Raw genomic sequence first — 105,992 nt, forward strand, 5'->3', positions numbered from 1 at the left:
TCAACCACTGCCAGCCGACACACCGATCATTCTGAAACGACTTCTAAGACGGCGCTCAGGCCGGTCGCGGTCGGCGCTCCGGAGTAGTACCGCCGTACCGCCTTCCTCCGAGAATGACGACCGCAGTACGACGAAACAGGACGGAATCGGTTCTAGCGTTCGGCTATGAGGAAACCTGATAGTCTACTGTGGAGGCTTGGGACGGCCACCATGGCGCTGGCGGCGACGTTCGCTGTCGTCTCCTGCGGGTCGGACGCCGACAACGGTGCGGCGCCCGCCGCGACCGACTCGCACAGCGCGCACGCGGGCGGGCCGTCGGCTCCACCGCAGCCGCTGCGCGCCGGCGAGCGGTTCGTCAACCTGAAGATGGCCGAGGCCTACACGCCCACGCCGCCGGAGGGCGGCGGTACGGACGAGTACCGGTGCCAGGTGATCGATCCGGGCCTGACCAAGACGGCCTTCCTGACCGGGACGCAGGTCACGCCGGAGAACGTCGCCATCGCGCACCACGCCATCGTGTACGCGGTGCCGCCGGGCGGCGCTGCCGCGGTGCGCGAGCAGGACGCGAAGACCCCGGGCCTCGGCTGGCAGTGTTTCGGCGGGACCGGCGTTCCCGGCGCCGAAGTAGAAGAGGGGGACGCGGCGTGGGTGGACACCTGGACGCCGGGCGGCACGGAGACACTGTTCACCCAGGACGCCGGCTTCAAGCTGGAGCCGGGCAGCCTGGTCGTCCTCCAGATCCACTACAACCTGCTCGCGACCGACGGCAAGCCGGCCGGGTCGGACCGCTCGGCGGTGCGGCTGCGGCTGACGGACGGCACGCCGCGGACCCGGGAGTTCGTCACGTGGCCGCTCGACGCGCCGACCGACCTGCCCTGCGCCGCCGACGAGTCGGGGCCGCTCTGCGACCGGGCGGCCTCGATCGCGGACGTGACGAAGCGGTTCGGGCCGGAGGTCGGCGGCTCCGCGGACGAGCAGCTGGAGGAGTGCGGTCAGAGCGCGCCGAAGCCCGGTAACACCCAGACCTGCGACCACGAGGTGCCGGAGCCGATGACGCTGTTCGGCGGTCTCGGCCACATGCACCTGCTCGGGCGGGCCATCAAGGTCGAACTCAACCCGGGCACGCCGAACGCCAAGGTCGTGCTGGACGTGCCGCAGTTCGACTTCGACAACCAGCGGCTGATGAAGCTGCCGTCGCCGGTGGAGATCGTTCCGGGGGACACGCTGCGGGTGACGTGTACGCACGACGCGGGGCTGCGCAAGCGGCTGCCGCAGCTGAGCAAGCTGCCGCCCCGCTACGTGGTGTGGGGCGACGGCACCAGCGACGAGATGTGCACGGGCATCATGACGGTCTCCCCCCGCAAGTCCTGACGAAGCGTCGAACTGTCGTGGCGGTCGGAGGGGTGCGGCTGCGAACTCCGGCCGCGCCCCGACGGACGCGCGAGATGAAGCGCTAGACCGGCCGGGTGAGTCTCAGGTCGTAGGCGAGGATGACGGCCTGGATCCGGTCCCGCGCGCCGATCTTGGCGAGGACCCGCCCGACGTGGGTCTTCACCGTCGACTCCGACAGCGTGAACCGTTGCGCGATCTCGCCGTTGGTGAGGCCGTGGCCGATGGCGACGAGGATCTCGCGCTCGCGACCGGTCAGGGAGTCCAGCCGGGGATCCTCCCGCACGGGCCCGCGGAGGTCATCGTCGAGCCGGTCGGCGAACACGTCGAGCAGCCGCCTAGTCAGCGCCGGCGCGATCACCACATCCCCGGCGGCGACTGCCCGGATACCGGCGAGCAACTCCTCCGGGCGGGTGTCCTTGAGCAGGATGCCGCTCGCCCCGGCCCGCAGCACGGCGAGCGCGTACCGGTCCACGTCGAACGCCGTCAGCACCAGGATCCGCGAACGCCCGCCGGCGGCGAGGATGCGCCGGATGGCCTCGATTCCGTCGACGCCCGGCATGCGGATGTCCATCAGCACCACGTCGGGACGCAGCTCGGTGGTCCGCCGAACGGCCTCGGCGCGGTTCTCGGCCTCGCCGACGATCTCGGTGTCGGGGGCGCTCTCCAGCAGCATGCGAAACCCGAAGCGCTGCAGCGGCTGGGCGTCCACCACGAGCACAGAGATCATGAATGGCTGCCTTTCAGGGTCGCGTGGACGGGTCCAGCCGCCGTCCGGTGCGGGGCCGGGTGCTGACCGTGCCGCCCGGCGATGCCTAACTTCTACCGAGCGGACCTGAGACGACTGTTAAAACGGCGCTCAGGCGATGTGGACCCGGCAGGAGTCAGCCGCCAGGCTCAGGTGGCGTACCTGGCAACCACAACCCAGAACGAGTCGGGGGGTAGCCGAACCGCACCGGTCGGGTCGCTGCCGCGGTGAGCCGCACGGCAGGGCGAGCAAGACAGGACGAGATGCGGCGCCAGGGCCGGCGGCTGGGCGTGGACCAGGGTCGTGGGCGACGCGATCGCCCTCCGCGGTGGCCGTCGCTGCGGCGCTCGTCGGGTCACGGCACTGGACGTGCTGACCGCCGTGCGGGCCACCCGAGCAGGACCTATCGGCTCCGCGCCGACGGCGCGGAGCGTACGCAAAGGAGAACTGATGGATCTGACAGCAACGACGACCGTTCGCAAACCCGCGTACAAGGCGTAAACGCCAGGAACGAAACCAGCGGCGACGGGAGCACCGGAGGTCCGCGGACAGGAACCCAGACAGGTGATGGACGGCAGTCGCGGCAAGCAGCATCGGCCAACCAATGAATGCTCCGGTGGCCGACAGTGCACCGGTCGGGTCAGGCGCCGCCCTTGGCGAGGTAGTCGGTGGGGTCGTACAGGATGCGCAGTCGCTGGATTCGTCCCTCGGCGAAGGTGAAGAACTCGGTGAGCCGAGAGGTGCCGTTCGGCAGGTGGGCGTCGTAGAGCACGGCGGTGCCGTCGTCGCCGTGGACCTCCTGGATCAGCTCGATCTTCTGGACGTTCGCGATGAACCCCCGCACTCCCCGCAGGAACGGCGCGGCCCCGGTCGCCTGTCCGGCGATCGGACCCTCGAAGTGGAGGTCCTCGGCCAGCAGTGGCGCCAGATCCCACCCGTCCCCGTAGCTCTCGATCCCGCCCGTGAGGATTCGGTAGTACTCCCTGAGCACGGCGGGTGCGCTGTCGCTGACGACGGTCACGGTGATCTCCTTTGCCTCGGAACGTGGTTGAGAAGCTAAACCATCTGGTTGAGATTCACAACGACCCTGCTAGGCTGTCGACATGCGCTCGTACAACCAGTACTGCTCGATGGCACGCGCCCTCGACCTGGTGGGCGACCGCTGGATCCTGCTGATCGTCCGCGAGCTGCTCACCCAGGGCCCCTGCCGCTTCTCCGACCTGCGCCGCGGGCTGCCGGGCATCGCCAGCAACCTGTTGGCCGACCGCCTCCGCGACATGGAGAGCACCGGGCTGATCGCCCGCCACGACGAACCGCCGCCGGTCGCTGCCACGCTGATCAGCCTCACCGACCGCGGCCGGGACCTCGGGGGCGTGGTCCGCGAGCTGACCCGGTGGGGCGCCCCACTGATGGTCGTCCCGCCGGACGAGGACGCTTTCCGGGTGCACTGGTTCTCGCTGCCCCTGCGCCACCTGTGCAGGGACTCCGCACCCGACGAGCCAACGAGCGTCGTGCGCCTCGGCGACCTGGGCGACGGCTGCGACATCATCGCCGACCGGGGTCGGATCGACGTACGCCCCTGCTCGACCGAACGCCGGCCCGACGCGACGATCACCGCGCCGCCGCAGGTGTTCGTCGCGCTCTTCACCGCGGCGGTGCCCCTGCAGAAAGCCCTGACCATGGGACTTGCCGTCGACGGCTCCGTCGCGGCCCTCGAACGCGTGCTACCCGGGAGGACGGATGACTGACGCACCCAACGGCGACCTGCTCGACCGGATAGCCGAGGACTTCGCCGACGACCGGGACGTCGCCATGGGGACGATGTTCCGCAGCCCAGGGCTCCGCGTCGGCGGCAAGATCTTCGCCTTCCTCGGACACGGCGGTGAGCTCATCGTGAAGGTCCCCAGCGACCGGGTCAGGGATCTCGTCGCCGCCGGGCAGGCCGAGCAGGTGGTCATGGGCAAACGAACGATGCGGGAGTGGGTCGAGCTTCCCGCCCTGGGAGACCGCACCGCGACGCTCGCCCTCTGGCGAGAGGTCGCACGCGAGGCACACCAGTATGTCGACTCACTACGGCGACTCGGCTAGTCAGCGGCTGGAACCTGCCGGTCACCTGTCGGGTGCTCCCCGATCGGTCTCCGCGAGCCGGCAGCAGCACGTGCCCGCGCGCAGGCAGGCCTGGCCCCGCTCCGGGACGTCACCGCGGCTGCGGCAGTCGCCCGCAAGGTGATCCTCATGCCATGAGCAGGACCTAAGTAGACGGCCGCAGGCTGGGCAGCTCCCTGAGCTGTCTCCGGGAGGTGATCCCCAGCTTCCGGAAGATGTTGCGCAGGTGGGTGTCGACCGTACGAGGGCTGATGAACAGCCGGGCGGCGACCTCCTTCGAGGTCGCTCCCGACGCGACCAGCCGGGCGATGTGCAGCTCCTGCATGGTGAGCTGGTCGCGAGCCTGTCCGGAGCGGCTGCGCGCGGTCTCGCCCGTGGCGCGCAGCTCGTCGGCGGCGCGCCGGGCGAACGCCTCGAGGCCCGCACCGGACAGGAGCTCGTGCGCGGTCCGCAGGTGTGGTCGACAGTCCTGCCTGCGGCCCTGGCGGCGCAGCCATTCTCCGTACAGGAGGTGCGCTCTGGCCCGGTACGGCAGCAGCCGACTGTCCGCGAGGCGCTCGATGGCCTCCAGGTAGTCGTCCTCCACCCCGGTGACCAGTCCCCGTGCGTAGGCCGCGATCCCCAGGCCCGACGCGCTCCCACTGGCGCTCGTGCGTTCGGTCAGCGACATGAGCGCGGTGACGGCGGTCTCGCGTTCACCGCACCGGACGGCCGCCTCCACCAGCTCCGGCAGGGAGAACCCCGAGATGAAGATGTCGCCGTCGGCGGTGGCCCGCCGAGCAGCGGCCAGCGCCAGTGGGTACTCGGCCAGGCCGTTGTGCAGCACGGCGCTCGCCCAGTGGACGTTGGCGACCAGCTGTCCCAGTCCGGTGGCCGTCGCCGTGACGGCTTCGAACAACGCGGCCGCCTCCGCACGGCGTCCGCGCATCGCGGCCAGCTGCAGCCGGTGGTAGGTGGTCGGAGGTCCACCGGTCGCGTCGGCGATGGCCTCCTCCTCGGCGATCGCGGCCATCGCCTTGTCGAGATCGCCCGCCAGCGTGGCGGCGGCGGCCGTCTGAGCGAGGCCGAGCCGCAGAACGAGCGGTGACCCCGACTCGCGGCCGTTCTTCACCAGCCACTCGGCGATCCGAACGTGAGTGTCCGGGTCCCACAGCTCGCCCGCGAGCACGACCGCGAGCGCGGGATATCGAGTCCAGAGTGGACCTGCCGTGCCGTCAAGGGCCTCACGGACGAGGGGCACGGCCGCGTGGTGTCCGTCCGCCTCCAGCGCGGTCAGCGCGTCCAGGACGTCCGGGTCGTGCGGTGGGGCGGTCCTGGCCTCGGCCAGGACCATCTCCATCACACCGGTCGCGCGCCCGACCATCAGGCTCGCCTCCAGTGCCGCCAGGCAGCTCTCCCGGGATCGGACGGGGTCCAGCGGAGCGAGCCGTCGCCCAGCGCGCAGCATGTACGCCGGTCCGGCCCCGTCGTCCACCCTGACGAAGGCGATCCGGCCCCGCAGCAGGTCGGCCTCCGCTCGCTGGAACTCGTCCAGGCTCGCGTTCTCGAAGGTCGTGAGCAGGTCAGCCGCCCGGTCCGCGGCGCCCGCCTCGAGGTGGGCGCGCGCCGCCGCGAGGATCCGCTCGGCCCGCCGGGCGGGGTCGCGCGTCAGTTCCGCGGCCCGTTCGAGGAAGGCGGCCGACGCGACCACACCGCCACGGGCCTGGGCACGGGACGCCGACCGGGCCAGATCGGCGGCGACGTCGTCGTCCGGTACGGCGGCCGCCTGAGCACGGTGCCAGGCGCGCCGGTCCGGGTCGGCTTCCTGGTCGGTGACCTCGGCGAGGACGTGGTGGGCCAACCTGCGCTCGGCGAGCTCGGCGCTCGCGTACGCCGCGGTCCGCGCGACCGGGTGATAGAAGCGCACGCGAGTGCCGAACTCGACCAGACCGGTGGCCGTGGCGGCCGCACCCGCGGCCGGTACGTCGATGCCGAGCCGCTGTGCGGCGGGCCACAGCAGCCCGGGATCGCCTGTCGGGTCGGCAGCGGCGACCGTGAGCAGGAGCCGCGCCTGCGCGGGCAGGGCGGACAGCGTGACCTGGAACCCGTGCTCGACACGCGACGGCACCGAGGTGATCCCGAGCGGGGCGAACCCGCCCGCCCTGGGCAACGTGAGCAGAGCCAGGGGGTTTCCCCGGGCCTCGGCGACGAGCCGGTCACGCACCTGCTCGTCGAGGGTCTCGTGGCTCTGAGCCGCGAGCAGGGCCCGCGCGTCCGCGTCGCCGAGCCCCTCGACGGTCAGGCACGGCAGGACGTCCAGCTCGCTCGCCCGGCACGGCACGCGGACCGCGAACACCGCGGCCACCGGTTCGGCGGAGATCCGCCGGGCGAGGAACGTCAGCGCCTCCGACGAGGCCGCGTCCAACCACTGCGCGTCGTCGACGACACACAGCACCGGACGTTCCCGGGCCGCCGTCGCCAGCAAGCCCAGCACCGCCAGCCCGATCCGGAACACGTCCGGTGTGCCGGTCGCCATCCCGAACGCGACCTGGAGGGCGTGGCCGTGCTGGGCCGGCAGCTCGGGGAGGTGGCGCAGCACAGGCAGGCACAGCTGGTGAAGCGCGGCGAACGGCAGCTCTGCCTCGAGCTGGGAGCCGGCCGCGCGCACCACATGGAACCCGGACGCGGCCAGCTCCGCGTGCCGCAGCAGACTGCTCTTGCCGATGCCCGCCTCACCGCGCAGGACCAGTGCACCGCCCTGCCCGTTCCTCGCCGCGCCGATCAGCTCGTCGAGACCGCGCTTCTCGTGCTGCCTGCCGAGCAGCTGGCCGCGAGGGGGAGACGACGTGCGCACGGCACCAACGTTAGCTAGGCGGGCCCGCCGCGGTGGTACGCCGTCGTCAGTTCGGGCCCGCCGAGGACTCGACCTCGGCCTTCAGATCCTGGAGCCACAGGTCCAGCCCACCGCCGAGCATCGCCGCGACGGTGTCGTAGTCGGGTCCCTTCAACGAGTCCAGGAACGGAGCCGCCCACGACTCCTCGGTGTGCACGAGGGTCCCACCGTCCTTCTCCGTGAACGTCCACAGGTGGACGCCCTTGTCGATGGAGATCGTCTTGCCGACCGCCGGGCCTTCCCAGATCACGCACGCGCCGGGCTCCAGCTGCCGGACGCTCGAGGTGATCACGAGGGTGTCTGCCGGGGAGAACTGCGACTCGGGCACGGGGGTCGTCCACCGGAACTGTGAGGTGGCCGAGAGGGCGCCCTGGTCGAGCCGCTCGATGGTCAGGATCGCCTTCTGCCACCCCACCCAGCCCTCCACGTCGGTATGGGTGTCCCAGACCTCCCGCAGTGGCGCGTCGATGACGATGTCGGACTCGCGGGTGACGGCCGCGTCATGGTCGATTCCCATACCAGCGCACTCGTTGCCCTCGGCCGGTTCGGCCGAGTCCGCCGCCGCGGACTCGGAGGTGGGCGCGGCGGTGCTCGACCCGCTACCGGGCTCGGCGTCGCCGCCCGAGCCGCACCCGGCGACGGCGACCGCGATTCCCGCGGCCACGGCGACAATCCTCGTGACCCGAGGGCCGGTCGGAGTGGTGAAGTGCATGTCGCGATCCTTGATCTTCTCGGTTTACCTTGCCGCTCACCGACTGGCGGGCGGGACTCGACACTCCTGCCGGTGTCAGGAGTGGTGCTTGCGCGGCACGGCTCCGACCTGCTCGCCGTCGCCCAGGACGACGAACTGGCCCATCATTCCCTCGTCCTCGTGTTGGAGCAGGTGGCAGTGGTACATGTACGGCGTGTTCGGGTCGGTGTGGTCCCGGAACCGCATGGCCAGGCGGTAGCGCTTCCCCTGTACCAGCAGGACGGTGTCCTTCCAGCCGCGCAGGGGTGGTTCCGGCGGCTCGCCGTCGACGGTCAGGACCTGGAACTGCACGTCGTGGACGTGGAAGTTGTGCAGGTAGCCGTTGTCGTTGACCACCTCCCACACCTCGACCGTGCCTTCGCGCACGCCGAAGTCGATGCGGTCCATCGCCATCGACCGGCCGTTGATCTGGTCCGACGCGAGCGCGAAGGAGCGTGTCTCGGCGATCGGCTCGCCGGCGAGGTGCGGTGCCGCGCCGAGCACTCCGGGGACCTCCGCGTCGCCGGAAAGGGCGTTGGCGGCGCGGAACTGGCAGATGTCGAGGCGGTCGTCGAAGCCGTCTAACCGGCCCAGCGTGCCGCCGTGGTCGGACGGGTAGGAGCGCAGCTCGACCCGCTCCCCCGGCTCGAAGGCCACGACGACCTCGGCCCGTTCCCCCGGCGACAGGTACAGGCGGTCGGTCTCCCACGGCTCGGCGAGGAGGCCGCCGTCCGTGGCGACGAGCGAGAAGCGCCGGTCGTCGGAGAACCCGAAGTGGTACAGGCGAGCGTTGGACCCGTTCAGCAGCCGCAGCCGCACGAGCCTGGTCGTGACGTCGAAGTACGGTCCGATCGTGCCGTTGACGAGGATCTCGTCCCCGATCACGCCGAGCGAGCCCGCCAGCGGGACCGGCTGCTCGAACTGGTTGTCCCCGTCGAACGCGCGGTCCTGGACGATCATCGGGACGTCGTCGACGCCGTATTCGGACGGCAGCCTCACCGCCACGTCGTCGTCGACGACGAACAGCCCGGTCAGGCCCCGGTACATGTGGTCACCGGTGGCGCCGTGTACGTGCGGGTGGTACCACAGCGTCGCCGCGGGCTGGTCGACCGTCCACCGCGGCCGCCAGGTGCCGCCGGCCGGGACGAGCTGGTGCGGACCGCCGTCCATCGCCGCCGGCAGGTGCATGCCGTGCCAGTGCAGCGAGGTCGCCTGGTCCAGGCCGTTGTGTACGGCGAACTCGACCTGCTCACCCCGCCGGACCCGGATCGTCGGGCCGAGGTAGGTGCCGTTCACCCCCCAGGTGCGGGTGGCCGGCCCGCCCTTGAACCGGGTCTCCCCCGCCTGGAGGCCGAGCGTGAACACCCGCGTGCCCGACGCGCCGCTCTCCGACTCCGCCAGGTCGGGAATCGGCAGGGCGTTGTCGAAGGCGATCTCCCCGACGGTGTCCCGCTTCGCGGCGGCGAAGTAAACACCGAAGCCCCCGCCCCCGAGGACGACTGCGCCGACCCCCATACCGATGGCTTTCAGCACTGTACGACGTCTCACGCGGGACACCGTCCCGCGACGGAGGAGGTCGTCGCGTCGGCGAAACCTACGTACATCTCGCCGACGCGAAGGCACCGGCCGCCGCGAGAGGGTCGGTCGCACCACGACGACCCGCGAGAGGAATCGCCATGACCACGGCCGCCGACCTTCCCGCGCCCTGGGCGGACCGCACCGGCCGCACGCTGCTGGCCATCGACGCGCTCGCCACGCTGGGCGCGTTCGGGCAGGGGATCACACGCATCGCAGACGCGGCGGACGAACAGCTGCTGACCGAGTTCTGGCGTACGACCGCCTACATCGTCTTCGCCGGGATGTGGGCCCTGCTCGCCGTCGCGCCACGCAAGCAACGCGGCATGTGGGAGCTGATCCTCGTGCAGAAGATCGCGGTCACGCTCTTCGCACTCGTCTCGATCGGCAAACCCGAGGCCGTGCAGACCGCAGTCATCGACGGTTTCGTCGTGGTGACCACCGTCGCGGCCTACGTCCTCTGCCGCGGCTGGTACACCTGGCGACCGGGCGCGCTCGGCCCCGACCAGGCGCGAAATGAGGTCGACCGGTGAGTGAGCTGCCGACCAACTGGGGACCACCCTCGACGTTCATGTGTTGGTGTCCAGTGCGATGCCGTTCTTGGCGCGGTTCACGGAGTCCTCGGGTGCGGGGCCTTCGGGGTTCTCGGTCGCCAGGGCCTGGTTGAGCGTGACGAACGGCCGCATCCGGTGCTCGTAGGCCGCGAACGCGGCACGGTGGTCGGTGTTGGGGCGGCCGAGTTCCTGGGTGAGGACGTAGGCGCCGACCAGGGCGAGGCTGGTGCCCTGTCCGGACATCACCGAGGCGCAGTAGCCGGCGTCGCCGACCAGCGCCACTCGGCCGGTGGTCCAGCGGTCCATCTGGATCTGGGCCATCGCGTCGAAGTAGAAGACGTGTGCGTCGGCCATGGCCGCCAGCAGTTTCGGCACCTCCCAGCCGAGCCCGGCCAGTTGCTCGGCGATGAGCCGCTTCTGTTGGGCGGTGTCCTGGTAGTCGTAGGTCAGCGGCTCGGACCGGAAGCCGAGGTTGACTCGCAGCTCGGTGTTGTCCCGCACCGGGTACACAGCGCCGCCTGCGCCGGACGCCTGGTCGGTGAACCAGACCTGCCAGTTGTCCAGGCCGAGGATGTTGGGCATCGGGAAGATCGACAGGTACATGCCTAGATGCCGGATGAACTCCCGCTCCGGCCCGAAGGCCAGGCGGCGCACGGTGGAGTGCATGCCGTCCGCGCCGATCACGAGGTCGAACGTGCGGAATCCGCCGCGTTCGAACTCCACACGCACTCCGTGTTCGTCCTGTGCCAGGGCGGAGATCGAGTCGTCGAAGACGTACTCCACCCGGTTGGCGTTCGCCTCGTGCAGCATCGCGAGGAGGTCCTCGCGTAGCAACTCGACGTCCTCGCTGTCCAACCGACCACTGGAGAAGGTGTGGTCCTCGGACCGGAACAGCTCGACGCCCGCACCGTCCAGCATGGCCATCCCGCGCATTGTGGTGCGAGCGGCCCGCATCCGCTCACCGAGCCCCATCCGGTCCATCACCTCGAGCGCGACCCCACGGACGTCGACGGCCTGACCGCCCGTGCGCGGACCGGACGCCCGCTCCACCACGGTCACCGCGTAGCCCGCCCGCCGCAGCCAGTAGGCCGTCGCCGCACCGGCGACACCGGCCCCCGAGATCAGTGCGTTCCGCATCGTTCCTCCTGTGTTACGCGTACGCTAACGTCGGACACAGTGGGGTCTACCTGGAAAGAACGCCAAAACTGACCTAGTACACTCCAGATCTGTACTAGCACAGAAGGGGTGCGTGTGTGCCAACCGAACAGCGGTACCTGAGCATCGCCGCCGAACTGCGGCGCAGGATCACCCACGGCGAGTTGGCCCCTGGCACCAAGGTCCCCTCCATTCGCAAGCTCGCCGCCGAGTGGGGAGTCGCGACCGCTACCGCCGCCAAGGCGCTGACGACGTTGAACCAGGAAGGCCTGATCCGCGCCGAGGCCCGGTCTGGCAACGTGGTCACGGGCACCGCCAACCCGACTTCTCCGACCTCCTCTGTACGGCGCAGGCACGAGGACTTGACCCGTACCCGGATCGTCCGAGCCGCGATCGACACCGCGGACACCGAAGGACTTGCCGTGCTGTCCATGCGGGGCGTCGCGGCCCGGTTGGGGGTGGCGGCGATGTCGCTGTACCGGCACGTGGCCGGCAAGGACGAACTGGTCATGCTGATGGCCGACGCCGCGTTCGGCGAGCGGGGGTACCCCGCGAAGCCGCCTGCGGGATGGCGCGCCCGCCTGGAGCTGGGTGGGCGCACGTTGTGGTCGCTGTTTCGTAAACATCCGTGACTGGCCCAGCTGGCACCGATCACCCGTCCACTACCACTGCCCAACCTGGCCGTACACGCCGAGTGGAACCTCTCCGCACTCGACTGCCTCGGTCTCTCCGCTACCGAGATGTGCGACCTGCACGCCCTGCTCTTCAGCCATATCCAGGGCGTAGCCATCCACCTCGAACGCGAACAGCACGCGCTTGGCGCGTCCGGGATGTCCGAGGACGAATGGATGGACAAACAGGCCCCCGCCCTGGGCACCATCACCGGCACCGGCCGCTACCCGACGTTCGCCAGAATGCTCACCACCCTGACCGAGCAAGGCTATGACCTGCTCCTCGACGACCTGTTCGAACTAGGCCAACGTCTCCTGCTCGACGGTCTCGCTCTCCGGATCAGCCGGACGGCGCGGGACCACGACGCCCGACGATAAGTCCGAAGCATTGCGCTGTCAGTGGCTGGTCCCGTACGGTGGGTGATGGGTCGAACAGCTTCGACGCCGTTCGGGAGTCCTCATGGTTCAACGGCGAACTGTTGCCTGCGCACTCGCCGCCCGGCCCGCAGCTGACCTGCCGGTGAAGGTCGGCGCGCGGATGGTGGGAGTGCTCATCCAACGGGTCGGCGCGTGCCGGAGGGGTCCTCGGCGGCGGCCGATCTCGGCGGATGCCCTGACCTGGGTCCGACATCTGGCTGTCGTGGACAAGTCCGCCGTTCGCCCGGTGATTCGTGCACTTTGCCGCCGCTGCCCAAGGAGCCACATGGGCACCCACCAGACATGGCGGCCCTGGGACCGCTAGTCCGCCAAATCCGTTGACGTCCTGGGCGCTCCAGCACCCATCTGGGAGCGCTCCCAAGCCGAGGTGCCTTCAACGACGAAGGAGAACCATGACCCTGCACCCTCCTGCCGCCCGATGGCGGCGCTCGCTGCTCCCAGCTGCCCGGAGCCGATGGCGTGCGTGTCTCCCGACGCGAGATACGGCACGTCCACCCAGCGATTCCAACTCCGGCGCGGTTAGCCGCAGACATGAGCAGAGAGCGGGAGCACGTCCATGAGAGATGGCAGTAGTCGTTCACGGCGCTGGTGGACGCTGGTCGCCGCCGCCGCGCTGGGGCTCACCGGTGCGAGCGTTGCGGAGGCCGGTGCGGCACCCGCGGCCAGGGATGTCGGCACTCTTGCCGCGTCGGCGGGGTGTGGGCAGGCGCCGACGGTGCAGAGTGGTACGCACACGATTCAGAGCGGCGGTAAGAGTCGGCAGTTCATCCTGAGCGTGCCCGGCAACTACGACAACACCCGCCAGCACCGGCTGGTGTTCGGGTTCCACTGGTTGGGCGGCACCATGCAACAGGTCGCCGGCGGCGGAACCGACGGAGATGTCTACGCCCACTACGGACTGCGGCGGCTGGCGAACGACACCGCCATCTTCGTGGCACCCCAGGGCCTCAACAACGGCTGGGCCAACTCCGGTGGCGAGGACCTGACGTTCGTCGACGACATGGTGCGCACGATCGAGGCCGCCCTCTGCGTCGACACCACACAACGCTTCGCCCTCGGCTTCAGCTACGGCGGCGCGATGAGCTACGCGATCGCGTGCGCCCGCGCGACCTCCTTCCGCGCGGTCGCGGTCATCGGTGCCCCCCGGGAGCTCAGTGGATGCAGCGGCGGCACGCAGCCCATCGCGTACATGGGGATCCACGGCATCAACGACAACATCGGGTCCGGCCGGGCGCTGCGTGACCGGTTCGTCAGGAACAACGGTTGCACCGCCCAGAACCCGCCGGAGCCGGCGCCCGGCAGCCTGACCCACATCAGCACGGCCTACACGGGCTGCCGGGCCGGGTACCCGGTTGTCTGGGCGCCCTTCGACGGTGGCCACCAGCAAGGCCCTGTGGACGGGTGCGCCGGCTGTGAGAGCGGCGCACGGAGCTGGGTCAAGAACGAGGTATGGCGGTTCTTCACCGGAGAGACCCCGCCCCCGCCGCCGCCCACCTTCCGGCTGCGTGGCGAGGGTTCCGGCCGGTGCCTGGACGTCAACGGCGCGAGCGCGGCCAACGGCAGCCAGATGATCATCTGGGACTGCCACACCGCCGCCAACCAGCAGTTCACCACAAGCGGCCAGGCGCTGCAGGTGATGGGCAAGTGCCTGGAGGTGCCCAGTGGCGCCGCAGCCGGGACGCGGGCACGGATCTGGGACTGCAACGGCGGCGGCAACCAACAGTGGACCATCAACACCAACGGCACGGTCAGCAACGTCCAGACCGGACTGTGCCTCGACGTCAGCAACGCCGGTACCGCCAACGGCGCCGCCGTCAACGTCTGGAGCTGCCACACCGGCACCAACCAACGCTGGGCAAGGGTATAGCCGGAAGACGGGTGCGGGCGGCCGCCCGCACCCGTCTCTCGTGACCACGAAGGAACAGAAGTGAAACCAGTCAGCATCGCTGGAAGATCATCGGTGGCGCTCGCGGTGTTCGCCGCGCTAATGACCTTCTCGGCTCCCACTCCGGCATCGGCCGCCGTTCAGGCGACCTACTACGTCGCTCCGAACGGCGACGACACCAACCCCGGGACGATCACGGCACCGTTCAGGACGGTGCAGCGCGCGCGGGACACCGTGCGCACGATCAACGCGAACATGTCCGGTGACATCCAGGTCTACCTGCGTGGGGGGAACTACCCGGTCAGCAGCACCATCGAGTTCACGCCGGGCGACTCCGGCACGAACGGGCACCGGATCACCTACGCCGCGTACCAGAACGAGAAGCCGGTGCTGAGCGCCGGCGTTCAGGTGACCGGCTGGACGCAGCACAGCGGCAGCATCTGGAAGGCTCCGCTCAACCGTGCGAACAAGCTGCGGGCGCTCTACGTCAACGACAAGCGGGCGGTCATGGCGACCAAGACGATCAGCTCGCAAGGGTGCTACGGCACCTACAACGTCACCGCGGGACAGGCGCCGTGGGCGTGGGAATCGGGTTCGCAGTGCGACGGGGCCAGGTACAACCTGGGAGATCTGCCCGCCATCGCCGGCAATCACGACGACCTGGAGATCGAGACGGCGACGACGTGGACGACGGCCATCGTGGGAGTCCGCCAGGTCACCACGAGCAGTGACGGCGCGAACCGCGTGGCGCTGTTCCAGCAACCGGGCGGGGCCATCGCCCAGGGGGCGTACAACGGCAACTTCCAGACCGGCGGCAGCCACAAGATCATGAACGCCTACGAGTTCCTGGACTCACCTGGCGAGTTCTACTTCGACAAGGCGAACCGCGTGGTGTACTACTACAAGGCCGGTTCCGAGGACATGACGACTGCGACGGTCCACGCGCCGAACAACCTGGCGACCGTTCTCCGGATCGCGGGCACGTCCACGAGCAACCACGTGCGGAACCTGACCTTCTCCGGCCTCACGGTGCAGCACTCCGACTGGAACCTGTTCACCGTCGGCGGTTCCGTGTTCAAGCAGGCTCAGCAGGGGAACCTCGGCAACACCGCGTACGTCAAGGGAAACTTCCACGTCTACTACTACCGCAACGTCGACACCCCACCGGGTATCGTCCAGGTCGAGAACGCCGACGGGATCGAACTGCACCGCAACCGGATCCAGCACACCGGCGTCGACGGGATCAGCATGGTCAACGACGTGCAGAACACGAAGTTGATCGGAAACCACACGAACGACATCGCCGGCTCCGCTGTGGTCGTCGGCCATCCGCAGCACGTCTACATCGGAGACCACACCGCGACGAACCGCGAGAAGTATCCCGTCCAGGTCGAAGGACTTCCCAAGAACATCGAGATCAAGAACAACTACCTCTACGACACCGGGGTGTTGTTCAACTCGCACAGTCCCATCTCGGCATACTTCGCCGACACCCTGACGATCCAGCGCAACCGGATCGAGAAGGCTCCCTGGTCGGGCATCACGCTCGGGTGGGGCTGGTGGAACTTCGACGGATCGTCCGGCTCCATCGTGCCCGGCCGGCCGACCACCACGGCGAAGAACAACACCATCAGCCACAACCACATCATCGACACGGTGCAGCGCCTCAACGACACGGCTCCCATCTACACGCTGGGCAGCCAGCCGGGCACCACCATCACCGACAACTACCTCCAAGGCGTCCCGGCCGGCCACAAGTACGGACTCCACCCCGACGAAGGCTCGGCCTACATCACCTTCCGCGACAACGTCCTGAGCGTGGACAAGAACGTCACGTGGCTGATCAACTCCGACGACTTCGGCCGCAAGCACGACCTGAGCATCACGCAGACCTACGGGCCGATCAACAAGGTCTCCAACAAGAACCTGCCGAACAGCACCATCCACGACATCCTCGTCTCCTCCGATTATGTGTGGCCTGCGGCGGCCTACGGGATCGCCGTGAACTCCGGGCTGGAGGACGCCTACCGGGACATCATCCCGCAGGGCAACCTCTCGCTCCCGAACTACGTCCTGCCGGCCAGCACGTTCGTCGGCACCGCGAGCTCGTCGATCCCCATCCGCAGCACCGGCGACGCGACCAAGACGGTCTGGCTGGCCCCACCGGGCACGACCACCTTCGCCGTGGGCCCGACAATGACCAGGGCGAGCGGCACCGCGACGACCATCGACGTGCCGACCACGTCCGGCGACTACCGCCTCTACGTCGTGGACGCGCAGGGGACTCGGTCGCCCGAGTCGACCTCGATCGTCCGACAGCAGGCCGGCGGCAACCCGCAGGCCGGCACGATCGTGGGTGGACAGTCGGGTCGCTGCGTCGATCTCGGAAGCACGGCCAACGGCACGCAGGCCCGGCTCTGGGACTGCAACGGCGGCACCAGCCAGCGGTGGACCTACACGGCGAGCAAGACACTCACCAACGGCAACAAGTGCCTCGACGCGTCAGGACAGGGAACCGCCAACGGCACCACGGCGGTGATCTGGGAATGCCACGGCGGAACCAACCAGCAGTGGAACCTCAACGCCAACGGCACCATCACCGGTGTGCACTCCGGACTGTGTCTCGACGCCAGCGGCAACGGGACCGCGAACGGCACACTGATCCACCTCTGGTCGTGCCACGGCGGCACGAACCAACAGTGGAACCTGCGTAGCTGAGCACGTCCCGGGGACCGAGCGGTCGGACCCGGTCCCCGGTTCCGTGTTCGTGGTGTGGACCTCCCCGCTGCCCCATGACGATCATTAGGGCAGCGGGGTTGGTCACCCACGTTGTTCACGTTAACAAGATTCGCCCCGCAGGCACCAAAATTCCTACCCTTGGACGGAGCATCGACTCTCGGTACAAGGTCCTGAGCTGCGGTTTGAGTGGATTGAGCGCGGTTTACCTCCTTCACATCCTGTCTAACATATCTAGTTAGCGCTCACAGAACTTCCTCGGCATCCGTTGACTGGTGCTCTCGGGCGCCGATACATTGAGGTACGAATCACGGTCTCGGCGATGCGTCGAACCTCGCGGAGACCCGCGGTCATTGACGACTGACGTCGGCTGTGCACCCCTGTCAAAGCCGAGAGGGACGACATGCTCACTCGAACACGCTTGCGCACGCTCTCCCTGATCGCCGCGGCGGTCGTGGCGGTGGGCCTCGTCACCGCAGCACCGGATCGGCCCGAGGCGCACGCGGCGCCCGGCAGCCCGGCGCTGACCCCGCCGATGGGCTGGAACAGCTGGAACAGCTTCGGCTGCGGCATCACCGAGGCCCAGGTGCGGCAGGCCGCCGACGCGATGGTGTCCTCCGGGATGCGCGACGCGGGTTACCAGTACGTGGTCGTGGACGACTGCTGGTTCGACCCCAACCGCGACGCGCAGGGCAACCTGCGCGCCCACCCGACGAAGTTTCCCAGTGGCATGAAGGCGCTCGGCGACTACCTTCACGCCCGAGGGCTGAAGTTCGGCATCTACCAGGCGCCGTTGGAGAAGACGTGCGCGCAGGGCGGCGGTACCTTCCCCGGCGCCACCGGCAGCCTGGGACACGAGTACCAGGACGCCCGCACGTTCGCCTCCTGGGGCGTGGACTACCTCAAGTACGACTGGTGCTCGGGGTCCGGTACGCGGGACGAGCAGATCGCCCGGTTCTCGATCATGCGCGACGCGCTGCGCTCCACCGGCCGCCCGATCGTCTACAGCATCAACTCCAACAGTTTCCACGCCCCCACCGGCGACAAGTACGACTGGGGCGACGTCGCCGACCTGTGGCGCACCACAGAGGACCTGCTCGACATCTGGCAGTCCAACAGCGTCAACAGCTATCCGATGGGGGTGACCAACGTCCTCGACGTCACCGCCCCGCTGGCCGCCCAGACCGGACCGGGCAACTGGAACGACCCAGACATGCTGGTCGCGGGCAGACCAGGACTGACGCTCACCGAGTCGCGGTCCCATTTCGCGCTGTGGGCGCTGATGGCCGCGCCGCTGATGGCGGGCAACGACCTGCGCACCATGTCCCCCGAGATCAGCGCCCTGCTGCGCAACCAGCGGCTGATCGCGGTCAACCAGGACCGCCTCGGCATCGGCGGGCGGCGGGTGCGCGACGACGGCAACACCGAGGTCTTCGCCAAGCCGCTGTCGGACGGTTCGGTGGCCGTCGGACTGTTCAACCGCGGCAGCGGCACCACCACCATCAGCACCACGGCCACGCAGATCGGCCTGTCCGGCGACTCATTCACCCTGGCTGACCTGTGGACCGGCGCCACCTCGGGCAGCAGCGGACAGATCTCAGCCAGCGTGCCGGCCCACGGTGTGGCCGTGTTCCGCGTGTCCGGTGGCAGCCAGATCCCCAACACCACCGCACGGCTGCGCGGCGCCGGCGCCAACCGGTGCGTCGACGTCGACAACTTCTCCACCGCACCGGGTGCGACCGTGCTGATCTGGGACTGCCACACGGGAGCCAACCAGCTGTGGACCACGTGGGCGGGCGGCGAGATCCGGGTGTTCGGCGACAAGTGCCTCGACGCGTTCGAGCAGGGCACCGCCAACGGGACCCGCGTGGTCACCTGGGCGTGCAACGGCCAGGCCAACCAGAAGTGGACGCTGGACGCCGACGGGTCGATCCGCAACGTCCACTCCGGACTGTGCCTGGACGTCGAGGGAGCCGCCACCGCCAACGGCACCCGGCTCGTCCTGTGGACCTGCAACGGCCAGAACAACCAGAAGTGGAACCGGGTGTGACGACCACGCGCCGGTACTAACCCGGCGACGCTGCCGCACAGCCAGGCTCCCCGATCGCTCACCGACCGGCGGTTCTCCCCCGCTGCCCACCGTTCCAAGGAGGAACCTGTGCATCGTCGAAGGCGCCTGCTCGCCGCGGCCGTGGGCATCATCTCCGCCCTGGCGCTGTTCCCGGCCACAGCCGAGGCCGACAACCCGATCGTCCAGCACATCTACACCGCCGACCCGGCTCCGATGGTGCACAACGGACGGGTGTACCTCTACACCGGGCACGACGAGGACGGCTCGACCACCTTCACCATGCGCGAGTGGCGGGTGTTCTCCTCCGCCGACATGGTCAACTGGACCGACCACGGTGTGCCGATGAACCTCGGCACCTTCGCGTGGGCCGACGCGAACGCCTGGGCCGGACACACCATCGCCCGCAACGGCAAGTTCTACTGGTACGTCCCCGTCCGCCGCCGAGGTGGCGGCATGGCTATCGGCGTGGGGGTGTCCGACAGCCCCACGGGGCCGTTCCGCGACGCGCTCGGCAGGCCGCTGGTCGAGAACGGCGAGATCGACCCGCACGCCTTCGTCGACGACGACGGCCAGGCCTACCTGTACTGGGGAAACCCGAACCTGTGGTACGTGCGGCTCAACGCAGACATGATCTCCTTCTCCGGCAGCCCCACCAGAATCCCGCTCACCACCGCCGGGTTCGGGACCCGCCCCGGCAACCCGGACAGGCCCACGCTGTACGAAGAAGCGCCCTGGGTCTACAAGCGCAACGGCCTGTACTACAACGTCTACGCCGCGCAGTGCTGCTCCGAGCACATCGCCTACTCCACAGCGCCCGGCCCCACCGGGCCGTGGACCTATCGGGGCACCGTCATGCCCACGCAGGGTTCCAGCTTCACCAACCACCCTGGCATCGTCGACTACAAGGGCGGCTCCTACTTCTTCTACCACAACGGTGCTCTGCCCGGGGGCGGCGGCTACACCCGGTCGGTGGCCGTGGAGAAGTTCACCTACAACGCCGACGGCACCATCCCCAGGCTGACCATGACCGCGGGCCCCGGGCCAGTGGACACGCTCGATCCCTATGTGCGGCAGGAAGCCGAGACGATCGCGTGGGGTTCCGGCGTCGAGACCGAACCCGCCGCCGAGGGCGGCATGAACATCGGCAACATCGAGAACGGCGACTACACCAAGGTGCGCAACGTCGCCTTCGGCACCGGCGCCTCGTCGTTCACCGCGCGGGTCGCGTCCGCCACGTCGGGCGGTGTGATCGAGCTGCGCCTGGGCAGCGCCACCGGCACCGTCGTGGGTCGCTGCACGGTCCCTGGCACTGGCGGCTGGCAGGCGTGGCAATCGGTGTCGTGCCCGGTCAGCGGCGCGGCGGGCAACCAGGATCTGTTCCTGCGCTACACCGGCGGCAGCGGTTACCTGCTCAACGTGAACTGGTGGCAGTTCACCCCCGGTGGCTCGTCCAGCGACGTCACCTCGCGGTTGCTCGGGGTGGGGGCCAACCGGTGCGTCGACGTGGACGGCGGCGCCACCGCGTCGGGGACCGCTGTGCTGCTGTGGGACTGCCACGCCGGCGCCAACCAGCAGTGGACGACCACCGCGAGCAGCGAACTCCGGATCTTCGGTGACCGGTGCCTGGACGCCCTCGACCAGGGCACCGCCAACGGGACCCGTGTGGTCATCGGGTTGTGCGGCGGCCAGGCCAGCCAGAAGTGGACGCTGAACGCCGACGGGTCGATCCGCAATGTCCACTCCGGACTTTGCCTGGATGCCGAGGGAGCCGCCACCGCCAACGGCACCCGGCTCGTCCTGTGGACCTGCAACGGCCAGAACAACCAGAAGTGGAACCGGGCGTGACGACCACGCGCCGGCACGGACAACGCATGGAGCCGAACGCCCGGCCCTGACCGACGACCGCTGCCAAACGTGGAACAGCGCTCGTGAGCGGTGTTGCTCCGCTGCGACCCCGGCACGCTCAGACGTGATTCATGCAGGCTCAAACGCCTCCTGACCAGAGCCTTGTTAATCGGGTCGCGCGGGGGTCGGGGTGCGGGTTATCCTTCGTCGACGTTCTCCACCGGGTCCGACCCGGCCCATCTCGAGAAGGCGATGCCATGGTCACCGTCCGGTCATGCCGGGGCGGGTGACAGTACTGCCCCGGTTTCCTCAGCACTCTCGCTGTGGCGCCCACGCGCCGTGAAACTGGAGTACTCGAATTGTCGAAAGACGCTCTGTCCGCGTGGTACGCGGACTTCTTCACCGAACTGCCCAACGCGTTCTGGCGAGCGGCCGTGCCACCCGCGCTGGCCGCCGCCGAGGTCGACTTCATCATCCGGACGGGTGGGCTGGGGGCCGGTGCCCGCGTGCTGGACGTGCCCTGTGGCAGCGGCCGGCACTCCCTGGAACTCGCCCGGCGCGGCTGTCGGGTGACCGGGCTCGATGTGTCCGCCGAAGCCGTCGAGCACGCCCGCCAGGCCGCTGCCGCCGAGGGGCTGCACGTCGACGCGCGGCTGGGTGACATGGCTGACCTGCCCGCTGACATCCCGGTGGACGCGGCTGTGTGCATGGGCAACGCCTTCGGCTACCTCGACCACGCCGGCACGAGGAAGTTCCTCGCCGACCTGGCCGGGCTCGTCGTGTCCGGTGGCGCCCTGGTTCTCGACTACGGGTTCGTCGCCGAGGCGCTGCTGCCGCACCTGGAACTGGAGGAGCCGCCGATGACCTTCGGCGGGATCGAGGCCGAGTCGGTCAACGAGTACGACGCCGCCAACAGTCGGTGGATCACCGCGTTCACCTTCCGCCGCGGCGACGAGGAACACCGCGGCACCTCCGTACAGCACGTCTACACCGTGGCCGAGGTGAGCCGACTGGTCACCGAGGCCGGGTTCACGCGGGTGGAGCTGTACGGGGACACCGACGGGACCCCGTTCCGCCTGGGCAGCTCGCGCCTGCTTCTGGTGGCACGACGGCGCTGACACCCGGGCAGCGGCGCGGGGCCGACCGGACTGCTCGCTGTCCAACGTGGACCGGATGTCCATGTTCTGGACCGGGTGGCCGGTCAATCCCCGCGTCGTCGCATCGATCGGTACAGCAACCACAGCGCCAGCGCCACCGGTGTCAGGACCGCCGCGAACAGGATTCCCGCGAACATCCCGTAGCCGTGGGGATCGGAGGACCATCCGGTGGCGCTGGTCACCGCCCAGCCGAGGAGCAGCACGAGCAACGCGGCGGTGCAGACGAACGCGCCGAGCACGAGGCGCCGGAGCGCTGTGCGCAAGGCGCGCGTGCGGGCGTTGCCATCCGGTGTATCCATGCGCGGCTCCGCGGGTGGTCACTCCGGGTCGGGAGTGCAGACGGTGAGGAACGACTTCTGGTTCTCGCGCTGGACGTCCGAGGCGTCCAGCCAGCCACGCTGGCCGAACAGGTAGCTCTCGGACGGGTGCTGGTCCGACTCGCGCAGCACCTGGGGCACGTTGACCCTGGCACCGTTGGCCTTCGGTCCGTCAACGGAGAAGGCGATCGAGTCCGCCTTGGTCCAGTCGTAGTCCTCGGGCAGCGGTGTCTGGACCTGGAGAGGCCCGCCGGTGTCCGGGGACGGTCCCCCGTCGGTCCTCAGCAGGTCCATGCGCTCCACCAGCACCCCCGGCCGAGGCGCGGTCCACCTCTGCTCCGCGCTCTCCGACGTGCCGGAGTCGAAGATCAACGTCAGTCCGGTGACGCCATCGCACGGGGTGCCCGTCCACAGTTTGAGCACGCCGTCGTCGACGCGGAACCCGGCCACCGGTGGCAGCGACGGCGCGTACTGGGCCTCGGTGTCGCACGCCGCGGCCACTGCCACCATGAGCAGGGCAGCGCAGGCGACGCGCGGCCACCTAGCGATATCCGCCATCGGACAGTCCCGCGTCTTCCTCGGTCTCGTTGCCGCCGGTGACCTGCTCCCACACGTAGGAGGCGAGGAAGCCCGTGTAGCCTTCGCGCCCCCATTGTTGGGAGTGGCGTTCCTCGTGGTGAAGCAGTCGGTCCATGTCGAGGCTACCCCGGTACGGGCCGTCGTCGCCCTCGTACCACGCGTGGCCCGACGACGCCACCTCTCTGAGCTGTTGCGCCGGATCGCTCGGGTCGTCGATGTTCAGCATGAACGTGTCGCCCCAGGTCGTCCCGCCGCGTTGGCTGAACTGGTCCTGGATGAGGTTCCCGCCCAGGCCCATCATCATGCCGTTCGGGGTGGTCACCAACCGCCCGCCGTTGTCGTGCACGAAGCCCACGTCTTCGTCGTAGCTCCAGGAGTTCTGCTGCTGCCGCTCGGTGATCCGGCGCAGTTCGTCGGACCCGTACGGGGTCGGTGAGAAGTCGGTCGACTCGCCTTCGGTGCCGTAGTCGGTGCCCGCGTTCATGATGTAGGTCATCCGTACCGCCTTGGCGGCGTCGTCCCCGCTGATGTCGGTCGGCATCAAGAAGTACGACTTGAAGGTCCCGTCGCCGTCCTCGTCCTCGCGGATCTCCTCCATTCCGTCGAGAACCGTGAAGTCCTCCGGCGTGATGTCGTGTTCGGTGATGATCTCCTTGATCGTGTCGATCGGCACGCCCCGGCGCACGGCGTTCTCAAGCCACTGCCGGTAGTGGCCGGACGCGGGCGGCCCGCTCAGCAGTCCGGCGTCGCGCAGCGACTGTTCCATGTCGAGCACCTGGGCTTCGATCTCCCCGCCCTTCCTGGCATCCGCCAGAGTGGACGCTCCATGGTCGCTGATCCCGCGGTCCTGCGCGAGCTGCATCACCCGGGCGAGGGCGTCGTCGATGTTGTTCGCCGTAGTGAGGATCGCCTTGGTCTCCTGATCCAGCTGTTTCCTGATGACCTGGCGGTGTCGTTCGGCCTCGGCACTTTCTTCGGCCTCGAACCGCGACCCCGGCGGGGGGTCGGCGGGTTTGTTGTCCACGATCGTGCCGTCGGCGGCGATGCGGAACTGGTAGGTGTCGGCGAGGGAGTCGTTGTTGGCGACCCGCGTCTTCAGGGCGGAGACGTCGTCCGACGCGTTCTGCAGAGCGCGTTCGACGGCGGACATCTCAGCGATCAGGATCTCGGCATTGTTTCGCGTATCTCCGAGCGAACCGCGTGCGCGCTCGCCCGCGAGGCCGTGCCAGTCTGGCAATCGCCTGGCGTCATCGAGTTCGTCCTGCAGCCCGACGAGTTTGTCCCGCCGCCCACGCAGGTTGGTGGCACACGTGTCGAGCGCCGGAGCGTCCCATTTGCGGACGTCGTCGTAGCTGATCGTCATTTCCGAAAAGCCCTTTCCGCGGAGTCCTCGTTTTCGGAGTACTCCTTCGCGGAGGCGGTGATCGACTCGCTCCACCGGTCGATCTCGCCCGCCCACCCCTCCGCGCGCTCGTTGAACGTCGACGCCAGGTTAGGCGCCTTCTGCGCCGCGTCACCACCTGGCAACGCGGTCGCGATCGCCTCCAGGCCGGTACCCGGGTCCACCGCCCCGGCCTGCTCCGCAGCAGATCCGGCCGCCTTGGCCGCGCTCCGCAGCTGACCGATCTGAACCTCGTATCCGCTCACAGCCTGTGACTCCCCGTCCCTGAGTCGGTCATCAGCCAGCACGGTACTGAAGTTCGGAACGGGGCACGCCCGCTTCGTGCGAACGCGGCCGCCTCCCCGCGGCGCTGCGGCGTGTGTCATGGTGCGGGATAGGACCGGAAGATCGCCGCCAGTCGTTCCGGTGGCAGTGCGGCGCCGTAGAGGCGCACGTCGTCGACCTTGCCCTGCCAGTGCCGGCCCGGTGCGCCGTTCTGGACGCCCCGTCCGACATGGGCCGGGCCGGCGGAGTGCCAGGGCGTGCCCAGCGTGCCGGTGTCGAAGTCGACGGTGTCGGGTCCGTAGACGTGGAGGGCGATCGTGCCCGTGCTCGCCCTGTACACACCCACCAGCAGCACCCAGCTGTGGGCCTGGCTGGGCCGGACCGAGATCGCCGCCTCGGTGACCCGGCCCGTCGCCTGTTCCGGCATCTCGAACACCCACTTGCCCGGGGCGTGCGCCTGGTCGTCGTCGATCACGTGACCGAGCCGGAGCTTGCCGTTCTGGCCACCCTCCAGGCTGACCGCGTCCCGGCGGCACGTCGCCGGACACTCCGGCAGGTCGTCCAGCCGCACGAAGGCGGACACGGTGAAGTCCTGGTCGGTCCGCAGGTCGACCGCCGGCACCGACGCCGCGTCGTCGGCCCCGTCGAACTCCGCCGCGTTGCCCGAGCGGCCCGGTCCGAACCGCGTCCCGCCGGTGAGCCGAACCGGGCGGACACCGACCGCGTCGGCTCCCGTGTCGCCGCCGGTCTCGTTGAGCCGCCAGTGGTGGATCAGCAGTGGGTCCCGGCCGGCCATCGCACGGATCTCCTCGACGTACAGCGCCCGGCTGTGCACCACGACGTCGTCGATCGCGCCGGTGAAGGCGTTGACGTAGCCGCCCTGCCATCTCGCCCGCCCGAGCTGTACCCGCCCGGCGCCGGACACCGTGGCGGTGTGCGGGGCGGTGGCGACCAGCGCGCCGTTAAGGTACAGCTCGATCCGTCCGCGCTGCCGGTTGAACACTCCGGCGACATGCGTCCACTGCCCGGGCTGTACGGCTCCCGCGACCGCCAGGTCGTTGCCCGGAGCCCGGCCGGCCGGATCCTCGGTCACCGCGAGCAGCCCGTACCTGCCGTCGTCCTGGGTGGACAGGGCGAACGCCGAGTTGTTGACCGCGTCCTGGGACAGGATCGTGCAGGTGCACCCCGCCCGGTCCGGCCGAACCCATGCCGACACCGAGAAGCTGTCCGCCGTGTTCACCGCGTTGGGCGCGCTGACGGAGTTGGCGCCGGTGAACACGGCGGCCTGGTCGGCCGGGTCGGGGTGGTCGCCCTGGCCTTCCGTCCACCCGGGAGTGCCGGTCCAGCTGCCGGTGAGGCCGCGCCCGGACGTGTCGTCGGCGTCGCCGTCCAGCCGCCACGCGCCGGCCGTCACATCCGAACGGGTGACGATCGACCTGATCTCCTCGGGCGCCAGCGCCCGGGTGTAGGTCTGCACCTCGTCGACCGAACCAGGCCAGTGGTCCACCTGCTGGCCCCGGTACATGCCGCGGCCCACGACCAGCGGCCCCTCCGCCGACCACGGGGCGGCCTCCCCGGTCCGCAGTACGCCGGCCGGCTCGCCGTCGACGTAGAAGGACATCGTTCGGCTCGGGGCGTCGAACACCCCCGTCAGGTGCACCCAGGTGCCGGGTACCGGTGTCCGCGGTGCCGCCACGACGTACCCGGTCGGATCGGTCTGCGACGCGGGCAACCGCACGAACGCCCACTTCTTCTGGGTGAGGTCGTACTGCAGGTAGAAGCCGCTGTTGGCGGTGCCGTCCTGGCTGACCGCCGTCATCGACCTGCCGGTGGTGAACCGGTCGGCCTTCACCCAGGCGGCGACGGAGTAGCTCTGGTCGGTACGGACCGCCGGTGCGCCGGTGACCACGGTGTCGTCCTGGCCGTCCAGGTGCACCGCTCCCCCGAGACCACCGTTGTCCACCAGCTCCGCGCCCCCGGTCAGCACACCGTCGGCGCCGCCGACGACCTCGTTGCGGGCGGTCGTGCCCGGCTGGTCGTCGAACCTCCAGTGCGCCGAGCGGACGTTGTCCCGGCTGACCATCGCGGTCACCTCGGCGGCGGCGAGTGCCCGGTCGTAGATCCGCACCTCGTCGATCCCGCCGTGCCAGACGTGCCCCGGCTGCCCGGCGTACTGGAGGCGGCCGACCGCCAACTGCCCCTCCGACCGCAGCGGCACCCAGCCAGCCGGGGTCGTCCGCTCCGCGGCCAGCACCCCGTTCACGTAGAGCGCGACGGTGTTCCGCGCCTGGTCGTACACCGCGGTCAGGTGCGTCCACCGGCCCACCTGCGGGTGGGCGGTCGGGCTGAACACGGCTACCGAGCCGGGGTTGGCCGGGTCGCCACCGAAGACCCACACGTGCCACCGCGGTGTGTTGCCGTCGTCGTTGCGGTAGTGCAGCAGCCAGCCGCCGTAACCGGCGCCGCTGTCCTGTGTGGCCACCCCCATCGGTCGGGTCGGCAGCGAGTCCGGCCGTACCCAGGCCGACACCGAGAAGCTCGAGTCAGTGCGGACGGTGTTCGGCGCGACCATCTCGCTGCCGGCCCGGCCGTCCAGCAGCAGCGAGGTGCCGACCGCCCCGGGAGCGTATGCGGCAGCGCCGCGCAAGGTACCGTGCCGGTCGCCGAGGTAGGCGTCGTCGCGTGAGTTGCCCTCGAACGCGTACTGCGCGTACGCCCCGTCGCCGGCGCGGACGAAGAACGTGTGGTCCCGCGTGCCGCTCCTGTTCCCGGCCCGGTCGACGCTCTGCACGTACAACACCCGCCGCCCGTCGCCCGGCGGCGTCACCGTCACGGTCGCCGGCCCACCGAGTGCGGTCGCGGCGACCTTGCTCGTCGGCGGGTCCTCGAACCCGTACAGGTAGTGGTCGATGTCGGCGACCCCACCCGAGGAGAAGGTGAACACGCCCGGCACACCGGCGCCGCCGTGCTGCCACTCGTCGTCCGGGTAGGCCGTGCTGGACACACCCGGCGGTGTGGTGGGACGGGTGCGGTCGACCACGAAGGTCCGCCCGTGGCTCTCCAGGCCGGCGAAGTGCCCCGCCGGCGGCCCGGGATCGAAGCCGTGCGCCCACCAGGAGACGTCCACGTTCTCCGGCGGCGAGATCTGCAGGTCGTGTGTGGCACCCGACGCCTGGACCGCGCCGACCCGCGTGTTGGTCGCACCGGTGCCGTAGCGCCAGCGCCAGTGCGGCTCGACCCCGTCGTTGTCCGGGTCGGTGAAGCGGCCGATCAGGCGGACGTTCTGCGCGGAGAGGTAGGGCTTGCCCGCGCACCACGCGCACGGCTGCTGCGTCGGCGGGTCGGTCCGCAGGTCGCTCGGCGCGTCCGGCCGGTGGTTGTAGGTGACGGTCAGCTTCGTCTCCGACGCCAGGTACTTCCGCCAGGACATGGTGTCACCGCCGTTGTCGGCACGGAGGTAGTAGACGCTGCTGCCGACCGGGTTCACGTTGCCGTTGGGGACCGCGGTGCCGGCACCGCGGATCCCGCCACAGCCGTGGTCGGCGTTGGACTGGGGCGCGGCCCAGCCGCCGACCTTCGGCCCTTCCGGCTTGTTGTTCCAGTTCAGGCCCGCGTCGATCAGCCGTGCCGGCATGAACACGCCGTGTCCCCGGGCCGCCCCGTCGCAGTTCGGGCTGTAGCCGACCGCGGACCGGAAGGTGACGTCGAGGATGTCGGAGCCGTTGAGGAACGAGGTGTCGTACTGGAAGTACGCCCACGCCTCGGCGATGCCGGCGCACCTGCCGTCGGCGTTGTAGCACTGGCCCACCTGGGCCAGGTTCGGGTCCAGTGCGGCGCTCTGGTTCCAGTAGCTTTCGCCGGCCTTGCCGGAGACCACGTTGGCCCAGCCCCAGCGCTCGAACGTCCGCATCGGCGGATCGATCGTCACGGGATAGCGCACCGCGGGGTCGGCCAGGAACGCCGCGTCCGGGGTCACGGTCAACTCTCCGTCCACGACGGACACCGCGACGGCCGCCGTCCGACCGGCCGCGTCCCACATGGTCGACGGCGGCGCGGTGAGGACCTCGGTGCCCTTCCGGTCCACCGCGCGCAGGCCGCCCGCCTCGTCGACGGTCAGCCGGAGACCGTCCGCGCGCACGCCGAGCCGTACCGACCTCGGCCCCGCGCCCCGGCGCCCGACCACGAGGTGCTGCTGGTAGCCGTGCCGGTCCGCCTTCATCACCAGGTCCACATCGGACATCACGTCGCGATAGGTAACGGTGTCGCCGGCGAGCTTCGGCTTGGGCAGTGGGCGCGGCCAGGACAGCTCGAACAGCCGGCCGTCCTTGACCATCCGCACCAACGGTGCCGACCCACCACCGGAGAACGCGACGTCGCCGACGGTCGCCGACGGCGCCACCATTCCGTCCGCCCGCGGCCGGACGGTCGTGTCGATCGGCACCCACGTCGAGCCACGTCGCACCCGGGTCGGCGTGGCGGTCAGCACCGCCGTGCGCAAACCGTCCGGGTTGGCGTACACCGTGCGGGTCTCCGACCGCTCGTCCAGCGCCTCGACCCGCCTGCCCTGCCGCGCGGCCGTGGCCGCCGCGCTCACGCCGTCCGGCGCCGACGACACCGGGTTCTCCGCGACCAGGCCCCGGTCCCGCTCGAATACCGGCGCCGCGACCGCCCCGGCCACCACCACCGCTGCCGCCACGAGGAGCCGCGCCCCCCACGCTCTGCCGTCTGTTCCCACCATGTGCCCGAGTCTGCGGTCGCGGCGCTGACACTTCCCTCTCACCGCGGGACGTGAGGTGGCAGCGGGGTGAGAGGTTCCGCTCAGAAGAAGGTGTTCCATGGTTTCACCCCGTAGTTGCGAGTCAGCCCGAGGAAGGTCCACTTGCCCCCGATCGTGGTGTCCAGTCCGTACCCGTAGCTGGCGTTGACCGACGAGTTGGGACCGCCGGTCTCCCACTCGTACTCGACGCCTATGCCACCTTCCGGGAGCTTCGCCTCGAGACCGGCCGCGAGCGTTGGGGAGAACGTCTCGTTGTGCTTCGCCGCGGACTCGCTGCCGAGTTTCACCGCGACACCGGCCGAGAACCCGCCCCCGACCTCCAGGCTCAGCTTCGAGGACTGGTTGAACGAGATACCGCTGGAGGAGTCGATGCCACTGACGTCCGCGGTCACGCAGACCTCGGTGTCGAGGTTGACGATGAAGCCGGCGGAGGTCTGCCCGCAGAGCGAGACGGACCTGAACTCCGCCCAGTCGGTGCTGGCGACGTGCAGGAGCTGTTTGTAGATCACGTCGGTGAGCTTCTGCTGCACCTGGTTGATCACGTCACGTGGTTGTGGGCCGGCGTTCTGCTCGAGCGCGAGGGTCAGCTGCTCGGACCGGTGCCTGGCCCGCGCGTAGGCGTACTGGTCCTCGTGTCCACGCACTCGTGGGCAGAACGTGACACCGTCCGCACACCTGGCGCCGTCGTTGTTGCGCACCCAGCTGTACCGCTTGTTGGCCTCGCGGGCGTTGTCCTTCCACCGCGCGCGGTCGCCCTTCCACCTGGCCATGTTCGCCGGGTCGCGCAGGTCGCCGTAGCCGTGCTTGCTGACCTTGTGCCCGCAACCGATGCCGTCCGGGCCAGGGCACAGGCCGTCCGGATCGGACAGGGTGACCGGGCTGTTGTCGCCGTAGGCGTAACCGGACGCCTGTTGCGGGTTGCCCCAGTCGATGACCGGGTCCCGGGAGATGAACCGGCCGAGGTCCGGGTCGTACTCGCGCGCGCCGAGGTGCACCAGCCCGGTGCGCGGGTCCTCGGTGCCGCCGACGAAACCACGCTCGCCCGGCCAGGCTGACCGGGTGCCCCGGGCTCCGCCGAAGGGCAGCTGACGGCGCTGGGTCACCGACATCGTCGCGGCGTCCACCGCGACCATGGGACTGCCCTGGCGGTCGTTCGCGAACCAGGTCAGCCTGCCGCCGGTGCGCACGGCGACCGGCATCCCGGCGTGGCTGTAGTACCGGGTGGTGACCCTGGTCGTGCTGCCGGCGGCCACCCGGATCTCCTGGCCGGGGAGGTACAGCGTCGTGCCGGCGGGGTCCTTGCGCAGCAGCCGCTCACCGTCGGGCCCGTGGACGAACCTGGTGCTGCCACCGTCCCCGGTCATCGACTCGAGCCTGCCCGTCGCGTCCCAGTCCAGCTTCTCGGTAACGCCGTCCAGCGTGCGCTCGGTGGTGTTGCCGGCCGCGTCGTAGGCATAGCTGGCGGTGTGGCCACCGCCGCTGACCGACCGCACGGTGTGCGGCTGCGCCTGGCCGGGGGCCGGATAGGTGTAGGCGCGTTCGGTCCCCGCGGAGTGCCGGACCTCCTCGCGCCGGTTGCCGCCCGGGTCGTAGGCGTAGGAGTGCCAGTAGGGCGCCGGACCGTCGAGCCGGTCGGCGTTCGGCGCCGCCGCGCAGCTCTCCGGCGGGGTCCACGCGTCGGTCAGCCGCCGCAGGTGGTCGTAGCGGAAGCACTGGACGTCGGCCGTCCGGCCGAGGGTCCGGTCGGCGACCGAGGTGATGTTGCCGGCCGGGTCGGTGGTGTAGCGGATGTCGGCCTGCATCGGCTTGGCCACCTCGGCGTCCACGATGTACCGCGACAACCGCCGGGTGTCCGACTCGTACAGGTAGGTGAGCCAGGCCCGTCCCGGCCCCGCGCCGAGCTGGACCCGCGCGACCTCGCCGTAGCGGGTGTACAGCGTCTCCGACACCAACGGGGTGGCCGCGCCGTCGCCGGTCGTGGTGAGGGGCCGGCCGGAGTCGTCGAACCCGTGGTTGACCGTCTCCTCGTGGAGGTCGCCGGTCTTCGCGTAGGTCTGGCCGGTCACCGAGCCGTCCGCGCCGTAGCCGGTGGCCGAGGTGTAGGTGCCGGCGAGCGTGCCCTCGGCCGCCGGGACGGTGATCGTGGTGTTGCTCGGCTTGTCCAGCGCCGTGTACGCGCCGACCGACCACCGGTACTCCGCCCCGTCCACGACGCTGGTCGCCGAGGCCGGCCGGCCCTTGCCGCCGGGCGCCGTGTCGTAGGTCCGCCTGGTGAGCAGCGGGCCGGCCGCCGAGCCGCGGTGGGTGGAGAGCGGCCGGCCGAGCGCGTCGTAGACGGTGGCGACCTTCTCCCCCCGGGCGTCCTCGGTCAGCACCGGACGGGAGAGCTCGTCGTAGGTGACGGTGGACGTGCCGGAGTCCGGGTCCGACCTGCTCGTCACCCGGCCGCGCAGGTCGTGGGTGTACCGCCACACCGCGCCGTCCGGACCGGTCACCTCGGCGAGCCGGTCGGCGTGGGTGTACCGGTACCGCGTCGCGTCGAACTCGCCGTCCGGTCGGCCGGTGCGGTACTGCCGCACCTCGGTGACCCGACCGCGGGCATCGGTGACCGTCGTCGTCGCCGTGCCTCCCGCGGGCGGGGTGACATGCGTGCGGTCGCCGCCGTAGCTGGTGGTGGTGGCCCACCTGTCCTCGACACCGGACTGGTACACCGACCGCACCTCCCGGCCGGCGCCGTCGTAGCGGGTCCTGGTCAGGCCGGGCACCTCGGCGTCGGCGGCGACCCACAGCACGCCGTCGAGCGGGCCTTCGTTGAAGTAGGGCTGGGTCTGCTTCCACACCCGGCCCTGGGAGTCGTACCGGGTGTCGGTGAGCAGCCTGCCGCCGCCGACCGCTGGGCTCTGGGTCTGCCGTGGCCTGAGGAAACCGTCGTAGACCGTGTGCGAGGTGGTCGTCCGGCCGTTCGGCCCCTGCGCCGCCGCCGTCACGAGGTTCGGCCGGTCCCGGTGCAGGTGGTAGGCGAACCGGTAGTTGGGGTCGACCGGGTTGTCCGGCCGGGGGTTGTTGGGCAGCCAGACCGCGGTCCGGCGGCCGAGGGGGTCGTAGTGCGCCTCGGTCCGGCGCCCGTTCTGGTCGGTGACGACGGTGGGCTGGCCCCACGCCGGCGAGTACTCGGTGGTGGTCCGCAACCCGGCGGGCACCGCGTCGGTGGGCGGGCTCGTCACGGTCTGGGCGGTGACCGGCCCGCCCGTCCTGGGGGTGAACTCGGTCGTCGTGGTCCTGTCCAGCGCGTTCGTCGTGGAGACGACGCGGCCGTGCACGTCGTGCGCCAGGGTCGCGGTCGTCGCCCAAGTCGGCTCGGGTGCCGTCCACGACGTGGCTGCCTTGTCCGCTGTCGGGTTGCCGTTGCCGTCGTAGGTCGTGGCCGCGGCGGAGACCGCGTCCCGGGGGAACGTGGGCGTGTCGCCGCAGGCGACGGCGACGGTCCTGGTCGTGCCGGGTCGGTCGAGGATCCAGCGGCCGGGGATGGTGGCGTAGGTAGTGGTCGTGCAGCGGTCGTCGGCGGCGCCGGCTACCCCGAGATCGCTCACGGTCAGCGGCAGCCCGTGGTCGGTGTGGGTGGTGACCGAGGTGGTCGTGCGCCACCCACCGGCCGCGAGCGCGGTGTGCCTCACCTCTCTGCCCGGCAGGACGAGGTAGGACCGGTACGGTCCCTGGGTCAGGAACGGGCCGTGCGTGGTCGGCCGGGTGATCGTCGTGGAGACCGCGGCGCCGTCGACACCGTCGTAGGTGGTCTCCTCGAACTCGAAGCCGCGCAACCAGTCCTCGTCCCGCTCGCTGCCGTCGTGGCTGTCCAGGGCGTGGACGGTGCGGGTGCCGACCAGCATGCGGTCGCCGTGCATGCCGCGGTAGAAGCGCCGCTCGGTCATCGTGACCGGACCGGCGTCGTCCTCCGCCACGCCGGTCTTCGTGCGTACCCGCGCGAAGCCGCGGAACTCGTCCCAGCCCTTCTTGTCGTCCTTGACGAACTCCGAGGTGTTGCGGTGCCAGGCGGCACCGCCGAGGTACTCGTAGCTCGTCACCTGCTGGGTGCTGGTGGACATCTGGTCGGACTGGACCACGGACTCGACAACGTACTTGTGGAAGTGGTCGGTGCGTTCGGCATTGTCCTTCTTCGCCCAGGTGGCCGGGTAGCAGAGCAACGTGTTGGCGTCCTTGGGGGTGTCGGCGACCGTCGCCGGGGTGCAGTCGGGACGCCGGTAGTTGACGCCGAGCCAGCCGCCGGACTCGGTCACGACGCCGGTGATCCGGTAACGGTTGAGCTTCGCGTAGCCGTCCTGGGGCGTGGCCACCCGGTTGGCGAACCGGGTGCCCTCGAACGTCACCAGTGGCAGCTCCGCGCTGCCACCGACCAGGCCGGTGTGCCGGATGGACTTCAACCACAGCGCCGGCTGCTCCCCGTCGCCGGGGTCGGGATGTATCTGGTCGAGCGTCCAGCGGTCGACCGCCGCGTAGCCGGTGCCGGAACGGACCTCGGTGGTGATCGTGGACAGTCGCTTGCTCGACCAGAATGACGGGCGGTGCCGGCCGGGGCAGGTTGCCGTCTCGCAGCTCAGGTCGAGCGGGACGTCCGGCCAGTTGCCCGGTTTGGCCCGGGTGCAGTCCGAGCCGGGCAGGCAGCGGTCGGCGATGTCGAACCGGACCCGGGCCGTCGGCGAGCTCGACGCGGTCGTGTGCAGGCCGTAGTCGATGCCGGCCAGGGTGCCGCCGCGCACGTAGGGCACCGCGGCGTCCTTGGCGTTCATGCCGTACCTGTTCTGCTCCGGGGCGTACCGGAACCGCACGACGTTGCCGTTGCGGTCGACGATCTTGTCCAGGTTCCACCGCCAGGCCTGGGCGCAGTGCGAGGACTCGAACCCGCCGGACACGTGGCACGGCTCGTTCGGGTCGTCGCCGAACACCGGCACGGTCCAGGTCGAGCCGGCGTCCGGCTGCGATCCGAACCAGTACTCGGTGCCGTCGGTCGTGGTGATGCGCCAGTGCTCGCCGTCGTTGTCGCCGTTGGCCAGCCCGGTGGCGAACCGTTCGACGCGCGACCCGTCCTCCGCCTCCGGCCGCCACCGCCCCTGGCCGTCGCAGCACAGCAACCGGCCGCCGGCGGCGCCGAAGGCGGCTGTCGCGTTGTCGGTGCGCCAGCACAGGTCCCCGTTCGGCGGCGGCGCCACCCCGCCCTCGGTGTCGGTGTAGCAGGGGCCGTAGCTCCGCTCGATGAAGCCGGCCGAGAGGTCCCAACCATCGCCGACCCACGAGGCCTGCTGGTTGACCGCGCTCGTCCTGCCGTCCACAGCAGAGGATCGGTAGGACAGGCTCAGGTCCGGTACGAGGCCGCCGGCCGCGGGCGGCATCCGCAGGGGGTAGGTCCAGTTGAAGTCGCCCGACTGGGCCGCGACCTCCCAGGTCGCCGACGGTGACAGCGAGGTCGCCGAGTATGTCCCGCCGCCGTCGGCGATGCCTCGGGGATCGCGGTCCCCGGTCATCGACGCCTTGCTGGCGTCGTCCTCCGGGCGTGTCCTGGTGGTGTCCCTGCTGACCGGCGGCGCGGTCACCGCGGGAAGATCCACCGAGGGACCGCTCCGCGCGGAGGCCGCCACCGGGGCCGCGACCGCCGGAATCACCGTGGCGGCCAGCACGACCGCCATCCCACGTACACCGATCCACAGGCCACGCATGCTCGTCTCCCCCTCAGGTGCCGGATCGCACCGATTGTGGGGAGCCCGACCTCACAGTTCCCTGCCACGACCTCACACCCGCAAGCCCGGTCGGCGAGGGCTCGACCGCTCACAACGCGGCGAGACCGTCCTGCACCTGCTCGGCCCGGGGGTCGCCGAACTCGGTGAGGGTCGCCAACGCGGCGCCCAGGACGACCCGGGCGTGCTCCGGGTGACCGGCGTCGACGAGCACCTCGCCCAGGTCGGCCAGCACGGTCGCCTCCCAGCGGGCGTTGCCCAGCGTTCGGTGCAGCACTATCGACTGCCGGAACGCCCGCACCGCCCGGGGGTGGTCCGCCAGCCGGGCGTAGGCCTTGCCGAGGTTCAGCAGGGTGAACGCCTCGGTCTGCGGGTCGTCGAGGTCGCGCAGGAGGTCCACCGCCCGCTGGAAGCACTCCACCGCCCGCTCGTACTCGCCGGCGGCGGCGTGGGCCATGCCGAGGTTGTCCAGCGCCATGGCGGGTCCGCGCCGGTAGTCCAGGTCCTCGTACAGGCGAAGCGTCTCCGCCGCGTACTGCCGGGCCAGCTCGGTCTGGCCGAGCTGGCCGTGGACCATCGAGAGGTTGCCCGTGGTCATCGCCTGGCCGAAGCGGTGCCCCACTTCCTCGAACACGGCGTGGGCCCGCTGGAAGTACGTCCGCGACAGCTCGGCCGAGCCCTGGTCGAAGTGGATGCAGCCGAGTGAGTTGAGGGTGTAGCCCTCGCCCTTGCGTTCACCGCTCGCCCGGGCGGCGGCGTGGTGCGCTCCGTAGAACTGGACGCCGTCCGGCCAGGGGATCCGATAGTCGAAGAACGTGGTCATGGTGATCGCGATCCGCCAGGCATAACCCGCGAGCCCGTTGCGCGCGGCCCAGCAGGCGACCGAGCGCAGGCAGTCGAACTCCCGCTCGAACCAGCGGGTCGACGCCGACCGCTCGGCGAACTCGGGTACCTGGCGCTCGGGCGGACCGTAGGGCTCGAGGAACTCGCGGCGCCGGTGCGGGTTCAGGGCGCGGTCGGCGTTCGTCGCCGCGTACAGGTACCAGTCCAGCACCCGGCGGATCGTGGTGTCCCGGTCCGTCCGGCACTCCTGCTCGGCGATCTCGGCGGCGTAGAGCCGTACCAGGTCGTGCAGCTCGTAGCGGCGGTGCTGGCGCTGCTCGACCAGGTGGGCGGCGACCAGGTGGTCGAGCGCTGCCTGCGCCGTCGCCACCGGCACGTCGGCGAGCGTGGCGGCGGCGTCCAGGCCGATGTCGTTGGCCGGGTGCAGGCCCAGCCGGCGGAACATGGCCGCGGCGCCGGGACCGAGCGCGCGGTAGGACCAGGCGAGGGCCGCGCGCAGGCTGTTGTCCTCCCCCGCGTCGAGCGTGTCCAGCCGGGCCTGCTCGTCCTCCAGCGCGGCGACGACCTCGGCGAGCGAGCCGGCACGTTGCGCCCGTTCGGCGACGATGACCAGGGCGAGGGGAAGGTGGTCGCACTGCTTGACCACGACGCTCGCCGCGGTCGGATCCTCGTCGACCCGGTCGGGGCCGACGGCGGCGGCCAGCAGCCGGACCGAGTCCGCCCCGGGCAGCCGGCGCACCGTCACCCGGTGCGCGCCGTCCTGTATGGACAGGCCGCGGAGCTGGTTGCGACTGGTCACGACGACGAGCCCGCCCACCCCGGGCAGCAGCGGGCGGACCTGGTCCGCGTCGCGGGCGTTGTCCAGCAGGATCAGCGCCCGATGGCCCGACAGCGTGCTGCGGAGCAGGGCGGACCGCTCGTCGAGGTCGCCCGGGATCAGCTCGCTGGCCACGCCCAGGGCGCGCAGCATGGTCTCGGTCGCGGCCTCCGGGGTGACCGGGTCGCCGGGCCCGTAGCCGCGGAGGTTGAGGTAGAGCTGGGCGTCGGGGTAACGGTGCGCCCGGCGGTGGGCCCAGTGCACGGCGAGCGCGGTCTTGCCGACGCCCGCCGGCCCGTCGAGCGAGATGATCGTCGGGGCCTGGGCGCTCTCATCGGGCAGCAGGCTGTCGAGCCCGGCCAGCTCCTCGTCGCGCCCGGTGAACCTGGTGATGTCGTGCGGCAGCTGACGCGGGCCGGCCGAGCACGTCGGGACGACCGGCGCCTCCTTCCCCGGGGCGGTGTGGCCGTCCAGCAGGACCTCGCGGTGCAGCCGGGCGAGCGCCTCGCCGGGTTCGATGCCCAGCTCCTCGCGCAGGACCACGCGGACCCGCCGGTACGCCTCGAGCGCCTCGGCCCGGCGGCCGGCCCGGTGCAACGCGGCGACCAGCAACGCCCAGAGCGCCTCCTGTGCCGGATACTGGTCGGTCAGCTCACGCAGCTCGGCGATGAGCCGTTCGGGTGGGCACCCGACGTCGAGCTCCAGCTCGAGCCGACGCCCGGTGGCCGCCAGCCACTCCTCGACCAGCCGCGGCGCCACGTCCCGGTCCAGCCAGGTGGAGTAGAGGTCGGCGAACGGGGTGCCGCGCCACAGCTCGAGGGCCGCGTTCAGCGACGCCAGCTCCTCGGCCGGCGACGGTGCCTGCGCGGCCCGGGTCAACAGGCTTCGGAAGCGGTGCACGTCGACCCGGTCGGGGGCGATGGTGAGCTGGTACCCCCCGCCGGGGCGAGTGTGGATCACGCCGGGCCCCAGCAGCTTGCGCAGCCGCCCGACATAGGTGTGCATCGAGCCGCGAGCCCGCATCGGCGGTCGTTCCGGCCACACCTGCTCGGCGAGCACGTCGACGCTCACCGTCTGGTTGGCCGACAGCACCAGCGAGGCGAGCAGGACCCGCAGGCGCCCGGCCGGGATCGTCACCTCGCCGGTACTCGCACGGAACTCCCATGGCCCGAGCAGGGCGATCTCGTAGCTCAACATCGTCCCCCTTCGACGTTCCGAGCCCTGTCAGCGTGCCAGCCGACGGTGATGTGCGGAAGTCACGACCCGCGAGGGCCCGGGGGGGACCGTCTCGTCGCCGGCACGGTCCTGGGGCACCGCCATGCGGCTGGAGCACTGCTAGTCCGCGACATGAACAACGTTGGGGCGCAACCGGGACGACGCTTTGCGAACTGGCAAGGGTTCGTCCTCCGGTCGCCGTCGGTCACGGGGAGGCGGTCGCCCGGCGGCGAAGGGAATGGTAGGCGAGGACGAGCAGGAAGACCACGGCCATGACCGGATACGTGTGGACCACCAGGTGTTCCCACGGCTGCCAGAACGGGCCGTTGCGCGACGCGAAATCGTGCGGTGACACCATGAACGCCGCGGTGACCACCAGCAGCACCACGACCCCCCGGCGCGCATGTCGGGAACTCGCCTCGTCGGCGTGCATCGTCGCCAAGGCATGGTGAGCGATCATCAACCACGCCATCGCCAACCACACCCAGTGCGCGACCCAGGACAGCGGTGACACCAGCAACGCCACCGTCGCGTTGGCCAGCAGTGCGAGGGTGCGATCGGCATACCGTATCGCTATCGCGCCGGCGACCAGTACGACGACGACGAGCACGGCCCTGGCGACCAGATGCGTGGTCTCGGACAGGTGAAGTCGGTTCAACGATGCCGCGATGGTCTGGTTCTCCCGGGTCGCCGGGCCGGACACGCGGTGCGGCTGGAACAGGATCCCACCGAACCAGAAGCGGATGGACGCACTGGGAGCCAGTGCGAAACCCGCGGCGGTGGCGACGAGGCCGGTGATGACCGCTGTCACCGCCGCCCGGAAGTCCCGGCGTAGGAGGAAGAAGAGCAGGAAGGCGGCCGGGGTGACCTTGATAGCCGCCGCGAGTCCGACCAGGATGCCGCGGGGCAGCCGCGTCGACGGAGCGAGGCAGTCCACGATCACCGCGGTCATCAGCAGGAGGTTGATCTGCCCCAGACCGACGGTGGTGCGGACCGGCTCGAGCACGACCAGCACGGGCATGGCCACAGCGACCAGGCGGACCGTGGTGTAGGTCGGCGCGTCGGGACGAAGCCTCCGCAGAATCACGTAGCCGCAGATGGCGAGACAGACCACGGAGGCAGCGACGGTCGTCACCTGCGCGACCGAGAACGACGTCATCGTGAACGGCGCGAGTGCGATGAGCGCGAACGGCGGATAGATGAAGTTCGGCACCCAGCCAACCGACGGTGAGGACAGTGGACCGTAGAGATCCCGCCCGTCCGCCCAGGCGACGTTGCCCTGCCAGTACGCGTTCAGATCGATGAAGTGGTTGTAGAACCGCGGAACCAGGATGAGCTCGATCGCCACGCAGAGCGCGATGCTGACGCCGATGACCTGCCAGTGGCGACGCGAGGACGGGTCCAGGACGAATCTCGAGACCGCGCGCAGCGGGCCGGACCCGAGGAGGGCACGTCCAGGCACGCCTACCGCCCGCTCTTCCGTCACATCCCGAAGGACGGGCCCCTGTTCGTGCATGGTTCACCTCCTGATCATGAAAAGAGTCACACACCTCGTCCGCTGGCGCGGCACCTTCACGGCTTGCGCTCAGTCGGCGCAGCGAACGCAGGTGATGGTCGCCGGGAGCGCCTCCAGCCGTTCCGGCGCGATCGGGTGTCCGCAGCGCGTGCACGCGCCATACGTCCCCTTCGCCAGCCGCTCCTCCGCGGCGTCCAGTGCACGCAGTTCGGCGCGGGCCTGGTCGAGCAGACCAGCCACCTGGGCGCGCTCGAACGCGATCGTGACGCCCTCGGGGTCGTGTTCGTCGTCGTTGGTCGTGTAGGCCGAGGACTCGAACATCCCAGCCAGCCGCCTACGCAGCGCCTCGACCAGGTCGAGCGTCTCGGAGCGGCGTGCCGCCAGCCGGCCGGCAGGGTCGATCATGCCCCCATTGAACACCCTGGTCGGGCGCGAGGTCTGGAACTCCGAGGAGCGGCCCGACGCCCGGACCTCGGGCCGTCGAGAACGCTGCAACACCGCGTCGCGGTCGATGCGTGATGGTGCCGTAGCGGTGGCCGTATCGGGGTCGTCGCGCGGTACCTGGAGGGTTGATGAGTCACAGACGGGTTCGGGTGGGCCTCGTCGCGGCGGTGATCGCCGCTGGCGTGGTCGTGCCGACCGAGTTGGTCACGACGGCGGTCGCCGCGTCGGCGGCCGGGGTGGTGGGCACGACGGCCACGGTGACGCTGGTCACCGGGGACACGGTGCTCCTCGGGGGACAGGGCGAGGTGCGCGTCGACGCGGCGCCGGGACGTGAACGCGTCGGGTTCCTCACGCGCACGGACGCCGAGGGCGACACCCACGTCATCCCGAACGACGCGGTTCGCGCGCTGGCGCGGGGGCAGCTCGACCGGCGGCTGTTCGACGTCTCCGAGCTGGCGCGCAACGGCTACGACGACGCCGCCAGGGCCACCTTGCCGCTGATCGTCGACTTCCCCGGCACGACGCCACGGGTGGCCGGGGCGAAGGTCGACCGCGAGCTGCCGGGCATCAGCGCCGCCGCGATCACGGCGCGGAAGTCCCCGGCCCTCTGGGCCACCGTGAAGAACGCGAACCACGTCTGGCTCGACGGCAGGGTGCGCGCGAACCTCGACCAGACGGTCCCCCAGATCGGCGCCCCCGAGGCGTGGGCCGCCGGGCACACGGGTGCGGGCACGACGGTCGCCGTGCTGGACACCGGGGTCGACGCCAGCCACCCGGACCTCGCCGACGCGCTCGCCGGAGCGCGGAACTTCACCGACAGCGACAGCACAGACGACCGCCACGGGCACGGCACCCACGTCGCGTCGACGATCACCGGGAACGGTGCGGCCAGCGGCGGCAGGTACCGGGGCGTGGCGCCGGACGCGAAGGTGCTCAACGGGAAGGTGTTGAACGACGGCGGCCGCGGCCAGGAGTCGTGGATCATCGCGGGGATGGAGTGGGCCGCGGCCAGCGGCGCCGACGTCGTCAACATGAGCCTCGGGACGGAGTTGGCCAGCGACGGCACGGACCCGATGTCCCAGGCGCTCAACCGGCTCACGGCCGACACCGGCACGCTGTTCGTGGTCGCCGCCGGCAACAACGCCGGGCAGATCGGCAGCCCCGCCGCGGCGGACGCCGCGCTGACCGTCGGAGCGGTCGACCGCGACAACGTGCTCGCGCCGTTCTCCAGCCGCGGCCCACGTCTCAACGACGGGGCGATCAAGCCGGACATCACCGGTCCCGGCGTGGGCGTCGTCGCGGCCAAGGCGGCGAACGGGCACATCGGCACGCCCGCGGGTGACGGGTACGTCGCGTTGTCGGGTACGTCGATGGCCGCACCACACGTGGCGGGTGCCGCCGCGATCCTGGCCTCCCAGCACCCGGACTGGACGGCCGACCGGCTCAAGGGCGCGCTGGTGAACAGCGCCGAGCCCGGCAACGCCACCGTGTACGAGCAGGGCGCGGGCCTCGTGGACGTCGCCGCCGCCACCCGTTCGACCGTGTCCTCGGCGCCGGCGGCGCTGAGCCTCGGCCTCACCCAGTGGCCACACGAGGACGACCAGCCGCTCGCGCGGACCGTTACCTACACAAACACCGGCGACCAGCCGCTCACGCTCAACCTGGCCGCCGACGTCCGCGGCCCGGACGGGTCGGCGGCACCGGCGGGGATGTTCACCATCGCACCGACCACGCTGACCGTGCCGGCGGGCGGCGAGGCCCGCGCGACGGTCACCGCGGACACGTCGGTCGACGTTGTGGACGGCGCCTACGGCGGTGTGGTCACCGCGACCGGCGGCGGCCAGACCGTGCGCACACCGGTCGGGGTGCTCCGGGAGGCGGAGAGCTACGACCTCACGCTACGCGTCATCGGGCAGGACGGCGCCCCGACCGACTTCTACGAGGCCACGCTCCTCGACGTGAACGTCCGGGCGTTCTACTCGATGTACAACTCGTCGGGCACCGTCACGGCGCGCCTGCCGAAGGGCGAGTACTTCCTGACGGGCGCCATCCTGGGCATCACCGAGGCCGGCGATCGCAGCATGGCGCACGTCGCCGAGCCGAAGATCGCCCTGGACCGCGACGTCGAGCTGGTCCTCGACGTACGGGCGACCAAGCCGGTCAGCTTCCAGGTGGACGACCGGCCGAACGCCAGGGCGGGCACGGTGGATGTCATGTCCTCGCGGGAGACCGCCTGGGGCACGTTCGAGTCGGGCGGGGTCCTTCCGGCGGGTCTGGGCACGGTCAGGCCGGCCACGACCACCAGTGAGGCCTTCACGTTCACGGCGGACACGAGGATGGCCGAGTGGAACGGCACCTCGTTCGACAACAGCCCGTACCTCTACCACGTGCGCCGGACCGAGCGCGGCACCATCCCAGCCGATCTGGCCTGGAGTTATCGGACCGCGCAGTTCGCCACGGTCCGCACCGAACATGCCTCGACGGTGCCGGGAAGTGTCGGGGAACGGGACAACTTCATGACGATCCCGCTACCCAGCACGCTCACCGAGTACTTCACGCCGGACGTGCCGTGGAACTTCTCGTCGTTCTTCGAGCTGTCGGCGCCGGGCGTCTACCCCGTCATCTGGTCGGTCGACCAGGTCGCACCGAGGACCTACAAGCTCGGCCGTACCACCACCGAGCGGTGGGGCTACGGGGTCGTCTCCCCGGCCACGCCGAAGCAGCCCGTCGACGACGGGTGGGCGTTCGCGAGGCGGGAGGGTGACCAGATCTCGGCCATCATTCCGATGTCCACCGACCAGGACCGCGACCGCCAGGGCTTCGCTTTCACCGGCAGCACGGAGCTGTTGCGCGACGGCGTCGTCATCGGCTCGAACGCGAGCCCTGGCAGCGGGTCGTTCTCCGTCGGCCCGGAGAGGGCGGTGTACACCCTGCGCGCCGTGGCGGACCGGTCCGAGAACCTGCCGCTGTCCACCCGGATCAGTTCCGAGTGGACGTGCACGTCGGAGCGCACCACGAAGCACGCGGCGTTGCCACTGCTCACCGTGCGGTACGCGCCCAAGCTCAACGGGCACAACGCCGCCCCCGCCGGGAAGCGGTTCACGATCCCGGTGTACGTCCAGCGCAACGGCGGCGAGCTGGGTGAGGTCCGCCGGCCGACGGTCGAGGTGTCCTACAACGACGGTCGGACATGGGGTCCCGCGCAGCTGACCCCGAAGAACGGTGAGTGGCAGGCCGTCGTCGACCACCCCGCCGGCGCCGGCTTCGTCTCGCTGCGGTCGCGCGTGAGCGACGCCGCTGGGAACGCGCAGACCCAGACCGTGATCAGGGCATACGCGTTGGTGTGACGAGAACCGATCCGCCGCCCCTGTACCGGGAGGGTCTGTGACCCGACCAGACGGGGGCGGCGGTCGCTCACCCCTCGCCGACGTCGGTGGACAGCGGGCGTTCGAAGAAGGTCTCCAGAACGACGATCGTCTGCGTGCCGCTGACCCCCTCGATGGCGAAGAGGTGGCGAAGCGCGGTCTGCAGTTCCTCCGTGGTGGCGGTGCGGACCTTCACCAGCAGCGTGGCGGGACCGGCGATGATGTGTGCTTCCACCACCTCCGGGAGCGCTTCGAGCGCCGCCCGCACCGACGGGGCGCCCATCCAGGCCTGCGCCTCTACCAGCACGAACGCGGCGACCCCCCGACCGACGGCGGAGGGATCCACCTCGATGGTGGTTCGCCGGATGACGCCCTGGCCACGCAGCTTGCGCACCCGCTCGTGCGCGCCCCCCGCCGACAACCCCACGGCCTGCCCCAAAGCCGCATAGGACTGGGTCGCGTCGCGCTGCAGCTCGCCGAGGAGCTGCCGGTCCAGGTCATCCACGGCCTGAGCGTACTATCTTCAGTCAAACGAGAGGACGGTAAGATGACGTTCAGCGATTCAACGACTACCATGGATACAGTCAAGACCGAGTTTGTCGTCCTGGACGAACGTTTCGCCCGCTGCAACGGCGACGAGTGGATGCGGCGACTGCACACCGGATGCCGCTGGACCGAGGGTCCGGTCTACTTCCCCGCCGGTCGGTACCTCGTGTTCAGCGACATCCCGAACGACCGCACCATGCGCTGGGACGAGACGACCGGACACGTCGGCGTGTTCCGCCAGCCCTCCGGCTACGCCAACGGCCACACCAGGGACCGTGCCGGCCGCCTGGTCAGCTGCGAGCAGGGCCGTCGTCGCATCACCCGCACCGAGCACGACGGCACAGTGACCGTGCTGGCCGAACGCTACCGCGGCCACCGGCTCAACAGCCCGAACGACGTCGTCGAGCGGTCGGACGGGTCGATCTGGTTCACCGACCCCAGCTACGGCATCGACAGCGACTACGAGGGGTACCGCGCCGAAAGCGAGATCGGCGCCTGCCACGTCTACCGAGTGGACCCCACGACCGGGAGGACCCACATCGCGGCCGACGACTTCGAACGTCCCAACGGCCTCGCCTTCTCGGTCGATGAGACCCGGCTCTACGTCGCCGATACACAGCAGAGCCCCAGCCACATCAGGGTGTTCGACCTGGCAGACGACGGCACCCTCACCGGGGGCGAGATCTTCGGCACCTGCGACAGCGGAGCCTTCGACGGCCTGCGGGTCGACACCGCCGGACGAGTCTGGGCAGCCGCCCACGACGGCCTGCACTGCTTCGCCTCCGACGGCACTCGCATCGGGAAACTGAAAGTGCCAGAGATCTGCTCGAACCTGACCTTCGGCGGACCACGCCGCAATGAACTGTTCATCACCGCGTCGAGCTCGGTGTACTCGCTGCGGGTCAACATCAACGGCGCGGGATACTGAATCCGACTGTATGACCTGAACCGCTTCACCAGGACGTCAACCCGCTGACGTCGGCCTGACCAGCAGGTAAGGACGCCGTGGCGGCACAACGATCTCCCCCGCTGCTGAATATTTGACTTAACCGGTATTCCTCGGAACCATTCTTGTCGCGCGCGCACCTTTCTCCGTCTTACTTACAAAGGAGTGAGTTCCATGAGGAGAACCGTGCCCAGGTCGCTGATGGGATGGTGGGGAGGTGGCACCGCGGTCGTGGCCGTGTTGGGCCTCCTGTGTTCGCTGCTCGTCCTCGTGCCGTCGGCCCAGGCGGTGCCCACCGGGCTGCGGGTGAGCGGCACCCGGATCGTCGAGGCCAACGGGTCCGCGTTCGTGATGCGCGGCGTGAGCCACCCCCACGTCTGGTACACCAACCAGACCTCGTCGTTCGCGAACATCAAGAGCCTGGGCGCGAACACCGTTCGGGTCGTGCTCGGCAGCGGGCAACGCTGGGGTCCGTCGACCGACCTCGCCAACGTGGTGTCGCTGTGCAAGCAGAACCGGCTCATCTGTGTGCTGGAGGTGCACGACACCACCGGCTACGGCGAGGAAGGCGCGGCCGCGACGCTCGACCAGGCCGTCACGTACTGGATCAGCCAGAAGAGCGCGCTGGTCGGACAGGAGAGCTACGTCGTCATCAACATCGGCAACGAGCCGTTCGGCAACAACCAGCAGGTGAGCGCGACCTGGGCGACGGCGACGTCGAACGCGATCAACCGCCTGCGCAGCAACGGCTTCAACCACCTGCTCATGGCCGACGCGCCGATGTGGGGCCAGGACTGGCAGGGCATCATGCGAGACAACGCCAGGACGGTGTTCAACGCCGACCCGGACCGGAACACGGTGTTCTCCATCCACATGTACGGCGTGTACGACACCGCCGCGGAGATCAACGCCTACTTCGACGCGTTCCGCACCGCCAACCTGCCACTGGTGGTCGGCGAGTTCGGGCACAACCACTCCGACGGCAACCCGGACGAGGACACGATCATGGCGCAGGCCCAGGCCAGAGGTCTCGGGTACATCGGCTGGTCGTGGAGCGGCAACGGCGGCGGCGTGGAGTACCTGGACATGGTCACCAACTTCGACCCGGCGCAGCTGACCTCGTGGGGCCAGCGAATCTTCAACGGTCCCAACGGAATCCGGCAGACCGCCCGAGAGGCGACGATCTACGGTCGCTGACCGGGCGGCGGCCTGAGTTGGTGAGGACCTCCGTGGCGGGTGCCGGCCATGGGGGTCCTCACTTTTCTGTCTTCGGCCGCCGCAATGTGATCGTTCCGGTGCCTCACGCGGTGGCCGTCACGGCGTTGCCCGACGCAACCCGGTCCGCCGTGCTCACCCGGGCCACCAGCTCCCGCAGGGCTGCCCGCTGGTCGAGGATCTCGTCGGCCCTGCGGTCGAGGTCGAGCAGTTCGGCGCGCAGTGCCGGCGCCATGCACGGTTCGACGTCCTCGTCGCTTCCGCACACGCAGGCGAGGACATCCCGAATGACCCGCACCGGCAGACCGGCCGCGAGCAGCCGCCTGATCCTGGCGACCTCCGCGACCGCACTCTCGGGGTACACGCGGTACCCGTTACCCGCCCGTTCGGGGGTGATCAGCCCCTGTTCCTCGTAGTACCGCAGCAGCCGGGTGCTGATGCCGGCCGAGCGCGCGAGATCACCGATACGCATTGTCGACATGCCCTGCCCAACGCACGACCGCGGCGGCGTCTTCCCGCACGAGTTGACCTTCACACGGTGTGAAGTCGGAGGGTGAACGGCATGAACATCACCTACTCCATCGGTGACTTGACCATCACCCGGCTTGGCCTGGGCACCATGCGGATGGCTGACCGGCCCGACCAGCGCACGGGCCCCACCGCCCCGATCTGGGCGCCACCGACCGACCGGACCGAGCTCGTCACCTTCCTGCGCGCGGCGGTCGACAGTGGCGTCGACCACGTCGACACCGCCGATGCCTACGCCCTCGGCGCCGGTGAGGAGCTGCTCGCGGAGGCACTGGCCCCGGTGCGGGACCGGATCACCGTGGCCACCAAGGTCGGCACCTCGCGCCCGTCTCCGACCGAGTGGGTTCCCCACGGCAGGCCGGAGTACCTGCGGCAGCAGATCGAGCTCAGCCTGCGGCGGCTGCGCACCGACCGGCTGGACCTGGTGTACCTGCACCGCATCGACGAGGCGGTGCCGCTGGCCGACCAGCTCGGCGCGCTCAAGCAGGCCCACGAGGAGGGGAAGGTGCGGGCGCTCGGCGTCTCCCAGGTCACCGCCGACACCCTGCGCGAGGTGACCGCGCATGTCGCGATCCAGGCGGTGCAGAACAGCTACAGCCTCGGCGACCGGACCTTCGACGACGTCGTGGACCTCACCGCCGAGCTGGGCGCCGCGTTCGTCGCCTTCTTCCCGCTCGCCATGGGGACGGTTGCCGCGGACGACCCCACCGTGGCCAGGATCGCCGCCCGGCACGGGGCGACCCGAACGCAGGTCGCGCTCGCCTGGCTGCTGAGTCGCGGTGACCACGTCGTGCCGATCCCCGGCACCACCTCCCTCGCCCACCTCCGGGACAACCTCGGAGCACTGCGGCTGGAGCTCACCGACACGGACCTGACGGACCTCACCGAGCTCTCCAGCCCCGCGTGACCGGCGCACCCGGCGACGACTACCCACCGTCGGTTACGTGGCCAGTTCGGAGTACACCGGGCGGAACTTCCCGCCGGTGGACCTGCGCGGTGGTTCGCTTTCCCTGACCACGTCGATGTCGTGGATCCCGTGTTCGGTGAGCAGGTCGCCGATCGCCGAGTGCACGGCTGTCCAGACCTGGTCGGCGTCGCGGTCGCCGGTCAGTTCCAGGCGTACCCGTAGCCGGGCGGGTTGGTCCTGCACGATCTGGAACCGGGACACGCCCGGGGTGTGGTCTACCAGGGTGCCCAGCGACAGCGGGGGCAGCCGTACCTCCCGGCCGTCCTCGGCGGTGAACACCAGCACGTCCGCAGTCCGCCCCTGTATCTGGATCGCGGGCAGCGGATTGCCGCACGGACAGGGATCGGGCCGGACCAGGACGCTGTCGCCGAGGTCGTAGCGGATGATCGGCTGGACGAGGTTGGCCAGGTTGGTGAGCAGCACGGTGTGGGACAGCTCCCCCGGTGGCACCGGCCGGAACCGCGCGTCGACCGGTTCCAGGATCACCCAGTCGGCGTTCACGTGCAGCCAGTTCTCCTGGCAGCCGTGCGCGATGCCCATGAACTCCGAGCACGCGTACTGGTTGCGGACCTTGGCCCCGAACGCCTCCGCGATCCTCGGGTACTCCTCGGGGGGCAGACCTTCGGCCGAGGTGATCACCAACACCGGGTTGATGGTCAGCCGCCCGGCCTCGCGTTCCCGGGCGGCCAGAGCGATCGCGCTGGCGTAGCCGTTGAGGATGCCGGGCCGGAACTCGTTCAGCTCGGCCACGATCTGGTCCAGCGGGTGGTGTACCGAGATGATCCGGATCTTGCGGCGCCGGCTCGTGCGCTCCGATATCAGTCGCCGTGCGGTGACGAAGCCAGCGAAGTGGCCCTCGGTGGCCCACAGCGCGGCGGTACGGCCGCCGGTCTTGACCATGCCCCAGTAGTCGCGCCAGCCACGCAGGAACTGGCCGGTGGCCCGGCCGACCGTGATCGCGGACAGCACGGTGAACATCCGGTCGTCCTGGACGAAGACGCCGCGTGTGCCGCTGGTGCCCGAGGTGGTCACGACCAGGTAGGTCCCCCGGAACGGCTTGCCGACGTTCTCGTCGTCCTCGATGAACTCCCGGACCTCGTCCAGGGTGATCGCCCGGTCGGTCGCCCAGTCGTCGAACCGGTCCATCAGCTCGGTCTTGGTGGTGACCGGCAACGTGGTCACGTCGGTCACCCGCTCCGGCAAGCCCTGGTAGCGCTCGCGGTAGTACGGCGATTCGGCCCTGGCGTGGGCGACGAGCTCGGCCAGCCTGCTCTGCTGGCGAGCGAGGACCGCTTCGGTGCCGCCACGCCGAACTCGTCCCAGGTCACGCAGGATCGACCACAGGCTGTCCCCCATCACTGCTCCTCGCGGTTGGGTTCACCGATGTCGACCCGGTCAGCCGGGACACCGTGCGTCCTGTCGTCCCAGCGCCGCCACAGAGGTCCGACCTCCGCGTCGAGCCAGCTGAACAACTCGTGGGCCGCGCGGATCCGGGCCGCCCGTGGCTCGTTCGACTCGAACAGGGCGAGCCCCTGCTCGGTGACGTCCAGGAACGAGGCCAGGCTGGCCATGCGCCGCCGGGTGACCTCGGCCCACGCGTCGTCGGCGATGCGGTAGTAGCCGGTCCGTTCCCCGAGCCGGGTCTGGGACTCGACGAAACCGCTCGCGGTGAGCACCCGCAGGGTGGTGGCGAGCGACGCACGGCTCGCCCCGACGGCCTGCGCCAGCTCGGCCGCGGACTGCTCTGGCGGGTCGCACACCATCAGCCAGCCCAGGACCCGCCCGGAGATCGGCGGCAACCCGTTGTGCCGGGCGAAGTAGGTGGCGACCCGCTCCACCCAGGCCAGCACCTCCGCCTGGTCGGGATCCGCGCTCCGGCCGGTCATCACATTCCTTTCAGTGTTGACTAGTCATTCTAGTCAACACTGAAACGCGGGCGCACCCAGGAGTTCCACCAGGGCTGTTCGTGAGCGGCGTCAGCGGTGTCTCACGTTCGGTGGAGCGCGGTCAGCGTCGTGAGGGTGGCGAGCAGGCCGGGAAACCGTCGCTCGAACTCCTCGCGCCGCAGCCGGACGAAGATGCCGTTGCCGGCGTCGCGCTGGATGATCAGGCCGGCCTCGCGCAGCGTCCGCCTGTTCGACGCGGTCTGCGTCACCAACTCCACCATGCTCAGCAGTGTCGAGTCGGCGGCGAACCGTGATCCGGTGGCGAGACGGGCGTGACTTCGGAACGTGACCCATTGTTCACGGCCAGACACCCGTCTAACATTCGAATACACCGTAGAAGCGCTTCGACATGGGCCTGGAGGAGGAATCCGTGGTGGGCGCAGGTGCAGACTCCAGGCGGCGGTGCGGGATTCCGGTGTTGTTCGTGGCCTTCCTGGTGCTCCTCGGGTTGCTGCCGGCGATGTCGGCCGTCGCGGCGTCGGAGGACCACTCCGGTGACGGCTACGACGGCTCGAGCATGTGGATGCGGTACCCACGGGTCGACGATCGGAGACTGCTCCGTCAGTACCGGGAGGCGATCAGCACCGTCGTCGTGGAGAACGCCGGTCGAAACAAGGTGCATCGGCACACGCCGAATCTGAGCATGGCGCCGGGATCGACCGAGCGGCTGGTGGAGACCACCCTGGAGGCCGCCCGGAACGAGCTGACCAGGGGTCTTGGCGGGCTACTTGGCCGCGACGTCCCGGTGTGGCCCGGCCGGGGCGGTCGGGTTCCCGACGGTGCCGTGGTCGTGGGGACCCGGGACAGCTCGACGATCGTGCGACGGTACGTCTCCGCGCGTGAGTTGGCGTCGGTCGGCGCCGAGGGTTACCTGATCCGTTCGATCTCACGGGGCAGGCACGACGTCACCGTCATCGCCGCCAACACCGACATCGGTGCCCTGTACGGGACATTCGCCTTCCTGCGGCACCTGCAGACACAGCGGCCCATCGCCAACCTGAACATCTCCGACTCTCCCAAGGTCGAGCACCGCCACCTGAACTACTGGGAGACCGAGCGCCTCTACGCCGGCAACAACGAGTCCGGAGAGGGCGGGCTGAACGGCGAGACCGGCGCGATCTTCAACTTCGCCGCTACCGGCGCCAGCGCCCACCTGAACCTCCCGGTCATCCTCGACCGCTACATCGTGGCGGCGCGGGCGTTGGCGTCCGTGGGAATCACCGGCATCACCATCAACAACGTCAACGCCAACCCCGTCTACCTCACGTCCGCCTACATCCAGCAGGAAGCCGCGCTCGCCGACGCCTTGCGCCCCTACGGCATCACGTTGGCCGTGTCGGCCAACTACGCGGCGCCGCTGGACCAGCGGTTCGCGCCGGACACCCTGACGAGGGAGCAGTTGGACCCGACCAGCCCGGAGTTCCAGGGCTGGTGGAACCGGCGGGCCCGCGAGCTGCAGGCCGCCATACCGGACTTCATCGGTTTCACCGTGAAGGCCAACTCCGAAGGGCAACCGGGACCGCAGGACCACGGCAAGGACCACGGGGACGGCGCCAACGGCCTCGCGGCGGCGGTGGCGCCCCTCGGGATGAAGATCTTCTGGCGAACCTTCGTCTACAACCCGGATGTGGACACGGACCGGTTGAAGAGGGCGTACCTGGAGTTCACGCCGATCGACGACGAACCCCAGCCGGACGGATCGAGGGGCCGGTTCGCGGACAACGTCTTCCTCCAGACGAAGAACGGTCCCCTGGACTTCCAGGCGAGGGAGCCGATCCACCCGATGTTCGGCCGCATGGAGAACACCAACCAGGCGATCGAGCTGCAGGTCACTCAGGAGTACACCGGCCAGGGCACGATGCTCACCTACCTGGGACCCATGTGGGAGGAGGTGCTGACGACCGACACGTATGCCACCGACCAGCAGGGACGGCTGCTGGACAAGCGTCTGGTGGGCAACATCGTCGACGGTTCCGCACAGGGCCACCGGGACACGGCCGTCGTCGGTGTGGCCAACCTGGGCAACGCCGACAACCTGACCGGACACCATTTCTCCCAGGCCAACCTGTTCGCCTTCGGCCGCCTGGCCTGGGACTGGACGCTGGACGCCGAGGACATCGCGACGGACTGGGTCCGGATGACGTGGAGCAACCGCGACAACGTGGTCGAGACCATCGTCGCGATGATGATGGGCTCGTGGGAGGCCCTGGTGTCCTACCAGACTCCGCTGGGCATCGGGCACCAGTTCGAGTTCAGCAGCCCGGCCGACCACTACGGCCCCGGGCCCTCGGTGTGGTTCGGCAACGACGACTGGAGCCCGGTCTACTACAACAAGGCGGACAGCGTCGGGCTGGGCTATGACCGCTCGCCCACCGGTAGCAACCTCACCGCGCAGTACTTCCCCACCCTGGCGGCGCGATACGGCGACATCGACACCGTTCCCGAGAACCTGATGATGTGGTTCCACCATGTGCCGTGGGACCACCGGATGCGCAGCGGCCGGATCTTCTGGGACGAGTTGGTCTACCGCTACCAGATGGGCGTGCAGTACGTGACCTGGATGCGGCACACGTGGGACTCCCTCGAACCGCACCTCGACGCCCGGCGCTTCGCCGAGGTCCGGGCGAAGCTCGCGAAGCACGAAGCCGACGCGGCCGACTGGCGGGACACCTGCGTGAACTACTGGCAGGAGTTCAGCGGCAGGCCCGTCCCGGTCGACGACGGTCCGCTGTCGATCACGATCGACGTGGGCGGGCGCACGATCGGCGGGTTCGACCTGTCCGCCGCGTCCTACACCGTTCCCGTGGCCGCGGACGCTTCACCACGCATCACGCGTGTGTCCACGGCCGACCCCGGCGCCCGGTACAAGATCATCTCGCAGCCGACGAGTGTGCCGGGGCGGGCCGTCGTCCGGGTCACCAAGAACGACTTCTTCGGTCCGCTGGTGAAGGACTACGTCTTCACCATGGTGCGCGACACGACGCTCGAGAACCTGACGGTGAACGGCTCGGCCCTGGCGTCGTTCCGGCCGGACGTCCTCGCGTACAACGCGGTGCTGCCGGCCGATGCGGGTTCGGTCCCGACGGTGGCGGCGGTCGCGAGCGATCCCGCCGCCACGGTCGCCGTGGAGCAGGCGAGCACACCCACCGGACAGGCGACGGTGACCGTCACGAACGGTGCGGCGTCCACTGTGTACATCGTCCGGTTCGACACGGCGATCACCGGAAGCGACGAGTTCGCCTCGTCCGAGTTGGGAGCCCAGTGGCACTGGGTGCGCGAGGACGCCAGTAGGTGGCGTCTCGGGGACGGCGCGCTGACCGTCACGTCCCAGAGCGGCGACCTGCAGGGCAGCGTGAACACGGCACGGAACATCGCACTGCAGGACGTGAACGGGGACTGGACGGCGGAATCGCGGGTCGTCTTCTCCAGGCCGCTCGCCGCGGACAACGAGCAGGGTGGCGTGGTCGCCTACGCCGACGACGACAACTACGTGAAGCTCGCCTGGGAGATGGGTGACGCGACGGCGCCGGTCAACAAGCTCCGCGTGGTGCTGCTCCGCGAGGAGAACGGCGTGGCGACCGCGACGCAGGTCACCGGGGCGGGGGCACAGCGCCTCGTCGACGAGGGCGCCCTGTGGCTCAGGCTCACGAAGTCGGGGAACAGCTACAAGGCTTACTACTCGAGTGACGGAACCGTCTACAAGTACATGGGCACGACGACGCTGACCGCCGAACCGACGGGCGCGGGGATGCTGGCGTTCAATCGAGGCGCAACCTCGACCGACCTCGACGTCGCCTTCGACTACTTCCGAATCGAAAGCCGAGGCGAGCACGTCGGATAGCTCCGCAAGGGTCCGAGAAACTGTTGGTACTGAAGTGCATTCCGCCGCTGGACGAGGTGATCTCGTAGCCAAATACACATGGCTCAGCGTGACGTCGCCGAACCATTCACGGACACGAATCCGGCTCATGACCGCCAAGACGTCGATCTTCCCGGAGTTGGTGTTTGAGTGCCGGGCGAAAAATTGCCGCTGGCCTGGCGTCCTCCACCGCCGCAGCTCCGGTCAGCGGCGACGGTAGCCTGCTCGCTGACGCGACCGGCACCGCCGTCCGAAGGCGGCGCATCGGGTGCCAGTTCCCGTCTAACTGCACGCAACATCAAACTGCTGTCGCGGCGCGTGACGGGGGGTTCCAGATGGGAGGCAACCAACCCAGCTACGCCGCACCCAAACCCCGACGCCGGCGCAACGCCTGGGAAGAGTTCACCCCGTTCCTCGACTACGACATCGAGATCCCGCAAATGATCTGCTCTACCAACGCGATCGAATCCCTGAACGCCCGCTACCGACGGGCGATCCGCGCACGGGGACACTTCCCGCCGGAGCGAGCAGCGATGAGTGTCTGTGTCTTGTGACCCGCAGCCTGGGCCCCCGGCACAGGTCGCACCCGCTAGACGATGCGCTGGAAGGCCGTACTCAACGCCTTCCGCCCCCAGTCGCGCCTTCCCTGGAGATCGGCCGGGAACTGGCGGGCTACCACGTCTCACCCGCGCGCGCCCTGAACGAGTTCGAGGCCCTGTACCGAAACGTGGCCGAGATCGCCACCCGTTTCACGGCTCTGTACGACGAGTTCGTGGGACCAGCCCTTGAGCGGCCCGAAGAGGACGGCGCGGTCACCCTGAGTCGCTTCAGCGCCCTCGGCGCCCAGGCGGTCTACGAACTCACTCGCCACTCCTTCCGCGAGACGAACGCCCGCCGCGAATGAGATTGCACCAGCTTCGAAGAAATGGACGACTGTCTTGTGATCTAGCGGATCGACTTGCTATACCTGTGGAGCCGTCGCCAGGCCACCGGATCCATCGATACCGGTGAGGCAGCGGCGAGTGTGACCTGGGGAGGCCATTGAACCGCCATTATCACGCTTTTCTCGACCGCGCCTGCTTTCTTTCGGTCGAATGTTTCGTTCGACCACTAACCGAAAGGAAAACAATCCGATGCGGAGAACCTTGACAGTACTGCTCGTCGTTCTCGCGACTTTCGTCGCGACGACCGGAAACTCGAGCGCCCACCCGTCCAACGGTGGCGTTACCGGCTCGTCGTTCGTCGACGGCGCGGGCGCACTGACCGACGACTTCGGCGATCATCGCGGCGAGTTAGGCAACTCGCTGTGCAACGGTTGCGCCGACTCGTTCAACACCGACCTCGTGGTGCTGTGGCAGGCAATCCTCGTGTCCGAGGGATTTCTCGGCTACAACGACCTCGACGGGCAGTTCGGCCCGAGAACGGCCGCGGCCACGAGATCGTGGCAGGGCCTTTACATCGGCGGCAGCGGTGTCGACGGCGAGGTGGGCAACCAGACCTGGTCCAGGGCGGACGACTTCCTCGTGTGGGGCAGTCCCGTTAACTATCTCGACAACTTCGTCGTATATCTGGGAAACAACGGTGGACATGTGGGTTTCTATCGCGGCAACGAGAACCTCTACCACGATTCTGGGGCCTACGAGTTAGTTTTCGTCCAGGCGCCGAACGCCGGCACTACCTGGGTCGCCTCCGGTAGCCGCATTCAGTTCTATTCGCTGACTGTAACCTGACTTGCTCCAATTCGACTGGCCGTCTTCCCGTTCCCAGGAATTCCGCTCCTTTCAAGTACGGGAAGACGGCCTGGTCGGATGACAGCCGTCGCTGAGGTCCTCGCATAGCCGGGTCGCGAACGGCGCCGGATCCTCGGCAAAACCCACGAGATCGTCGTGATCGAGGAGTTGGTGCCTGAGGGCCTGTGGGAGCGGGTGGAGCCGCTGCTGCCTGCGCGCCCGCCGCGTCGGAGTAGGTATCCGGGGCGGTTGCCGGTGGATGACCGGGCGGCGTTGGCGGGGATCGTGTTCGTACTCAAGACCGGGATCTCATGGCGGGAGCTTCCGCGCGAGGTGTTTGGATGCTCTGGGGGATCAAACCCCCTGCGATCCCGTGCGTCGACGAGCCTCTTGTGGTCACACCTCAGCGGCCCCCCTACCCGTCCTGGCGCCTCCGGTAGGCGCGTTGCTGGCAGGCACGCGAGCAGTAGACACGGGGTCGGCCGGAGGGCGGTTGCTCCACCGACTTGCCGCACATCGGGCATGTTTCATCACGAGTTTCATCACGCTGGTGCGCGATGAGCATGTCGATGCCGTCCAACACGCGGGCCAGCCCGAACTCGAACGAGTCCTCCGGGGCGTCGTAGCCACCCGCCTCCCACAGGGCGGTGAGCGTGGGATAGCGGTCGAGGCGCTGGTAGAGCTCGTCCCGAGCACCCCACCAGTCCCGTTCACTCACCCCGCTGCGCCGTTCCTGCCGCGCGGTCTCCACCAGCGTCTGGGCCTCGGCGTGGACGAAGCGGGCGACGAGGTTCACCGCGGCGATCATCTGCGCCGCGGGGAGGCCGGTGTCCGCGACCGCGCTCAGCATGTCCTCGTAGGCGGCGACGCCGTTCGGGCCGGGCAGGTGACGACTGCCCCGCACCTCCGCCACCCACGGGTGGCGTCGTCGCAGGTCCCAGGCGCGTCGCGCGCACGCCTCCAGTCGGGCCCGCCAGTCACCCCGGGCGGCACGCGGAGGCGGGGCCTGTCCCTGCGCGGCGTCGAGCATGAGGGCGACGAGCTGGTCGCGTCCCGGTACGTGGCGGTAGAGCGACATGGTGGTGAAGCCGAGCCGATCGGCGATCTTGCGCATCGACAGGCCGTCGAGCCCTTCCTCGTCGGCCAGGTCGATCGCGGCACGCACGATCCTGCCCGTGCTCAGTCCCGTCCGCGGCTCCTGCTCCTCCTCGCGCCACAGCAGCTCCACGTCGTGATCAGGGTCCTCGGCGCCGCCTCCGCCCATTGCCCCTCCTCTCGTCTATGGTGTTATATCTTGTGTACATCGTAAACACGGAGAAAGGTGACGCATGTCGGAGTTCTACGTCGATCCGCACGGTGACGACTCCTGGCCGGGCACCGAGCACCAGCCGTTCGCCACGCTCGGCCGAGCCGTGCGCGCGGCTCGGGAGACCACCGGGGCGGTCGTCGTCCGGCTCAGGGCAGGCCGGCACGTCCTGACCGAACCGCTCGAGATCACCAGAGGGAACCTGCTGTTCCAGCCCTACGGCCACGGCACAGCCGACCAGGGGAAGGCCGTGATCAGCGGCGGCAGACGAGTCACTGACTGGCGGGTGCGGAACGGCGTGTGGCTGGCCGACGTGGGCGACCTCGACACTCGCCAGCTCTACGTCGACGGCCGCCGGGCCGAGCGTGCGGGAACAGGCACGCTGCCCGGCGTCGTGACCTGCACCGACATCGGTTACGTCACGGACATCACGCTCGGCTGGCAGAGCCCGGCCGACGTCGAGCTCGTCTACCGGGGCGTCTACCCGTGGACCGAGGCGCGCTGCCCGGTGGCCAGCGTTGCCACCACCGACGGCACCACGACCATCACCATGGCGCAGCCCGCGTTCTCCCGTGCCCACGACCTGTACAACTTCGCCTGGGAAGGACAGACCTCCCATGGCCCAGGCCTGCCAACCCGGGTGGAGAACGACCCGACCTTCCTCACCGAACCCGGCACCTTCGTGCTGGACCGCTCCCGCCCCGGCCACCACGTCCTGCACTACCTGCCGCGTCCCGGCGAGGAACCCGGCCAGACCGAGGTGGTCGCACCCGTGCTCGAGGTGCTGCTGCACGTCACCGGCGTCACCGACGTCGTGTTCCTCGGGCTGGTCTTCGCCGAGGCGACCTGGCTGCGCCCCAGCACCGAGGGGTTCCTGCACTACCACGGCGGCGGCTTCTACGAAGGCGGCCCGGTCGACAAGGTCACCGTCGTGGAGGGACAGGCGTGGGTGACTGTCCCCCGGGAGTCGGCGGTGATCCCCGCCTGCGTCCGCGTCACCGACAGCACGTCGGTACGCGTCGAGGACTGCCGGTTCACCCGCCTGGGCGCCACCGGTCTCGGACTCACCGGCGGCGCGGACCTCACCGTGCGCGGCTGCGACTTCGACGACCTCGCGGCCTCCGGGGTCACGGTCACCGGCGGCCGGAACGTACTGATCGAGGACAACCGCGTCCACCGGACCGGTCTGGACTACTCCGGCTCCCCCGGCATCGCGGTCGGGGACACGCACGACTGCACCGTGACCCACAACCAGGTCACGGACGTGCCGCACTGCGGTATCGTAGCCGGCCCCGCGCACGGCACCCGCGTCCTGCACAACCTCGTCACGGACTCCATGGGAATCCTCGCCGACGGAGGCGGCGTCTACCTGTCCGGTCCACAGGGTGACGGGCCCGACAGCGGCGCGCTCGTGGCCGGCAACGTCATCGCGGACACCCGCACGCCGTACAACTTCGGCCTCTACACCGACTACGGCGCCTCCTGGGTGACGGTGGAGGGCAACGTGGTCATGCGCGCCGACAACACCGCCGTCCTCCAGGTGACGCCGCCGCTGGAGAACGTCGTTTACCGGGGCAACTTCTGGGACGCCGACCCGCAGGGCAGCGAAGCCATACCGGAGGGCGTCACCTACGAGGACAACACCACGATCACCGTCCCGAACGACCTGGACGCCGCCACCCGAACTATCCAGCACCAGGCTGGCCTACTCCGCCCACGCTGACCCGCACCGCCTCGACGCCGGCGAGGTGCAAGTCGCACCGAAGGATCGGACGCTGAAGGTAAGCCGACGCGGATAAGTCCGACCCATCCAGCTCTTGCTCTTGACTTGTCGACCCAGAATCGGGCTATCGTAAGTTGCTGGCAACGCTTCCGACGCTTGATGTGCAGTACACATCCCGGAGGATTGCCTGTCGCGGCCCGCCAAACCCCCACGACGTCGTGGAGTTCCGGCTCATCGGACTGGGAGCGCTCCCAGACAGGCGAGCAGGGCTTTCGAGGAGTAGAACAATGAGGTTCTCATCGCGCACACACCTGCGATGGCTCGTGGCGGCCGTGCTGGCCGTGGTGGCCGGCGCGGCCCTGCAGGGCGGCCCCGTCGCCGCGGAGTCCAACGGCGGCGTCCGCGTCATGCCGCTGGGGGACTCGATCACCGAGGGGACCCAGGTCCCCGGCGGCTACCGAATCGGGCTCTGGCAACGGTTCACCGGCGCCGGGTACCGCGTGGACCTCGTTGGCTCGCAGTTCAACGGTCCCCCGAGCCTCGGCGACCACGACCACGAGGGGCATCCGGGGTGGCGCATCGACCAACTCGACGCGAACATCGTCGGCTGGCTCAGGGCGACCACCCCGCGCACCGTGCTGCTGCACATCGGTACCAACGACATCCTGCAGAACTACAACGTCGCGGGCGCACCCGCCCGACTGTCCACACTCGTCGACCGCATCACCGCGACCGTGCCGAGTGCCGACGTCTTCGTCGCCACGATCATTCCGCTGGCCAACGCCGGTCAGGAGGCGGCCGTCCGCGCGTTCAACGCCACGATTCCCGGCATGGTGCAGAGCAAGGTCAACGCCGGCAAGCACGTCCACCTCGTTGACATGCACGCCGCGTTGACCACCGCCGACCTCATCGACGGCATCCACCCCACGGCGACCGGCTACGACAAGATGGCCGCGACGTGGTACGCCGCGCTGCGCTCCGTACCCGGGACCATCGGCGAGCCCAACAACGCACCTGGCCAGCGGATCGTCGGCACGCAGTCGGGCCGCTGCGTGGACGTGCCGAACGGGACGACGACCAACGGCACGCAGGTGCAGCTGTGGGACTGCGGCGGTGCCAACCAGTCATGGACCCGCACCGCGGGCCGGCAGCTCTCGTTCAAGGGCACCGCATGCCTCGACGCGGCCAACCACGGCACGACCAGCGGCACCCAGGTGATCATCTGGACCTGTAGCGGCCAGGCCAACCAGCAGTGGAACGTCAACGCCGACGGCACCATCACCGGCGTGGAGTCAAACCTGTGCCTGGACGCCGCCGGCCAGGCCAGCGGCAACGGCACGAAGCTCGTCCTGTGGACGTGCAACGGCCAGCCCAACCAGCGGTGGACTCTGCAGTAGCGACCGACGCCTCTCCCCTGTCCCAGGAGGCTCCCATGAGACACGCCATGACCACGTTGCTCGTCGTGTTCGCCAGCGCACTGCTGGTGATCACCATGGCCGGGCCCCCGGCGCCCGCCGCTCCCGCAGCGGGCGAACGCGTGCTGCTGTTCACCAAGACAGCCGGTTTCCGGCACGACTCCATCCCCGCCGGTGTGGCGATGTTCCAGCAGATGGCGAGCGAGAACGGGTGGCAGCTGACCCACACCGAGGACTCGACCGTCTTCAGCGACGCCACGCTGTCCACCTACGACGTGGTCATCATGTTCCAGACTTCCGGCATGGTCTGGACCACGGCGGCGCAGCGCACCGCGGTCCAGAACTACGTGCGAGGCGGGGGCGGCATCGTCGCCATCCACAACGCGACGGACATGAACATCGAGAACGAGTTCCCGTGGTGGGACCAGATGCTCGGGATGACCATGACCCAGCACTCGGCCACCGTCGCGGGCACCGCCAAGGTCGCCGACCAGGCGCACCCGTCCGGGCAGGGCCTGCCACAGCGGTGGAACCGCACCGAGGAGTGGTACAACTTCAACCGCAACGCCCGTGGTGACGTGCACGTGCTGGTGACCGCCGACGAGACCACCTACGACCCCGGTCCGTCGCGCATGGGCAGCGACCACCCCATCTCCTGGTGCCGCAACTTCGAGGGCGGCCGGCTGTGGGCGACCGCCATGGGGCACCAGGCTTCCGCGTACTCCGAGCCGCTGTTCCGCAGCCACGTCCTGGGCGGCGTGCGGACCGCGGCGGGCACCCTTCCGGCCGACTGCGGCCCCACCGTGTGGTCGAGCTACGACAAGGTCGAGCTGGACAGCAACACGGTCGCGCCCGGCACGCTGGACGTGGCACGCGACGGTCGGGTCTTCTACACCCAGTACGGCGGACAGCTGAAGATCTACCGGCCGAGCAGCAGGACCACGGTGACCGCCGGCACGCTCAACGTCTACACCGGCGGCGAGGACGGCCTCGCCGGCGTGGCACTGGACCCGAACTTCGCCACCAACGGCTGGCTGTACCTGTACTACTCGCCGGCCGGGTCACAGGAGATCAACCGCGTGTCGCGGTTCACGGTCAACGGCGACACGCTGGACCTGGCCAGTGAACGGGTCCTGCTGTCCATCCCGGCCGCGCGGCAGTCCGAGCCGGGACACACCGGCGGATACCTCACGTTCGGTCCCGGCGGGAACCTCTACGTCGGCGTCGGCGACGACGTCAACCCGCACGAGTCCAGCGGCTACACACCGATCGACGAGCGCTCCGGGCGCAGTCTGTTCGACGCGCAGAAGACCGCGGCCAACACCAACGACCTGCGCGGCAAGATCCTGCGCATCCATCCCGAGTCGAACGGCACGTACACGGTCCCGAGCGGAAACATGTTCGCGCCGGGCACCGCACAGACCCGGGCCGAGATCTACGCGATGGGCTTCCGCAACCCGTTCCGGTTCACCGTCGACACCGACGGCACGATCTACATGGCCGACTACGGTCCGGACGCCGGTGCCGACAACGCCAACCGGGGCCCCGGCGGGCTCGTCGAGTGGAACGTGATCAAGTCGCCGGGGTACTACGGCTGGCCGTACTGCGTCGCGAACAACGTCCCGTTCAACGACTTCAACTTCGCGAACAACGTCTCCGGCGCCAAGTTCAACTGCGCCGCACCGGTCAACACCTCCCCCAACAACACCGGGCTCACCACCCTGCCGGCGGCGCGACCGGCCACCGTCTGGTACGGCAACGGCAGCAACGGCGACGCCTTCCCGGAGATGGGCAGCGGCGGCGAAGCGCCGATGGCCTTCCCCGTGTACCACTACGACCCGAACAACCCGTCGCCGACCAAGTTCCCGCAGTACTTCGACCGGACACCGTTCTTCGGCGAGTGGGCGCGCAACACGATGCACGAGTTCCGGCTCGACTCCTCGGGCGCCCTGCTGAAGATCAACAGATTCCTGTCGAACCTGACCTTCAGGTCCCCCATGGACATGAAGTTCGGTCCGGACGGCTCGATGTACCTCCTCGAATGGGGTAGCGGGTTCGGCAGGGACAACCCCGACTCCGCGCTCTACCGCATCGACTACACCTCCGGCGACCGCGCACCGGTCGCCCGCGCGACCGCGACCCCGTCGTCCGGCGCGGCGCCACTGACCGTGAGCTTCTCCAGCGCCGGGTCCTCCGACCCGGGCGGCGGCGCGCTGACCTACCGGTGGACCTTCGGCGACGGCGCCACCGCGACGACGGCCAACCCGTCACACACCTACACCACCCGCGGCCAGTTCAACGCCCAGCTCACCGTCACCGCCCCGAACGGGCGGACCGGTGTCGCCAACGTGCCGATCACCGTCGGCAACACCGAACCGACCGTTCGGATCACGACTCCCCCGCACGGCGGCATGTTCGACTTCGGCGACCAGATCCCGTACTCGGTGACCGTCACCGACGCCGAGGACGGCACGATCGACTGCGGCCGCGTGATCACGACACCGGCCCTGGGCCACGACGAGCACGCACACCCGCTCGACCCGCAACCGGGCTGCTCCGGCGTGATCACCACCCACGACGGCGGGCACAGCGCCGACTCCAACCTGTTCTACGCGGCCGACGCCGTGTACACCGACAACGGGGCGTCAGGCGTGCCCGCGCTCACCGGACGGACCCAGGTCGTGCTGCAGCCCAAGCACAAGCAGGCCGAGCACTACAACCGCTCGTCGGGGATCCGGGTCGTCGCCCAGGCGGGCGCGGAGGCGGGCGGACGCATCGGGGACATCGACAACAACGACTGGATCTCGTTCACCCCGATGAACCTGACCGGCATCAACCAGGTGTCGTTCCGGGTGTCCTCCCCGGGGCCGGGCGGCACGATCGAGCTCAGGGCCGGGTCGCCGACCGGCACCCTGGTCGCCACGGCGACCGTGGGCAGCACGGGCGGCTGGGACAGCTACGCGAGCCTCGCACCGGTCGCGGTGACCCGTCCCTCGGGCACGGTGGAGCTGTTCGTGGTGTTCAAGTCCACCGCCGCCGCTCCGTACGACCTGGACTCGATCACGTTCGTGGGTCCCGGCGTCGGCACCCCGGGCGAGGCGACGGCCGGTCCGATCACGGGCGCGGGCGGCAAGTGCGTCGACGTCAACGGCGGCAGCTCCGCCGACGGCACCCCGCTCGTCATCTGGACCTGCACCAGCGGCACCAACCAACAGTGGACCCGCGACGGCACCACCCTGCGCAGCCTCGGCAAGTGCATGACCGCCAGCGGCACGACCGACGGCAGCGCCGTCCAACTGTCCACCTGCAACGGCGGTGCCGGCCAGTCCTGGACCACCGGCACGAACGGCGCACTCGTCAACGCCGGCAGGTGCCTCGACGCCGACGGCGCCGGCACCGCCGACGGCACCCGACTCATCGTCTGGAGCTGCCACGGCGGCACCAACCAGCGCTGGACCCTGCCCTGACCCGCTCACCGAGACCGGAGTCCTGATGCCTGACCACACCCCCGAGCAAGCCCAGGTCCGACCTCGATCTCGACGCCTGCTCGGCCGCCCTGACCGACGCTCTCCACGTGGCGTCGAACGAACCGCCGACTCGGCTCCCCGACCCCGCACGAAAGGCCCGTTCATGCGGATCCTCGCCGCGGCCGTGCTGGTGGCGGCCACCATCGTCCTGCCCGTCGTCGTCGCGCCGGTGCCGGCGTCGGCGCACGCGGTGAACCCGGCCGACTTCCAACAGGTCGAGTTGGCCAGGGGGGTCGCCGAAGTGGGCGAGCCCATGTCGCTGGCCGTGCTGCCGGACCGTTCGGTGCTGCACACCGCGCGGAACGGCGTGCTGCGCCGCACCACCGCCGACGGCGTCACCAACGTCATCGGCACCCTGCCGGTCTACACCCACGATGAAGAGGGCCTGCAGGGCGTCGGGGTGGACCCGGGGTTCGCCAGCAACCGGTTCATCTATCTCTACTACGCGCCGCCGCTGTCCACGCCGGGCGGTGACGCACCGGAGAACGGGACGGACTTCTCCGCGTGGAACGGCGTCAACCGGCTGTCCCGGTTCACCCTCAACGCGGACTTCACGCTGAACACGGCCAGCCAGGTGACCGTGCTGGACGTGGCGACCAGCCGGGGCATGTGCTGCCACGTCGGCGGCGACATCGACTTCGACGCGGCCGGCAACCTCTACCTCTCCACGGGTGACGACTCGAACCCGTTCGCGTCGGACGGGTACACCCCCATCGACGAGCGCACCAACCGCAACCCGGCCTTCGACGCGCAGCGCAGCTCCGCCAACACCAACGACCTGCGCGGCAAGGTCCTGCGGATCAAGGTGAACGCCAACGGGTCGTACTCGATCCCAGCTGGCAACCTGTTCCCGCAGGGCACCGCGGGAACGCGGCCCGAGATCTACGCGATGGGCTTCCGCAACCCGTTCCGGTTCGGCGTGGACAAGGCGAACGGCGCGATCTACCTGGGCGACTACGGCCCGGACGCCGGCGCGGCCAGCAACAGCCGTGGCCCAGCGGGGCAGGTGGAGTTCAACCGGATCACCTCGGCCGGCAACTACGGCTGGCCGTACTGCACCGGCAAGAACACCACCGCGGAGACCTATGTGGACTACACGTTCCCGTCCGGTCCGTCCGGGAACCGGTTCAACTGCGCGGCGCCGGTCAACAACTCACCCCGCAACACCGGGCTGACCACCCTGCCAGCCGCACGGGCGGCGTGGATCAACTACGACAACTGCTCGTTCGCGGCTTTCGGCTGCGGGTCCGAGTCGCCGATGGGCGGCGTGGTGTACCGCTACGACGCGGCGAACCCGTCACCGACCAAGTTCCCGGCCGCGCTGGACGGGCACGTCTTCGTCTCGGAGTTCGGCCGGCGATGGATCAAGACCATCGACGTCAACGCCGACGGCTCCGCCGGGCAGATCAACGACTTCCCGTGGCGGGGCACGCAGGTCATGGACACCGCGTTCGGCCCGGACGGCGCACTGTACGTGCTGGACTACGGCACCGGCTGGGGCAGCGGCAACGCCGAGTCCGCGCTCTACCGCATCGACCACAACCCGGCGGGCAACCAGGCGCCGACCGCGCGGGCCAGTGCCGACCGCACCTCCGGCATCTCGCCGCTCACGGTTGCCTTCTCGTCGGCCGGCTCCACCGACCCGGAGGGCGGTGCGCTCACCTATCTGTGGAACTTCGGGGACGGCAGCACGTCCACATCGGCCAACCCGACCCACACCTACACGGGCAACGGCCAGCGCACCGCCACCCTCACGGTGACCGACCCGGTCGGGCGCACCGCCACCGCCAGCGTGACGATCACGGTCGGCAACACCGCACCCACGGTCACCCTGACCACTCCGGTCGACGGCGCCCTGTTCAACTTCGGCGACGCCGTGCCGTACACGATCACCGTGTCCGACCCGGAGGACGGCACCGTCGACTGCAGCCGGGTGAGGCTGGCCTACCTGCTGGGCCACGACAGCCACGCCCACGAGATCACCTCGCGCACTGGCTGCTCGGGGACACTGCAGATCCCGACGGACGGCGAGCACGACACCGCGGCGAACCTGTACGCGGTGTTCGACGCCTCGTACACCGATCTGGGTGCGAACGGACAGCCGGCGCTGACCACCCGTTCGCAGCGCACCCTGCAGCTGCGACACCGCCAGGCCGAGCACCACACCGGTCAGTCGGGCACGGCCCAGTTCGACAAGGCGACCGCGGAGGGCGGCAGGACCGTCGGCGACATCCACAACGGCGACTGGATCGCCTTCCACCCGTACGCCCTCGGTGGGGAGACCCGGTTCACCGCACGGGTCTCGTCCGGTGGCTCCGGCGGCACGCTGTCGGTGCGGACCGGTTCCCCGACCGGGCCAGTGCTCGGCTCGGTGGCCGTGCCGGTGACCGGGAGCTGGGACACCTTCACCGAGGTGTCCACCACCCTGGGAAACGTCCCAGCGGGGACCGTCACCGTGTACCTGACGTTCTCCGGCAGCGGCAGCGGCTACCTGTTCGACCTGGACGCCTTCACGTTCGGCACGCCGACGGGTGGTGGCACCGCCACGCGGATCAGCGGAATCGGTGGCAAGTGCGTCGACGTCAACGGCGCCAGCACGGCTGACGGCACGAAGATCCAGCTGTGGACCTGCGGCAGCGGCACCAACCAGCAGTGGACCCGCGACGGCACCACCCTGCGCGCGCTCGGCAAGTGCATGACCGCGAACGGCACCGCCGACGGCGCGCTCGTCCAACTGTCCACGTGCAATGGCAGCGCGGGCCAGAGCTGGTCCACGCAGGCCGACAGCACGATCCGCAATGGCACCAGGTGCCTCGACGCCAACGGCGGCAGCTCCGCCGACGGCACCCAGCTGATCGTCTGGTCCTGCAACGGCGGCGCCAACCAGAGATGGACGATGTCCTAGGAGGCCGAAGAGATGAAACCCCTGTCCATCCGCCGCGTGCTCGGCGCGACCGCCGCCACGCTCGTCGCCCTCGCGTTCGGCCACAGCCCGCCCGTCAGCGCGGCCGACGCGCCCTACGACGTGCTGGTCTTCTCCAAGACCGCGGGATTCCGGCACGACGCCATCCCCAACGGCATCGCGATGATCCGGGAGCTGGGCGCCGCCAACAACTTCACGGTGACCGCCACCGAGGACTCCGCCCAGTTCACCTCCGCCAACCTGGCGCAGTACGAGACCGTGGTGTTCCTCAACACCACGGGAGACGTGCTGAACGCGGGACAGCAGAGCGCGTTCGAGTCCTACATCCGCGGCGGAGGAGGCTACGTCGGCATCCACTCGGCCGCCGACACGGAGTACGACTGGCCGTTCTACGGTGAGCTGGTCGGCGCCTACTTCGCATCGCACCCCGCCATCCAGCAGGCCACCATTCGGGTCGAGGACCGGGCCCACCAGGCAACCCAGCACCTCGGCCCCACCTGGGTCCGCACCGACGAGTGGTACAACTTCCGGACCAACGTCCGGTCCAGTGCCCGCGTCCTCGCCACGCTGGACGAGTCGACGTACTCCGGCGGTTCGATGGGCGCCGACCATCCGCACACCTGGTGCAAGACGGTCCAGGGGGGACGCTCCTTCTACACCGGCAGCGGCCACACCCAGGCCAGCTACACGGACGGGAACTTCCGGTCGATGGTGCTCGGCGGCATCCGGTACGCGGCCAACCGGACGAGGGCGGACTGCCGGCCCGAGAACGGCTACACCACCCTCTACAACGGCGCGACCACCGGCTGGTCGCAGTCGGGCCCCGGCGGGTTCACCAACAACGCCGGGACGCTGACCTCCACCGGCGGGCTGGGCATGCTCTGGTACAGCACCAAGGAGTTCCGCTCCTACTCGCTGAAGCTGGACTGGCGGATGGCCGGCGACGACAACTCCGGCGTCGTCATCGGCTTCCCGCCCGGCTCCGATCCGAACGCGTCGCTCAACCAGGGTCACGAGATCCAGATCGACGCCACGGACACCCCCGACCGGACCACCGGCGCGATCTACGGCTTCCAGGCGCCGGACACCGCGGCCCGCGACGCGGCGCTCAACCCGCCCGGCGAGTGGAACACCTTCGAGGTGCTGGTGGAGGGCGAACGCGTGCAGGTGTTCCTGAACGGCGTCAAGGTGAACGACTTCGTGAACACCGACCCGGCCCGCTCGCTCACCTCCGGGCACATCGGCATCCAGAACCACGGCACCGGCGACGACGTGTCCTTCCGCAACATCCGGATCCGGGAGCTGGGCGGCTCCACCCCCACGGCCGGGCCGATCGTGGGCGGCGGCAAGTGCGTCGACGTCAGCGGCGCCGGCACCGCCGACGGCACGAAGATCCAGCTCTGGACCTGCACCGGTGGCACCAACCAGCAGTGGACCCGCGACGGCGGCACCCTGCGCGCGCTCGGCAAGTGCATGACCGCGGCCGGCGCGGGAGACGGCGCTCTCGTCCACCTGTCCACCTGCAACGGCGCCGCGGGACAGAGCTGGACCACAGGCACAGCAGGCACACTCGTCAACGCCGGCAAGTGCCTCGACGCCAACGGCGGCAGCACCGCCAACGGTACGCAACTCATCATCTGGACCTGCCACGGCGGCACCAACCAACGCTGGACCCTGTCCTGACGCCGAAAGGAGCGAGTCAATGGCGAGAGTGCTGATCCTGACCGGCGACGCCGCCGAGGAGCTCGACTCGATGTACCCCGTCTTCCGGTTGCGTGAGGGCGGCCACGAAGCGGTCGTGGCCGCACCCACCACCCGCCCGGTCAAACTGGTCGTCCACGACTTCGAACCCGGCTGGGACGCCTACACCGAGAAACCCGGCCACCAACTCCCCGTCGACCTCGCCTTCCGTGACGTCCGACCCGGCGAGTACCACGGACTCGTCATCCCCGGCGGTCGAGCACCCGAGTACATCCGCACCGATCCCGACGTCGCCCGCATCGTCACCCACTTCTTCGACCACGGTCTCCCCGTCGGCACCATCTGCCACGGCCCCCAGGTACCAGCCGCACTCGGCCTCCTACACGGCCGCACCACCGCCGCCTTCCCGCCCCTGAGAACCGACATCGAACAGGCCGGCGCCACCTTCGTCGACGGCCCAGACGTCGTCGACGGAGCCATGGTGTCCTGCCGCGGCTGGCCCGACCTGCCCGACTGGTCGCGCGCGTTCATGCAGGTGCTGGAGAAGGCCGAGGTCCGATAGTTCGTTCGGGTGCGACAGCGGAATACCGAAGGAGATCCTGTGTTCGCGTCCTCGTGCTCCGCGGTGCGGAGACTCCTCGTGACCGCCGCGGCGTTGGCCACCGCGCTGGTCGTGGTGATTCCGGCTCGGTCGGCCTCCGCGGCCACGACCACCCTTTACGTCTCTCCGTCCGGCACCGGCACCGGTTGTTCCGCCGCCCAACCGTGCTCGCTGTCCACAGCACAGGCCGCGGTGCGGTCCCTCACCGGGGCGATGTCCGGCGACGTCGTGGTTGAGCTGGCCGGCGGGGTGTACCGGCTTGCCGCGCCACTGCGGATCACCGCGGCGGACTCGGGAAACAACGGTCACCGCGTGGTGTGGCGGGCGGCCCCGTCGGCGCGGCCGGTGCTCAGCGGCGCCCGTGCGGTCACCGGATGGTCGGTCGCCGACGCCGGGAAGAACATCTGGCGTGCGAACGTCGGCACCGGGACCGACAGCCGGCAGCTGTATGTCGACGGCGCGATCGCGACCCGCGCGCGTACCCAGGTCAACCGGTCCTCGTTCACCTTCACCAGCACGGGCATGACCTTCTCCAACCCCGCACTGAGCTACCTGAACACCCTGGCCAACCAGAACCGGGTCGAGGTGGAGAGCGTCAACTCGTTCACCGACCGGTACTCGCCCGTGCAGAGCATCAGCGGGAACGCCATCACGATGCAGCAACCCGCGTGGAACAACAACACGTTCGGCTACGACACGCTCGCGGCTCCGCACCGGGCGGGCCCGTTCTACCTCGCCAACGCCTACGAGTTCCTCGACACGGCAGGCGAGTGGTACCTCAACCCCGGCACCGGCACCCTCTACTACATCCCGCTGGCCGGGCAGGACATGAGCTACGTCAACGTCGAGCTGCCGGCACTGCAGTCGCTGGTGAACGTCGGCGGCACCTACGACGCACCCGCACACGACATCACGTTCAGCGCGATCACGTTCACCGGCACGACCTGGCTCGGCCCCAGCAGCAACCAGGGGTACGTGGACCAGCAGACCGGCGCCTATCTCGCGGGCAACTGGAACTGGCCCGCCGACCGGCTGTCCTCCTGCCAGAACGGCTGCCAGCAGTTCGAGGCGGCTCGACCGCACTGGTTCCAGATGCCTGCGGCCGTACAGGTGTCCGCGGCACGCGACATCACTTTCAGCGACTCCGCGTTCGTCAACCTGGGACAGACGGCCATCGGCATCGGCAACGACGCGAACGCGCACGCCAGCGGCGTCGGCCTCGGCGCCAGCGACATCACGGTCACCCGGTCCGAGATCGCCAGGAGCTCTGCCGGCGGCGTCGTGGTCGGCGGAGTCCGTTCCGACGCCCACCACCCGGGCGACCAGCGGATGGTCAACCGGAACATCACCGTCACCGACAACCGCATCCACGACCTCGGCGTGGAGTACCGGGGCAACGTCTCGGTACTGACCACCTACGTCACGACGACCGACGTATCCCACAACGAGGTGTACAACATGCCCTACTCCGGCATGTCCATCGGGTACGGCTGGGGCAGCAACGACGCGGGCGGCAGCGACCACTACGCGGCCCGCGGCCTGTACAACTTCCAACCGCGGTACGCGACGCCGACCACCGCGTCCGGCAACCGGCTGGTCAACAACTACGTGCACGACGTCATGCAGCAGATGAACGACGGCGGCTGCATCTACACGCTGGCGTGGAACCCGAACGCGGTGATCAGCGGCAACCACTGTCTGCGGACCAACGGCTACTACGGCGTCTACTTCGACGAGGGCTCGAAGTACTACACGGTGAGCAACAACGTCTTCTCCGCCACCGGCACCTGGGCCACCGCCAACTACTGGGGCGGGGAGAACATGGGCAACTGGACGGTAACCAACAACTGGTCGACCAACGGCAGCACCAACGTGACCAACGGGGACCGGGGCAACGTGGTCCACGGCAACGTCACCGTCACCGGCGGGAACTGGCCGGCCGGCGCACAGGCCGTGATGGCGAACGCGGGACCGCGGAACGGCGGTAGTTCGCGGCCCGCCGCGATCGTCGGCGGCCAGTCGGGCCGCTGCGTCGAGGTCGGCGGCGGGAGCACGGCGAACGGCTCCAGGGCGCAGCTCTGGGACTGCACCGGTGCCACCAACCAGCAGTGGACCCACACCTCCGGCGGACAGCTCGTCGTGTACGGCGACAAGTGCCTCGACGCGTCCGGCCAGGGCACCGCCAACGGCACGGCAGTCGTCATCTGGGACTGCCACGGCGGCTCCAACCAGCAGTGGAGCCTCAACGCCAACGGCACCATCACCGGCGTCCAGTCCGGACTGTGTCTGGACGCCAACGCGGCCGGCACCGCGAACGGCACGCTGCTCCATCTCTGGACCTGTCACGGGGGGACGAACCAGCAGTGGAACCTGCGATGAGGAACGGGCCACTGGGGACGGTCGCCCTGGCCGCCGTGTTGGTGCTGGTGGGCTGCGGGAGTGCCGCGGGGCCGGAGTCGTCCCCCGACGGCGGGAACAAGCTGGTGGTCTGGGACTGGAAGTCGGGAGACCCGGCCGCGGCGGCGTACGTCGAGGAGGCGAAGACCGACTTCGCGAGAAAACACCCCGACGTCACGGTCGAGTTCGTGGCCCAGCCGTTCGACCAGTACTACACCCTGCTCGGCGCGGCGATCCAGGCGGGCAAGGGGCCGGACGTCATGCTGTTCAACGGGGGCGGTCAGCTCCGCGACCGGGTGGACGCGCTCGTGCCACTCGACGACCACGTCGCCGAGGACCGGGACCGGCTGTCGGGCTGGGACGCGTTCACCGAGGACGGCAGGACCTACGCCGCACCGGTCACGCTGCAGGGGCATCCGATCTACTACAACGAGGAGCTGTACGAGCGGGCGGGTCTCGACCCGGACCGCCCACCGGCGACCTGGAACGAGTTCGTCAGCGGCTGCACCACGATCAGGGAGAAGACCGGCGCCACGTGTTTCGCCCTGGGCAACAAGGAAGGCATCGGCATCCAGTTCTTCCTCTCGGGTCTCGGCTCCGGCGCGCTCACCGACCAGGAGTACGACGACTGGATCGCCGGGCCGCGGAACTGGACCTCGCCGAACATGCGGCGGCTCTTCCAGCTGTGGACCGACACCGACGGTGCGGGCCTCAACAACGAGGGTGCCAACTCGACGGCGATGTTCAACGACTCGTTCGCGCTCTTCTCCTCCGGCAAGGCCGCCCACGTCATCGGGCTGATGTCGGACGTCGGGCACTGGAAGGACTTCGGCGAGTTCCTCGACCCGGGCGACGTCGGTGTCATGCGGGCGCCGGTGATCACCGCCGGGGCGACACCGAGCCTGCCCTACGACGGCGGCATCGGGTACGCGGTAGCCAGGTGGACCGCTGATCCACACCTCGCCGCCGACCTGGTCCGCTCGCTCACATCGAGGGACGCGCTGGCGGCGTTCCACACCGGTGCCGGTGCGATCGCCGCCGACACCGCTATCGACGTGTCGGAGGCCGGTCCGGCCGCCGCTGCCATCGTCTCGGAGATCGAAAGCGGCGAACCGGCCCTGCACGTGGCCCTGTCCTCGACGACCCTCGACCTGATGGGCCGGCTGTCCCAACAGTTGTTGAGCGGCTCGGTCACCGTCGAGGAGGCACTTTCGCAGCTCGCCGCGTCGGACGAGGGAGGCTGACCGGGTGCCGCTCGCGGGCACGCCGTCGTCGGTCCGGTCGGACCCGGCCGCGCGGACCGTCCGGGTGCCGACGGGGCGGGGCGCTCGGCCGGGGGCGCGGGCCGGTGCCCGCCGCGCGGAATACCTCGCGCCGTACGCGCTGGTGGCCCCCGCCGTGCTGGTGATCGTCGTGCTCCGGCTGTACCCGCTGGTGCTCGGCGTCAACTTCTCCTTCACCGGGGACGGGGAGCTCGACGGAACGGCGGTCGGGCTGGACAACTACGTGACGCTCTTCGGCGACCCGCTTTTCCTCGGCGCGTTGCGGAACGTGGGGCTGCTGGTGCTGTTGCTCCCGGTGGCGGTCGCGATTCCCGGACTGCTCGCGACGTTCATCCACCTGCGCGTGCCGGGACACCGGCTGTTCCGCGGCGTCTACTTCTTCCCGGCGGTGCTGTCGCCGGTGATCGTCGGGGCGATCTTCAACCTCCTGCTGGCCTTCGACGGTCCGGTCAACGCCGTCCTGGACACCGTCGATCTCGGGCCGGTCGACTGGCTCGGCGACCCGGACGTCGCGATCTTCGCGGTCGTCGGCGTCCACGTCTGGGCGACCTTCGGGATGGCGCTGGTGGTGTTCCTCGCCGGCTTCTCCACCCTGGACCCCTCGCTGCTGGACGCCGCGCGGATCGACGGCGCGCCCCTGCCCCGCATCATCTGGCACGTGATCATCCCGGGCCTGTCCCGCACCATCCAGTTCGTCGTCGTCACCACCATGATCGGAATGCTGACCTCGATGTTCGGGCTGCTCTACGTGATGACGAGCGGCGGCCCGGGAGGCGCCACCTACCTGCCGGAGTACTACATCTGGATCCAACAGGGCCAGATGAGCCGCCCGGCACTCGCCTCGGCCGCGTCCACTGTGCTGTTCCTCGTCATGGTGGTGGTGGGGCTGTTGCAGATCAGCGTGCTCCGCCGGTCGGGCAGGGCGGAATGATGCGGACGGGCAGGTGGCTGGCCGCCGTTCCGATGGCCGCGCTCGCGCTGGCCACTGTCTACCCGCTGGTGTTCACCACGAACGTGGCGCTCAAGACCCGGCACGAGTACGTGCTCGACCGCTTCTCCCCCGCCGACTCTCCCCAGGTGGACAACCTCGCCACCGCATGGGGCAGCGTCGGGATGGCGCGCTACCTCACCAACTCGCTTGTCGTCGTGACGTGCGCGGTGGCGCTGCTGCTGGTACTCGGGTCGATGGCGGGCTTCGCCCTGGGCAGGCTGCGGTTCCGCGGCTCGCGGACGCTCTACCTCGGTTGCCTCGCGGCGTTGTTCGTCCCGTTCCAGGTCGTCATGGTGCCGCTCGCGAGGACGATGGCCGCCCTCGGCCTGATCGACACCCGTCCCGGGCTCGTCCTCGCCTACGTCGCGCAGTTCCTCCCGTTCACGATCTTCCTGATGGCGAGCTACTACGCGCACATCCCGGTGGAGATCGTCGACGCGGCCAGGATCGACGGCAACACCCTGTTCGGCGTCTACCGGCGGATCATGCTGCCGATCGGTGTTCCGGCCCTGATCTCGGTCGGCATCCTGAACGCGCTGTTCTGCTGGAACGACGTCCTTATCGCCCTGCTGCTGATGCCGTCGGCCGAGAACCGCACGCTGATGGTGGGTGTCACGTCGCTGCGCGGCCAGTACTCGGACGACATCCCCACCTTCGCCGCGGGTGTACTGATCGCCGCCGTGCCCGTGCTGCTGGTCTACCTGTTCTTCCAACGCCACATTGTCCAAGGCGTCACCGCTGGTTCCACGAAGGGCTGACATGCGGATCACCGGTTTCCGAACGCTGAACACGGTCCAGGAATGGGGCCGGCCGGTCGGCGACGCCAACGGCGTCTTCGCCGACGGGCTCACCCCGGTGCCGATCGTCCTGGTGGACACCGACGAGGGGATCACGGGTACCGGTCTCGGGCCGCACGCGCTCGCCGAGACCGTCTTCGCCGCGATCGACGGCGAGGACCCGCGCGGCGTCGCGGCCCTCTACGACCGCATGTTGCGGCAGACCTTCAAGGCCGGTCACACGGGAGCGGTGTTCGGCACCATCGGCGCGTTCGACGCGGCGCTGTGGGACATCAAGGCCCAGGCCGCGGGCGAGCCGCTGTGGCGCCTGCTGGGCGGTCGGGACCGGCGGGTGCCCGCGTACGCCTCTGGCCTGGACATCTGCCTCACCGACGCCGAGCTGGTGGCGCTGTACCAGACCTACGCCGAGTACGGCCTGCGCGCGGCCAAGCTCAAGGGCGGCCTGGACGTCGAGCGCGACCGGCACCGGCTCTCGCTGGTGCGCGCCGTCCTGGCCGACACCGCCCCCGACTCGCGGCCCGCCCTGATGCTCGATGCGAACGAGTCGTGGTCCCGCAAGCAGGCCGTGCGCCACGTGGCCGAGCTGGAACGGGGCATCGACCTCACCTGGATCGAGGAACCGGTTCGCCGCTGGGACGCCGAGGGACTGGCCGCCGTCGGCCGCGGTGTCAGGGCGGCGGTGGCCAGCGGCGAGAACCTCACCGGCCTGGAACAGTTCCGACCCCTGCTCGCCGCGGGAGCGATCGACATCGTCCAGACGTCGGCCGTCTGGGGCATCACCCACTTCCTGCGGGTCGCCACCCTGGCCCACGCACACGACCTGCCGGTCAGCCCGGTCGGCAACACCCCTGTCGGCCTCCTGCACGCCGCGACCGCGATCCCGAACCACCTGGCCAGCGAGCTCCAGGACCTCCACCCACCCATCGGCGTCCTCGTCGACCTGCATGTGGAGAACGGCGAGTTCATCCTCGGCGACTCCCCCGGCATCGGCATCCAGGTCGACGAGGACGAGATCAGGGCGGCCCAGCACCGACCGCGCCCGCTGACCGCCGACACCCCGAACATCCGCCCGGAATCAGCCGGACGACGCCTCCTCCCCGCGCCGCTCAGCACCACGGCACCCCACCACCTGGGCACCCTTCGACCGCTCCCGGCGGCCGAGGGGCACGCGCGGCACAACGCCCACGCGCACCCCGACCCCTTGCTGGACAGGACGTAGCGGCCGGCCGCACGCGGCTGGTGGGTGCGTGCGGGAGGGCCGCGGTGGTGTCGGTGTTGTCGTGATCGGGGGGGGGTCGCACTGCGTTCGCTTGTGCGAATAGCTCGGTGTCGTCCCGACCGGCTCGGGCTTAGCTTCGGGCGGTGGCGAACGAACTGACGATTCCGGCCCTGCCCTGTCCTTCCATCGACGAGATCGCGTCGTTCTACGAGATGCTCGGGTTCGAGGTGACCTATCGGCAGACGCGGCCGAACCCGTACCTGGCGGTGCGGCGGGAAGACATCAACCTGCACTTCTTCGGCATGGACGACTACGACCCGGCGCAGTCCTACAGCACGTGCGTCGTCGTCGTGCCGGACATCCACGCGCTGTTCGAGGAGTTCGCGGCGGCCATGCGCGAGACGCACGGGAAGCTGCTCATCTCCGGAATCCCACGGATGACCCGGCCCCGGCTGCGCAACGACCGCTACACCGGGTTCACGGTCATCGATCCGGGTGGCAACTGGATCCGGATCACCAGGGCGCAGGCGGAACCCGAGGCCACCACCCGCTTGGCCAAGGCCATGGCGAACGCCGCGCGCATGGCTGACTCGCACGGTGACGACCGCCAGGGGTTGAAGATTTTGGAGGGCGCGCTGAAGAAGGCGGTCGGCGACGAGCCGGAGTTCCAGGCGGCAACCGAGTACCGGGACGAGCTGATCGAACGGGTCAGGGGGTCCGCGCGGTGAACCTTCTGACGGCGGGCGGTTCTGTCTGCCCCTTCGGTCGCCCCATATGACCATGCTCGGCCGGTCTACCGGCTGGTACACACATGGCTATGTCGCTGGCGAACCTTCAACTCGACAACATCTGGATCCAGGGCGAGTCGTACAACCCCGCCGCTCACCAGGATGCCGTCTGCGAGAACTGTGCGGCCATCCAGTTCAGCGTCGAGGTAGGCAACAACGGTGAGCGGGCGACGGGCACCTTCGCCGCGAGGTTCCAGCTCGACGGGACCGAGGTGCACAACGAGCAGCTGCACTCGCTGAGCCAGGGACAGACCCAGTGGGTGCAGTGGCGGCACACTCCGCTGCACGCCGGGTCGCACACGCTGACAGTCACCGCCGATCCCACCGACCGGGTGCGGGAGAGCCACGAGGAGGACAACGCCTACACGCACGCCTTCGAGGTGCTGGCGGCCGTCCCCGAGTGCCGCGAGATGACGTTCGAGGGCGAGACCGTGCGCGGGCAGGTCAACTTCGAGCAGCACGGGTGGAAGGAGATCGACGTCAGCTTCACCCTGAAGAACCCGATCGGCGCGCCGCTGGAGGGCTACCAGTTCTTCGCGGTGTTCTACGGCCCGGAGAACGAGGAGAGTTCGCCGAGCGGTGAGAACACCACGAACGAGCACGGCATCCTCCGGGCCGGGAACGTGTGGCTGAAGCCGACCGGAACGCTCTACCTGACCGGGGTGCCGATTGTCGGCGGCCCGTTCGAAGGGGGCCCGACGCTGTCGGGCAATGCCCACTACACCCTGGCGGCGCGGGCCACGTCGATCTTCTTCGACGTCCAGCAGGGCAAGGAGGAGATCATCCGCACAGCCACCAACCAGCACGAGGCCAGTGAGGCGCTCAAGCTCGAGGGCAAGGTCGGCATCAAGTTCGAGATCGTCGAGCTCGGCGGCGGCGCCACCCACGACCAGGGCCAGCGCACCACCGAGGGCCAGCAGGTCCAGTGGAAGGTGACGGTCGGCACCCCCGCGCTGACGATCACACCGGCCACGCACTGAAGCTGGCAAGGCGGTACCAGCAGGCGCCGTTTTGCTGGGGCGTCGTTTGCGGGTAGTGTCCGGATTGTCACATTGTGCGACAGAGAGGGACACCATGGGACTGTTCGACGCCGTCCGGGAGAAGGCCGCCGAGTTGCTGTCGGGGGCCACCGACAAGGTCAGCGAGCTGACCGGGACGGACCTCGCCGACGCCCAGCAGAACGCCACCGACACAGCGCAGAACCTGGGGGAGGGTGCTCAGGGCTATGCCGACCAGGCGCAGGGCGCGGGCCAGGACATCGCCGGGCACGCGACCGACGCGGCACAGAACACGACGGACTCGGTGATCGATCCCGCGATCGGCGGAGACATCGATCCGCGCGGCCAGCGGTAAGCACACGCTTCGTCCGAGAGATTCCCGCGGGACATCCAGGAGAGCACGCGGGTGACAGCGTCGTCGTGGGCGAGGGGGTGCTCGAACGTGGGGTCCCCACTCGCCGCTTATCTCGGCCAGCGCAGTGACATTCCGGCGTACACGTACCGGCTCGCCTCGATCGCGAGGAGCAGCACGGTGTGACCTGGCCGGACGCGGCCAGCGCGCACGCCGGCGTCCAAGGCCAGCAGCACGGCCGGTGAGCCCGTCGCGCCGACGTCGGTCAGGTTCTCCACGATCTTGCTCTGCAGTTCCTCGTAGTCCGCTCGGGATAGGCCGGCTCCCTCGAACTCGCGGCTGAAGTACTCCGCGTTCCCCTCCGGAAGGACCAGCGCGTCGACCTCGGCCAGTCGTAGGCCGGACCGGTTCAACAGATCACCCAGCGCGCTCACGAACAGCCGAGGACCGTACTTCGCCACGCCGACCGCGTCGAGCTTGATGTCCATCAGCCGGGCACGCTGCGCCTGCTTGGCGAACGGCACGTCGGTCCCGCCGCCGATCACCTGCATGCCCGGTTTGCGCAGCCCGCCGAGGCACGCGTTGACGTAGCCGTGCTCCTCCGCTGGCCCGTCCACCCCTCGCAGCACGACGGCACCGGCGCCGTCGCCGAAGTTGAACAGCGTCAGGCGGTCCCGCATCCGGACCGCCTCCGGGTCCCGGCCGACGAACATGGGTGCGAGCAGCGGCGAAATGGCCTCCGTGCCGATCACGAGCGCGGTGTCGTGGGTGCCGTCGGCCAGCTGGCGGCGGGCGATGTCGAGTGCCTGCACCGCCCCGACGCAGCCGGCCCGCAGCTCGATCACCGCGCACCGCTCCAACCCCAGGTACTCCTGCACGTAGCTGCCGGCCGTCGGCAGTTGGTACTCGGGGCTGGCCGTCGACACCACGATGAGGTCCACGTCCTCCGGCGTGATCCCGGCTCGTGCCATCGCCTGGCGGGCGGCGGCCTCCGCCATCCTGCTGTTGCTCGTCGTGTGCTCCCCGGTGGCCGGATCGACGAGCCAGTGTCGCCGCTTGACCTGGATGCCGTCCAGCACGTCCGCCGGCAGCGGCCCGCACAGCTTCTCGAGGTCGTCGTTGGTGATCGGCTCGCCGGGCAGGAACGCACCAGTGCCGGCGACGGTGACATTGCGCATGGAACTCACTCCTTGGTGACGACGAGGGACACGTGGGTGCCGCCGAGGGACGAACTGTTCACGAGCACCGGCCCGGGCGACTCCTGTGTCGCGAGCGCGATGGCGAGCTGTGCGCCGGCGCCGACGGGTTCGCCGAGCACCTGCTTCGGGGTCTCGACCCGCACCCCGGGCGCGACCCGCTCGACGGCGGCCAGCTCCGGCCGGTCCACGGACGCGAGACCGCTCGCATTGGCCCACACGGCCGCCAGTTCTCGAGCGTCCACCCCGGCTTCAGCGAGCGCGGCACGCATGGCCCGCTCCACCCCGGCGCCTCTCGGGTCCCACCGGCCGATGCCGACCGCGTCGGCGGCGCTGCCCTGTCCGCTGAGGTGACCCAGCACGCGTGCGCCACGGGCCCGGGCGAAGGACTCCCGTTCCAGCAACAGGGTCACCCCGCCCTCGACGAGGGTGTACCGGCCGGAGCCCGGCCCGGAGAACAGTGGGATTCGTTCGTAGGCGCGCAACGCGGCCGGTGAGAACGCGTCGACGGCCGGGCACAGCACCGCGTCCGCGGCGCCGGTGCGCAGCAGGTCGTGCGCGACGCACAGGGCACTCGCGCCGGCCGCGTGCGCGGCGGTGAGCGTCGACGTCGGGCCCTTCACCCCCAGCACCATCGACACCTGGCCCGCCGCGGCGTTGTACACGGTGTTGGGGAACACCGCGGGGTTCGCCGCGACCGCACCGGACTCCAGCACGGGCACGGTGAACCGCTCGATGCTCTCCACCGGGCCGAGTCCGGTGCCGAGGACCACGCCGACCCGGTCCGGGTCGTGCTCGGCGGGATCGAGCCCCGCGTCCTCGAGGGCCATGGCCGAGGTGACGACGGCGAAGACGCCCAGCCGGTCCATCCTGCGCCGCTGCCTCGGGGTCAGGTACGCCGCGGGCTCGTGGTCCACGGTAGACACACGACCGGTGACCGTGACGCCGTCCCGGTAGGCGCGGAGCAGTTCGGCCGCGGTCGCGCCGACCGGTGAGACCACGCCAGCGCCGGTCACCACGACCCGGTCGATCACCGGCTCCGGTAGCGGCGTGGCGGGCCGGCCTTCCCGCGCGAACACGACGGTGGCGTTGGCACCGGCGAAGGCGAAGTTGTTCGACATGGCCACGTCCATCGGCAGGGACCGGGCCTCGTTCGGTACCGCGTCGAGGCCGCACTTCGGGTCCGGGCCGGTGAAGCCGGTGGTGGGTGGCGCGGTCTGGTCCCGCAACGCGAGCACGGTGGCGATGCCCTCGACCGCCCCCGCGGCGCCGAGCAGGTGACCGACCATGGACTTGACGCTGCTCAGCGCGAGCTTCTCGGCGGAGTAGCCGAACGCGCGGCGGACCGCGTTGCTCTCCGCCGAGTCGTTCTTGGGGGTGCCGGTGCCGTGGCCGTTGACGTACGCGACGTCGGCCGGCGCGATGCCGGTGGCGGCGAACGCGGCGGTCAGCGCCCTCGCCGCGCCCTCGCCCTGGGGGTGCGGTGCCGTCGGGTGGTGGCCGTCGGCGGAGAGCCCGTAGCCGAGCACCTCGGCCACGACCGGCGCACCCGCCGCGACCGCGACGGAGTGCCGAACCAGGACCAGCATGCCGCTGCCCTCACCGAGCGACAGGCCCTGCCGGTCCTTCGAGTAGGGGGCGGCGGGAGCCGGCGACAGCGACTCGAGGCTGTTGAACCCGGCGAAGACGGTCTCGTTGAACGCGTCGCTACCGCCGACCAGCATCGCGTCGGCACGGCCCGCCCGGATGATCTCGACGGCGTGCGCGATGGCGTGCGCACCGGACGCGCAGGCCGTGTTCACCGAGAAGACCGGCCCGCGCAGCCCGAACGCCGCACTGAGCACCTCGGCGATGGTCTGCGGCTGGATCATCAGGTGCTGGCGCCAGTCGACGGCTTTGCCGTCCCGCTCGGCGAGCCAGGCACCCTCGGCGCTGCGCAGCCCGCCGTTGCAGGTGCCGACGACCACACCCCAGCGGGTCGCGGGCACCCCTTCGCCGTGTCCGTTCCGGGCCACCTTGACCCCGGCGCCCGCCATGGCCTCGCCCGCGGCCGCGAGCGCGAACTCGACCGCGCCGTCCCAGCCGCCGACCAGTCGCCCGTAGTCGTCGTGCCGACGTTGCGGCGGGTCGACCTCGCCGCCGAGAGAGGTCCGGTACCCGGACACGTCGATGCCGGTGACCGGCCGGATGGCGACGGTCCCGTCGAGGAACCCGCGCCAGGTCGCCTCGACGCCGTGCCCCTGGGCGGTAACGGCGCCAAGGCCGGTGACCACAACCCGTTCCACGCTGCCCATCCCCTCTCGGCCCATCTCGGTCAGCTCGCCTTCACCAGTGCCAGTGATACGGCCTGTCCCTCGAAGCCACGCGCCAGTGCGAGCGCGGACGTCAGCTCGGCCTCCCGGGCGGTGCCCGGGACGTAGTCGAGGTCGCACTCCGGGTCCGGCCGTTCGAGAGTCGCCGTCGGTGGCACTGCGCCGTGGTGCAGTGCCAGCGCGGCGATCGCGGCGTTGGCGGCACCCGCGCCGCCGACCAGGTGGCCGATCTGCGGTTTCACGCTGCTCACCGCGACGTTCGGCGCGTGTGCGCCGAGCGCGGTGTGCAGCGCCCTGGTCTCGCTGACGTCCCCGTCTCGGGTGGCGCAGCCGTGTGCGGCCACGTAGGACACCTCGGCCGGATCGGTTTCCGCGTCCCGCAGCGAAGCCTGGATCGCGCGGGCCAGCCCTCGGCCGGAGGGGTGCGGTGCCGGCGGTTCGTGGCACTCGTTGCCAGCGCCGAACCCGGCGAGCTCGGCGTAGATCCGCGCGCCACGGGCCCGTGCCGCCGCACGCTCTTCCAGCACCAGGATGGCCGCGCCCTCAGCGAGGATCGAGCCGGACCGGTCCCGGTCGAACGGCCGGAACGCCGCCGCACCGCGTTCGTTGTCCGTGGACAGCACGCCCAGGGCGTCCATCTTGGACATCGGCCACCAGTTCGTCGCGTCGTCGTAACCGCCGGCCACCGCCACGTCGGCCTCGCCGCGGCGGATCGCCCGCGCGGCCCGGCCGATGGCGGTGGCCCCGCTGTCGGCCGTACCGGCGTAGAAGGAGTTGGGGCCACGCATGCCGAACTTCTGCGACACGTGGTAGACGGCCGCCGGCTGCAGCCCTTCGACGAAGAACAGCGGCGCCATGATCGACGAACCCTGCTCGCCGAGTGCGCGCAGATCCGGGGTGCCGTCGTCGCGACGAATACGGGTCATGTTCTCGATCAGATCGTCCAGCCGGGAGATCTCCTTGTTGCCACCCAGGTACAGCCCGGCCCGGTGGCCCAGCTCCACGCCCGTGTCCATGCCGGCGTCCTGAAGTGCCAGTGTCGCGCCGGCCACGGCGAGCTGGTCGCCGCGGTTGAGCATGCGCAGGGACTTTCGGGACGCGAAGCGGAGCGGGTCGAACCCGTCGATCTCCGCGCCGAGGCGGGTGTGCAGGGGTGTGGGGTCGTAGCTGGCGATGGGGCGGATCCCACTGCGGCCGGCGAGGAGCGCGTTCCACGTGGTCGCCGCGTCGTCGCCGATCGCCGTCAGTAGACCGATTCCCGTCACCACGACTCGTCGTTTCATCGGAGCTCCTCCAGTTCGAACCGCAGCCTCCGCACCGTCGCGACCTTCCGTCCAGTCACCTCGGCCACCGCGCGGCAGGCGAACGCGTCCGCCGCCACCTCGGTCGCGTGCACGGTGATCCGGATCTGGTCCCCCGGCCGGACGTAGTGCCGGAAGCGGGCGCCGTGGATCGACTGCTGCCGACGGAGGGGCTGGCGGGCGACGAGTCTCGCGACCGCGCCCATCCCGTCGAGCAGCAGCACGCCGGGGAGCACGGGGAAGCGGGGGAAGTGGGTGTCGAAGACCGCCAGGGTGTTGGGCACGTTGACCAGCGCGACCGCGTACTCCCCCGACTCGACGTCCACGATCCGGTCGATAATCATGACGGCTCACCGACCACGAGCGCGGTGTTGGTACCGCCGAAGGCGAACGCGTTGACCAGCGCCGCGCGCACGGCCGCGGGCCGGGCCTGGTCCGGCACGTAGTCCAGGTCGAGCTTGCGGTCGGCCCGCTCGAGGTTGATCGTGGGCGGCACGAGCGAGTGCCGGATCGCGCCGATCGCGGCGAGCAGGTTGAGCCCGGCGGCCGCCGCGGTCAGGTGCCCCGTCATCGACTTCGTCGAGCTGACCAGCAGCCGGTTCGCGTTGTCGCCGAACACCTTCCTGATCGCCCTGGTCTCTGACTCGTCGTTGCCCGGCGTGCTGGTACCGTGCGCGGCGACGTAGTCGATGCCGTCGATCCCGATGCCGGCCTCGGCGATCGCGCCCTCCATGGCCTGGATCGCACCGCTGCCGTCGGGCGGGGAGTCGGTTATCCGCCAGGCGTTCATCGTCGAGGCGTAGCCGAGCACCTCGGCCAGTACGGTCGCGCCGCGCCGCCGCGCCGACTCGAGATCCTCCAGCACGAACACCACCGCGCCCTCGCCGAGCACGAACCCCGAGCGGTCGCCCGAGAACGGGCGGGACGCGCGGCGCGGCTCGCCCTCGTAGCCCTCGGCCAGGGCGCCGAGCAGGCTGAACCCCAGCACGTCGAGCCACGTGGTGAGCGAGTCGTAGCCGCCGGCGAGCATGACGTCGGCGTCGCCGTCCTGGATGGTCCGGAAAGCCTCACCGATGGCGTGCCCGGAACCCGAGCACGCCGTGCTGATCCCGACCATGGGCCCGGTCGCGCCGATGAGCCGAGCCATCGCGCTGACCGGCATGTTCTGGTTGCCCTGCAACGTCAGACGGGGTGCCTGCCGCCGAAACGCCTGCGCGTTCCCGGTCGTGGCGCGCTCGTGCCCGACGTCCACGAGCAGCTGGAGGTCCGGGCGGCCCACGCTGGCCCCCATGGCGACGCCCCGCTCGTCGTGCGGCCCGTCCGCACCGAGCCCGGCGGAGGTGGCCGCCTCCTCGGCGGCGGCCACCCCGAACCACCCGGCACGGGACAGGTGCCGCCACCGCACCCCAGTCGGTAGATCCCGTGCCGGCTCGAAGTCCCGCACCTGGCCGGCAATGCGCACGGGAAAGCCTTCACTGTCGAAAGTGGTCAGTGGACCGACCCCACTACGGCCTGCCGCGAGGCTCTGCCAGGTGGTTTCGACGTCGTTGCCGAGTGGCGTCACCGCACCCATGCCGGTGATCACGACACGTCGCATCAGCCCTCCTCCGTTCCGCACAGCTCTCGTGCCATTCGTCTCGTCTCCTCGGGATCCTCGAGCGTGCCCGCGTCCAGCAGGGCGCACATGATCCCCGACGCGGTGAGCACGGTCGCCCCGCCGACGAGGACGGTGCCGTCGATCACCGCGGCCTCGCCGGTGATCGACGTGATCGACGCCTCGACGTCCAGCACGTCGCCGGGCACGACGTCGGCGGTGTAGACCGCGGCGTCGACCGACAGCAACGCGGCCCGCTTGCGGAAGTCGCTGCCCAGCATCAGGAGCCAGGTGGCGGCCTGGCACACCGTCTCCAGCACCAGGCCGGGTGGCATGACGGGTTTCTCGGCCGGCCAGTAGTCCTCGGCCCGTGAGGTCAGCTTGTGGGCCACGATGAACTTCTCCGGCTCCCACTCCTCGATCCTGTCGATCAGGTGAAACCGCATTTCTCTTCCCCCGTCACACCGTTCGCCCGATGCCGAGCTGCGCACCGAAGCCGCCGTCGGCCCGGACCAGCTCCCCGGTCATGTACGCCGACCCCGGGCCGGCGAGGAACGCGATCACCTCGGCGATCTGTGCGACGTCGGCGAAGTCACGCATCGGGATCTGACGCTTGATCCCCTTGCCGCCGTCCTTGCCGAGCAGGCCGCCGAGCAGGTCGGTCGGTGAGAAGCCCGGCAGCACCGCGTTGACCCGCACACCGAAGCGGGCCAGTTCGACGGCGCTGCAGTAGGTGAACGCGTTGATCGCGCCCTTGGAGGCGGCGTAGTTCGACTGCCCGATCCAGCCGCGCTCCCCCATCACCGACGACACGTTCACGATCACCCCGTCGCGCTGCGACATGAGGTGCGGCATGGCCGCGCGGGTGCAGTTGAACACTCCGCCGAAGTTGACCTTCATGACGTCCAGCCAGGCCGCCGCGTCCATGTCGAAGATGAGGCCGTCCCGGGAGATGCCCGCGTTGTTGACGAGGATGTGCAGCCCGCCCAGCTCGGCGACCGTCCGCTCGACGAGCTCGCCGGCCTGGTCCGGATCGGCGACGTCGGCCCCGATGGCGACGGCGGTCCCACCCGCGTTGGCGATGTCCTTGACCACCGACACCGCGGCGTCGGCGTTCTCCCGGTAGTTGACCACTACCGCTGCCCCCTGCCGGGCGAGGAGCTCCGCGGTAGCCCGCCCGATGCCCCGCGAGCCGCCGGTCACGATGGCGATCCGACCCTCGAGTGTCATGACGTCCCCCCGGCTGCCGCGGTGAGCGCGACGAAGGCGATGGCAATGCCATCGGAATGCGAGAGTGAGATCGTCATGCGCTCGACCCCGCGGCTCTCGGCGAGTGCCGCGGCGGCTCCGTGCAGGTGGAGCCGAGGCCGTCCACTGGCCCCGTTGACCACCTCGACGTCCCGCCACCGCATACCGGCACCGAGCCCGGTACCGAACGCCTTGAACACGGCCTCCTTGGCGGCGAACCGCGCGGCGAGATGCTCGGCGGGGCGGCGCCGGTGCCGCGCGTAGGCGAGCTCCCTCGGGGTGAAGACCTCGTCCTCGATCCCGGGCTGCCCGGCGAGCAACGACTCGACCCGCCCGACGCCGGTGAGATCCACACCGACCATCAACCGCTGGCCCGGCACCGCCAGCTCGGGCAGAGACGGCAGAGCGACGTCAGTGAGCACGAGCTACCCCCCACCCCACTGCGAGATCCACCTCAGCCGCCCCCCGGCGTCCCGGCGACGCTGCCGTGGACGCGGGTGGGACACCGAGTGCTCGCCTCGCGTCAGCTGACATCGGCCAGTGCCGCCCTCGCGGCCGCCAGGTCGGCGAGGTTCTGGACCGTGAACAGGGTCATCACGTCGTCGGCGGTCACCTTGCCCGCCAGCTCGGCGCGGTCGATCTGGGGCAACACGCTCGCCAGCTGCGCGAGGCCCGCCTCGGTGATCACGCCGTCCTCGCCCTCGAACTCCTCGTCGCTGAGGTCTCCCTGCAGCAGTTCGGCGATCTCGTTCGCGGAGATCTTCACACCGACCTTGCGTTCGATCCGGAACAGGATGTCGAGCAGGTCGATGGACTCGGCGCCCAGGTCGCCGAGAACGGTGGCGTTCGGCTCGGCGTCGGTCTCGTCGATGCCGACGGCCTCGGCGACGGCGGACCGGACGGCGTCCAGTGTGTCCACGTTGGTCATTGCGATACCCCTTCGTTCTCTTCATTACGGATGACCGCCTCGATGCGGCGTTCGTCGCCGGTACTGCGCACCGGGTAGTCCGGAAACGTGCTCCTGGCGAAGCCGGTGAGCACCCGGCCCGGCCCGATCTCCGTGAACCGCGTCCAGCCGGCCTCGTCGGCAGTGCGCAACACGTCCACCCAGCGGACCGGGCCGGCGAGCTGCCTGCGCAGCGACGACTTCGCTTCTTCCCCTATGGACAGTCGCGCGCCGGTGACCGAGCTGATGACGGGGATCGAGGGTGGTGCGAAGGAACACGCGCCGAGGGCCGACGCGAACTCGTCGTCGATCTCCGCCATCAGCGAACAGTGGAAGGGTGCGCCGACCTCGAGCTGGACGACCTTGTCCGCGCCGGCGGCGGTGCAGGCGCGTGCGAGATCGGTGACTGCCTCCCGGTGCCCGGACACCACGGTCTGGCGGAAGTCGTTGAAGTTCGCCACCTCGACGACCCCTGGCACCCGCGTGTCCGCGCACAGCTTCTCCACCGTCGTGGCGTCCAGACCGACCACGGCGACCATGGCCCCCGACGTCCGCTCCGCCACCCGCGCCATCAGCTCGCCGCGGCGACGCACCAACGCGAAGGCCGCGGGAATCGTGAGCACGCCCGCGGCGGCCAGCGCGGTCAGCTCACCGAGGCTGTGGCCAGCGACCGCCGCCGGCCGGTAGCGGTGCGCGGTGAGCACCGACCAGGTAGCGAGGCTCGTGGCGAACACCGCGAGCTGCGTGACGTCGGTCCTGGTCAGGTCCTGCTTGCCGCCGTCGACACACAGTTGGGTGAGCGCGAACCCGGCTGTCTCGTCCGCGAACTCGAACACCGGCCGGGTGAGATCGGGGTACCGAGCCAGCAGGTGCGCGGCCATCCCGGCTCGCTGCGACCCCTGCCCCGGGAACATCGCAAGCTCCACAGGTTCTCTCCCTCAACTCACGTCAACTGGTCCAGGGCCGGGCCGGCAGCCGCCACCTGACCGCTGCCGCGCCCCACGCCGTGGGGGCCTTCCGGTACCCCCGGGCACTCCCCCGCCACGCCGAGGTCGACGCCGGGACCGACGGCCCGGACTCCCGCGTCACGACCGCGAGCGCCGTCACCAGGGCGACGATCTCGGCGTCGGACGGGTTTCCTTTGGTCACCAGGATGTGCGTCTTCACAACGGCACGTTCCCGTGCTTGCGGACCGGGATGACGGTCCGCTTCGACGCCAGCATCGCCAGCGACCGGATGAGCACCCGGCGGGTGTCCGCAGGATCGATCACGTCGTCGACGTGCCCGCGCTCCGCCGCCGCGTACGGGTGCATCAGCTCCCGGGTGTACTTGCCGATCAACGACTTCCGCAGCCTTTCGGGATCCGAGGCGGCCTTGATCTCCTTGCGGAAGATGATGTTCGCCGCTCCCTCGGCGCCCATGACGGCCGTCTGGTTGGTCGGCCACGCGAACGACAGGTCGGCGCCGATCGACTTGGAGTCCATCACGATGTACGCGCCACCGAAGGCCTTGCGCACGATCACCTGGATGCGGGGCACCGTCGCCTCGCAGTAGGCGTAGAGCAGCTTCGCGCCACGGCGGATGATGGCCTCGTGCTCCTGGCCGACACCGGGCAGGAAGCCGGGCACGTCGACCAGCGTCACCAGCGGGATGTTGAACGCGTCGCAGGCACGCACGAACCGCGCCGCCTTCTCCGACGAGTCGATGTCGAGCACACCGGCGAACACCGTCGGCTGGTTGCCCACGATCCCCACGACCTTGCCGTCGAGTCGGGCGAACGCGCAGATGATGTTGCGCGCCCAGGTTTCCTGGACCTGCAGGTACTCGCCGTCGTCGACGATCTCGGCGATGACGCGGCCCATGTCGTACGGCGCGCGGTCGTCGACCGGCACGATGTCGACAAGGCCGTCGCACCGCCGGTCCGGCGGGTCGTCCGTCGGGACCTCGGGCGGCGGTTCCTGGTTGTTCGACGGCAGGTAGGACAGCAGGTGCCGGACGTCGTCGAAGCACGTTTCCTCGTCCGGTGCGACGAAGCTCGCGACGCCGGTGCGGTCGGCGTGCACCCGCGCGCCGCCCAGCGCCTCCTGTGTGACGTCCTCACCGGTCACCTCACGCACCACGTCCGGGCCGGTGATGAACATGTTGCCCATGCCTTCGACCATGAAGGTGAAGTCGGTCAGCGCGGGCGAGTACACCGCGCCGCCGGCGCAGGAGCCGAGCACGACGGACAACTGCGGGATCACCCCGGAGACACGGACATTGCGGGCGAAAAGGCCACCGAATCCGGCGAGCGAGTCGATGCCCTCCTGGATGCGTGCGCCACCGCCGTCGTTCAACCCGATGACCGGCGCGCCACTGGATTCGGCGAGGTCGAGGATCTGGTGCATCTTCCTGGCGAACACCTCGCCGAGCGCGCCACCGCGAATGCGCGCGTCGTGGGCGAAGACGAACACCGTGCGGCCGTCGATCGTGCCCCAGCCAGTCACCACGCCGTCGCCGGGCGGGTGCGACTTCTCCATGCCGAAACCGGTCGCCCGGTGCTGTGCGAACAGTCCGAGCTCGGTGAACGTTCCCTCGTCGAGCAGATTCTCGATACGGGTCCGCGCGTCGGACTTGCCCTTCGCCCGGTGCCGCCTGTCAACCCCCTCGTCCTGTGGTGCGAGTGCCCGAGCGCGGCGGTCCGCGAGCGCGGCCACCCGGCCACGCATGGTGTCCGGCAGCTCTACCGCGTGCCCGTTCCGCTCGACGACGGCGGGCACAGCACCGCCCTCGGTACGGTCAAGGTCGCGAAACAACATCAACTTCCCCCCAAGCAGGTTGCTCGACTTCAGCCACCATGCCCGGGACGACTCGCTTGATTCCTTGAGTGTTTCTTGAATCGATGTCGAGCTTTCACCCCTCGGATGGGTGACTCCACACACAGGAGCGCATACCCTCCGCAATGAATTAAGAGTGCGTTGCATTTGGCGAGTTCCTGTATCAGATCCACCAGACGGAACCGGACTTGCGCGGCCGACCGGCGATGGGTAAACGCGAGGCGTGGTCTTTGATCGCCGTGCTATAATTGTGAAAAGCGGACGTGTCGCACGTACACGCCTGGGGAGGTTGTCGCGACGGACTCCGCTGCTTGGTCGCGCCGTGAGACGCGCTGACTGACGGGCAACAGGCAAAGGCGCCGTAGAGCCGACCAAACAAATATGCGAGGCCGCTGCATATTCTGCGTACAGAGGTTTGCTATGGGGGAACACTGATGTTGTTCAGCGTGCTGGGGCCGGTTGAATTACGGTTGAAAGGTGAGGTGATTGATTTAGGACCGGCGAAGCAGCGGACGATTCTGGCCGCCCTGCTCGTGAACCTCGAGCAGCCGGTACCGCTCGACGTGCTGGTCGACCGCGTGTGGGACGAAAACCCCCCGGTCGACGTGCGCAACGTCGTGTACACCTACGTCGCCAGGCTGCGCCGCAAGCTGTCCTGTGCCGCCGGTGACTGCGCGGACCCTCCCCAGCTCAAGCGCATGTTCGGCGGGTACTGCCTACAGACCGCACCGGACAACGTGGACCTCTACCGGTTCCGTGGTCTGCTCGAACGCGCCAGGAAACTCGAGTCCGACGCCGACGAGCAGCGCAGCACGCTGTTGCGGGAGGCCAACGGGCTATGGCGCGGGGTGCCGTTGGCCGGAGTCGACGGACGCTGGGCCGCCGCGATGCGCCACGGCCTGCAGCAGTTGCGGCACGAGGCGCTGGTCGAGTGGGCGGACGTCGAGATCCGCCTCGGCCGTCCCCGCAGGGTCATCGACCAGCTGCGCCAGGCCGTGTTCGACAGTCCTTTCTCCGAGCCTCTCGTCGCACACCTGATGCTCGCCCTGCACGCGGACGGCCGCAGCGCAGAGGCTCTCCAGGTCTTCGAGGGCACGCGGCGTCAGCTGGCCGACGACATGGGCACCGACCCCGCCCCGTCGCTCCAGGAGGTGCACCGCGACATCCTGCAGGGCCGAGCGTCGGTGAACCAACAGGTTGAGCCGGAGCAGGAGGTGGCGGCGACCCCGGTCCAGGTGACCACGGTGAGCCGGCCCGGGGCCCAGTCGGTGAACCTCCTGCCCATCGACCTGCCCGACTTCACCGGCCGCGGCGCCGAGATGTCGCTCCTGGCGGAGGCTCTGACCCCGAGCGACACACCGCTGTCCCCGTCGGTCGCCGTGCTGTACGGGCCTGCCGGCATCGGGAAGACCACCCTGGCCGTGCACGCGTCCTACCGACTGCGGAAGTACTTCCCCGACGGGCAGCTGTTCGCCGACCTCGACGGCACCGGCCTCCCCCCGGCAGAGCCCACCGTGGTGCTGGAGCGCTTCCTCCGTGCGCTCGGGACGACCGACATCCCCGCGAGCTTCGTCGAGCGGGCCGAGCTGTACCGGGCGCGGCTGGCCAACGCCCGGATGCTGGTCGTACTCGACAACGCGGTGGACGAGCCGCAGGTCGCGCCGCTGCTGCCGGGAACAGGGCAGTGCGCGGTGATCGTGTCCTGCCAGGTCCGCCCTCCGGTGCCGGCGGGCGTGCCGGTGATCCGCCTCGCCCCGATGCCGGTGGACGAGGCCTCGGCGTTCCTCCGGCAGATGATCGGTCCGGCACGCATGAACGCAGACCCGCAGGCCACGCGGGAGCTGCTCGCGCTGTGCGAGGGTTCACCGCTGGTCCTGCGCATCATCGGCGGCAAGCTGATGACACGGCAGCACTGGTCGGTGGCGCGGCTGCTGAACCGGCTGCGTGACGACGACCGGCTGCTCGGCGAGCTGACCGACGGCACGCACGACGTGCGGATGAAGATCGGTCGGACGTTTCACGCGCTCGACCACGCCACCCAGCGGCTGTTCCTCGGGCTCGCCACGTCCCACCTTGACGACGAGTTCTCGGTGCGGTCCGCCGCACGGGCACTGCAGGTGAACGAGCACGACGCGGAGGAGTCGGTCGAACGGCTGCTGGACTGCCATCTGCTGGGCATCGCGAGCCATCCGGAGGCCGGCGACCTGCGGTACGTGCTGCCCAAGCTGCACCGGCTCTACGCGTCGACGGTGTGCGGGGAGCCAGTGAAGATCCACGCGTGACACGCGGTCAAGGTCCGTTCAAGAACGGCCACCGACACTGTGGTTCGCAGGATTGGACCACAGGGGAGCGCGTGTGAGCACCGAAGAGAACAAGGCCATCATCCGGCGGGTCTTCGACGAGTTCGTGAACAAGGGCGACTTCTCGGTCGTCGACGAGATCTACCGGGACGACATGGTCGACCACCAGCCACTGCCCGGTGCCCCGGACGGGTTGGCGGGCGTCAAGTACACGATCGCGGGACTACGCCGGGGTTTTCCCGACCTCACGGTGACCATCGAGGACATGAGTGCCCATGCCGACCACGTGGTCATCCACAACACGTGGCGCGGCACCCACGACGGCGAGTTCCTCGGCATTGCCCCGACGGGCAGAAGGATCAGTTCGAAGGGCATCGTCGTGTGGCGGCTGCAGGACGGGCTGATCGCCGAGCGCTGGGGTATCGGCGTCGACTCGAACATGTTGGCCCAGCTGGGGATCGGCCGGTCCGCTCGACCCGGTCGAGGTAGGGTCCGCACCACCCACGTGCCGGCTGTGCGGACCCTGCCGGTGCTGCCCGGACGGGTGGACCAGTGGCGACGGGTACAGCAGGAGATCGGCACGCGAGCAGTCGACTACGAGGCGTCCCGCAGGGCCGCGGAGATCTCCCGAGAGCGAATGTGGTTGGTGCCGGGCGCACCCGCGCTGGCCGTGTACCACCTCGAGGCGCCGGACCCCGGCAGGGCGGCGAAGACCCTCACCTCGTCGACAGCCCCGTTCGACCAGTGGTTGCGCCACGAGCTGGTCGAGGTCCACGGCCGCGACCCGTGGCAGGACGCGGCGGCCGAGCTGGGCCACGGCTGGGAACGGTAACGAGAAAAGTGCCCGCCCGGCAGCCGATCCGGGCGGGCACTGGCATCTCCGGGTTCCGTCGGTCGCGGACGTCGACGGCACTCCCCCGCTACTTGCGGGCGACTCCCAGGTACAGCGACGACATGTCCCTGGTCAGCTTCGCCTTCAGGCTGCCGTCCTTGTTCTGGCCGCGGATGGCGATGCCCTTGCCCTCGCCGGTCGGCGTGAAGCCGGCCGCGCGCAGGTACGTGTCCATCTCGGCCGGAGTGATGAAGTCCTTCCAGTCGTGCGCGCCCTTCGGCACGATGCCCAGGATCCGTTCCGGCAACCAGATCATCACGATCCTGGAGCGGAACGTACGGTTGATCGTGTCGTACAGGAACCGGCCGCCCGGCTTGAGCACCCGGTGGATCTCGGTGACCGAGGTCGCCGGGCTGCGCACGTGCTCGAGCACATCGACACAGGTCACCACGTCGAACGTGTTGTCCGGGTACGGCAGCTCCTCCGCGGCGCCGACCTGGTAGTCGATCTCCTTGCCGGTTGCCTCGGCATGCTGGCGGGCGGCGTCGATGAGCTTCACCGACGGGTCCACGCCGGACACGACCGAGCCGCGGGCGTGGAGGAACTCGGTGGTGTACCCGCCACCGCAGCCCACGTCGAGCACGCGTGTGCCCTGCCAGCCCTCCGTCACGTAGGGATCGAAGTAGGCGAACCGCAGCGGGTTGAACGACTTCAGCGGATTCATCGTGGAGTGCTCGCTCCACCACTCGTCCGCCCACGCCGAGAAGAAGTGGCCGTCCTCTTCCACGCTCTTGGTCATCTGTTCCCCTTTCGTCAGCCGGCCGGCACCCGCCAGCGCGTGGCGTAGGCGACCTGGTCCTTCTCGGCCACCCGGAAGGCGACCCGGTTCCAGACCGCCTTCATGAACTTCTCCCGCAGCCAGATCGCGACCGGGTTCTCGAGCGCGCCCATGCGCCCGATCCGCCACGCCACGCGTTGCATGCCGGCGGTGCGGGGAATCCGCTCGGCCTCGTAGGACCTCAGCGCCGTGATCGGGTCCAGTGCTCCGTCGAGCTTCTCCGCCAGCACCAAGGCGTCCTCGATGGCCTGGCACGCGCCCTGGCCGATGTTGAACGTGATCGGGTGCGCGGCGTCGCCGAGCATCGTCACCCGTCCTTCACCCCACGTGTCAACGGGTGCGCGGTCGATCACGTCGTGCCGGAGGATGCCGCTCTCCTCGGTGTTCTCGATCAGCTCCCGTACCGGGCCGGGCCAGTCGTGGTGGCGACGGCGCAGCATGTCGATGACGCCAGGCCCGTCCTGCTGGCCCGGGGCGCCGTTCGCGACGCTCATCCAGTACACGACGCCCGGCGCGATGTCGTAGTAGGTGAAGCGGGTGCCGTGGCCGAAGTAGGCGCAGAACGTGCCTGGGGACACGGTTTCCGGCCCGACGCTCGCCTGCCCGCGCCACGCGATGTAGCCGGTGAACCGCGGCGGATCGGCACCGAGGAGGGTTCGTCGGACGGCGGAATGCACCCCGTCCGCACCGATGAGCACGTCACCGCGCTCGCTGGTGCCGTCCGCGAGCTCGACCACCACGCCGGTGCTGTCCTGGTGGTACCCGACGACCTCCGCGCCGGTGCGGACCTCGGCGTCACCCAACGCCTCCCGGAGCACGCGATGCAGCTCCGACCGTCCGACGGCGACCGTCGGTTGGCCGTACCGCTCGACGAACGCGCCTACCGGCCACGCGCCGAGCAGGTCACCCCGGGACGTGCGGAACTCGCAGACCTCCTGCGCCGGCGCGGTGCGCAGCACCTCGTCGGCGACGCCGAGGCGGTCGAGCCCGATCATCCCGTTGCTCCAGATGTGCAGGCCGGCGCCACCGTCCCGCAGCTGCGTCGAGCTCTCGAGCACGGCGGCGTCGATTCCGCGGCGCCGCAGTGCGAGTGCCGCGGACAACCCGCCGATGCCGCCGCCTGCGATCAACACGCGGTGGACCCCTCTGGCCATACCGCCTCCCGGTGTGCTGCGAAATCCCGTGTGCACAGGATTTCCGAGCGGTAGGGAGAAAACCTTGACCGCACCTTGACCCGTCCTGCCGGCACGACCAGTTCGGCGCAAGGCCAGGGGTATATCCCTTGCCCAGAGCAATTTTTGGAGGAGGAGAAACGTGGACAACCTGAGCATCGCACTGGCTACCCTGGCAATCGTCGGATGCGCCGTGACCTACGGGACCGACACGTTCGCGGCGATCGTCTGGCGTACCTCGTTGCGTCACCTGGACGAGGGTGCACTGACCCATCTCGTCGGCTACGTGCACTACTACGGGGATCGCCGCCTCCCGATTCCTGGCGGTTTCGGCATGACGACCGCGTTGCTGAGTGTGATCGCCGCGGCGATCGCGGGCCGCACGGAGGCGACCATCGCGGGCGGCGTCGCGGTCGTCGCGCTGGCCGCGTGGATGCTGATCTACCTGACCGTCGCCAAGCCGGTGAACAAGAAGTTCAGCGACGCCGCGCTGGCCGGCGAGGCGCTCCCGTCGGCCCGGGACCTTCAGGCCCGTTGGGACAGCGTGATCAACCTGCGGGTCGGCATCCAGATGACGGCGCTGCTGGCATTGTGCGCCCAGCTCTTCCTGCCGTGAGAGGAACACGACAAAGGCCCTGACCGGTGGTTCGGTCAGGGCCTTTCTCGGACACTCACTCCGTGGGAATCCAGTTTCCATGGAAGCCGTTCGGCACGCGGTCCGGCAGATGTACCGCCGCCACGGTCTCCATGGTCCCTGCGTCCAGCAGCACCAGGTCGCTCCGGCCGCTGGGCAGGTCGTACGCGTAGCCCATCAGCACGCCGTCGTCCTCGGCCGCGTCGTCGGCGTTCGGCACGAACACGAACTCGCTGGCCTGCCTGTCCCTGCCCAACGACGTGGCGACGGTGGTGCCACGCACGAGGTCGTGCTTCAGCACAGAGGAGGCCGGGCTGCCCCCGCCGACGGCTTCCATCGTGTAGCCGTACCGGTTCCGCCTCCCCAGCAGGCGTTCGTCGATGCGGGGGAACTCCTGCGAGTGGTCATCCATCCGGGACTCCCGGACCTTGCCCGCGTTCAGGTCGATCGTCCAGCGGTCGAGTGTCGCGGGGCCCTCGTTCGGCCCGTTGCGGTCGGTGACGAACATCCGCGGATGCCGCACCACGTCCAGCACGACCGTTTCGTTCTCGTCGTAGGCGTTGAGCGGGTGGAAGACATAACACGGTTCGACGTCGAACCAGCGGAGGTCCTCGGCCGTGCCCTCGCGGGGCATCAGCCCGATCCGCGCCGGGTGCTTCGGGTTCCAGCGCGCGGGCAGGCGGTCGTTGGGGTGCATGCGTTTGCCGATCATCGCGGTGATGGGGTCGGGTACCCGGACCCGGCCGATGAGCGCCGAGAGGACCAGCTGGGTGGGGTACCGCAGCGGGCGCGGCATGGTCATGGCCGCCGCCTGCTTCGGGTCGAACGTGACCGGCAGGTCGAACAGCACGACGTATTTCGAGGTCAGGGCGAAGTCGTGCATCATCGGCACGCCCTTGATCGGGATGTCCACGATGCGGCGCGCCCGCCCGTCGGTGCCGATCACCGAGTACTGCACGATGTCGCCCCGACCGAAGAAGTGCGTGATCGCGTGCAGCTCGCCGGTGTCCGGGTCACGCCACGGGTGCGCGGTGTACCCGCCGGGCAGCGTGCCGTCGAAGTCGCACGGCCCGACCGTCTCGAGCTCCTCGTCCAGCTCGTAGTTGGCCATCCCGCCTTCGATGAGCGCGAGCGTCCTGCCGCCGTGGCCGATGACGTTCGTGTTGGCGCCGAACAACTCGATGCCCGCGCGGTGGCGCACCTCGCCGCCGGTCGTCGCAGACGACGTGCGGACCCAGCGATTGCGGTACCACTCCGCCCTGCCGTCCCGCAGGCGCACGCCGTGCACCATGCCGTCACCCATGAACCAGTGGTAGGTGTCCGGGTCCAGCTCGCTCATCGGGTTGGGACCGTTGCGGACGTACCGTCCGTCCAGCTGCGGTGGCAGGGTGCCGGTCACCGCCAGTTCGGTAACCGTGTGCTCCTGCCGGACCGGCGCGAAGTTTCCTTCGAGGTACGGGTTGCCCATGCGCCCCTCACAGGTCGAGATGCGCCATCGCGGGCGCTGGATAGCGGTCTCCGGAGGCGAAGCCGCTCGGTGCGATCCGCTCGATGGCGTCCAGTTCGGACTCCGTCAGCTCGATCCCGGCGGCGGCCACGTTCTGCTCCAGGTGCTTTCGGTTGGTGGTGCCGGGTATTGTCACGATGTCGTGCCCCTGGGCGTGCACCCACGCGAGCGCGAGCTGCGCCGGGGTGACGTTCCTGCGCTCCGCGATCTCCCGCACCTTGTCCACCACGGCGAGGTTCTTCGCGAAGTTCTCGCCCTGGAACCGCGGGGCGACCCTGCGGAAGTCGTTCGGCGCGAAGTCGTCGACGCTGCGGATGGCCCCGGAGAGGAAACCCCGGCCCAGCGGGCTGTAGGCGACGAACCCGATGCCGAGCTCACGCACGGTGTCCAGCACGCCGTTGTCCTCGATCTCGCGGGTGAACAGCGAGTACTCGGTCTGCACGGCGGTCAGCGGGTGGACGGCGTGCGCACGGCGGATGGTGTCCGCGCCCGCCTCGGAGATGCCGAGATACCGAACCTTGCCGGCGGCGACCAGCTCGGCCAGCGCGCCGAACGTCTCCTCGACCGGCACCTCGACGTCGACCCGGTGCTGGTAGTAGAGGTCGAGGTGGTCGGTCCCGAGCCGGCGCAGCGTGCCGTCGACGGCCCTGCGCACGTACTCCGGCCGCCCGTTGATCCGCCAGGTGATGTTGCCGTCGTCGTCGATCTCGTTGCCGAACTTCGACGCCAGCACGATGTCGTCCCTGCGGCCGGCGAGCGCGGTCGCGATGAGCCGCTCGTTGTGGTGCGGGCCGTACATGTCGGCCGTGTCCAGCATCAGCACGCCGAGTTCCAGCGCGCGCCGGATGGTCGCGATCGACTCCTGCTTGTCGGCGGGTCCGTACGCGACGCTCATTCCCATGCAGCCGAGTCCCTGCGCGGAGACGACGAGCCCATGGCTGCCCAGCTTGCGTGTCTTCATGTTCAGCCCCCTTTCTAGCAATGCTAGCATCCTGGTCATGGCTAGACCTAGTGTTGCTAGGGATCGATCATGACCGCACAGGAGCGGCGCGAGCGCGAACGAGCCGCCCGACACCAAATGATCATCGACACGGCGCGTGAGGTGGCGGAGGCTGAAGGGTGGGACGCGGTCACCACGCGTCGCCTCGCCGAACGTATCGAGTACAGCCAACCCGTGCTCTACAGCCATTTCTCGGGCAAGGACGCCATCGTGCGGGCGGTCGCGCTTCAGGGGTTCGACGAACTGGCCGAGGTGCTTCGGGTCGTGCGCCGGCCGGACCCGGCCGAGGCCCTGCGGCGCATGGCGTACGCGTACCACGACTTCGCCCTGCGCCAGCCCGCGCTCTACGACGCGATGTTCGTGCTGTCGACCGATCTCGCCTTCGGTGCCCCGGACACGCCGGAGCCACTGCGGGCAGCGTTCGCCGAGCTGGGCGAGGTGGTGGCCGAGCTGGCACCGGACCACGACACGGAGACCTACACCGAGGTCCTCTGGAGCGCGCTACACGGGCTGGTCACCCTCGGCCGCAGCGATCGGCTCCGTGCCGACGTGCACCACCAACGCCTCGACCTCATGCTGGAGCGCTTCATTCCACCGGCATCGGGATCCCGGCGAAGGAAATCGTCAGGTCGCGGAGCAAATCCCGCGCCCGTCCCGGACCGCCCTTGATCCGGCCGTCCAGCGCGAGGCTCACCAGGCCGTGCAGGTGCGCCCACAGCAGGTCGGCGACGGCGTCGCCATCGAACTTCGCCGCTGGATGGTCCGGTGCGCCCAGGTCGGCCGCGGCCTTGAGCACGCCGAAGCACTCACGGGCGGCGGCGGGCGCCTCCGGCGTGCCGAACGGCACGTCCGGCAGGGTGTGCATCAGCCGGTAGAGGTGCGGATTCTCTGCCGCGAACTCCCAGTAGGCGGTGGCGACCGCGAGCAGCGGACCACCCAGCCGCGCGTACTCCTCCGGGCACTGCGCCCGGCCGAGCCGGTCAGCCAGCTCGGCGAAGCCCACGTCCACCAGTCCGACCAGCAACGCCCGCTTGTTCGCGAAGTACTGGTACACGATCGGGGCGGTGTACCCGACGCGATCAGCGACCGAGCGCACGGTCACGCTGTCGAACCCGGCCGACTCGTCCGCCAGTGCACGGGCCGCCGACAGCAGTTCGGCCCGCAGCCGGTCCCGCGCCTGCGCACGTTCACCGGCGCTGCCCTTGATCCGCTTGCCCTCCTGTGGCACACGCCCTCCCCACTTTTCTAACAACGGTAGACATTAGGCCACGGATGGCGCTACGGTCGAATACTAACGATGATAGAAAAGGAGATCCCCTGATGCGTGTTCTGGTGACCGGCCTGTCCGGGACGATCGGTGGCGCGGTGGCGAGAGCGCTGGTCCGGCGTGGTCATACGGTGGTGGGCACGGTGAAGGCCGAGGGTCGGCCCGTGCCGGAGGGCGTGGAGCCCCTGGTCGCGGACCTGTTCGCGCCCGGCGCGCTGGCCGGGGTGGCGAAGGACGTCGACGCGGCCGTCCACGCCGCCTCGAGCAACGACGAGCGGTCCGGCGAGCTGGACTACGCGGTGGTGAGCACCTTCCTCGACGCGTTCGCCGGCACCAGCAAGCCGTTCGTCTACACCAGCGGTCTGTGGCTGCACGGCAACACCGGTGACACCGCGGCCACCGAGGAGTCGCCGTTCGCGCCGCCGATGGTCGTGTCGTGGCGCCCCGACGTGGAGAAGAAGCTGGTCGACGCGAAGGACGTGCACACGATCCGGATCCGCCCGGGCCTGGTGTACGGCGGCGGCCGCGGCTACATCCCGATGCTGCTGGGCCCACAGGACGACGGCAAGGGCGGCAAGGTGGTCCGCCACGTCGGCGACGGCTCGAACCGCTGGTCGGTCGTCCACGCCGACGACCTGGGTGACCTGTACGCCCTGGCCGTCGAGAAGGCCCCGGCCGGCTCGGTGTACCTGGCCACCGTCGACGAGCCCGTTCAGGTGCGGGACGCCTCGAAGGTGGTGGCGGACAAGGTCGGCGCGACCGCGCAGGACTGGGACCCCGCCGACGCGCAGCAGTACTGGAGCGTCATGGTCGAGGCGTTCCTGCTCGACCAGGTGGCGACCAGCGCGAAGGCCCGCGCCGAACTCGGCTGGACCCCGTCGCGCCCGCCCCTGCTGGAGGAACTCGCGACCAGCTGACCGCTACCCGCGACGACACGCTCCGGGGCAGCACCACTGCCCTGGAGCCCTTCCTGTTCGGGCCGGTCGGGGGCGCAGGACCACTGGTTTTCGGCGAGTGGGGCCAGGCGGCGTAGCTGTAGCGCGTCGAGGACGACGTTGGTGCCACCCTTTCTAAGCCACACCGCCGTGGTGGCCGACGGACTCACGGGAGGCTGCTGCTTGTGTGGCGGCGCCGTCACCCTCGAACAATCCTGCCGAAGCTGTCCGCAGCGGGTGATCGGCGGGCAGCACCCGGGTGAGCATCGCCGAGAACTCGGTTCGTCCCCGCAGGAGGACTGGCAGTACTGCCGGTGGAGGCACTTCGTCGGGGTAGGGGCTGTCCGCGACGACATCTCGTAGGCCGAACGGGTTGTTCAGCCACTGCGCGAGAGCCGTCAGGTCCCTTGCCTTGCGGTCGTCGATCGGCAGGTCAGCCACGTTGTGCTGGTACTCGGTCGGGTCTTCGCCCAGCGCTTGGAGGAGTCCGGCGCGCCGGAGCAGGCATGGATAGCAGTAGCCGCAGTTGAAGTCCGCCTTCATCTTGGTGCGCCTCGGGTTCCCGCAACTGATCGTGCGGCCCAGTGCGGCAGCGGTGAGCCCGGACTCCAGAGCCAGCGCGCAGACTTCGCCCTTGGTGCGGTCGAGCAGCGGATTGGTGACCCTGACGGTGCCGCCGACGCCGCGGATGACCTGGTTCAGGAGCGCGATCGTGTTCGGATGCGCGGATCGCGTCGAGAGCGCACCAAGACGGCCGGGGGTCAGTGGTGGGTTGACGGCGAGCTGCCCGTTCTCGGGGAGCGACACGCGCTCGAGTCGATGGCTCGCCGCGGAACACACAGCAGCGGCGAGGTAGAGGAAGCCACGAGATCTGCTGCTCGGTTCGAGGTCCTCCCCTGGTTCACTCTGGACTGTCTGGGCCAGTTGCTGTGAGGTGACCGGGCGCCGGCTGATCTGTTCCACGTACCGACGGATCTCTTGCTGACGGCTCTGCAGGCCGTCGTCGAAGGAGATGAGGAGCAGAGGCGTCGTCGCGTTCCTGACGGCGTGTGCGGCGTACGCGGTCGAGTCGAGACCGCCCGAGAACAAGGCAACCTCACCGACCGGCTCGTCGTCGAGCAGCGTTTGGGCAGTGGCACCAGGATGAACCTCGACGGACCAGTGGTCGCCGGTCAGCTGTGCCAGCACGGTGTTGAGGGTCTCGAGTACCGAGGGAGTCCAGGTTTCCGGCTCGTTGAGCTGCACGGAGAGGCGGATCACCCTGGTCCACCTGTCGGCTGTCTCGCTGCGGAGGAACCGCTTGTCCACGAGGAAGACGGCCCGCGCGATGCGGAGCAGATCACTCGACCACAGGGGCGCGGTGCTGACGAGCCGCGTGAGGAGATCGACGCGCGTCTCCCGTTCCCGGAAGTCGCGTTCGGATATGGCGATCCAGTCCGCGCCGCGGTGTCGTGGCCCGTAGGAGGTGAACTCGTAGCACCGCTCTTTCATGACATCTCCTCGGTTGGGATACCGAGTGCTCGGTCGACGTTGTCTCGCAGGACGTCCGATGCGAACTCGTCGATCCGGCGGGTGTCGTGTTTCGTCTCGGCCTGCTCACACGGGTCGGGGATCAGCGCGGCGACCTGCTCGCCGACAAGTTCCGCTATGCGTCCCGCCGGATCGGCCAGGAGGAGGCCGGGGACGGCGAGCACGACCTGTTCGGCGATGACCGCTTTGGCGAACTCGGCGACGACATCCGCGAGGAAATACCTGTAGACCAGGCAGAACAGCTCCATCGTGAGCCCGCGCGACTCCGCTGTCTGCTCTGATCTGGTCGGGCTCCCGGGATCGCTGATCAGGCGTTCAGCGGCAGTTGTCGCGGCACGCCGGACCACGGCGGTGGCGATCCTGTTGTCATCTCCCGCGACCCTGTCGACGAAGACCGTCATGAACCAGTCAGATGGTGATGCCTGCCAGCTCGGTGGTGGTGGGCCGAAGGCGTTCGCGTCGTCGATCAGCGCCGAAAGCGTGTCGACCAACCGTGCGCCGCCCGTCAGGGCGGCATCTCGGATTCCGAAGGCCTCGGGATGGGACATCAGCTCCTGCTGGAGCGCGGCTCGAAACCGGTGTGCTCGCGGTTCCGCCAGTTGCGCGGGCAGCCGGTCCGACCCCGGATCTCGGGGAGACGGGATGTCTTCGGGGGTGGTGGCCCGCCGTTCCTCGAAGGCCGCGAGGCTTCCCGCCAACCTGCCAAGACTCTTCCGCAAGGCGTTCCAGGTGGCCCCGCGCGGTCCGCGCCAGTTCGTCGAGGTACCCATCTCCCCTCCCTACCCTTCACTGTAGGCACAGGGAGTGATGGTTCAAGCACAGTGCGAAACAAGACCGGAATGGCCCTAACCCTGTCACCGTGCGTCAAGCAGGCCACACAACGCGCCCCGCTGACGGCTACCAGCGTCAGGTGCGAGTGGGATCGACCGTCAGCGATTCCGGGACGGTGGGTCGAGGGCGGCGAGCTCGATTGTCATCGCGACGCGTTTGCCGCCGTCGTGGAGGTCGAGGGTGGTGAGTTCGCTCATCCGCCGGATGCGGTAGCGGATGGTGTTCTCGTGGACGCCGAGCAGCTGGCCAGCCTCGGCGGGGTCTCCTTGGGCTTGCAACCAGGCTCGCAGGGTGGGGATGTACTGGGTGCCGTTCTCGCCGTCGTGCCGACGCAGCACCGCGATCGGGCCTCGTGCTGGAGCGCGTCCTGATCGTGCGGCGCTGCGGAGGCGCTGGAGCAGGATGTGGTTCCAGGACTCCTCGTAGGCCGGTGGCCCGCTGTCCGCGGCGCGGGTCTCGTGCAGTGCCAGGCACTCGTCGGCTTCCTGTCGCGCCGCGGGAAGATCCTCCGCCGGCGCCGGAGCGCTGATGCCGGCCGCGAGTCCGAGTTGTGCCGGCAGTGCGGCGCGCAGCGAGGAGATCCAGGAGCGCGCGGCGACGACCTCCTCGTCGGGCGGTCATCGACACCTCTTTGAAACGTTTCACCCTGGACAAACCGCGAGGAAGACCGAAGGTCGAGACGGTCTCGCCGCGTCACGATCATGTGAGGTCAGTCAACCGCACCGCCGGCTCAAGGTGGGCCGTGGCGGTGTGGGGGCGCGAGACTACTGTCCCGCCTCGCCCTCGTCGGGCGGCGGATCGCAGAAACCGTCGGGAAAACTGTCCAGGTACTCCTGGAGCGGTCCGAGCCCGACCGATGCCCGCCGCTGGTCGACGTTCTCCGGATCGATGAGCGGCGCCGGTCCCAGCTCGTCGTCGATGCAGGTGACCTGGGTGCCGTAAACCTGTGGGCGACCGTGGTTCACGGCAACCCGGTCGGTGAGGTACGCCAGCTCGATCCGGTCGGCCTGCCCGACCCGGGCCGCCGCCCTCATCAGCGTCAGCGCTCGTTGCTGGAAACCGGGATCGTGGTCGGAGTGCTGCGCGATCACCCATGCCGCGGTGGCCCCGTTCCTGCCGACCAGTCGGAAGGTGGGCCAGCCGTACCTCGCGATGATCTCGCGCAGCCGGTCGGTGCGCTCCGGGCCGTCCCACGGGCCGGTGTAGTCCTCGGACTGCTCGTACTGGTCCTCCGCCATCATCTCCAGCAGTTCCGCACGCAGCGCCGGATCGCAGACCCGCTCGGCCTGTGCCTCACCGCCGGACAAGCCGGAGAAGGTCAGGAGTATGGACACCACCAGGGCGATCACAGTCCGGACCACTCACGCAGTATGGGCGCGCCGACGGGGGCACGCCACCGCCGGATGGCGGCGGCCAGCGTCGTTGTTGAGGCCCGGCGCCGTTCTGGGTGGCGCGCACCGGGCGACAGCGCGGGCCCCCGACCAACCTCACGACGGGGAGGCCTGCGACCGCGGTTACCGGCGGAGAGACTTGCGCCGGACCGCGCCGATCGCCGCCGTCCCTACGAACAGGACGACTCCGATGAGACCGAGCCACAGCAGTCCTTCGATGGCGAACCCGACCACCGACAGGATGAGCCAGGCGGCGAGAAGGACGATGACGAAAATGAGCATATCTGGGTGAGTTCAACCGGTGGATGCAACACCTGGCTGTTGGAGTGAGCGTAGTTGCTCTTCGAAAACTTCGGCGGGTGTCTTCCAGCGGAGGATCTTGCGTGGTCGGTTGTTGATCGCCAGTGCGACGGCTTCGAGGTCTTCGGCGGACCAGCGGGAGAGGTCGGTGCCCTTGGGGAAGTACTGGCGTAGCAGCCCGTTGGTGTTCTCGTTCGTCGGTCGTTGCCAGGGCGTGTGCGGGTCGGCGAAGTACACCTTGGTCCCGGTATCGAGCGCGAACTGGGCGTGTCCGGAGAGTTCCTTGCCGCGGTCCCAGGTGAGCGTCTTTCGTAGCTGCTCGGGCAGTTGCGTCATCGACACCGTGAGCGCGGCGTTCATCGCGACGGCGCCGTAGCCGCCGAGCGAGGGGCCGTTCTTCACCGGCGGCCTCTCGCCCCAACCCTCCAGGCGTGGCAGGTGCACCAGGAGTGTGGAACGGCTCGCGCGCTCGACGAGCGTGCCGATCGCGGACCGTCCGGTGCCGATGATCAGGTCACCTTCCCAGTGCCCGGGCACGGCACGATCCGCGGCCTCGGCCGGGCGCTCAGAGAGGACCACGTCGGCGGTGACGTGCCCTTGAGGCTTGTTTCGCGCCCTGGCTCGCGGCTCGCGCAGCGCGCGTCCGGTGCGCAAGCACGCGACGAGTTCACGCTTGAGGGCACCGCGTCCCTGAATGAACAACGCCTGGTAGATCGCGTCGTGGCTGATCCGCATGGACTCATCATCGGGGAAGTCGAGCCGGATGCGGTGGCTGATCTGTTGCGGGCTCCAGGCGGTCGCCCAATGCCGATCTGCTCGGTGGGGCTTCATCTTGCGCCCTTTCCACTCGGCTGCGCCCGGCCCTGCTACGACCGTGCCGTCAGCGCCTCGCAGAGTGCCGTCCAGACGCTCCTGGACGTACTCGCGCAGCCGGTCGTTGGTGACGAGCTTGGCGACCTTCGGGCGTTTGGCGGCCTGCTGGGCCTTCCACTGAGCGACCGTCGCGCGGTAGTCCTGCCGCCCGCTGCGCGTGGCAGCGTTACGGCGCAGTTCACGGGAGATCGTACTCGGGTCTCGCTGCAAAGAGCGGGCGATCTGGCGCACCCCGGCGCCCTTCGCACGCAGGATCGCGATCTCCTCGCGCTCCTCGAATGTCAGGTAGCGGCCCGCAGGCTCAGCCAACGAGATCGGCGGCATGCCGCCAGCGTGACGAAACCAGCGGGTACCCACCGGCCACGACACGCCGACCGCCAACGATGCCTCCACCGTCGTGACCCCCGTGGCGATCAGCCGCCAGAACTGGCGTTGCACTACCCGTGACGGGTCCGGCCGGCCAGGTGAGCGCATCGCCGGCCGAAGTGCCCGATCAGCACGCCACTGCCGACGCAAGCCCTCGGGAACATCACTGGTCTTCTTGCTCCAGTCCGCCGTCACCACGCCGCACACCTCCGAGATCAGGGTGTTGCGACGACCAGTTGAATCCACCCTGTCTCCGATGGTCGGAATCGATGTGTCACGCCCAAGCTCGGTGGCGCTTCGAGGGTCTGTCGCGGCTTGGTGGTCTTCCCTATGGAGCTGCCGGCATCGCCTTCCCAGCGGTGGGCTGGCACGGCGCCGGTCACCTGGGGCGGCTCGGGGTGCTCGGATTCGCGGCACCACCTCGGATCGGGCTCCACTGCCGGTGAGGATGTCCTCGACCGTGGCGACGCAGTCCTGGTGGGTGAGGACCATGTCGGTGCTCCTACAGGCCCGCGCTCATGCGTTTCCGGTAGCGGTCTTCACTTTGCTCGCGAGACGTTCGGCCTTGGGCCAGCGAACCTTCGACACCCAGCCGAGCTTCTCGAACACCCAGATGAGGCGTGCCGAGATGTCGATCTGGCCCCGGCGGACACCGTGGCGGGCGCAGGTCGGGTCGGCGTGGTGGGAGTTGTGCCACGACTCGCCCATCGAGGCGATGGCCAGCGGCCAGAAGTTCGCCGACTTGTCCCGTGCCTCGAACGGGCGGTCGCCGATCATGTGGCAGATGGAGTTGACCGACCAGGTCACGTGGTGGAGCAGGGCGACCCGGACCAGACTGGCCCAGAAGAACGCGGTGGCCGCACCCCACCAGGACATCGTGATCAGCCCGCCGAGCACCGCCGGCGCCAACAAGGTGACCACGGTCAGCACCGGGAAAAGCCGATCGACGCGCTGGATGTCCCGGTCGGCGAGCAGGTCCGGGGCGAACCGCTTGGCGTTGGTCTTCTCGCGTTCGAACATCCAGCCCATGTGCGCGTGCCAGAACCCCTTGGCCAGGGCGAGCGGACCGGTGCCGAACAGCCACGGCGAGTGCGGGTCGCCCTCCTTGTCGGCGTAGGCGTGGTGGCGGCGGTGGTCGGCCACCCAGTCCACGACCGGTCCCTGCATCGCCATGCTGCCCACCACGGCGAGCGCGACCCGCAGACCACGCTTGGCCTTGAAGGCCCCGTGGGTGAAGTACCGGTGAAAACCGACCGTGACCCCGAGACAGGTGAGGGTGTAGAAGAACGCGGCGAGGCCGATGTCGACCCAGCCGAGCCCCCAACCCCACGCGAACGGCACGGCCGCGACCAACGCGAGCAGGGGCACGATCGCGAACAGTCTGACCAGATTAAGCTGCGTGCGGGACTTCTCTCCCGCCAACATCGGTTCCGGACCGACACGACGACCCTGAGCGGGCCGTTCGAGCATGTTTGTCATAGTCGTCACCTTCCGGTGATCGTGTAGAGGCGCCACCGGTCTGGGGCGACCGCAGCAAGGATTGACAGCCAATTGCGGCTCAAACTCCGGGCACCTCGTTCGTCCATCGCCGGTGACCTGTCACGTTGCGTGACTTCGAAAGGCAGGCCTGACGCGATTTCCCGGCGGAAGCGGGTTCCCGGCCGAACAACGGTCGAGATGAGCGAGCAGCTTGCGGCCAGTCCCCATCGACCGGACAGACAGTGCCCATGCCCGGCGGTCGCCGCGCATGCCCACGGCGGTCAGTGGGTGAGGTTGGGCGGGTGGGTTCCTTCAGCGGCAGCTCGGTCGAGATCGGCCATGCGCAAG

The 105,992-nt window shown here is 69.6% G+C and carries 82 protein-coding genes and 2 pseudogenes; 39 read left to right on the forward strand and 45 right to left on the reverse strand.

The features are described 5' to 3' along the window. The first annotated feature begins 210 nt into the window (after positions 1 to 210). On the forward strand, positions 211 to 1,371 hold the full coding sequence (locus BU204_RS23950) for a monooxygenase (RefSeq protein ID WP_075127995.1): 1,161 nt from the start codon (positions 211 to 213) through the stop codon (positions 1,369 to 1,371). Between the two features lie 82 nt (positions 1,372 to 1,453). Here BU204_RS23950 and BU204_RS23955 read toward each other — a convergent pair whose 3' ends face one another. Then, positions 1,454 to 2,119: a response regulator gene (locus BU204_RS23955; protein ID WP_075127996.1), complete on the reverse strand. Its 666-nt coding sequence runs from the start codon at positions 2,117 to 2,119 to the stop codon at positions 1,454 to 1,456. A gap of 658 nt (positions 2,120 to 2,777) precedes the next feature. Next, positions 2,778 to 3,158, reverse strand: coding sequence for a nuclear transport factor 2 family protein (locus tag BU204_RS23960; protein WP_075127997.1), 381 nt, complete (start codon positions 3,156 to 3,158; stop codon positions 2,778 to 2,780). 82 nt (positions 3,159 to 3,240) lie between these two features. Here BU204_RS23960 and BU204_RS23965 point away from each other — a divergent pair, with 82 nt between their 5' ends. After that, complete coding sequence (locus tag BU204_RS23965; protein ID WP_075127998.1) at positions 3,241 to 3,885, forward strand: winged helix-turn-helix transcriptional regulator; 645 nt, start codon at positions 3,241 to 3,243, stop codon at positions 3,883 to 3,885. Then, positions 3,878 to 4,225 carry a hypothetical protein gene (locus BU204_RS23970; RefSeq protein ID WP_075127999.1) on the forward strand — a complete coding sequence of 116 codons (348 nt, stop codon included), beginning with the start codon at positions 3,878 to 3,880 and terminating at the stop codon, positions 4,223 to 4,225. Before BU204_RS23965 ends, BU204_RS23970 begins: the two co-directional genes overlap by 8 nt. A gap of 163 nt (positions 4,226 to 4,388) precedes the next feature. Here the strand turns inward: BU204_RS23970 and BU204_RS23975 are convergent, their stop codons facing one another. From BU204_RS23975 to BU204_RS23985, 3 genes are all read right to left on the reverse strand, one after another. After that, the gene (locus BU204_RS23975; RefSeq protein ID WP_075128000.1) at positions 4,389 to 7,076 is read right to left on the reverse strand and encodes an ATP-binding protein; all 2,688 of its coding nucleotides are present in this window, start codon (positions 7,074 to 7,076) and stop codon (positions 4,389 to 4,391) included. 46 nt (positions 7,077 to 7,122) lie between these two features. Further along, entirely contained in the window at positions 7,123 to 7,827 is a 705-nt protein-coding gene (locus BU204_RS23980) for an SRPBCC family protein (protein WP_075128001.1), read from the reverse strand. Between the two features lie 75 nt (positions 7,828 to 7,902). After that, positions 7,903 to 9,393, reverse strand: coding sequence for a multicopper oxidase family protein (locus BU204_RS23985; RefSeq protein WP_083661575.1), 1,491 nt, complete (start codon positions 9,391 to 9,393; stop codon positions 7,903 to 7,905). Between the two features lie 128 nt (positions 9,394 to 9,521). On the opposite strand from BU204_RS23985, the gene BU204_RS39315 reads away from it, so the two are divergent. Next, positions 9,522 to 9,953: a hypothetical protein gene (locus BU204_RS39315; protein WP_075128003.1), complete on the forward strand. Its 432-nt coding sequence runs from the start codon at positions 9,522 to 9,524 to the stop codon at positions 9,951 to 9,953. A 36-nt stretch (positions 9,954 to 9,989) separates the two neighbouring features. Here the strand turns inward: BU204_RS39315 and BU204_RS23995 are convergent, their stop codons facing one another. Then, positions 9,990 to 11,111 (reverse strand): FAD-dependent monooxygenase, encoded by a 1,122-nt coding sequence (locus tag BU204_RS23995; protein WP_075128004.1) that lies wholly within the window; start codon positions 11,109 to 11,111, stop codon positions 9,990 to 9,992. Between the two features lie 116 nt (positions 11,112 to 11,227). On the opposite strand from BU204_RS23995, the gene BU204_RS41455 reads away from it, so the two are divergent. The 7 genes from BU204_RS41455 to BU204_RS24025 all read left to right on the forward strand — a co-directional run bounded on the left by BU204_RS41455 (position 11,228) and on the right by BU204_RS24025 (position 21,893). Beyond that, on the forward strand, positions 11,228 to 11,761 hold the full coding sequence (locus BU204_RS41455) for a TetR/AcrR family transcriptional regulator (RefSeq protein ID WP_233160550.1): 534 nt from the start codon (positions 11,228 to 11,230) through the stop codon (positions 11,759 to 11,761). A gap of 18 nt (positions 11,762 to 11,779) precedes the next feature. After that, positions 11,780 to 12,178 (forward strand): TetR/AcrR family transcriptional regulator C-terminal domain-containing protein, encoded by a 399-nt coding sequence (locus tag BU204_RS41460; protein WP_269844656.1) that lies wholly within the window; start codon positions 11,780 to 11,782, stop codon positions 12,176 to 12,178. A gap of 616 nt (positions 12,179 to 12,794) precedes the next feature. Beyond that, positions 12,795 to 14,105, forward strand: a complete 1,311-nt coding sequence (locus BU204_RS24005; RefSeq protein ID WP_075128005.1) for a ricin-type beta-trefoil lectin domain protein — start codon at positions 12,795 to 12,797, stop codon at positions 14,103 to 14,105. 93 nt (positions 14,106 to 14,198) lie between these two features. Beyond that, positions 14,199 to 16,841, forward strand: coding sequence for an RICIN domain-containing protein (locus BU204_RS41465; protein ID WP_233160551.1), 2,643 nt, complete (start codon positions 14,199 to 14,201; stop codon positions 16,839 to 16,841). Between the two features lie 421 nt (positions 16,842 to 17,262). Beyond that, on the forward strand, positions 17,263 to 18,909 hold the full coding sequence (locus BU204_RS24015; RefSeq protein ID WP_075128007.1) for a glycoside hydrolase family 27 protein: 1,647 nt from the start codon (positions 17,263 to 17,265) through the stop codon (positions 18,907 to 18,909). A 108-nt stretch (positions 18,910 to 19,017) separates the two neighbouring features. After that, complete coding sequence (locus tag BU204_RS24020; RefSeq protein WP_075128008.1) at positions 19,018 to 20,775, forward strand: family 43 glycosylhydrolase; 1,758 nt, start codon at positions 19,018 to 19,020, stop codon at positions 20,773 to 20,775. 359 nt (positions 20,776 to 21,134) lie between these two features. Next, positions 21,135 to 21,893: an SAM-dependent methyltransferase gene (locus BU204_RS24025; RefSeq protein ID WP_075128009.1), complete on the forward strand. Its 759-nt coding sequence runs from the start codon at positions 21,135 to 21,137 to the stop codon at positions 21,891 to 21,893. 83 nt (positions 21,894 to 21,976) lie between these two features. Here BU204_RS24025 and BU204_RS24030 read toward each other — a convergent pair whose 3' ends face one another. The 9 genes from BU204_RS24030 to BU204_RS24070 all read right to left on the reverse strand — a co-directional run bounded on the left by BU204_RS24030 (position 21,977) and on the right by BU204_RS24070 (position 39,814). Beyond that, on the reverse strand, positions 21,977 to 22,231 hold the full coding sequence (locus tag BU204_RS24030; RefSeq protein WP_075128010.1) for a hypothetical protein: 255 nt from the start codon (positions 22,229 to 22,231) through the stop codon (positions 21,977 to 21,979). Positions 22,232 to 22,249: 18 nt separating this feature from the next. Next, positions 22,250 to 22,807, reverse strand: coding sequence for a hypothetical protein (locus BU204_RS24035; RefSeq protein ID WP_075128011.1), 558 nt, complete (start codon positions 22,805 to 22,807; stop codon positions 22,250 to 22,252). Beyond that, a complete protein-coding gene (locus BU204_RS38470) occupies positions 22,791 to 24,191 on the reverse strand; it encodes a hypothetical protein (protein WP_083661577.1) in 1,401 nt (466 codons plus the stop codon). The genes BU204_RS24035 and BU204_RS38470 overlap by 17 nt, the downstream gene beginning before the upstream one ends. Next, positions 24,188 to 24,517 carry a hypothetical protein gene (locus tag BU204_RS24045; protein ID WP_233160552.1) on the reverse strand — a complete coding sequence of 110 codons (330 nt, stop codon included), beginning with the start codon at positions 24,515 to 24,517 and terminating at the stop codon, positions 24,188 to 24,190. The genes BU204_RS38470 and BU204_RS24045 overlap by 4 nt, the downstream gene beginning before the upstream one ends. Positions 24,518 to 24,591: 74 nt before the next feature. Next, positions 24,592 to 29,232, reverse strand: coding sequence for a LamG domain-containing protein (locus BU204_RS24050; RefSeq protein ID WP_143229686.1), 4,641 nt, complete (start codon positions 29,230 to 29,232; stop codon positions 24,592 to 24,594). 80 nt (positions 29,233 to 29,312) lie between these two features. After that, positions 29,313 to 35,000, reverse strand: coding sequence for an RHS repeat-associated core domain-containing protein (locus BU204_RS24055; RefSeq protein WP_143229687.1), 5,688 nt, complete (start codon positions 34,998 to 35,000; stop codon positions 29,313 to 29,315). 109 nt (positions 35,001 to 35,109) lie between these two features. After that, a complete protein-coding gene (locus tag BU204_RS24060) occupies positions 35,110 to 37,875 on the reverse strand; it encodes an AfsR/SARP family transcriptional regulator (RefSeq protein WP_075128014.1) in 2,766 nt (921 codons plus the stop codon). A 223-nt stretch (positions 37,876 to 38,098) separates the two neighbouring features. Then, positions 38,099 to 39,355 (reverse strand): glycosyltransferase family 87 protein, encoded by a 1,257-nt coding sequence (locus BU204_RS24065; RefSeq protein WP_158073505.1) that lies wholly within the window; start codon positions 39,353 to 39,355, stop codon positions 38,099 to 38,101. Positions 39,356 to 39,478: 123 nt separating this feature from the next. Further along, a complete protein-coding gene (locus BU204_RS24070) occupies positions 39,479 to 39,814 on the reverse strand; it encodes a TraR/DksA family transcriptional regulator (RefSeq protein ID WP_075128015.1) in 336 nt (111 codons plus the stop codon). Positions 39,815 to 39,981: 167 nt separating this feature from the next. Here BU204_RS24070 and BU204_RS24075 point away from each other — a divergent pair, with 167 nt between their 5' ends. Then, entirely contained in the window at positions 39,982 to 43,200 is a 3,219-nt protein-coding gene (locus BU204_RS24075) for a S8 family serine peptidase (RefSeq protein WP_075128016.1), read from the forward strand. Between the two features lie 67 nt (positions 43,201 to 43,267). Here the strand turns inward: BU204_RS24075 and BU204_RS24080 are convergent, their stop codons facing one another. Continuing rightward, positions 43,268 to 43,723 (reverse strand): Lrp/AsnC family transcriptional regulator, encoded by a 456-nt coding sequence (locus BU204_RS24080; protein ID WP_075128017.1) that lies wholly within the window; start codon positions 43,721 to 43,723, stop codon positions 43,268 to 43,270. Between the two features lie 69 nt (positions 43,724 to 43,792). On the opposite strand from BU204_RS24080, the gene BU204_RS24085 reads away from it, so the two are divergent. Together BU204_RS24085 and BU204_RS24090 are read left to right on the forward strand one after the other, a co-directional pair. After that, positions 43,793 to 44,692: an SMP-30/gluconolactonase/LRE family protein gene (locus BU204_RS24085; RefSeq protein ID WP_075128018.1), complete on the forward strand. Its 900-nt coding sequence runs from the start codon at positions 43,793 to 43,795 to the stop codon at positions 44,690 to 44,692. 192 nt (positions 44,693 to 44,884) lie between these two features. Beyond that, positions 44,885 to 45,907, forward strand: coding sequence for a glycoside hydrolase family 5 protein (locus BU204_RS24090; RefSeq protein ID WP_083661579.1), 1,023 nt, complete (start codon positions 44,885 to 44,887; stop codon positions 45,905 to 45,907). 103 nt (positions 45,908 to 46,010) lie between these two features. Here the strand turns inward: BU204_RS24090 and BU204_RS24095 are convergent, their stop codons facing one another. Beyond that, entirely contained in the window at positions 46,011 to 46,397 is a 387-nt protein-coding gene (locus tag BU204_RS24095; RefSeq protein ID WP_075128019.1) for a MerR family transcriptional regulator, read from the reverse strand. Between the two features lie 90 nt (positions 46,398 to 46,487). Between BU204_RS24095 and BU204_RS24100 the strand changes: the two genes are divergently transcribed. Continuing rightward, entirely contained in the window at positions 46,488 to 47,360 is an 873-nt protein-coding gene (locus tag BU204_RS24100; RefSeq protein ID WP_075128061.1) for an aldo/keto reductase, read from the forward strand. Between the two features lie 33 nt (positions 47,361 to 47,393). Here the strand turns inward: BU204_RS24100 and BU204_RS24105 are convergent, their stop codons facing one another. From BU204_RS24105 to BU204_RS24115, 3 genes are all read right to left on the reverse strand, one after another. Continuing rightward, positions 47,394 to 48,776, reverse strand: coding sequence for a phenylacetate--CoA ligase family protein (locus BU204_RS24105; protein WP_075128020.1), 1,383 nt, complete (start codon positions 48,774 to 48,776; stop codon positions 47,394 to 47,396). Further along, a complete protein-coding gene (locus BU204_RS24110; protein ID WP_075128021.1) occupies positions 48,776 to 49,306 on the reverse strand; it encodes a GbsR/MarR family transcriptional regulator in 531 nt (176 codons plus the stop codon). Before BU204_RS24110 ends, BU204_RS24105 begins: the two co-directional genes overlap by 1 nt. A 101-nt stretch (positions 49,307 to 49,407) precedes the next feature. Next, positions 49,408 to 49,587 (reverse strand): hypothetical protein, encoded by a 180-nt coding sequence (locus BU204_RS24115; protein ID WP_075128022.1) that lies wholly within the window; start codon positions 49,585 to 49,587, stop codon positions 49,408 to 49,410. A gap of 152 nt (positions 49,588 to 49,739) precedes the next feature. Between BU204_RS24115 and BU204_RS24120 the strand changes: the two genes are divergently transcribed. From BU204_RS24120 to BU204_RS24135, 5 genes and pseudogenes are all read left to right on the forward strand, one after another. Continuing rightward, a complete protein-coding gene (locus tag BU204_RS24120; RefSeq protein WP_233160553.1) occupies positions 49,740 to 53,207 on the forward strand; it encodes an alpha-glucuronidase family glycosyl hydrolase in 3,468 nt (1,155 codons plus the stop codon). 404 nt (positions 53,208 to 53,611) lie between these two features. Continuing rightward, a pseudogene (locus BU204_RS24125) lies at positions 53,612 to 53,815 on the forward strand (transposase); the annotation flags it as partial. 137 nt (positions 53,816 to 53,952) lie between these two features. Next, positions 53,953 to 54,129 (forward strand): hypothetical protein, encoded by a 177-nt coding sequence (locus BU204_RS42295; RefSeq protein ID WP_408608043.1) that lies wholly within the window; start codon positions 53,953 to 53,955, stop codon positions 54,127 to 54,129. A 241-nt stretch (positions 54,130 to 54,370) separates the two neighbouring features. Continuing rightward, positions 54,371 to 54,955: a peptidoglycan-binding domain-containing protein gene (locus BU204_RS24130; protein WP_143229689.1), complete on the forward strand. Its 585-nt coding sequence runs from the start codon at positions 54,371 to 54,373 to the stop codon at positions 54,953 to 54,955. A 156-nt stretch (positions 54,956 to 55,111) separates the two neighbouring features. Further along, positions 55,112 to 55,309: pseudogene (locus tag BU204_RS24135) on the forward strand (transposase); the annotation flags it as partial. Positions 55,310 to 55,370: 61 nt separating this feature from the next. On the opposite strand, the gene BU204_RS24140 reads toward BU204_RS24135, so the two are convergent. After that, positions 55,371 to 56,219: a TetR/AcrR family transcriptional regulator C-terminal domain-containing protein gene (locus BU204_RS24140; protein WP_075128024.1), complete on the reverse strand. Its 849-nt coding sequence runs from the start codon at positions 56,217 to 56,219 to the stop codon at positions 55,371 to 55,373. A 64-nt stretch (positions 56,220 to 56,283) separates the two neighbouring features. Here BU204_RS24140 and BU204_RS24145 point away from each other — a divergent pair, with 64 nt between their 5' ends. The 14 genes from BU204_RS24145 (at position 56,284) to BU204_RS24210 (ending at position 76,979) form a co-directional block, all read left to right on the forward strand. Continuing rightward, complete coding sequence (locus BU204_RS24145) at positions 56,284 to 57,984, forward strand: right-handed parallel beta-helix repeat-containing protein (protein WP_075128025.1); 1,701 nt, start codon at positions 56,284 to 56,286, stop codon at positions 57,982 to 57,984. Between the two features lie 287 nt (positions 57,985 to 58,271). Next, the gene (locus BU204_RS24150) at positions 58,272 to 59,381 is read left to right on the forward strand and encodes a ricin-type beta-trefoil lectin domain protein (protein WP_075128026.1); all 1,110 of its coding nucleotides are present in this window, start codon (positions 58,272 to 58,274) and stop codon (positions 59,379 to 59,381) included. A gap of 35 nt (positions 59,382 to 59,416) precedes the next feature. After that, positions 59,417 to 62,866 carry a ThuA domain-containing protein gene (locus BU204_RS24155; protein WP_198942978.1) on the forward strand — a complete coding sequence of 1,150 codons (3,450 nt, stop codon included), beginning with the start codon at positions 59,417 to 59,419 and terminating at the stop codon, positions 62,864 to 62,866. Between the two features lie 163 nt (positions 62,867 to 63,029). Further along, positions 63,030 to 65,831: a PQQ-dependent sugar dehydrogenase gene (locus BU204_RS24160; RefSeq protein WP_075128028.1), complete on the forward strand. Its 2,802-nt coding sequence runs from the start codon at positions 63,030 to 63,032 to the stop codon at positions 65,829 to 65,831. A 12-nt stretch (positions 65,832 to 65,843) separates the two neighbouring features. Then, positions 65,844 to 67,532: a ThuA domain-containing protein gene (locus BU204_RS24165; RefSeq protein ID WP_083661581.1), complete on the forward strand. Its 1,689-nt coding sequence runs from the start codon at positions 65,844 to 65,846 to the stop codon at positions 67,530 to 67,532. Positions 67,533 to 67,551: 19 nt separating this feature from the next. Next, positions 67,552 to 68,112 (forward strand): DJ-1/PfpI family protein, encoded by a 561-nt coding sequence (locus BU204_RS24170; RefSeq protein WP_075128029.1) that lies wholly within the window; start codon positions 67,552 to 67,554, stop codon positions 68,110 to 68,112. 39 nt (positions 68,113 to 68,151) lie between these two features. Then, complete coding sequence (locus tag BU204_RS41470) at positions 68,152 to 70,530, forward strand: RICIN domain-containing protein (protein ID WP_083661582.1); 2,379 nt, start codon at positions 68,152 to 68,154, stop codon at positions 70,528 to 70,530. After that, positions 70,527 to 71,792 carry an ABC transporter substrate-binding protein gene (locus BU204_RS24180; RefSeq protein ID WP_075128030.1) on the forward strand — a complete coding sequence of 422 codons (1,266 nt, stop codon included), beginning with the start codon at positions 70,527 to 70,529 and terminating at the stop codon, positions 71,790 to 71,792. The genes BU204_RS41470 and BU204_RS24180 overlap by 4 nt, the downstream gene beginning before the upstream one ends. Before the next feature lie 4 nt (positions 71,793 to 71,796). Next, positions 71,797 to 72,762, forward strand: a complete 966-nt coding sequence (locus tag BU204_RS24185; RefSeq protein ID WP_233160555.1) for a carbohydrate ABC transporter permease — start codon at positions 71,797 to 71,799, stop codon at positions 72,760 to 72,762. Further along, the gene (locus BU204_RS24190; RefSeq protein ID WP_143229693.1) at positions 72,762 to 73,580 is read left to right on the forward strand and encodes a carbohydrate ABC transporter permease; all 819 of its coding nucleotides are present in this window, start codon (positions 72,762 to 72,764) and stop codon (positions 73,578 to 73,580) included. Before BU204_RS24185 ends, BU204_RS24190 begins: the two co-directional genes overlap by 1 nt. Before the next feature lies 1 nt (position 73,581). Then, entirely contained in the window at positions 73,582 to 74,838 is a 1,257-nt protein-coding gene (locus BU204_RS24195) for a mandelate racemase/muconate lactonizing enzyme family protein (RefSeq protein WP_083661583.1), read from the forward strand. Positions 74,839 to 74,981: 143 nt separating this feature from the next. Continuing rightward, positions 74,982 to 75,566 carry a bleomycin resistance protein gene (locus BU204_RS24200; RefSeq protein WP_075128032.1) on the forward strand — a complete coding sequence of 195 codons (585 nt, stop codon included), beginning with the start codon at positions 74,982 to 74,984 and terminating at the stop codon, positions 75,564 to 75,566. A gap of 89 nt (positions 75,567 to 75,655) precedes the next feature. Further along, the gene (locus BU204_RS24205) at positions 75,656 to 76,606 is read left to right on the forward strand and encodes a CARDB domain-containing protein (RefSeq protein ID WP_075128033.1); all 951 of its coding nucleotides are present in this window, start codon (positions 75,656 to 75,658) and stop codon (positions 76,604 to 76,606) included. 94 nt (positions 76,607 to 76,700) lie between these two features. Further along, positions 76,701 to 76,979: a hypothetical protein gene (locus BU204_RS24210; RefSeq protein WP_075128034.1), complete on the forward strand. Its 279-nt coding sequence runs from the start codon at positions 76,701 to 76,703 to the stop codon at positions 76,977 to 76,979. A 107-nt stretch (positions 76,980 to 77,086) separates the two neighbouring features. On the opposite strand, the gene BU204_RS24215 is transcribed toward BU204_RS24210, so the two are convergent. From BU204_RS24215 to BU204_RS24270, 12 genes are all read right to left on the reverse strand, one after another. After that, positions 77,087 to 78,154, reverse strand: a complete 1,068-nt coding sequence (locus BU204_RS24215; protein WP_075128035.1) for a 3-oxoacyl-ACP synthase III family protein — start codon at positions 78,152 to 78,154, stop codon at positions 77,087 to 77,089. Between the two features lie 5 nt (positions 78,155 to 78,159). Then, positions 78,160 to 80,457, reverse strand: a complete 2,298-nt coding sequence (locus tag BU204_RS24220; protein ID WP_198942979.1) for a beta-ketoacyl-[acyl-carrier-protein] synthase family protein — start codon at positions 80,455 to 80,457, stop codon at positions 78,160 to 78,162. Positions 80,458 to 80,486: 29 nt separating this feature from the next. After that, complete coding sequence (locus BU204_RS24225) at positions 80,487 to 81,767, reverse strand: beta-ketoacyl-[acyl-carrier-protein] synthase family protein (protein WP_075128036.1); 1,281 nt, start codon at positions 81,765 to 81,767, stop codon at positions 80,487 to 80,489. Next, on the reverse strand, positions 81,764 to 82,129 hold the full coding sequence (locus tag BU204_RS24230; RefSeq protein WP_075128037.1) for a 3-hydroxyacyl-ACP dehydratase FabZ family protein: 366 nt from the start codon (positions 82,127 to 82,129) through the stop codon (positions 81,764 to 81,766). The genes BU204_RS24225 and BU204_RS24230 overlap by 4 nt, the downstream gene beginning before the upstream one ends. Further along, positions 82,126 to 83,382, reverse strand: a complete 1,257-nt coding sequence (locus BU204_RS24235; RefSeq protein WP_075128038.1) for a beta-ketoacyl-[acyl-carrier-protein] synthase family protein — start codon at positions 83,380 to 83,382, stop codon at positions 82,126 to 82,128. Before BU204_RS24235 ends, BU204_RS24230 begins: the two co-directional genes overlap by 4 nt. Then, the gene (locus tag BU204_RS24240) at positions 83,382 to 83,825 is read right to left on the reverse strand and encodes a hotdog family protein (protein ID WP_075128039.1); all 444 of its coding nucleotides are present in this window, start codon (positions 83,823 to 83,825) and stop codon (positions 83,382 to 83,384) included. The genes BU204_RS24235 and BU204_RS24240 overlap by 1 nt, the downstream gene beginning before the upstream one ends. 13 nt (positions 83,826 to 83,838) lie before the next feature. Then, positions 83,839 to 84,609, reverse strand: a complete 771-nt coding sequence (locus BU204_RS24245; protein WP_075128040.1) for an SDR family NAD(P)-dependent oxidoreductase — start codon at positions 84,607 to 84,609, stop codon at positions 83,839 to 83,841. Next, complete coding sequence (gene acpS, locus BU204_RS24250) at positions 84,606 to 85,049, reverse strand: holo-ACP synthase (protein WP_198942980.1); 444 nt, start codon at positions 85,047 to 85,049, stop codon at positions 84,606 to 84,608. Before acpS ends, BU204_RS24245 begins: the two co-directional genes overlap by 4 nt. Positions 85,050 to 85,150: 101 nt before the next feature. After that, on the reverse strand, positions 85,151 to 85,555 hold the full coding sequence (locus BU204_RS24255; RefSeq protein WP_075128041.1) for an acyl carrier protein: 405 nt from the start codon (positions 85,553 to 85,555) through the stop codon (positions 85,151 to 85,153). Then, entirely contained in the window at positions 85,552 to 86,487 is a 936-nt protein-coding gene (locus tag BU204_RS24260; RefSeq protein WP_075128042.1) for an ACP S-malonyltransferase, read from the reverse strand. The genes BU204_RS24255 and BU204_RS24260 overlap by 4 nt, the downstream gene beginning before the upstream one ends. A 34-nt stretch (positions 86,488 to 86,521) precedes the next feature. Then, on the reverse strand, positions 86,522 to 86,740 hold the full coding sequence (locus BU204_RS24265) for an acyl-CoA carboxylase subunit epsilon (RefSeq protein WP_075128043.1): 219 nt from the start codon (positions 86,738 to 86,740) through the stop codon (positions 86,522 to 86,524). Further along, positions 86,737 to 88,281 carry an acyl-CoA carboxylase subunit beta gene (locus BU204_RS24270; protein WP_075128068.1) on the reverse strand — a complete coding sequence of 515 codons (1,545 nt, stop codon included), beginning with the start codon at positions 88,279 to 88,281 and terminating at the stop codon, positions 86,737 to 86,739. Before BU204_RS24270 ends, BU204_RS24265 begins: the two co-directional genes overlap by 4 nt. Positions 88,282 to 88,871: 590 nt before the next feature. Here BU204_RS24270 and BU204_RS24275 point away from each other — a divergent pair. Continuing rightward, entirely contained in the window at positions 88,872 to 90,671 is a 1,800-nt protein-coding gene (locus BU204_RS24275; RefSeq protein WP_075128044.1) for an AfsR/SARP family transcriptional regulator, read from the forward strand. 73 nt (positions 90,672 to 90,744) lie between these two features. Then, positions 90,745 to 91,521: an ester cyclase gene (locus BU204_RS24280; protein WP_198942981.1), complete on the forward strand. Its 777-nt coding sequence runs from the start codon at positions 90,745 to 90,747 to the stop codon at positions 91,519 to 91,521. A gap of 88 nt (positions 91,522 to 91,609) precedes the next feature. On the opposite strand, the gene ubiG is transcribed toward BU204_RS24280, so the two are convergent. Beyond that, positions 91,610 to 92,320 (reverse strand): bifunctional 2-polyprenyl-6-hydroxyphenol methylase/3-demethylubiquinol 3-O-methyltransferase UbiG, encoded by a 711-nt coding sequence (gene ubiG / locus BU204_RS24285; RefSeq protein ID WP_075128046.1) that lies wholly within the window; start codon positions 92,318 to 92,320, stop codon positions 91,610 to 91,612. A 14-nt stretch (positions 92,321 to 92,334) separates the two neighbouring features. Continuing rightward, complete coding sequence (locus tag BU204_RS24290) at positions 92,335 to 93,513, reverse strand: FAD-dependent monooxygenase (RefSeq protein WP_075128047.1); 1,179 nt, start codon at positions 93,511 to 93,513, stop codon at positions 92,335 to 92,337. A gap of 160 nt (positions 93,514 to 93,673) precedes the next feature. Here BU204_RS24290 and BU204_RS24295 point away from each other — a divergent pair, with 160 nt between their 5' ends. Continuing rightward, positions 93,674 to 94,147 carry a hypothetical protein gene (locus tag BU204_RS24295; RefSeq protein ID WP_075128048.1) on the forward strand — a complete coding sequence of 158 codons (474 nt, stop codon included), beginning with the start codon at positions 93,674 to 93,676 and terminating at the stop codon, positions 94,145 to 94,147. A gap of 55 nt (positions 94,148 to 94,202) precedes the next feature. Here BU204_RS24295 and BU204_RS24300 read toward each other — a convergent pair whose 3' ends face one another. Continuing rightward, positions 94,203 to 95,633 (reverse strand): carotenoid oxygenase family protein, encoded by a 1,431-nt coding sequence (locus BU204_RS24300; protein WP_075128049.1) that lies wholly within the window; start codon positions 95,631 to 95,633, stop codon positions 94,203 to 94,205. Between the two features lie 7 nt (positions 95,634 to 95,640). Continuing rightward, entirely contained in the window at positions 95,641 to 96,633 is a 993-nt protein-coding gene (locus BU204_RS24305) for an aldo/keto reductase (protein WP_075128050.1), read from the reverse strand. Positions 96,634 to 96,702: 69 nt separating this feature from the next. Here BU204_RS24305 and BU204_RS24310 point away from each other — a divergent pair, with 69 nt between their 5' ends. Next, the gene (locus BU204_RS24310) at positions 96,703 to 97,341 is read left to right on the forward strand and encodes a TetR/AcrR family transcriptional regulator (RefSeq protein WP_075128051.1); all 639 of its coding nucleotides are present in this window, start codon (positions 96,703 to 96,705) and stop codon (positions 97,339 to 97,341) included. Here BU204_RS24310 and BU204_RS24315 read toward each other — a convergent pair. Continuing rightward, the gene (locus BU204_RS24315) at positions 97,259 to 97,900 is read right to left on the reverse strand and encodes a TetR/AcrR family transcriptional regulator (protein WP_075128052.1); all 642 of its coding nucleotides are present in this window, start codon (positions 97,898 to 97,900) and stop codon (positions 97,259 to 97,261) included. The genes BU204_RS24310 and BU204_RS24315 overlap by 83 nt on opposite strands. A gap of 92 nt (positions 97,901 to 97,992) precedes the next feature. Between BU204_RS24315 and BU204_RS24320 the strand changes: the two genes are divergently transcribed. Then, entirely contained in the window at positions 97,993 to 98,856 is an 864-nt protein-coding gene (locus tag BU204_RS24320) for an NAD-dependent epimerase/dehydratase family protein (protein WP_075128053.1), read from the forward strand. 153 nt (positions 98,857 to 99,009) lie between these two features. Here the strand turns inward: BU204_RS24320 and BU204_RS24325 are convergent, their stop codons facing one another. From BU204_RS24325 to BU204_RS24350, 7 genes are all read right to left on the reverse strand, one after another. Next, a complete protein-coding gene (locus BU204_RS24325) occupies positions 99,010 to 100,365 on the reverse strand; it encodes a 7-cyano-7-deazaguanine synthase (RefSeq protein ID WP_075128054.1) in 1,356 nt (451 codons plus the stop codon). Then, positions 100,362 to 101,174, reverse strand: coding sequence for a hypothetical protein (locus BU204_RS24330; protein ID WP_143229691.1), 813 nt, complete (start codon positions 101,172 to 101,174; stop codon positions 100,362 to 100,364). The genes BU204_RS24325 and BU204_RS24330 overlap by 4 nt, the downstream gene beginning before the upstream one ends. A gap of 159 nt (positions 101,175 to 101,333) precedes the next feature. Beyond that, entirely contained in the window at positions 101,334 to 101,573 is a 240-nt protein-coding gene (locus BU204_RS41475; protein WP_075128056.1) for a helix-turn-helix domain-containing protein, read from the reverse strand. Between the two features lie 426 nt (positions 101,574 to 101,999). Further along, the gene (locus BU204_RS24340; RefSeq protein WP_198942982.1) at positions 102,000 to 102,596 is read right to left on the reverse strand and encodes a DUF6624 domain-containing protein; all 597 of its coding nucleotides are present in this window, start codon (positions 102,594 to 102,596) and stop codon (positions 102,000 to 102,002) included. A gap of 153 nt (positions 102,597 to 102,749) precedes the next feature. Beyond that, on the reverse strand, positions 102,750 to 102,908 hold the full coding sequence (locus BU204_RS40865) for a hypothetical protein (RefSeq protein ID WP_198942983.1): 159 nt from the start codon (positions 102,906 to 102,908) through the stop codon (positions 102,750 to 102,752). Between the two features lie 12 nt (positions 102,909 to 102,920). Next, entirely contained in the window at positions 102,921 to 104,273 is a 1,353-nt protein-coding gene (locus tag BU204_RS24345) for an IS30 family transposase (protein WP_456297887.1), read from the reverse strand. A 408-nt stretch (positions 104,274 to 104,681) separates the two neighbouring features. Further along, a complete protein-coding gene (locus BU204_RS24350) occupies positions 104,682 to 105,644 on the reverse strand; it encodes an acyl-CoA desaturase (protein ID WP_233160558.1) in 963 nt (320 codons plus the stop codon). Positions 105,645 to 105,992: the final 348 nt, after the last annotated feature.

The sequence above is a fragment of the Actinophytocola xanthii genome, from assembly GCF_001921205.1.
Lineage (GTDB): Bacteria > Actinomycetota > Actinomycetes > Mycobacteriales > Pseudonocardiaceae > Actinophytocola > Actinophytocola xanthii.

Coding starts and splice junctions, on each gene's coding strand:
- BU204_RS23950 (WP_075127995.1), top strand. CDS start 211: ATGGCGCTGGCGGCGACGTTCGCTGTCGTCTCCTGCGGGTCGGACGCC.
- BU204_RS23955 (WP_075127996.1), bottom strand. CDS start 2,119: ATGATCTCTGTGCTCGTGGTGGACGCCCAGCCGCTGCAGCGCTTCGGG.
- BU204_RS23965 (WP_075127998.1), top strand. CDS start 3,241: ATGCGCTCGTACAACCAGTACTGCTCGATGGCACGCGCCCTCGACCTG.
- BU204_RS23970 (WP_075127999.1), top strand. CDS start 3,878: ATGACTGACGCACCCAACGGCGACCTGCTCGACCGGATAGCCGAGGAC.
- BU204_RS23980 (WP_075128001.1), bottom strand. CDS start 7,827: ATGCACTTCACCACTCCGACCGGCCCTCGGGTCACGAGGATTGTCGCC.
- BU204_RS39315 (WP_075128003.1), top strand. CDS start 9,522: ATGACCACGGCCGCCGACCTTCCCGCGCCCTGGGCGGACCGCACCGGC.
- BU204_RS23995 (WP_075128004.1), bottom strand. CDS start 11,111: ATGCGGAACGCACTGATCTCGGGGGCCGGTGTCGCCGGTGCGGCGACG.
- BU204_RS24005 (WP_075128005.1), top strand. CDS start 12,795: ATGAGAGATGGCAGTAGTCGTTCACGGCGCTGGTGGACGCTGGTCGCC.
- BU204_RS24015 (WP_075128007.1), top strand. CDS start 17,263: ATGCTCACTCGAACACGCTTGCGCACGCTCTCCCTGATCGCCGCGGCG.
- BU204_RS24030 (WP_075128010.1), bottom strand. CDS start 22,231: ATGGATACACCGGATGGCAACGCCCGCACGCGCGCCTTGCGCACAGCG.
- BU204_RS24035 (WP_075128011.1), bottom strand. CDS start 22,807: ATGGCGGATATCGCTAGGTGGCCGCGCGTCGCCTGCGCTGCCCTGCTC.
- BU204_RS38470 (WP_083661577.1), bottom strand. CDS start 24,191: ATGACGATCAGCTACGACGACGTCCGCAAATGGGACGCTCCGGCGCTC.
- BU204_RS24050 (WP_143229686.1), bottom strand. CDS start 29,232: ATGGTGGGAACAGACGGCAGAGCGTGGGGGGCGCGGCTCCTCGTGGCG.
- BU204_RS24055 (WP_143229687.1), bottom strand. CDS start 35,000: ATGCGTGGCCTGTGGATCGGTGTACGTGGGATGGCGGTCGTGCTGGCC.
- BU204_RS24060 (WP_075128014.1), bottom strand. CDS start 37,875: ATGTTGAGCTACGAGATCGCCCTGCTCGGGCCATGGGAGTTCCGTGCG.
- BU204_RS24070 (WP_075128015.1), bottom strand. CDS start 39,814: ATGATCGACCCTGCCGGCCGGCTGGCGGCACGCCGCTCCGAGACGCTC.
- BU204_RS24075 (WP_075128016.1), top strand. CDS start 39,982: ATGAGTCACAGACGGGTTCGGGTGGGCCTCGTCGCGGCGGTGATCGCC.
- BU204_RS24085 (WP_075128018.1), top strand. CDS start 43,793: ATGGATACAGTCAAGACCGAGTTTGTCGTCCTGGACGAACGTTTCGCC.
- BU204_RS24090 (WP_083661579.1), top strand. CDS start 44,885: ATGAGGAGAACCGTGCCCAGGTCGCTGATGGGATGGTGGGGAGGTGGC.
- BU204_RS24095 (WP_075128019.1), bottom strand. CDS start 46,397: ATGCGTATCGGTGATCTCGCGCGCTCGGCCGGCATCAGCACCCGGCTG.
- BU204_RS24100 (WP_075128061.1), top strand. CDS start 46,488: ATGAACATCACCTACTCCATCGGTGACTTGACCATCACCCGGCTTGGC.
- BU204_RS24105 (WP_075128020.1), bottom strand. CDS start 48,776: ATGGGGGACAGCCTGTGGTCGATCCTGCGTGACCTGGGACGAGTTCGG.
- BU204_RS24110 (WP_075128021.1), bottom strand. CDS start 49,306: ATGACCGGCCGGAGCGCGGATCCCGACCAGGCGGAGGTGCTGGCCTGG.
- BU204_RS24115 (WP_075128022.1), bottom strand. CDS start 49,587: ATGGTGGAGTTGGTGACGCAGACCGCGTCGAACAGGCGGACGCTGCGC.
- BU204_RS24140 (WP_075128024.1), bottom strand. CDS start 56,219: ATGGGCGGAGGCGGCGCCGAGGACCCTGATCACGACGTGGAGCTGCTG.
- BU204_RS24145 (WP_075128025.1), top strand. CDS start 56,284: ATGTCGGAGTTCTACGTCGATCCGCACGGTGACGACTCCTGGCCGGGC.
- BU204_RS24150 (WP_075128026.1), top strand. CDS start 58,272: ATGAGGTTCTCATCGCGCACACACCTGCGATGGCTCGTGGCGGCCGTG.
- BU204_RS24155 (WP_198942978.1), top strand. CDS start 59,417: ATGAGACACGCCATGACCACGTTGCTCGTCGTGTTCGCCAGCGCACTG.
- BU204_RS24160 (WP_075128028.1), top strand. CDS start 63,030: ATGCGGATCCTCGCCGCGGCCGTGCTGGTGGCGGCCACCATCGTCCTG.
- BU204_RS24165 (WP_083661581.1), top strand. CDS start 65,844: ATGAAACCCCTGTCCATCCGCCGCGTGCTCGGCGCGACCGCCGCCACG.
- BU204_RS24170 (WP_075128029.1), top strand. CDS start 67,552: ATGGCGAGAGTGCTGATCCTGACCGGCGACGCCGCCGAGGAGCTCGAC.
- BU204_RS24180 (WP_075128030.1), top strand. CDS start 70,527: ATGAGGAACGGGCCACTGGGGACGGTCGCCCTGGCCGCCGTGTTGGTG.
- BU204_RS24190 (WP_143229693.1), top strand. CDS start 72,762: ATGCGGACGGGCAGGTGGCTGGCCGCCGTTCCGATGGCCGCGCTCGCG.
- BU204_RS24195 (WP_083661583.1), top strand. CDS start 73,582: ATGCGGATCACCGGTTTCCGAACGCTGAACACGGTCCAGGAATGGGGC.
- BU204_RS24205 (WP_075128033.1), top strand. CDS start 75,656: ATGTCGCTGGCGAACCTTCAACTCGACAACATCTGGATCCAGGGCGAG.
- BU204_RS24210 (WP_075128034.1), top strand. CDS start 76,701: ATGGGACTGTTCGACGCCGTCCGGGAGAAGGCCGCCGAGTTGCTGTCG.
- BU204_RS24215 (WP_075128035.1), bottom strand. CDS start 78,154: ATGCGCAATGTCACCGTCGCCGGCACTGGTGCGTTCCTGCCCGGCGAG.
- BU204_RS24225 (WP_075128036.1), bottom strand. CDS start 81,767: ATGAAACGACGAGTCGTGGTGACGGGAATCGGTCTACTGACGGCGATC.
- BU204_RS24230 (WP_075128037.1), bottom strand. CDS start 82,129: ATGATTATCGACCGGATCGTGGACGTCGAGTCGGGGGAGTACGCGGTC.
- BU204_RS24235 (WP_075128038.1), bottom strand. CDS start 83,382: ATGCGACGTGTCGTGATCACCGGCATGGGTGCGGTGACGCCACTCGGC.
- BU204_RS24240 (WP_075128039.1), bottom strand. CDS start 83,825: ATGCGGTTTCACCTGATCGACAGGATCGAGGAGTGGGAGCCGGAGAAG.
- BU204_RS24245 (WP_075128040.1), bottom strand. CDS start 84,609: ATGACACTCGAGGGTCGGATCGCCATCGTGACCGGCGGCTCGCGGGGC.
- BU204_RS24255 (WP_075128041.1), bottom strand. CDS start 85,555: ATGACCAACGTGGACACACTGGACGCCGTCCGGTCCGCCGTCGCCGAG.
- BU204_RS24260 (WP_075128042.1), bottom strand. CDS start 86,487: ATGTTCCCGGGGCAGGGGTCGCAGCGAGCCGGGATGGCCGCGCACCTG.
- BU204_RS24270 (WP_075128068.1), bottom strand. CDS start 88,281: ATGCGTGGCCGGGTGGCCGCGCTCGCGGACCGCCGCGCTCGGGCACTC.
- ubiG (WP_075128046.1), bottom strand. CDS start 92,320: ATGACCAAGAGCGTGGAAGAGGACGGCCACTTCTTCTCGGCGTGGGCG.
- BU204_RS24290 (WP_075128047.1), bottom strand. CDS start 93,513: ATGGCCAGAGGGGTCCACCGCGTGTTGATCGCAGGCGGCGGCATCGGC.
- BU204_RS24300 (WP_075128049.1), bottom strand. CDS start 95,633: ATGGGCAACCCGTACCTCGAAGGAAACTTCGCGCCGGTCCGGCAGGAG.
- BU204_RS24305 (WP_075128050.1), bottom strand. CDS start 96,633: ATGAAGACACGCAAGCTGGGCAGCCATGGGCTCGTCGTCTCCGCGCAG.
- BU204_RS24310 (WP_075128051.1), top strand. CDS start 96,703: ATGACCGCACAGGAGCGGCGCGAGCGCGAACGAGCCGCCCGACACCAA.
- BU204_RS24320 (WP_075128053.1), top strand. CDS start 97,993: ATGCGTGTTCTGGTGACCGGCCTGTCCGGGACGATCGGTGGCGCGGTG.
- BU204_RS24325 (WP_075128054.1), bottom strand. CDS start 100,365: ATGAAAGAGCGGTGCTACGAGTTCACCTCCTACGGGCCACGACACCGC.
- BU204_RS24330 (WP_143229691.1), bottom strand. CDS start 101,174: ATGGGTACCTCGACGAACTGGCGCGGACCGCGCGGGGCCACCTGGAAC.
- BU204_RS40865 (WP_198942983.1), bottom strand. CDS start 102,908: ATGCTCATTTTCGTCATCGTCCTTCTCGCCGCCTGGCTCATCCTGTCG.
- BU204_RS24345 (WP_456297887.1), bottom strand. CDS start 104,273: ATGCGCTCACCTGGCCGGCCGGACCCGTCACGGGTAGTGCAACGCCAG.
- BU204_RS24350 (WP_233160558.1), bottom strand. CDS start 105,644: ATGACAAACATGCTCGAACGGCCCGCTCAGGGTCGTCGTGTCGGTCCG.